Source organism: Corynebacterium felinum (genome assembly GCF_030408755.1).
Taxonomy (GTDB): Bacteria; Actinomycetota; Actinomycetes; order Mycobacteriales; family Mycobacteriaceae; genus Corynebacterium; species Corynebacterium felinum.
In genome coordinates this window covers 2479332-2594674 of the sequence record NZ_CP047209.1, presented here as the reverse complement: position 1 = coordinate 2594674, position 115343 = coordinate 2479332, and the positions used below count along the sequence as shown (strand labels likewise).

The window sequence follows — 115343 nt, the reverse complement described above, 5'->3', positions numbered from 1 at the left end:
ATCCCAGCGAGCGTTTCGTTGGTAGTGGTGGCGGTGGACGCGCAGCCGCTGAGGATGGTGGCGCTGAAAACAAGTGTGGCAAAAAGTGAAGTGCGCAAGTGAAAACCTTTGTGAGTTTCGTTGTCGTTGTGCCCCTTGATTCTAAAGAACGTGTCATATCATGCAAGCGGTTGGGGGTGGCTGTGGCCTGCGGTTTTGCCCCTTTTTTGAAGATTTAGGGCAAAGTTAATCGGCCCTTAAGTGCCCTTTCATATTCCTTTTACAATCCTTGGTTGTGTGCCGACCCCACACAGCACCAAAGAACCCCTCACAAACCACCATCCCCCAGCCCCAGCCCCCCCCAGCAAACCCTTGGGACATAGAATGCACTAAAAAGTGCACTAAAAGACAGGGCCAAGAAGAACACGCGCACGATGCCTACACACTCGTGACTGATCTTCTCGACCCTTCGGCACAAACCCACTAGCCACCGGAATGCATGATATCTGCACCTTCGGGCACAGTTTCATCCTCGGGATCATCCAACCAACCCTCAGGCAAAATCACCTTCGCAGGTGATCCCTTCCGGCCGCGAGCACCTTCCGAATCTTCCGCTAACGCATCCGAATCCGCCCACGGATCGAGGGCGCGTGTGAGGTCGTCGAGAGTTTCAATGCCGGAAAGCTGGGCGCGCACATCCCCACCAACGGGGAAACCACGCAAATACCACCCCATATGTTTACGCAAATCACGGCAGCCTTTCGCCTCACCATCGTGCGCAATGAGCAACTCAGCGTGGCGAACAATAATACGAGTCACCTCACCCAACGTCGGTTCCGGGGGCAACGGCTCACCCCGCAAAGCAGCAGACAACTGGGCAAACAACCACGGGCGCCCCAAACAGCCACGGCCAACAACCACACCATCGCAACCTGTCTGCGCCATCATGTCCACGGCGTCGGTCGCCTTAAAAATGTCACCATTACCCAACACCGGAATGCCGGTATGCGCAAGATGCTCTTTCAAGCGAGTGATTTCATTCCAATCCGCCTCACCGGAATACCGCTGCGCCGCCGTGCGCGCATGCAACGCCACAGCCTTCGCACCTTCCTCCACCGCGATCCGGCCGGCATCCAGATGGGTATGGTGCTCGTCATCAATACCCACACGGAATTTCACAGTCACCGGAATATCGGTTCCTTGCGTTGCGCGTACGGCAGCGGCCACGATATTGCCAAACAATCGCCTCTTATAGGGCAGGGCTGAGCCCCCGCCGCGCCGGGTGACTTTGGGGACGGGGCAGCCGAAGTTCATGTCGATGTGGTCGGCGAGGTTTTCCTCCACGATCATTTTTGCGGCGAGATAGGTGTATTCGGGGTCGGTTGTGTACAGCTGCATTGAGCGCGGTGTTTCTTCCGGCCCGAATGTGGTCATGTGCAGTGTTTTTTCGTTGCGTTCAACGAGGGCTCGTGCGGTGATCATCTCGCACACGTACAGCCCTGAGACTGTCCCCGTCTTTTCTTTTTCCTGCTCGCGGCACAGTGTGCGGAAAGCTACGTTGGTGACGCCGGCCATGGGCGCGAGTACGACGGGGGAGTTGAGGCTGATTGATCCGATGTTGAGAGTCACAGATCTAATCATTTCATACTTCGCTGTGCTTATCGACGTCGAAACTACCAGTCCGAAACCCCTGTGTTGAGGGGTAAGTTGGGGGAGGGAAACTTTATCAGCGAATTGGTGCTGAGCAGGCATAATGGGGGTTGTTTGGTTGTTGAGTGTGGGCTTTGGGGTTAAAGGGGGAGAAAGTTCGGCAAAATTGCGTTAATGTGGTCTCCGTAACTAAGCCTGCCGTGTTTCGCATTGACTCACATTCACGGCGGGGAGTAATTCATCCCCCCTTTTCTTTAAGGGAGGGGGGCTATAGAGGAGGATTTACATGTCTGAGCGCATTGCTAATGCCAAGCTCGCCGGCAAGGTTATGTCCGCTGAGGAAGCCGCACAGTTCGTCAATCATGGCGATAAGGTCGGTATTTCCGGCTTCACCGGCGCTGGCTACCCGAAGGCACTGCCTACCGCTATCGCGGAGCGCGCCAAGGAAGCTCACGCACGCGGCGACGAGTACATGATTGACCTGTTCACCGGTGCGTCCACTGCGCCTGACTGTGACGGTGTGTTGGCAGAAGCTGATGCGATTCGCTTCCGTAGCCCATACCAGTCCGACCCAATCCTGCGTAACAAGATCAACGAGGGTATTTCTCTCTACGCTGACTACCACCTGTCCGAGTCCGGCCTGTACGTTGAGCAGGGTTTCTTCGGCCAGATGAATGTTGCCATCGTTGAAGTTGTGCGCATCACCGAAGAGGGCCATCTGGTTCCTTCCTCCTCCGTTGGTAACAACGTGGAGTACCTCGACAACGCTGAGAAGATCATCATCGAGGTCAACTCCTGGCAGTCGCTGGAGCTTGAGGGCATGGCGGATATCTATCGCATCAACAAGCTGCCTAACCGCCAGCCAATTCCAATTACCTCCCCTGAGCAGCGCATTGGTACCACCTACATCGACATCGACCTGGACAAGGTTGTTGCTGTGGTTGAGACCGATCTTCCTGACCGTAACGCCCCATTCAAGCCAATCGATGACCAGTCCCGTCAGATCGCTGGCCACTTTCTCGACTTCCTTGAGGGCGAAGTTGCCGCTGGCCGCCTGACCTACGACGGCTACATCATGCAGTCTGGTGTGGGCAACGTGCCGAACGCTGTGATGGCTGGCCTGCTCGACTCCAAGTTCGAGAACATCCGCGCCTACACCGAGGTGATCCAGGACGGCATGGTCGACCTGATCGATGCCGGCAAGATGACCGTTGCTTCCGCAACCTCCTTCTCCCTCTCGCCAGAGTATGCGGAGAAAATGAACAACGAGGCCTCGAAATACGCCAAGCAGATCATCCTGCGTCCACAGCAGATCTCCAACCACCCTGAGGTTGTGCGTCGCCTCGGCCTGATCTGCACCAACGGCCTGATTGAGGCTGATATCTACGGCAACGTCAACTCCACCAACGTGGTTGGCTCCCGCATCATGAACGGTGTGGGCGGTTCCGCAGACTTCACCCGTAACGGCTACATTTCTTCCTTCATTACCCCATCCGATGCGAAGAATGGCGACATTTCCGCGATCGTCCCATTTGTGTCCCACGTGGACCACACGGAGCAGGACGTGAAGGTCATTATCACCGAGTACGGCTACGCCGACCTGCGTGGTTTGGCACCAACTGAGCGTGTGAAGAAGATGATCGCTCTGGCTCACCCTGATTACCGTCCGCTGCTGGAGGAGTACTATGAGCGTGCTCTTTCTCAGGCGAAGGCACGCAAGACCATGCAGACCCCGCATGATCTGGCTACCGCTTTCTCCTTCCACCAGCGCTTCATTGAGACTGGTTCCATGAAGATCAAGTAAGTCTTGATAGTTGTGTAGCAGCCGCACCGAAGAATTGTCGGTGCGGCTGTTGCCGTTCACTGTGTGCGTAGGTTGCCATGGGTGTGGTAACAGTGGTGTGATTTGGGCAGGTAATTGCACCAATTGTGAGCAGGCGGGGGCAATGTGAATAGGGACACATCACCAAAAGTCGAAGTTTTTTCATTTCAGTGTTAGAGTGTTGCGCAGTGCTTCTTGCATAGAAGGGCCTTTAGCTCAGTTGGTAGAGCTACGGACTTTTAATCCGCAGGTCGTGGGTTCGAGCCCCACAGGGCCCACAAAATATACCTCCAGTCGCAAAGACTGGAGGTTTTTTCATTCCTGTCAAAACCACTAATTCAGTACCCCTATGCGTGCTTGCTCGACCCTTTCGGTTCAAGACCCACTATTTCCAAGGCAATAGAGTTTAAAGGTCGAGTTACACATATCGGACTTAGGCCAGGTTCACGGATTTTGCGATTTTCCTCGTTGCTTAGCCTGTAGCGCCAGAAACCTTCACACGAGCGATTTGAACAGTCGGCCAAGGGGTGTGGGGTGTTAAATGGCTCCCTTGTTGGTAACTCGACCTTTATGGTCAGAGTTGGTGTTTGAAGTAGCCCGTGGAGGGGAAAGGTCGAGCAAGCCCTTTGAGGGTGTGGTTGTTGGGGGAAGTGGTTGGTTGTCAGGGAACTACGAGGGATTCAAGTGGGGTGGGGGGACTCGACCTTTGTGTTTGTATGCACCTTGAAAGTGGGCTCGTACGTGGAAAAGGTCGAGTAAGGGGTGTGGGGTGTTAAATGGCTCCCTTGTTGGTAACTCGACCTTTATGGTCTGAGTTGGTGTTTGAAGTAGCCCGTGGAGGGGAAAGGTCGAGTAAGCCCTTTAGGGTGTGGTTGTTGGGGAACCACGAGGGATTCGAGCGTGGTGGGGTGAACTCGACCTTTGTGTTTGTATGCACCTTGAAAGTGGGCTTGTGTGTGGAAAGGTCGAGTAAGGGGTGTGGGGTGTTAAATGGCTCCCTTGTTGGTAACTCGACTTTTACGGTCAGAGTTGGTGTTTGAAGTAGCCCGTGGAGGGGAAAGGTCGAGTAAGCCCTTTAGGGTGTGGTTGTTGGGGAACCACGAGGGAGGGCGCGACCCCCGAAAAGTAGACACATTTAAGCGGTGATTGCTGAGATAGATTTTAGCGCAAATGCTTGCGCTTCAAAAGTGTTGGGGGCGCAGTATTTCAAGTAACTGTGCCGACGTGTGGTGTTGTACCTGACACACCAAGAAAACACTTCTTTTCGACATTGGAGCATGGTGTCAAAGACCTTCCGATCTTGAAGGACTTCACGTTTTAATGTGGCATTAAACGACTCTGCAAGCGCGTTATCCGCACTCGTGCCAACACCACCCATGGACTGGGTCACTCCAAGAGATTTACATTGCTGTTGGAAAACCTGTGAGGTGTACACACTTCCATGATCTGAATGGAAAATCGCACCTTTTAGTGACCCACGCTGGTCTTTTGCCATGGCGAGTGCTTCACCAATAAGATCAGTGCGCATGTGATCAGCTAACGCAAACCCGGTGAGTTTACGGGAGAAACAATCAATAACTGTGGCCAGATACATATTCCCACCACCTTTAATCGGTAGGTAGGTGATATCACCCACATACACTTTATTCGGGCGATCAGCAGTGAAATTACGCGTGACCAGATCCGGGAAAACACTGCGATCTTTCCTGGAAATAGTGGTTTTGACCTTGCGTTTTTTGCTGTACCCACGCAGATTCATCGATGCCATCAACCTAGCAACACGTTTATGATTAACAGGCTCATACTGATCGGAAATTTCAGCCGCGATACGTTTCGCCCCGTAACAGCCATTGAACTGGTTGAACACAGAAAGAATACGCACCGCCAACAACGAGTCCTCGCACGTTTTAGTGTTACGAACAGCAGGGCGCGACCCCCGAAAAGTAGACACATTTAAGCGGTGATTGCTGAGATAGATTTTAGCGCAAATGCTTGCGCTTCAAAAGTGTTGGGGGCGCAGTATTTCAAGTAACTGTGCCGACGTGTGGTGTTGTACCTGACACACCAAGAAAACACTTCTTTTCGACATTGGAGCATGGTGTCAAAGACCTTCCGATCTTGAAGGACTTCACGTTTTAATGTGGCATTAAACGACTCTGCAAGCGCGTTATCCGCACTCGTGCCAACACCACCCATGGACTGGGTCACTCCAAGAGATTTACATTGCTGTTGGAAAACCTGTGAGGTGTACACACTTCCATGATCTGAATGGAAAATCGCACCTTTTAGTGACCCACGCTGGTCTTTTGCCATGGCGAGTGCTTCACCAATAAGATCAGTGCGCATGTGATCAGCTAACGCAAACCCGGTGAGTTTACGGGAGAAACAATCAATAACTGTGGCCAGATACATATTCCCACCACCTTTAATCGGTAGGTAGGTGATATCACCCACATACACTTTATTCGGGCGATCAGCAGTGAAATTACGCGTGACCAGATCCGGGAAAACACTGCGATCTTTCCTGGAAATAGTGGTTTTGACCTTGCGTTTTTTGCTGTACCCACGCAGATTCATCGATGCCATCAACCTAGCAACACGTTTATGATTAACAGGCTCATACTGATCGGAAATTTCAGCCGCGATACGTTTCGCCCCGTAACAGCCATTGAACTGGTTGAACACAGAAAGAATACGCACCGCCAACAACGAGTCCTCGCACGTTTTAGTGTTACGAACAGCACGAGCTTTGCGCCACTTGTAAAACGATGAGGCATTAAGTTTCAGCACCTCACACATCCGCTTGACCGAATAATCGGTTCGATGGTCTTCGACAAACTGGAAGCGGATCACCAATTTGTCTCTTCCGCGAAATATTTAACAGCCTTACGCAAAATATCACGCTCTTCAGTCATTTTACGCAGCTCACGCTCAAGCTCACGGATACGTTCAGCTTCAGAAATTGCCTGAGCTTGCCGCTTTTGCACCGCAACACGAGAACGCTTACCAGTGCCCAAATCCTTGACCCACGTATGCAGAGATTGCCGATTAATCCCCAAATCAGCAGCGGCCTTCGCTAGAGACAGTTCCGAGTTCTCATAAAACGCAACAGCGTCACGCTTGAACTCATCTGAATAAAACCTTGGCATAAAACTACAGTACCTTCCTCCCACCTCATACAAGCGGGAAATCAGGTGTCTACCAAACGGGGGTCAGGTCCGGAAGTGGTTGTCAGGGAACTACGAGGGATTCAAGCGTGGTGGGGTGAACTCGACCTTTGTGTTGGCATCCTCCTTGTAATCGGGCTCGTGCGTGGAAAAGGTCGAGTTGCTCATCGCGGTAACAGGTTCGGGAAGTCTTGTGTGAGCGTCATGGGAATTGTGGGTGCTTGGGTATATGTTGTGGTTCAGTTGCGTGTTTGATTCACAAAGCTTGGTCGATTTACCTGCTTTGACCTTTGGTTTTGCTTTTTTGCGAAAATCAAGTAAAGTTTTCCGCAGCAACAACGCAGGGGTTGAAAAACTTCTGAAGGTGTTAGCTTTGCTCCCATCGTCTAGGGGCCTAGGACACCGCCCTTTCACGGCGGCGACACGGGTTCGAATCCCGTTGGGAGTGCAAGAGCAAAAATTGAATATTGCTCTACGGCCCTGTGGCGCAGTTGGTTAGCGCGCCGCCCTGTCACGGCGGAGGTCGCGGGTTCGAGCCCCGTCAGGGTCGCAATTACACGAGGATGTTTGTTCATCCTCGTTTTTGCATGTTCTGAACATTGTTATATAATCGGCTCCCTATCTTGTGTTTTAGATCACTTCATGAGGAAGGGGAGTGTGAGTGGAAAATACTTCCACGCGCTTAGCGCGTTTGCGTGCCGTTTTGGTGGGGAACTGGCTTTCAGCTTTGGGGGTTGTATTTTTCGGGGTGGCTATCACCTGGCATCTGAATGAGGCGGTGGGGGTGCAGAAGGCTGCGTGGATTATTGGGCTTGTCCAGTTCCTTCCCGCTGCTCTTGCCATCCCTGTGACGGTTGCATTTATCGATCGCGTGAGCAAAGCACAGATTGTGCTGCGCACGGATGAAGTGCGAATCCTTGTGTCCTTTGTGAGTGCGGCTGTGATTTACATCTATGGTGAGCAGCGCGCAGTGATGCTGGTGACTATCATCATCGCGATCGCGTGTTTACGGGTGGCGGATGCGTTTTATACACCAGCGATTCGTGCGAGCGTGGGCAGTGCGATCCGCAGTGGCACAAAATACTCCGCCCAGTTCTATCTGACTGTCACAGCGCTTTCTGTGGGGCTGGTAGCCCCGCTTATTGTCCCAGTTGCGGCGAAATCTTCGGTGGCTTTAGCGTTTGTTGTCAATGGGGTAACTTACCTTGCCGCCTACGTATGTTTCCGCACAGCTGGAACGAAGCTTCTCGACGCCGAATCGACGTCGCCACGCACACATGCTGTGGGGCAGTGGTGGGGTCAAGTAAAGGAAGGATTGCGCACAATGTGGAACATTCCGACCCTCAAACTGATCCTGCCAACACTACCCATGATTGATTTATGCGCCTCGGCAGTGATGGTGCTCGGCCCAGCCATCGCTGGGGCGCAAACCGCGATGGACGCTGTGTATTTCTATGCCCTCATTGTGGCAGTATCCAGTATCAGCCAAGTCGCCGGACCATTTGTATACAAGCACCTGGCGCAATACCGCTTCGACGGCATGATCATTGCTACAAACTGTTGCACTCAAGCACTGGCCTACGGTATCGCCGCCATGCTGATTGGCACACCCTACTACGTCATTCCACTGGTCGTGGTTGGTGTGTGCGTGGGCATGAATCAGCTGGCCATCAACGAACTAATTCAGCATGAATGCCCCGCCCAAGCGCTCGGGCGAGTATTTACGTTACTGCCTTTCGTTGTGCTGCTTGCCATGCCACTCGGCCCTTTGCTCACTGGCTATTTGAGCCAATTCTCCCTCCAGGTCGCCGTGGGTGCGGTTGCCGTAGCACTTTTTGCCGTTGGCATTCCGCCACTCGCATCCGGCAGCATTCGATCCTTTCAGCTTCGCGCCCCAAAGTAGGGTGTGACCTTGGGATTTGTCATCGTTTATGGGGGCTGTGTATAGTAACTACTCGTTGCACAGGAGAAATCCTGATACAGCAACGGCCCTGTGGCGCAGTTGGTTAGCGCGCCGCCCTGTCACGGCGGAGGTCGCGGGTTCGAGCCCCGTCAGGGTCGCTTCCATAGCGATATGGAAAGTGGCGCGGTAGCTCAGTCGGTAGAGCGTCCGCCTGAAAAGTGGAAGGTCACCAGTTCGATCCTGGTCCGTGCCACCATAATGAAGATCCCCATCACCTACAGTGGTGGGGATCTTCGCTCGTTCGCCCGTATTATTGAGTCTTATGCGCCGTTTAGACCTGATCGGACGAGCTTTTCCCGATGCCATTCGAGGAACCGTTCATCCAAAGCCAAATCAGTATTGACCGATTATGCGTCATCCTGATACTGTCATTTCTCCTTGGCATGGAACAGCAATCGTTCGCTTAGACGGATCTATTGTTACTGAGTACGAAGCAATTGTCTATCAGGACCCGAGTCGCTACAAAGCGTGGTTTATTGAGGGCGATGAAGCTCCCTTTTATTACGAGGAAGTATCAGGCATTGATTGATGATGAAAAAAATGTTCGGACAAGAGTTTGGCGAAAAGTCTCGCTGATATTTCTCACTCAAGTTTTCCTATCTACTGCGGTGGGGCTGAATCTCACCATTGTTGCCTTGACCGCGGTAGAAGTGACAGGTAGAAGAAACCTTGGTGGACTGGCTCAAACCACAATGATTCTCGGAGCGACGATAATCACATTAGTCGCTACACAAGTTTCTGTGCGAAAAGACCGTCTTTTTAGCCTTCGGTGTACCATCCTTACGGCAGTTTTCGGTTCGATTCTGTGCTGTATATCTACTGCGGAACCTTCTCGATTTGGTGCGTTTGCGTTCGTCGGATTTTTTCTGCTTGGCGGGGGTTCAGTTAGTGCTTTGATTTCAAGGTTTACTGCTGCGGAGAAAGTTGGTGCTCAGGGGCCGACTGCCCGTGCGATTGGCATTGTGCTTTTCGGCTCTGCTTGCGGCTCAGCAATTGGCCCCAACATTTATTCCCTGGTGGCCACATTGACCAATTCTTTGCTTCCGTTTACCTTTCTTTGCTCGGCCTTCATCTTTGTTTTGAGCTTGATTCCTTTAAGTTTTGAGAAACGGAAAAATTACGTCCCGTTGGTAAAGGATCGAGGCATCGATGCAAAATTGGTGTGGTACCCGCAGTTTACGGCGGTTTTTCTTGTTGCAATTGTCGCGCATTCCATCATGATTGGGCTTATGACCATGGCACCGATACACACAGATGAGGTTTTTGGTGTTTCGGGTTCCAGCTTGGTCATGACTGCCCATCTGCTAGCCCGGATTTTTCATGGGTGTGGGGTGAAAAGGTGAGCAAAAAGTAAAGAAAGTGCTTCTTGACCTGCTAGAATAGAGATGTTTTGAAGTCAATAATCTAGGCAGAAAGAAACACTTTCAAGGTGAAGACTACCACATACATTCCACGGGTTGCTAGCTGTTCTCATCTTGTATCCGGTGCGGGGGTGTTACCGTTTGCTCACGTAGCCGAATTGGTGGGAATAAGTGACTGCCTTGATTCCGCTTTGCCGCGTTCTGGGCTCACGCACACGTTAGGGGATGTGTGGGTGAATCTGGCTTTATCGTTGATTGCTGGTGGGGATGATGTCCACGACATCACCTTGCTTTCTTCTGTTTCAACCGCGTTAGCATCAAAATCGTTACCGTCAGTGACAACCGCATGGCGGCGGATCACAGAATATGCAGATACCAGCGAGCATGTGCGAGAAGGGTTTATCCACGCAGCGAAACAAGCTCGCACTAGGGTGTGGGATTTGTTAGGTGATCACGCTCCGCATCGGGTGGCAACAGTTGAACAACCACTGGTTATCGATATTGATGCCACGTTGATTACCGCACATTCCGATAAGGAAAACGCGACGCCTACCTATAAGAAAGGCTTTGGTTTCCACCCGTTATGTGCCTTTATTGATTACACCAGCATCGGTCTGCCTGGTGGGGAGTTTCTTAACTGCCTGCTTCGACCAGGAAATGCCGGGGCAAACACAATTCGTGATCACTGCCAGCTTGTTGACGAGATTCTTGCCACCCTGCCTGATCACAGTGATGGTCAACCCTGGGGCAAACGATTAGTCATCCGTGCTGACAGTGCTGGTGGGACAAAGAAATTCATCAGTTTCCTCAACGATCACAACCTTGGGTATGTTCTGGGTTATTCCGCCCCGCCGACAGCGCGCATCACCCTTGACCATCACCTTCAATCCCAACAAACAACCAACGCTGATACACAACACTTGGGAACCAGTGCTCACACAGGCAAAGACTGTGATCGGTGGGATACTCGGGTGCCGATTGTGCGTGCTTCAGGGGATCTGGTTTGTGATGAGAACCATTTCCTTGAAGACATCACCGGACTACTGCGCACCGCAAATATAGATGAGCACCAACCTTTGGTGAATCTTCTAGCTGACTACCCCGAGGATATGCGTGTTATCGCACGAATCGAACCACCCCACCCAGGGTGCCAACACAGTCTTTTCAACCAACATGGTGTTCGCGCCCAACTGTGCGTAACGAACCTTATTGGGAATATTCAACACATTGACTACTGCTACCGTAATCGGTCTTTATGTGAACAACACATCAAAGACACCAAAGACCAAGGCCTTAGTAAACTGCCGTTTAAACAATTCGGGGCGAACCAAATCTGGTGTTTGATCGTTGCACTATCCCACCAACTTCTTACCTGGACGAAACTCATCGACGCCTGCCACCACAAAGATCATTCACACCAAGAAACAAGCAAGCCTTGGTGGACATGGGTGCCGAAGACTATCCGTGTAAGGTTTGTTGCGGTTGCATCAAAAATCACCACAAGCAGCAGACGCATCATCCTCCAGCTTGACCAGCACAACCCCCACACCCACACACTGGTCACGCTTATTGGCTACACCCAGAGCCTTCTACAGCCACGCTGGAAGAAACGAAAACCCTAACACCCCTAGGCCCACACACGCGATCTGGCAGCCACACTGCAGGCACACCCCAACCCCCAAACCCCACACAACTTTATGGACGCACACCTTGCCCTAAAAACCACGAATCAAAGGGCGAAGGTGAACCAACCAACCCCACAAACACACCACCCCAACCCACCACCACCAAACCCACCCCATGAAAAATCTGGGCTAGGCATGTATGCGTTTAGTCCATTAGTTGGTCTTTTGAATATTCGCGTAGGTTTTGCGAAATCAGTTTGTCTTGGTGGCGGAATTATGATTTTCTCCGTGGTGCTGCTCGCATTTTTCCATGCGATTTTCGTGCTTTTTGTTATTGGATTATTTGGTGTCGGATTGGCTTGGTCGGTTGGCATGATTGCTTCGTCAGCCGCGGTTTCTCAAGTTGCAGATAGCGTACAACGCGTGAAAGTTCAAGGCAGACTAGACGTGTGTATTAATGTTGCTGCTGGTGTGACCTCTCTGTGCTCAGGCCTGGTTACTGGTGTGGTTGGCTATCCGGCTCTAGCTGTAAGTTTTCTGGCTGTTTCGATCCTTATAGCTGTCGCGACGTTAGTCGCATCGCGCTACCAACTAAAATATTCACATAAAGAATAAGTGAGGTTTTCTCGTAAGGAAAATGCGTATAAACTGCAGACCTGTTGTCATGAGGGTTGTGCGGCGGGTGTAGTAACGAAACACGCGGGATTCCAAATTCGTGAATGGTTTTTGATCAAAAGAAAATCAACCTGAAAGGTACACTGCGAGCGTGTACTTTGGCTGTTCCGGACGAGCTCTTCGTAGTGGAGGGGCGCGACCCCCGAAAAGTAGACACATTTAAGCGGTGATTGCTGAGATAGATTTTAGCGCAAATGCTTGCGCTTCAAAAGTGTTGGGGGCGCAGTATTTCAAGTAACTGTGCCGACGTGTGGTGTTGTACCTGACACACCAAGAAAACACTTCTTTTCGACATTGGAGCATGGTGTCAAAGACCTTCCGATCTTGAAGGACTTCACGTTTTAATGTGGCATTAAACGACTCTGCAAGCGCGTTATCCGCACTCGTGCCAACACCACCCATGGACTGGGTCACTCCAAGAGATTTACATTGCTGTTGGAAAACCTGTGAGGTGTACACACTTCCATGATCTGAATGGAAAATCGCACCTTTTAGTGACCCACGCTGGTCTTTTGCCATGGCGAGTGCTTCACCAATAAGATCAGTGCGCATGTGATCAGCTAACGCAAACCCGGTGAGTTTACGGGAGAAACAATCAATAACTGTGGCCAGATACATATTCCCACCACCTTTAATCGGTAGGTAGGTGATATCACCCACATACACTTTATTCGGGCGATCAGCAGTGAAATTACGCGTGACCAGATCCGGGAAAACACTGCGATCTTTCCTGGAAATAGTGGTTTTGACCTTGCGTTTTTTGCTGTACCCACGCAGATTCATCGATGCCATCAACCTAGCAACACGTTTATGATTAACAGGCTCATACTGATCGGAAATTTCAGCCGCGATACGTTTCGCCCCGTAACAGCCATTGAACTGGTTGAACACAGAAAGAATACGCACCGCCAACAACGAGTCCTCGCACGTTTTAGTGTTACGAACAGCACGAGCTTTGCGCCACTTGTAAAACGATGAGGCATTAAGTTTCAGCACCTCACACATCCGCTTGACCGAATAATCGGTTCGATGGTCTTCGACAAACTGGAAGCGGATCACCAATTTGTCTCTTCCGCGAAATATTTAACAGCCTTACGCAAAATATCACGCTCTTCAGTCATTTTACGCAGCTCACGCTCAAGCTCACGGATACGTTCAGCTTCAGAAATTGCCTGAGCTTGCCGCTTTTGCACCGCAACACGAGAACGCTTACCAGTGCCCAAATCCTTGACCCACGTATGCAGAGATTGCCGATTAATCCCCAAATCAGCAGCGGCCTTCGCTAGAGACAGTTCCGAGTTCTCATAAAACGCAACAGCGTCACGCTTGAACTCATCTGAATAAAACCTTGGCATAAAACTACAGTACCTTCCTCCCACCTCATACAAGCGGGAAATCAGGTGTCTACCAAACGGGGGTCAGGTCCGAGTGCTAATTAGCGCCAGAGCGGGTCACGTGTAGCACCTTCAAGACACCATTGAAACTACCAAGCGGGGGTCAGGTCGCTTATAAAAAGTTGCTCATTAAAAAAAGAAGCTATGTAGCTTTTCCGATAAGGGAGTAAAACTCGCTGTGACCTGTGATATTATCCGGGCGTATGGGAAACAACCTCAACGTCAATGCGCATGCGGGTGAATTTGATATCCGCCACGAACCACAAAACTCACGTTTTGCCCTTTACCGTGACGGAGAAGCAATTGCTATCGCCTCCTACGACGAACATGACGGCATCCGCGACTTTAACCACACAGAAGTAGAAAAGCGGCATCGAGGCCAAGGCCTATCGACACCGCTTATTGCCTACGCACTGGCGACCACCAGAAGCCAAGGATTCGACATCAAACCCAGCTGCACAGCAATCGCGCACTACATAGCGAAAAAACCTAAATATTAAAATCCCCACTCTTGACATAGAAGTCAGGATCCACCAGCTTCACACACTCCTCCTCCTTACGAGGACGCGCCTTAGCCGGAATACCCACCGCAATATGATTCGGTGGAACATCCTTAGTCACCACAGCATTCGCACCAATAGCTGAACCACAACCAATAGTGATCGGGCCCAACACCTTCGCGCCGGCGCCAATAGTCACATTATCGCCAATAGTTGGGTGGCGTTTCGTCTGAGTCAACACCTGGCCGCCCAAAGTCACGCCGTGATACAGCATCACACCATCACCAATTTCAGCGGTTTCACCAATCACAATGCCCATGCCGTGATCGATGAAAAAACGACGACCAATCGTTGCCCCAGGGTGAATCTCAACACCTGTTAAAAAACGAGTGAACTGGGCTAGTACGCGGGCTGGTCCGCGGAAGTTTCGAACCCACAACCAGTGGGCGATGCGATGTAACCAAATAGCATGGAGCCCGGAGTACACTATGGCGTTTTCAAGCGAACCCCGCGCGGCAGGGTCATGCTCTTTAGCATTGGCAAGATCCTCACGGATAGCCTTAAAAATTTTTAGCAACATAATGACTCCGAGACTAGCAGTACTGATGATTTAATCGCGGATATCATCATAAAGGAGGGTAGAGACGTAACGCTCACCGAAGTCAGGGATGACAGTCACAATCGTCTTACCAGCGTTTTCCTCACGGGCAGCCAGCTCCAGCGCAGCCTTCACATTCGCACCCGCAGAAATACCGCCCAAAATACCTTCAAGCACACCCAATGCGCGCGAGGTGGCAACTGCATCCTCGTTGGAAACCTGAAGAACCTCTTCGTAAATCTTCTGGTTGAGCACCTCAGGAATGAAGTTTGCGCCCAAGCCCTGAATCTTGTGAGGGCCAGCCTTACCGGTGTTCAGCAAAGGCGATGCCGCAGGCTCAACTGCGTATACCTTAATCTCAGGATTGTGGCGTTTAAGAGTCTCACCGGCACCGGTTACAGTGCCACCGGTGCCCACACCCGCAACGAAGATATCAACCTTGCCCTCAGTGTCAGACCAAATCTCTTCACCAGTAGTCTTGCGGTGGATCTCAGGATTTGCAGCGTTAGCGAACTGCCGCGCCAAAATCGCGCCCTCACGTTCAGCAACGATCTCATTTGCCTTGTCAACCGCGCCCTGCATACCCGCAGAACCAGGGGTGAGGATGATCTCCGCGCCAAAAGCACGCAGCATAACGCGACGCTCAGTCGACATCGTCTCTGGCATGGTCAAAACAACGTTATAGCCGCGAGCTGCGCCAGCCAAAGCCAAGGCGATACCGGTGTTTCCGGAAGTTGCCTCCACAATCGTGCCACCTGGCTTTAATTCGCCGGAAGCCTCAGCAGCATCAACGATGGCCTTACCGATACGGTCCTTCACCGAATTGGCGGGGTTGAAAAACTCCAACTTCACCAAAATAGTGGCTGGCAAATCCTTGCTCAAACGGTTCAGCTTGACCAGTGGGGTGTTGCCGATGGTGTCCAAGATGGAGTCGTAGATCTTAGCCATGAGAATTACTTATCTCCTTCGATAGTGAGAAACAACGAATTCTTAACAAAAGTGAGTATAGCAACAATGTAGACTACGAAGTCTACCGAGGGTGTCTGAACAAAATCGTTTAATAGGTGTTGTCTCGCAGTATTTTCATTCAGTTCAGGAAAGTGCTGAATTATAAATGTATTCTAAGAGCCTATGACATGAATCACTTTTAGCCTGTTTTTCATGTTGAACAATGTTGATTTTGCAACTAAAAACCGATTGTTGTGTCCGCCAATGTCCGATTGTCTGACATATGACCACCGTCGCAGTCTGGGGTGGGCGAAGCGGAAAAATCTTTCCCCAAACCCGTCTGCTGTCAGCCAAAGTTATTACTACCCCCGTTGATCAAAAACCTTAGCTAGTAGCCTATTTTTTGGACAGGGAAAGTCGGGATTTTTCTCCATCTTTCGGGTTTCCCCACATGGGGGAGTGGCTGATGAAACTTTGCCTAAGTGGGGCTAATTTTCGCTCCCAATGAGGGTGATTTTCACCCCACGAATACCCCCTTCGGGCGTATATTTCCCATAAAAGTTCCGAAAACGGGCATCCATGTCCGGTTTTCTTACCCCCTCATGCGTGGTTATAATTTCCCCAGCCGATCCGTGCAACCCACACTTTCGTGATGGGGGGTGCCCACGGGTCGTGAAACAACTACATTTTGTCCCTGAAGAGCAAGTCCTACTTATTATGCGGTTTTGAAGTAGGCGAGCATAAGTCCTTCGGGGCGTGGTCCTTAGAGGAGGAAGTACACCGCTTGTTCAAGCGGGGGTATTTCTTTGGAAGATATGTGGAGGTATGCGGTGGAACTCCAGCGCGTAAAAGATGACGACGATGCCGTCCGTTCGGCACTGGCTTCGCTCAAAACTGCAACTGGCATTCCGGTCACGATGTATGCGACCGTTCTCGCCGATAACCGCTTGCAAATTAGCCAGTGGGTCGGTCTTCGCACCCCTGCGCTACAAAACCTCATTATTGAGCCAGGCGTCGGTGTCGGTGGTCGAGTGCTTGCTACTCGTCGCCCCGTGGGTGTTTCAGATTACACCCGTGCCAATGTCATCTCCCATGAGCTCGACAGCGTGATTCAAGACGAAGGTCTCCACTCCATCGTTGCTGTTCCTGTGATTGTGCACCGTGAAATTCGTGGCGTTTTATACGTGGGTGTGCACTCCCCAGTGCGTTTGGGTGACAAGGTTATCGAAGAAGTCACCATGACTGCTCGTAGCCTTGAACAGGATCTTGCTGTTAATGCTGCATCTCGCCGCGCTGAAGGCTTGCGCGGTGGCGCCAGCAAGCAGGGGCGTTTGATGAACGGTGCGGAGTGGGAGCAGATTCGTTCCACCCACTCTAAGCTGCGCATGCTCGCTAATCGCATTGAGCAGGAAGATTTGCGCGCGGAACTGGAAGAGCTCTGCGATCAAATGGTTGCCCCTGTGCGTGTGAAGCAAACCACTAAGCTGTCTGCCCGTGAACTTGATGTTCTGTCGTGTGTTGCCTTGGGTCACACCAATGTTGAGGCGGCAGAAGAAATGGGTATTGGCGCTGAAACGGTGAAGAGCTACCTACGTTCGGTGATGCGTAAGTTGGGTGCACACACCCGCTACGAGGCTGTGAATGCTGCTCGCCGGATCGGCGCGTTGCCCTAAACCAGTCTTGTGAGACGGTGAAAAATGCCCCCTTGCATAAGGGGGCATTTTTTAGCGTTCACCGCCAGGAATCCACTTCACATCCTGGGAATTGTTGGTGACTCGGCACAGAATAAACAGCAGGTCCGACAATCGGTTGAGGTATTTGGCGGGCATGACCGAGGTGGTGTCGGGGTAGTCCTCTACCGCAGTCCATGCGGAGCGTTCGGCGCGGCGGGCAATCGTGCGGGCAACATGCATCAGTGCGGCGGTGGGGGTGCCACCGGGCAGGATGAAGGAATCGAGTGTGGACAGATCGGCGTTATAGGTGTCGCATTCTTTTTCCAGACGGTCGATGTAGTCCTGGGTAATACGAAGCGGGGTGTAGCCTAAGTCTTTGCCGTCGGGGGTTGCGAGATCGGCGCCGGCGTCGAAAAGCTCGTTCTGGATGCGGGCAATTGTTGTGCGCACTGCATCGCTTGGCTCGCCGAGTGCTAAGACGACGCCGAGTGCTGCGTTGAGTTCGTCACAGTCGGCGTAGGCGTTAAGGCGGGAGTCGTTTTTGCTCACGCGGGAGAAATCGGACAGGCCGGTGGTGCCGTCGTCGCCCGTGCGGGTATAAATTTTAGTTAAGTGAACAGCCATATCACCACAATACTTGTTTCACACACTATGCTGGGCGTTTGTGAAGGAACGATTTTTGGTACGCGGAGGCGCCCGCTTGGAAGGCGCCGTCAAAGTCAGTGGGGCGAAAAACAGTGTGCTGAAATTGATGGCCGCTGCGCTGCTGGCAGAAGGCACAACAACGCTGACTAACTGCCCAGAAATTTTAGATGTTCCCCTGATGCGGGACGTTCTTGTGGGGCTCGGCTGCGAGGTCACGATTGAGGGGGACAAAGTTTATATCACTACCCCTGCGCAGCTGTCGAGCGACGCCGATTTCGAGGCAGTGCGTCAGTTTCGGGCATCCGTGTGCGTGCTGGGGCCGCTGACCTCGCGCTGCGGGCGTGCTGTTGTTGCATTGCCAGGCGGGGATGCGATTGGTTCGCGCCCGTTGGATATGCACCAGTCTGGGCTGGAGAAAATGGGTGCGACTACCCGCATTAGCCACGGTGCAGTTGTTGCTGAAGCCCCTGGTCGCTTGCGGGGTGCGACAATCAAGCTTGATTTCCCTTCGGTGGGGGCGACGGAAAATATTTTGACAGCTGCAGTGCTCGCTGAGGGGCGCACGGTGTTAGATAATGCTGCACGTGAGCCGGAGATTGTGGATTTGTGTCTGATGCTGCGGCAGATGGGTGCGCAGATTTCGGGTGAGGGTACGTCGACGATCACTATTGATGGTGTGGATAAGCTGCATCCGACTTCTCATGAGGTTGTTGGCGATCGCATTGTTGCGGGTACGTGGGCTTATGCTGCGGTGATGACGCAGGGCGATATTACGGTCGGCGGTATTAATCCTGCGCATTTGCATCTTGCGCTGGAGAAGTTGAAGTCGGCTGGTGCGTCTGTGGAAACCTATGAGAATGGTTTCCGGGTGCGTATGGATCACCGTCCGAAGGCTGTGGACTATCAAACGTTGCCGTTTCCTGGTTTCCCTACTGATTTGCAGCCGATGGCGATTGGGCTGTCGACTATTGCGGAGGGGGTCAGTGTTATTACGGAGAATATTTTTGAGTCCCGTTTCCGTTTCGTTGATGAGCTGATGCGTTTGGGCGCTGATGCAAATATTGATGGGCACCATGTTGTGTTGCGTGGGGTGGAGCAGCTGTCGTCGACCTCGGTGTGGTCCTCGGATATTCGTGCGGGTGCTGGTTTGGTGCTTGCGGCGTTGTGTGCGGATGGTGTGACTGAGATTCACGATGTGTATCACATTGATCGCGGCTATCCGGAGTTTGTGGAGATTCTTTCCTCGTTGGGCGCGGATATTAAGCGAGTCTGCGACTAGCTTAAGCGTGTCGACGGCGGGGGTGTTGTGGTCCCCAGTGTCACGGTTTCCTGCTGTGAGCTGGGGGTTTGTGTTTGTGTGGTGGGGTGTGTAAATTAATTCGAGTCGCCAAGAGCGACGGAAACAAAAATCACAGGTTGGTCTTAGGATTTTATGTGGTTTGTGTTGTTTGAGAACTCAATAGTGTGCCAATGTACTTTTGTTTTTTGTTTGGGTTGTTGGTTTTGTTGTTTGATGGTGGGTTTGGCCGGCAAGTGTGGCTTGCTTGTTAAATTGTTTGCTGTTGGATGACGGGATTGATGATTCGATTCTTTTGCCTTCCCCGTTTTTTGCCCCGTCGGGTTGGGGGAGGTTGTTGTCTTTTTTTGTTTTTTTCAATCATTTTCGCATGGTGCCTGGCTTTTGGGTTGGGTGTTGTGTGGGCTGGTTGTTTGTTTTTTTGCCGGTTTGGTTGGGCTTTTCACGAGCCTTGGGCAGGAATAGTTTTTGTTCTTGTTTTTTGTGGAGAGTTTGATCCTGGCTCAGGACGAACGCTGGCGGCGTGCTTAACACATGCAAGTCGAACGGAAAGGCCTCAGCTTTTGTTGGGGTGCTCGAGTGGCGAACGGGTGAGTAACACGTGGGTGATCTGCCTCGTACTTCGGGATAAGCTTGGGAAACTGGGTCTAATACCGGATAGGACCATCATTTAGTGTTGGTGGTGGAAAGTTTTTTCGGTACGAGATGAGCCCGCGGCCTATCAGCTTGTTGGTGGGGTAATGGCCTACCAAGGCGTCGACGGGTAGCCGGCCTGAGAGGGTGGGCGGCCACATTGGGACTGAGATACGGCCCAGACTCCTACGGGAGGCAGCAGTGGGGAATATTGCACAATGGGCGCAAGCCTGATGCAGCGACGCCGCGTGGGGGATGACGGCCTTCGGGTTGTAAACCTCTTTCGACAGGGACGAAGCTTTTGTGACGGTACCTGTATAAGAAGCACCGGCTAACTACGTGCCAGCAGCCGCGGTAATACGTAGGGTGCAAGCGTTGTCCGGAATTACTGGGCGTAAAGAGCTCGTAGGTGGTTTGTCGCGTCGTCTGTGAAATACCGGGGCTTAACTCCGGAGCTGCAGGCGATACGGGCATAACTTGAGTGCTGTAGGGGAGACTGGAATTCCTGGTGTAGCGGTGGAATGCGCAGATATCAGGAGGAACACCGATGGCGAAGGCAGGTCTCTGGGCAGTAACTGACGCTGAGGAGCGAAAGCATGGGGAGCGAACAGGATTAGATACCCTGGTAGTCCATGCCGTAAACGGTGGGCGCTAGGTGTAGGGGTCTTCCACGACTTCTGTGCCGTAGCTAACGCATTAAGCGCCCCGCCTGGGGAGTACGGCCGCAAGGCTAAAACTCAAAGGAATTGACGGGGGCCCGCACAAGCGGCGGAGCATGTGGATTAATTCGATGCAACGCGAAGAACCTTACCTGGGCTTGACATATACAGGACGGCTGCAGAGATGTAGTTTCCCTTGTGGTCTGTATACAGGTGGTGCATGGTTGTCGTCAGCTCGTGTCGTGAGATGTTGGGTTAAGTCCCGCAACGAGCGCAACCCTTGTCTTATGTTGCCAGCACGTTATGGTGGGGACTCATGAGAGACTGCCGGGGTTAACTCGGAGGAAGGTGGGGATGACGTCAAATCATCATGCCCCTTATGTCCAGGGCTTCACACATGCTACAATGGTCGGTACAACGCGTTGCCAGCCCGTGAGGGTGAGCGAATCGCTGAAAGCCTACCTCAGTTCGGATTGGGTCTGCAACTCGACCCCATGAAGTCGGAGTCGCTAGTAATCGCAGATCAGCAACGCTGCGGTGAATACGTTCCCGGGCCTTGTACACACCGCCCGTCACGTCATGAAAGTTGGTAACACCCGAAGCCAGTGGCCTAACCTTTTTTGGGAGGAGCTGTCGAAGGTGGGATCGGCGATTGGGACGAAGTCGTAACAAGGTAGCCGTACCGGAAGGTGCGGCTGGATCACCTCCTTTCTAAGGAGCTTTTTGTTTCACACAGTTGTGTGAGCTCTATATTTTTTATAAATCCGGGTGGAGCAAACCCGCTTTGTGTGTGATCAGATATCACACGGGGTAACAAAATTGTGATACTTCAAGCAAAAAAATTATATGTGTGTGTTGGCATGCTGTTGGGTGTCTGGGATGACATGTGTGTTTTCCTGGTGGCCGATATCAGTAATTGCTGTGGCTCCTTGTGGGGGTTGTGGTGGTGGTTGGTGTTGGTGTGTTGTGTGAGAACTGTATAGTGGACGCGAGCATTTTTATCTTTATTCTTAATTTTTTTTGATGACAGATGTTCACACACTCTCTTTTTTGTGTGTGGTGTTTGTTTGTCTTAGTGTTTTTTGTCATTTTGGTGTGTTGTTTGAGTAAGAGCACACGGTGGATGCCTTGGCATGCTAAGCCGATGAAGGACGTGTAAGGCTGCGTTAAGCCTCGGGGAGTTGCCAATAGAGCGTTGATCCGAGGGTGTCCGAATGGGGAAACCTGGCTGCAGTTATGTGTAGTTACCCACTAGTGAATTCATAGCTGGTGTGGGGGTTTACGCGGGGAAGTGAAACATCTCAGTACCCGCAGGAGAAGAAAACAATTGTGATTCCGCTAGTAGTGGCGAGCGAACGTGGATGAGGCTAAACCGTATGCGTGTGATACCTGGCAGGGGTTGCGTGTGCGGGGTCGTGGGGTTTGACTTTCTAGGTGCTGTCACACCTGGGCATAATTTATGATGTGTTAGCGGAAGTGGTGTGGAATCGCCCACTGTAGAAGGTGAGAGTCCTGTACGTGAAAGCATGTTGTGTTGTGTTGTTGGATACCCGAGTAGCAGCGGGCTCGTGGAATCTGCTGTGAATTTGCCGGGACCACCCGGTAAGCCTAAATACTTAGTGTGACCGATAGCGGATCAAGTACCGTGAGGGAATGGTGAAAAGTACCCCGGGAGGGGAGTGAAATAGTACCTGAAACCGTGTGCTTACAATCCGTCAGAGCCTGATTTGTTTGGGTGATGGCGTGCCTTTTGAAGAATGAGCCTGCGAGTCAGCGGCATGTCGCGAGGTTAACCAGTGTTGGGTAGCCGTAGCGAAAGCGAATCCTAATGAGGGTGAGTTAGTGGCATGTCCTGGACCCGAAGCGGGGTGATCTACCCATGGCCAGTGTGAAGCAGCAGTAAGATGCTGTGGAGGCGCGAACCCACTTAGGTTGAAAACTGAGGGGATGAGCTGTGGGTAGGGGTGAAAGGCCAATCAAACTCCGTGATAGCTGGTTCTCCCCGAAATGCATTTAGGTGCAGCGTCGTGTGTTTCTTCCTGGAGGTAGAGCTACTGGTTGGTTGAGCGGGACCACAATCTTAGCAATGTCAGCCAAACTCCGAATGCCGGTGAAGTTAGAGCACGGCAGTGAGACTGCGGGGGATAAGCTCCGTTGGTCGAGAGGGAAACAGCCCAGATCGCCGGTTAAGGCCCCTAAGAGTGTACTAAGTGGGAAAGGATGTGGGATCGCGAAGACAGCCAGGAGGTTGGCTTAGAAGCAGCCATCCTTGAAAGAGTGCGTAATAGCTCACTGGTCGAGTGGTTCTGCGCCGACAATGTAGCGGGGCTCAAGTACACCGCCGAAGCCGCGGCAATCAACTCCTTTTGGGGTTGGTTGGGTAGGGGAGCGTCGTGCACGTGTTGAAGCACCCGGGTAACCGCTGGTGTGGAATGTGTGCGAGTGAGAATGCAGGCATGAGTAACGAATGACATGTGAGAAACATGTCCGCCGGATGACTAAGGGTTCCTGGGTCAAGCTAATCTTCCCAGGGTGAGTCGGGACCTAAGGCGAGGCCGACAGGCGTAGTCGATGGACAACCAGTTGATATTCTGGTACCCGTATATGCGCGCCCAATGATGAATCCATGATACTAACCACCCACAAACACACTGATTACTACTTGTAGTGTTGGTGTGCGCGTGCGTGGGATCTGAGTGGGTAGTAGTCAAGTGATGGGGTGACGCAGGAAGGTAGCCAAGCCACTTAGTGGATTGTGGTGTAAGCGTGTGGCCCGCAGAATAGGCAAATCCGTTCTGCATAGAAGGGTGAGGCGTGATGCGTACCCACATGTGTGTGGGGATGTTGGTGATCCTATGCTGCCGAGAAAAGCCTCTAGCGAGTGCATATATGGCCCGTACCCATAACCGACACAGGTGGTCAGGTAGAGAATACTAAGGCGTTCGGGTGAACTGTGGTTAAGGAACTCGGCAAAATGCCCCCGTAACTTCGGGAGAAGGGGGACCACTGCTGGTGACAAACTGGTTGAGCTGGTGGTGGTCGCAGAGAATAGAGGGAAGCGACTGTTTATTAAAAACACAGGTCCGTGCGAAAACGTGGAAGTTGATGTATACGGACTGACGCCTGCCCGGTGCTGGAAGGTTAAGAGGACCTGTTAGCAACACTTGTGTTGCGAAGCGGAGAATTTAAGCCCCAGTAAACGGCGGTGGTAACTATAACCATCCTAAGGTAGCGAAATTCCTTGTCGGGTAAGTTCCGACCTGCACGAATGGCGTAACGACTTCCCTGCTGTCTCAACCACAGGCCCGGTGAAATTGCACTACGAGTAAAGATGCTCGTTACGCGCGGCAGGACGAAAAGACCCCGGGACCTTCACTATAGCTTGGTATTGGTGTTTGGTTCGGTTTGTGTAGGATAGGTGGGAGACTAGGAAACCGCATCGCTAGGTGTGGTGGAGTCGTTGTTGAAATACCACTCTGATCGGATTGAGCACCTTAACCTTGGCCCATGATCTGGGTTGGGGACAGTGCCTGGTGGGTAGTTTAACTGGGGCGGTTGCCTCCTAAAAAGTAACGGAGGCGCCCAAAGGTTCCCTCAGCCTGGTTGGCAATCAGGTGTTGAGTGTAAGTGCACAAGGGAGCTTGACTGTGAGAGTGACAACTCAAGCAGGTACGAAAGTAGGGACTAGTGATCCGGCACCTACGAGTGGAAGTGGTGTCGCTCAACGGATAAAAGGTACCCCGGGGATAACAGGCTGATCTTCCCCAAGAGTCCATATCGACGGGATGGTTTGGCACCTCGATGTCGGCTCGTCGCATCCTGGGGCTGGAGTAGGTCCCAAGGGTTGGGCTGTTCGCCCATTAAAGCGGCACGCGAGCTGGGTTTAGAACGTCGTGAGACAGTTCGGTCTCTATCCGCCGCGCGCGTTGAAACTTGAAGAAAGCTGTCCCTAGTACGAGAGGACCGGGACGGACGTACCTCTAGTGTGCCAGTTGTCACGCCAGTGGCATAGCTGGTTAGCTACGTACGGAAGGGATAACCGCTGAAAGCATCTAAGCGGGAAGCCTGTTCTAAGATGAGGTTTCACTTGAGGTGCCCGGAAGACTACCGGGTTGATAGGCCAGAGTTGCAAACACAGCAATGTGAGAAGACGACTGGTACTAATACACCAACAAACAACCCCAAAACAAAACACAAAACACAACAAACAAAACACAACAAACAAAACACAACACCGCGTCCACTACACAGTCACTGACACAACACAAACACCCACAACACACACAACCCAAAAAAATGTGTCGGTGGTCATAGCGTCGGGGACACGCCCGGTCCCATTCCGAACCCGGAAGCTAAGCCCGACAGCGCTGATGGTACTGCAAACGGGAGTTTGTGGGAGAGTAAGACACCGCCGACCAAAAACTTCACAACAAAAGCCCACCCCCACCAAAGGGTGGGCTTTTACGCATTCTCATAAGCTGTTTTTACATATGTAAAAAAGTATTGTTCACTAGTGGGTTCTGCGACCACCACGAAGCAACAGCGCAAAAATCGCTAACACACAGGCAATGCCACCAAGAAGCATGAACACCAAAATCCCACTGTTTTCTCTTCGCTCTTCCGCAGGGGAGGGTGGATTTTTTGTTTCGTGCGGCACAGTGGTGAGTGGTTGATGAGGAGTAAACTTCACAAACTTCCATTCCGCATTACCACCACCCAAAGGCACCAGCTGATCCCAGGGCATTGCGCCGTCCTCCGACGGTTCAGTATTGACCAGAAGAGTTCCGGTTCCCTCGTTTTTCACATCGTTGGAAAACGCCTTTGCATCAGCCTCCACTGTCACTACTGCGCGACCTAAGGTAATTTCTGCAGCATTGACGCCAACGGCAGTAGCAAACAAGTCTGATTCATTAAATTCAGCCTTGATATTGACCACACCGCCAGTGAAAATCACTGGGCCATTCGATGCGCCAATTCCAAAGCCCGAACGAGTGGTATGAATATTGACCACACCTTGGGCTGTCTCCATGCCATTTAACGTGTTCACGCCAAGGCCCCACCCTGCCTGATCCAAACCAGGTTGGATACTTACTTCAGGGCCTGTAAAAATGGTCTTTCCATAGCTGCTAATCCCATGACGCCCCACATTGGTCAGTTCCGGGTTCTCCGTACTGATGCTTAAGCTGCCATCACCCACAAAACTTAACGTGCCGTCGCCCTCATGCATAATGCCCGCTGCTAATTCAGCGCTAGACTTCGGCTCCAAAATCAACTGATTAGTACCCTGAACATTGATGGATGTATCTTTGAGCTTGGAGTAGATCACAAAAGAATTATTTAATGTTTCATCGGTGCGATCGTACCGATCCTTCAAATTCACACCATTGAAATGCAACGTTGATGTCGTAGGATCAAATCGTATCGTGCCATCGCCACGCACATCCTTCTGATTCACGCTCGTCACCCGATCGGAACCAACCCAGAGGTCATATTCTGTATACGCCAGGGCAGGTACTGGGACTGTGCACACGCTCAGCAGTGCACAAGTATGCGCACCCACCACCATTCGGCGGGCAGTGTTTCTCGCCATAATCTACCTCTCTATACTCCGCGTGGAAATAGTGCACGTTTCCACCGTAGGAACCCATGGTAATAAGAAACTGCATGATCTTCAGTAATGCGAGCACTTTAAGCACGAAGCCACTGGCGCACAGCAGGCGGAAGAACACTCGGCGACACAAGTCCACTAGCAACAAGCGCTGCGACAATCGTGCCAAGGATAGTCACAACACCTATCGCCGCAAGAACATTCAACACCCGTGCTTGCCAGTCAGGTGCTTGCGGTTGTGGCTTGGCAGCAGGAGCTAAATGCACATACTTATACGGTGAGGGGAAGCCTCCCAAACGATGCGCACGATCCCACACCACCGCGCCTTCAGCGCGTGCCTGGGTATTGACCATCACAGTGCGCGGACCAACATAACTCTGGATGTACTCAAAAGCCCTAGTATCACCCATCGCGGTTACCTGAGCATCACCGATAAAAACCGCAGGCAATTTCATGCCGTACTTATACCAATCGTGAACAGCGCTGATGCCGTAACTTTCGGCGTCGATAAGCGAACCAGTATGCTGCGCATGCGCAACAACTTCACCACCCAACAACTCAATAGAGCCCTCAGTCACCATCACACCGCGGGTATGCTGCGCAGGGCTGATCGCCTCAGCCCGCAGCAGCCCAGACTTTACTGTGACCGACTTATCCGCAGCTAAACCCGTAGCCCAACCCAACGAAGCCGCACCGGACACAATCGAAAGCGTGGGGCCGTCGAGAAGCACCAAGCCCTTCGATAAAACCCCCACCTCACCCTGGGCAGCCGCGGTCGGGGAAACTGTGAGCGAACCTGAACCCTTGAATGCCAACTGCCCCTGCTTGCTGTGATAAATCCCCATATCGCGGTGCACAGAATCAATGCCCGTTATCGTCGAATCCCCATCAAGCTGAATCGTCAGCGACGGATCAAGCGTACACAGTGCACAGGTGACCGTTTCGTACTCACCCGAACTCAACGTATGCCCCTGAAGCTTCGCACCCTTCAACCTCAGCGTTGCAGTTTCCGGACTGAAACTAACAGTCCCATCCCCGAGCACATCAGCCTTATTATCCGCGCTCACCTGCCTGCCACTAACCCACACATTAAACAGCTGCGGGGAACTAGACGGCACACCAGCCTGGTAACGCACAAACGCATAGGGCGATTCCTCCCCACCTAAATCCGTGGAACCATCCCACACACTCGCACCCACATCAGACGCCACAGTATTGACGCTCACAAGGCCAACACCAAAATCATGACCGCTCTGTGAATACGCCTTTGTCGCCCCCATCGCAATCACCGTGGCATTCGCGCTGTGCGCCCATCCCTCAATACCCACACTATTCATCGACTCGGCCCCAGCCCCAGTAAAACCACTCGCGACAACCTCACCCCCAGCAATCCGCAGCATGCCAAAATTTGTGCGAATGCCGGTGCTTGGACAGCCAAGATAACCACAGCGCCCCGCCCGTGCGTTGAGCGAACCCGAGAGCATTTCAAGATCTTTACCCACAACCACACCAACACTGCCAGCAGTTTGGCTCAAGCCGGACTGGACAAAAAGACGCGGACCATCAACGCGCACATGGTGCGAAGAATACACACCATAATTACTCTTTTCCGCCTCCGGCATGGTCACAGTTAATTCACCCTGACCAGAAAAATACACGCCTTCCTGTCCGCGGTGATAGATCCCGGCAGCATGGCCAGGCACGGAATCAAAATGAATCGAGTTCGACCCATGCAACGCAATATCGAGCCGATGCAGATGGGAGGAAATACCGCTGGTGAAATCATCGAGGGCAGCACTCGACCGAATCCTTGCGTTCTTCAATGACAGCCTGTGCTGCGCTGCTTCAAAGCGCACAGTGCCATCGCCGAGAACATCATCAGCATTTGCACTGGTCACTCGAACATTACCCACCCACAGGTTATAACCAACGACGGCATGAGCAACGCCTGGAAGCAGCGCACACACAAGCGCACAAGCGCTTAAGAACACGCTGATGAACAACCAGCGTCGCGGGAAGGGGGTGGTTATTGCAAACATCATGCACCTTCCTTCATTCGCAAAAAGGCGAAAAATTCTTATTCTTTAGTGTGATGATTAACTGTGATTTGTTACTTTCCATGCTAGTTATGGCCCAAAAGATAGAGCCAGATTTTTAGTAATTGTCACCCCCATAAATGAAGAACGGTATTGTGATTTTCACCTGTTGTCTAGCATGGGAAATGCAAGCAAAAATTTCACATCTTTCACTGAAGCGTGAACGCACCATGCCGAAAGAAGGCTGTACTCATGAATGCACCATTTCCAAACAACCGTCGCTTATACCAGCTTATGGCTATTTTGTGTGGGCTCGTGGTCGTCGTTTCGGCAGCGCTCGTACCCGCCGTGCGGGCGGAATCTTTAAAGATTGGGCACGTAGGAAATGTGGTGGTTACCCACGAAAATAAGGATGATATCTTCGGTGACGGTACCGTACGATTCGATTCTGACACCGATACGCTTTTTCTAAGAAATGCCACCATTAATACTCATCGAGATCATATTAATAACCAGTCTTCACGCTCAGTGGGGATCACCTTTTATGAAGGTGATATTAAGATTAATCTCAGTGGGGAGAATGTTCTTCAGCTCACTCCCACCCAGGATTACGCCAGTGGCCTGCAAAAATTCGGCCATTCCGCACTGACCTTCTCCGGCGACGGCACACTAACGATGCGCGTTTTGGCCACACAACAAGCAAATAGAGGAATAGACAATCTTGGCGGCTTTATTGTTGATGGACCCACCCTGGACATTCATGCTGGCGACTCCACGCACGCACATTCCATCGCAATCAACACGTATTTCGGGGATCTGATAGTCACAAGCGGGCACCTGCGTGCAACCGCAGGAAAAGCTGGTGGCCACGGCGGTAGTGTCGGCTTCAACTCCATTGTCGGAAAGCTGATAGCCGAAGGAGGGAAAACAGAACTTCACGCCCACCCCGGTGCGCCAGGTGAATTCCCCACAAGCTTTGCAGTCAATGACAGTGATGTCGATATTCGGGGTACCGCTGAACTTCAAGCCAGCGGTGGCAGACGCGCGTTTTTCCGCGAAGTCTGGTACCCAGCGCAACTACCAGTGTGGGTGAATACAAAACCCGACCCGCACGGCGCAGTGACATGGGACAGAAAAGTGCCCTTGGGTGGGGATCATTCACTACTGAAATACGTTGCTATTTCTCCAGATACACCAGATCCTCATCCTTCCCCCAACCCACCACCTGATCGTTCCCTTTTCACCATTGTGCGCGCAATCCTCGCGGCCATCGGTGGAATGGGAATCCTCGCAGGAGTCATAGCAGCATTGTCACGATTAATCCCGCTTTCGCGCTCAACACACTACAGCTGAGAAACCAGTGCGTAAGCCATCACGCCGGTGAGCAGCGTAGCTAAAAGATACAGTGCTGCAAACCCCGCTTTTCCTTGGCGAAGCAGGGTACTTAATTCACCTGCCACACTAGACCATGTGGATAACGCTCCAGCGAAACCACAACCAACCCACAGAAGCGAAGGATGTGCTGCACTGGCAGCAGCAACGATGCAGGCTAAAGAATTTGCAAGATAGGTTCCGGCTGGTTTTACCAACACAGTGGACAGCACATAGCGCAGCATCCCACCGGCGCAGCCTGCAACGGCCACATACACGGCAAACATCAGTGTCATCGCACATCACTTCTCACGTGGGCAGGGGTGGTGCTTGGTGTTGGGGGAGGGTAGTTTTCGGCGTCGATCGCCTGCCCCATCATGCTGGCCAGCACACAACTTGTCGCAGTGCTCAGCGCGTATGCGACAGCAAGCGGCGCGGGTGCGGGCACTATGAAAGCGACGAAAGTGCTCAAACTGGTAAACCCGCCCAGAAACCCCACGACAACCAGGTAGTGCATGGCGGGGCGCAGCTCAAGGGCACCGAAAAGCGCACAGCCAGCAACGTTGATCAGCAGCAACGTGTTCATGCCAGATGTTGGTGTGTCGCCGAGACTGAAGTGAATAGCGGTGCGAGCAAGAGCGCCACCACTTGCGCCGATACCGCACAGGAGTGCGTGGGTGAAAGAAAGCTTCGCAGGGGACATGGTGGTTGATTGTACTTCTGCATCGCTTTTGCGCGGCGGTGTCGGGGGTTTTGCTGCTTTGTGGTGGCAAGTAGAGGATAATGGGATGAGATAGTTTTCCATGAGTAGTCAAGGAGTGTTTTCATGGCTCATCCTCGCGCAGGTCAGGTGGCTTCGCCGCACGATTTGATTGATATTGCTGAGCTGGTTACGGCGTATTACACGCGTATTCCGGATCCGGAGAATCCTGATCAAGAGGTTGCTTTTGGCACTTCAGGGCATCGCGGTTCGTCGCTGGATACAGCTTTTAATGAGCACCATATTCTGGCAACAACGCAGGCGATTGTTGATTATCGCAAAGCTAATAACATTAATGGCCCTGTCTTTATTGGGCGTGACCCGCACGCCTTGTCGGAGCCTGCGATGGTGTCTGCACTTGAAGTGTTGGTGGCAAACGATGTTGCAGTGCTTGTCGACGCCGCCGGCCGCTACACCCCGACACCTGCAGTGTCGCACGCTATCTTGGCGCATAATGCGAAACTCACTGGCGGGGTGACTGGCACTGACCCGCGCCGTGCTGATGGAATTGTGATCACCCCATCCCATAATCCGCCACGCGACGGCGGGTTTAAGTACAACCCACCGAACGGTGGCCCCGCCGATACTGATGCCACCGACTGGATTGCTGCCCGCGCGAATGAATTAATGCGGGGTGGTTTGGCGGATGTGAAACGTGTCAGTGTTACTGGTGTGTTGGATCCGCGCGTGGGCACCTTCGATTATCTTGAGCACTATGTGGCGGATTTGCCCAGCGTGATTGATATGGCTGCAATTCGTGATTCTGGTTTGTCTATTGGCGCGGACCCGATGGGTGGTGCTTCGGTGGACTACTGGGGCCGAATCGCTGAGGTACACGGATTGAACTTGACGGTGGTGAATCCACTGGTGGATGCCACCTGGCGGTTTATGACGTTGGATACCGATGGCAAGATCCGGATGGATTGCTCCTCGCCTGATTCCATGGCCTCGCTGGTGCACAACCGTGAGAAGTTCGACATCGCCACCGGCAATGACGCTGATGCTGACCGCCATGGCATCGTTACTCCTGATGCGGGTTTGATGAACCCCAACCACTATCTTTCCGTGGCTATTGATTACCTGTTTAGCCACCGCCCTGGCTGGGGTACGGATGCTGTGGGCAAGACTTTGGTCAGCTCTTCCATGATCGACCGGGTGGTGGCGAATTTGGGGAAGAAGCTTATTGAAGTTCCTGTGGGATTCAAGTGGTTTGTGCCTGGTTTGATTGATGGGTCGATTGGTTTTGGTGGTGAGGAGTCTGCTGGGGCATCCTTCTTGCGCCATGATGGCACCGTGTGGTCGACCGATAAAGATGGCATCATTCTTGATCTGCTTGCAGCGGAGATTACGGCGGTTACGGCTAAGACTCCTTCGCAGCGCTATCAGGAATTGGCTGCACAGTTTGGTGCCCCTTGTTATGCCCGCACTGATGCTGAGGCGAACCGTGAGCAAAAGGCAGTGCTCAAGGCATTATCGCCTGAGCAGGTAACTGCCACGACGCTGGCGGGTGAGCCGATTACTCAGAAGTTGGTGGCTGCACCTGGTAATAATGCTGCTATTGGTGGGTTGAAGGTTTGTACTGAAAACGCATGGTTTGCTGCGCGTCCTTCGGGTACGGAGGATAAGTACAAGATTTATGCTGAGTCGTTCTTGAGCGAGCAGCATCTTGTGCAGGTGCAGCAGGAGGCACAAGCGTTGGTGAGTTCTGTTTTAGGCCAGTAAGTCTTTCGTCTTGCATCGTCGCTGGTTGGTGGCGGGGGAATTGTGCTGCTTTTCTGGTGTTTTTGGCAGCTGGGATTCAGCTTTCTGACAGTAAACTAGCTAAGCTAGTTGTTTGTGACTGTCGAAGATCATCAGAAGCAACAAGTAGCAGGTGCCCGTCGCCTGAGCGTGTCCGAGATTGTCAGTGCGTTGTGCCGCTTTGGTTTGGCCGCAGTGTGGATTGCTGCGGGTTTTTCGAAGTTGGGCAAGACGGTAGCGGAGTCGCAGGCTATTGCGGCCTATGAAATTTTTACGCCCGAATGGTCGTTGTTCTTAGCGAAGATCATTGGTCCGGTGGAGATCGCCGGTGGTGTGATTTTGCTGTTGGGTATTTTCATCCGCCAGTCGGCGAAAGTGTCGTCGTGGGTGTTGATCCTGTTTATCGTGGGTATCGCCCAGGCGTGGTACCGCGGGCTTGTGATTGATTGTGGTTGTTTCGGCCAGACTGAAATCACTGATGGTGGCATGAGTTATGCGTGGACGATTCTGCGTGATGTTGCTTTCTTGGCGATGTCGGTGTGGTTGGTTTACCGCCCCTTTACTCGCTTTGCCTTGCACCCTTAAACTTTATTCTTGAAGACACAATTGTTTTTTCACTGTTGAGGAATTTATGAGCACAAAAATTAAAAACCCGAATCAGAAGAGCAGCGGCTTCTTGCTGGCAATTGTTGCCCTTCTTATCATTGCGATCGCCGTGGTTGGCTATGTTGTTGTTTCCGGCAAAAAGGCTGCTGCTGATAAATACGCCAACCTTGAGAAGGAGCCTGTGGCTTTCGGCGTGAAGGTTGAAGATAATGCGATTGTGCTGAAGTCGGATAAGGCTGCCGCGGATGCTAAGCACGTGGAAGTCTATGAGGATTATTCCTGCTCTTACTGTGCGAAGCTGGCGAAGGACACGGATGCGCAGATGAAGCAGCTGATTGAGGACGGCAAGGTTATTGTGCATGTGCGTTCCTTGAACTTCCTTGATCGTGCCGATTCAGGCCACTCCACGAAGGCAGGTGCTACCGCTTACAGTGTGGCAAAGTCGGGTAACGCCGAGGCGTACTGGAACCTTCGTGCGCGCATGATGAATGATCAGGAAAAGATTTATGGCGTGTGGGATGAGGATATTTTCTCTCAGGTCGCCCGTGGCTATGGCGCTTCCGACTCCATTGCTGCTGAGGTGAAGGAGATGAAGGGCGCTGAAGAATTCATTTCCGTTGCACAGGCGAATGCTGACAAGCTTAAGAAGGCAACTGATAGTGTGTCGTCGCCTCGTGTGTTCATTGATGGCAAGGAGCTTGAAGGCACTGAGGTATTCTCCTGGCCTTCCCAAATCTAGTGTGATCTAGGCTGAATGGTAGGGGCATCCTAATCGGTGCCCCTTTTTATTATTTAATGCTTTTACCTGCTGATTTGTTGCTGGGTATGATTGTGATGTAGCCTTTAGATCGTTCGCACCGCACGGTTGCGATGGGGCTATGGCGCAGCTGGTAGCGCACCACACTGGCAGTGTGGGGGTCACGGGTTCGAGTCCCGTTAGCTCCACAAAAACAAAAATCCTCGCTCAATTTACTGGGCGAGGATTTTGTCATTCTCAGCTTAATTTTCAGCATGCGGCGGGGGGTTAATGCGTGTGCTGCCTGATGCGATAAGCGGATGTTTCGTGTTGAAGTGCTCACTGGGCGCACCAGTTATAGGCAAACTCGACTCTTTCCATGACAGAAGCTGCAATACCTGAGTTCAATGGGCTAAAGGTCGAGAAAAGACGATGTGCTTCCATATCCACGTGAATACTCACGGTTACAGATTGTGGTTACTCGACCTTTGCGTGTGAAACAGCAACATTTGTGCTGTTGTGTGTGGAAAAGGTCGAGTTGACTTTTTACCCCTGTTAATCGCAATCTGCACCGCAAGACTCAGCGAGCACACATTTTCGAGTCGCTGCAGTTATCCGTGCTGCACGCGCCCACAACGAAACTCGACCTTTGGCATCGGAAGGCACCGATATTGGGTGTCCGATCGCGGAAAAGTCGAGTTGCACTTCACAGGGCGGACGCACTGCGACACAAGGGGGAGCACAGAAACAAGGTTGCGAACACAGGGGAGTGGCAACGCCACACTAAGCGTGTGTGCGGGCGTTTTAACTTTGCTGCGCGAATCGGGTGCAACGGTGCACGGTCGCTGCTGATATGCGTGACGACGTCGACAAGCGTAGGCGCGAAGGCGCAGCGTTGCGGGATTAGGGTTGTCGTAGGCAATAATGGTGAGTATGACCAACCCATTGTCGCCAGCAGACTTCGCGGACTTGAAAGCCCTGATCGAAACCCCAGCAGCACTCGACTCGATCCGCGCTTACGAAGACTACCGCTACCAACTCTCCCAGCTTGACGATGCAGAAAAGCCCGACAAAAACACCACCGTTTTCGTCGACGCCAAAGACCTCGTCTGGGCATGGCTCGCTGACGGCAGCGAACTGGGCTTTGCCCACTACACCAGCATGGAAGTGCTCTACGCCTGGGAAGGGCAACCCCGCTTCGACATCTGGCAAGAACACTACATCGATATCCTGTTCGCCTACATCGACGAATACGAATTCATCGACCCACCCTTTATCGCCATGATCGACGCCGCAGGCGGGCTTAACCACTAGTTAAGCACCCAGCTCCACACACAAAACCCCCACAATAATCAGCCCAATACCCGCCATCATGCGGCGGGTTAGCGGCTCAGCAAAAATCCACCGGGCGAACAAGGCGGTCAGCGCCACCCCGAACGCAGTCCACAAACCATAGGCGACACCAATCGGCATGCCATAAGCCAGCGCATACGACAGCAGCACAAAAGCCGTAACATAGCCTGCGGCAACAAACCCAAACACCCACCGATGCACAGTTGCCACCTTCAACCCCAACGTTGCGGCAACCTCAGCAGCAATCGCCCCTACTAAAAACCACCATGCCATCATTGTGTTGCCACCTTCGGGTGAGAGCCAGTTTCCACCAGCGCGATGCCCGCAATAATGAACGCAATGCCCACAGAAGACAAGGGGGACAAAGGTTCGTCGTACAGTATGAACCCGAACAGGGCAGTCAGCGCCACCCCACACGCGCCCCAAATCCCATAAGCGACCCCCAAGGGCACACCCCGGCGCAACAGTACTGCTAAAGCCCCATAAGAAATCACGTAACCGGCAACGACAATCAAGTACAGCACAGGGGACTGCAGTGCAGCTTTGAGCAGCAAAGTCGCGCACACCTCAGCCACCACGGCGATGGCGAGGATAAACCATTTATTCACCCCCGAAAATCTACACGGTCGACGCCGGTTCCATAAAGTGCGACAATGGGGGCATGGAAAAGCCAATTATTACAGTACTGACAAAAGCAGAATGTTTAGAGAAAATCGCCTCAGTCACACTCGGGCGATTGGTCGTGCGTCGTAAAGACGACATGGACATTTTCCCCATCAACTTCGTGCTCGACGGGGAAAAAATTTATTTCCGCACCGCCGAAGGCTACAAGCTCTTTAGCGTCGCACTCAATAATGATGTGCTCTTTGAAGTCGACGAAGCCAAAGAAGACTCCGCATGGAGCGTTGTAGTGCGCGGCACCGCAAGCCTTGTGCAAGACATTTGGGAAATCCAACACGCAGACCGGTTGCCGCTCAAACCGTGGGTTCCAACCTTAAAACACAACTATGTTCGGATCGACTTCAACGAAATGTCCGGTCGCGCTTTCGTTCTCGGCGACGAACCTGACCGCTACTAAACGCACCGGATCGTTCACGCCCCTTTCGTACACACCGCCCACAGTGCACAACGCATCTGCGGTATGAGCTCAAAGGGGCGTTTTGCGTGAACGAGGGCAGGTGCTAAAAATTCACACATAATCTAGACAGCATCGACGCGACGTCCACGAAATTTTTACGCACCGTCGACACATCATCAGCACATAAAAGCACACATCAGCACACGGAGGGAAGGAGAAAGCAGTGATCGCCAATACTTACACGAAAACGGTATCGATGCTCTTGCGCGGGCCCAAGGGCGCGACGAGGGCAGAAGCAGCCGGGTTGGCATGGCTTGCCGAAGCCTCCACCCAGGTTGTTAAGGTCATTGATGTCAACGATGAACAGATCGTTACAGAAAAGCTCATCCACACCCCGCCCAACCCGCAAGATGCTTTTCATGGCGGGCAAGCGCTCGCACACATCCACAACGCGGGAGCTCAAGCATTCGGAAGCCCACCGCGCGGCTGGGAAGGCGGGATCTTCATTGGAATCCAGCGCCAACCCTGCGAACCTGAAACTCAGTGGGCGAAGTTTTATACCCAGCAGCGCGTGCGCCCATTTCTTCACCGCGCCCAACTGGTGGGCAACCTCGATGCTGCTGGGGCGGAAATCGTCGAAGCTGCCTTGGTGCGCATCGAGGAAGAAAATATTAATGCCGGTGAACCGGTCAGCAGAATTCACGGGGATTTGTGGGGTGGGAACGTTCTTTTCACCACGAGGGGAGTGGTGTTTATCGACCCCGCCGCCCACGGCGGGCACAAGCTGACCGACCTCGCCATGCTGGAATTGTTCGGCTTTCCCTACCTAGACCAGTTCATAGACGGCTATAGCAGCATTAATCCTTTGCCTCAAGGCTGGGAGCAACAGTTGTGTATTCACCAACTCCATCCCCTGGCGGTGCATGCTTTCACGCATGGTCCGGAATATGCCGCAGCGCTGGTTGAACGTGCACAGCGCACCCTCGCTCTTTTAAGCTAAGGTGCGCTGGTGGGGGTGCTGTGAAGATATAGGCGACAGACGTGCGTGGCAACGCGGGCACTATGAGGTTCCTACTGTTACTCGTTGTTGTTGCTCTCTGTAGTCTTTTTCCACCACATATCCTGTGGGGTTACAGGGAGGTGGCGCTTGTGCTCGCCAATGTCCCACAGGTGTTCAATGCGGGCTTGGGCGTGTGAGCTAACCTCGCCTGTGCCTTCAATATAGTTGTCGATTTCGGTGTAGCTCACCCCTAGTGCGTCTTCGTCAGCCAGTGCGGGGCGGTCTTCTTCCAGATCAGCGGTTGGGACCTTCAACCAGGTGGACTCTGGTGCGCCGAGTTCACGCAACAGGGCTGCGCCTTGGCGTTTCGACAATCCGAACAAAGGCATGAGGTCGGCGGCACCGTCGCCGAATTTCGTGAAAAACCCAGTGACGTTTTCCGCAGCATGGTCGGTGCCGAGTACGAGCAGCCGTTTTTCCCCCGCTAGTGCAAACTGGGCGACCATCCGTTGGCGGGCCTTAATGTTGCCCTTGTTAAAGTCGGACAGTGTCTTTTGGCCCAGTTGTGCGGCGAGGTCGGCGGCGAGTGCATCGGTGGATTCTTTGATATTCACCTCGATAGTGTGGTCGGGGTTAATAAAGTTCAGTGCGATATCGCAGTCGTGTTCATCGAACTGCACCCCGTAGGGCAGGCGCATTGCCCAAAACTCGGCGTGTGTGCCTTGATTGCGGAGTTTTTCTACCGCAAGCTGGGCGAGTTTTCCCCCCAAGGTGGAATCTTGCCCGCCGGAAATGCCCAGCACAAACCCCTCCGCGTGGGCATAGCGCAGGTAGTTGCAGAGAAAATCCACGCGGCTGGTGATTTCTTCGGCTGGGTCGATGGTCGCTGAGGTGTGTAATGCGTGGCGGATCAGTGGTTGCTTCATAATTCTGTATAGTACTTCCTTGCGTGATCCGCCGTGCAGGGGTGGGAGAGTATTCGCTCGTGTGCGGGCGCATGTGCTGCATGTGCGTGTGAATGCTTGGGAAAGTGCTGGTTGGGCGTGTGAAAGTTACAGGTTTTCCCGTTGCGGGCCTATTGCGTACACGCGGGGAGAAATGAATTAGTTAGCCACGGGGTTTGGTGATATGGGCTTGGGTAAGATAACATAATCCCTCGTGTCATGGCTGGCTCAGCGCTGCTTTATCACTATAAGGTTGTGCCGCGAAGCTAGGCTAGTTTAATTTTTTTAGTTGTGACGAGTTAGCACTACTGACTCTTCCTTAAGCAGAAAGGAGCGCCCGATGAAGGTTCGTAAGTCCCTTCGGTCGCTGAAGAACAAGCCGGGTGCTCAGGTTGTGCGCCGTCGCGGCAAGGTTTACGTGATCAACAAGAAGGAGCCACGTTTCAAGGCTCGCCAGGGTTAATTCATTCTTGGCTAACATCTACAAACGGCCCTTTGTCCCCCACATGTGTGCGGATGAAGGGTCGTTTGTTTGTGCGTGCATCTGCGTATCGACGCCGCCACCACGTCCGCTTGACAGTGCAGGCGTGCGGTTGTGCTGTCTGTGAGGCGGCTGGGGGTGTGCTGCGTGTGTTTTGTGCTCTGGTGCGGCGGTGGGCTCAGTAGTACTGGCGGAGTGTGCGGGGAGTGGGGGTCATGGCGTGGGGGATGGTGGAAAAATTCACCCCTGGGGGTATTGGGGGTAGTGGTGGGTGAAGTTTTAAGGTGTGTGGTGATGGGGAGTGGGTAAACCTGTGAACACGGTGCGTGGTGTGAAGTTGCGGGTTGTGGTGGGTGCTGGGTGGGGATGCAGGTGGTGTAAGTCTGTGAAAGCTGCTGGTGGATTCATGGCGAATTTTTTATCCATGGCGGGGGCTAATCTTAAGTGGCATTCACTGTTGTGTTAGTTGCTGCGTAAGTTCGGACACATGAGCGAAAAGTGAGCTTTATAACATTTTGATAACGGGGATTGTGGCGAGCTGGGAAAATGCTCATCGGTGGCGCGGCTGGGATGGTGGGCAAGGACTAGATGTGGTGTCTGGGTGAATTACCAGCTGGGAGTTTCATGATTGTAACTACTATATGTAGTGATGTTTGCGTAAATTGACCACAAAGTATAGTGTCGTTCCTATCAATCCGGCCACCGGTGAAACCGCAGGATAAACCCGCACCCTCGCCAACTCGCCACACCCGCAAGCCCCTCACGCTTCGGCTCGCGGCAGCGCCGGTTGAAAACGTAGAACCCCACCCACATATGGATCAACGGTTTTATTTGGAAACGAGAAGCACGAAGAAGGAAGCGCCGATCATGTCTATCACTCTCTACACCAAGCCAGCATGCATGCAGTGCACCGCAACCAAAAAAGCTCTCGACCGCGCAGGTTTGGAATACGACCTGGTAGATATCTCCATCGATGACGACGCTCGCGAATTCGTCATGGCCCTCGGCTATCTGCAGGCCCCCGTCGTCATGGCCAACGGCGAACACTGGTCCGGCTACCGCCCAGAGCGCATCTCCAGCCTGGCTGTCGCCTAAGACCACACAGGGAGGCACACACGAAAGCCGCGCCACCACATGCACGGAGGCTGCGGTTTTTTCATGCCCACCCCCCACCGCCGCACCCAAGGAGCGGAACAATGCACATCGTCTACTTTTCCTCCGCCACCGGAAACACCCACCGCTTCGTTGAAAAGCTCGGGTACCCAGCACAACGCATCCCGATTGGCCGCAACGAAGAACTCAGCGTCGATAAGCCCTACGTGCTCATCGTGCCCACCTACGGCGGCGGGGCAAGCATCAGCCACCAGAACACCAAACCCGTACCGCCCCAAGTCATCCGATTCCTCAACAACGAGCACAACCGCTCGTTGCTACGCGCAGTAATCGCAGGCGGAAACTCCAACTTCGGCACCGACTTCGGGCGCGCCGGGGACGAAATCGCAAAAAAATGCAACGTCCCCTACGTGTATCGTTTCGAGCTGATGGGCAACGACGAAGACGTCGAAATCGTGCGCAAAGGCCTCGCTGAAAACGCCGGGAAACTTGGACTGACACCCGCATTGTAATCCGATGTATTTTCGGCGGATGGATCAGCGTACACACTCGCCAGTGTTACGTAACCGCAAGGGGGCAGCCCCAAGACCTGCCAATCTGGTAAAACCTGCCCAAGGTTCCTAAGATGGCTGGAGTGAGTTTTCACCCGCGCTAGGGTGACTTGCAACCGACTAGGGATCTCCCTAACACAACTTCACCTGTACTTTTGTATACTTCGCGGTTTCCGCGCGGGGGGTTAAAAGTGCAAGGGATACAACTACATTTTCCAATCACTATCACCTTGTGCAGCGCGCCTGCGCATAAACGGTGTTCACTGCCACTATGCATCCCTCACGGGCATGGTGGGGGAGTGGACGTCGCTAGGGAAGAAAAGGACGACAAGGAACCGTGAATAATCAATTTGGACGCAGCGTCGCCGAACCGGTTTCACGCGAAGAGCAGCTCGACTATCACGCGCTGAACGCTTTGCTGAATCTCTACGATGAGAATAACCAGATCCAGTTTGATAAGGATCGCGAAGCTGCCAACCAGTACTTCCTTCAGCACGTTAACCAGAACACCGTGTTCTTCCACGACTTGGAAGAAAAAATGGAGTACTTGGTCGAAAACAAGTACTACGACCCCGAAGTGCTGAACAAGTACGATTTCGGCTTCATCAAAGACCTGTTCAAGCAGGCATACGCGCACAAGTTCCGTTTCCCCACCTTCCTGGGCGCATACAAGTACTACACTTCCTACACCTTAAAAACCTTCGACGGTCGCCGCTATCTGGAACGTTTCGAGGATCGTGTGTGCATGGTCGCCCTCGCGCTTGCCGACGGCGACACTGCGCTGGCCAGCCACCTCGTCGATGAAATCATGACAGGCCGCTTCCAGCCTGCAACACCGACCTTCCTGAACATGGGCAAGGCGCAGCGCGGCGAACCAGTCTCCTGCTTCCTGCTGCGCATCGAAGACAACATGGAATCGATCGGCCGCTCCATCAACTCCGCGCTGCAGCTGTCCAAGCGCGGTGGTGGCGTTGCCCTGCTGCTATCGAACCTGCGCGAAGCCGGCGCACCTATTAAGCACATTGAGAACCAGTCCTCCGGCGTGATTCCGGTGATGAAACTGCTGGAAGATTCCTTCTCCTATGCCAACCAGCTGGGTGCACGCCAAGGTGCCGGTGCCGTGTATTTGAACGCACACCACCCAGACATCTTGAACTTCCTGGACACCAAGCGCGAAAACGCTGACGAAAAGATCCGCATCAAGACCCTCTCGCTCGGTGTGGTCATCCCTGATGTCACTTTCGAGCTGGCTAAGCGCAACGATGACATGTACCTGTTTAGCCCCTACGATGTGGAACGCGTCTACGGCAAGCCATTTGCGGATATTTCCGTCACCGAGCACTACAACGAAATGGTCGAAGACCCACGCATTCGCAAGAAGAAGATCAACGCGCGTGAATTCTTCCAGACCTTAGCGGAAATTCAGTTCGAATCCGGCTACCCCTACATCATGTTCGAAGACACCGTGAACAAGGCGAACCCCATTGCCGGACGTGTGAACATGTCGAACCTGTGCTCCGAAATTTTGCAGGTCAACACTCCAAGCTACTTCAATGATGATCTTTCCTACGCGGAAATCGGCGAGGATATTTCCTGCAACTTGGGTTCCTTGAACATTGCGATGGCCATGGACTCGCCAGATTTCGCCCAGACCATCGAGTCCGCAATCCGCGCACTGACCGCGGTTTCTGAGCAGACCGCTATTAACTCCGTACCATCAATCCGCAAGGGCAACGATGATGCGCACGCAATCGGCCTGGGCCAGATGAACCTCCACGGCTATCTCGGTCGTGAGCGCATTTACTACGGCTCGGAAGAAGCCTTGGACTTCACCAACGCCTACTTCGCCGCAACCTTGTACCAGTGCCTGCGCGCCTCCAACAAGATTGCTCGTGAACGCGGCCGCGCTTTCGGTGGCTTTGAAGATTCCGAGTACGCCTCCGGTGCGTATTTCGACCGCTTCGATCCCGCTGATTTCGTTCCACAAACCCCAAAGGTGAAGGAACTGTTTGCTGCCTCCAGCATTCATACCCCCACCGCCGAGGATTGGGAACAGCTCAAGCGCGACGTGATGGCCGATGGCCTGTTCAACCGCTACCTCCAGGCAGTGCCACCAACCGGCTCGATTTCCTATATCAACAACTCCACCTCGTCGATCCACCCCATTGCCTCTCGCATTGAGATCCGCAAAGAAGGCAAGATCGGTCGCGTGTACTATCCAGCACCTCACATGGATAACACCAATTTGGAGTACTTCCAGGACGCCTACGAGATTGGCTACGAAAAGGTCATCGACACCTACGCAGTAGCAACGAAGTACGTGGATCAGGGTTTGTCGTTGACCTTGTTCTTCAAGGACACCGTGACCACCCGCGATATTAACCGTGCGCAGATCTACGCATGGCGCAAGGGAATTAAGACCTTGTACTACATCCGTCTTCGCCAGGTTGCCCTCGAAGGCACCGAAGTCGACGGATGCGTCAGCTGCATGCTCTAACACGACCTTTAAAACATCAGGGGCACCGAATCAACAATGAATAGTCGGTGCCCCTGATAGAGAATACTGTGCGAGGCATTGATTGGACATGAAGTGCCCTAGCTACTTGCTAGACGCGAATGTACTTTTCAGTGGAACACTTCACTCGTGGGTATGCATTAGTGGATCGTATGCTTCCGACCACGTACAGCTATAACTGCAGAAAAAGTGCAAAGAACCTCTTGACCTTGCCACACTCGTGCAGAAAGCTGGTTGCCCAGAATTCGCCAACAGCATCCGCAAATTAAGGAAAAGTGCGCAACTTCCGTAAAGTTCTTCAGCTTTTTCCTTCGAGTGGCTCTTCTAACAAGTCCTCGAAATCTAATAACTCCAACGCAGCTTGACGTCGCTTCCCTGCTTTATCGTGCTCAAAGGCCTTACGGAGCTCGAGAACTTCCGCTGTATTCAGGCGATGATGAGTGCCTTGTTTTGTCGCAGTGAGCTTATTCTCAGCGATGTACTTCATCACTGTAGGGCGAGAGACTCCCAGAATTGATGCAGCTACAGCAGGGCTTAACTGTGAAGGCAACGTGCGAACGTGGATACTTTTACCAGACTCTAAAGCCCTCACAATTGGAAGAATGCTCTCAAAAACTGCGCGGGGAATTTCTACTGTATCTCTTCCCTGCCTCGGCAACGTAGCTTGGAAAAACTCGTTGATATCTTTGAGCTCTTCGGAAGTGAAATTCACGTGGGAATTAGTGACCAATGGCATTGCGCACCGTCCTTTTGAAAGTGATTATGCACGCCACCCTACGTACTTTCAGTTATAACTGCAACCTAGGCTTCTAAGGTGAATGCTCAATGCGGGACGGTTTCTGCTGTCCGTGAGGCTGTGTATGTACAAAGCACCTCCATCACAGTTCATGTGAACCGTGATGGAGGTGCTTGTTTTAAATATATGGTGGGTTGGGTAGTTACTTACGCTTGCCCAACTCGGCGTCCATGTACAGGTAGCCGAGGCCCTCGCCAGCCAACTTCAGGCGGTCAAGGATTTCTTCCACGGTGGTCTCTTCTTCGATCTGCTCTGCAAGGAAACCGTCAAGGAATGGGCGGGACTCGAAGTCCTTCAAAGAATCGGAAAGCACAGCAATCTCGCGGATCAAACCAGTCACCTTCTGCTCGTGAGCAAGTGCTGCCTCGAAAGCCTCCACCGGGTTCGTCACATCCAACTTCGGAGGAGCGATATCGCCAATCTGTGGGCGGTAGTTGCGCTCCAGCAAGTGCTGTGCGAAAGCCTGTGCGTGCTCCAACTCTTCTTCATGCTGCTTCTTCATCCACGAAGCCATACCGGTGAGGGAAAGATCTTCAAGGATGTAAGAAATCTGGAGGTATACCATCGCTGCTTCCAGCTCTGCGGTAACCTGATCGTTCATTGCCACTGCAAGTTTCTCGTTGATTCTCATGGTCCTCATTGTAAAGTCGTTCCCGAGGCTTGTCAGCTAAAGTTAGCCCAGCTTAACTCGTATTTTTGCAGGTTGGATACCCTAACATAACCAAGTGGGTGCGCCTAGCAAAAACGTTTGGACTAATGTCTAAATGGTATGATAAACGCCACTTTTCGGGCCCTTTTAAAAGCTTTTATGATAGATCGTTCGGCGATTAATTTAGCTAAGCCTATGTTCAACTATTTTCATCAGCTGTGAGCAAGATCACATACTTGGCGGTGGTGAAAAGGTGAAAAAGTGACCCACAACCAACAAACGGTGCGCATGAATGGGCAGTAGATGACGGCGTCGATACGCGTAAAAAGCTTGCACCAGCCCCACCAGCAAGAATGAAAAAGGACAAGGATTGGGGTAGGCTCGTGAGGTACTAACGCGCCCCGAGCGATGATGGGAAGCACGAAAAAACCTATCCCCAGGGCGCGTGACTTATGAACAAAAGCACTAAAGGAGAGGCTTCGCACATGGAGCAGACCGAAAAGGCCTACATCGAAACCCACCCCGCACCAGTCAGCGCAATCAACTGGAACACCATCCCCGATGATAAGGACCTCGAAGTCTGGGACCGACTCACCGGAAACTTCTGGCTCCCAGAAAAAGTGCCAGTATCCAACGACCTCAAAAGCTGGGGCACCCTCAACGAGTTGGAAAAGCAAACCACCATGCGAGTCTTCACCGGGCTCACCCTGCTCGACACCATCCAGGGCACCGTCGGCGCAGTCTCCATGCTCCCCGACGCGCAATCCCTGCACGAAGAAGCCGTGCTGACCAACATTGCGTTCATGGAATCAGTGCACGCAAAAAGCTACTCCAACATCTTCATGACCCTCGCCAGTACCAAAGAAATCAACGAAGCCTTCCGCTGGTCCGAGGAAAACGACAATCTCCAGCGCAAAGCGAAGATCATTCTCTCCTACTACGAAGGAAATGACCCCCTCAAACGCAAAGTAGCCTCCACGCTGCTGGAATCCTTCCTTTTCTACTCCGGCTTCTACCTGCCTATGTACTGGTCCTCGCATGCAAAGCTAACCAACACCGCCGACATCATCCGCCTCATCATTCGCGACGAGGCAGTCCACGGCTACTACATTGGCTACAAATACCAGCAAGCACTGCTGAAAGAAACCGAACAGCGCCGCGAAGAGCTCAAGGAATACACCATCGACCTTCTGCTCGAACTGTACGAAAACGAAGTCCAATACTCCGAAGATCTCTACGACCCACTCGGCTGGACCGAAGACGTACGCCGCTTTTTGCGCTACAACGCCAACAAGGCGCTGAACAACCTCGGCTACGAAGCCATGTTCCCCGCCGACGAATGTCGCGTCTCCCCAGCAATCCTCTCGGCACTATCGCCAAACGCTGATGAGAACCACGACTTCTTCTCCGGCTCCGGCTCCTCCTACGTGATCGGTAAGGCTGAAAATACCACCGACGAGGACTGGGACTTCTAGCCGTCTAGGCTTCTAGGCGCAAAAAGTACTCATATATATAGCACTCCCCGCTACACCACCTGTGACTGACTCTCGTGAGAATACAGATGCCAGACAGTAGCGGGGAGTGCATGCTTTAAAACCTAGGGGTTGTGGGCAGGTGAACTGAGAGTGTACCTGTGAGTGTCAATGTGGGTGTGGATGTGGGCGTGGGTTGGGTATCGGCTTGGGTAAAGCGTGGATAGGGCGTGAGTGTGGAGGGGCTGCGAGGAGGTGACGGGGAAACTGCGCACTAATGACAAGCGCGTGCTGGGGCGGGCGGGGAACAAAGGGGAAAGTCTATGCCTGTGGAGTGCGTCCACATCGCGGTGCAGTGGCCAAGTTTGGTGGTACGGAATGATGAGGGGGTGGCTTCACGTTGTGTGACTGTCAGTTCTGGCAGGCAAGCTGCAGGTGACAGTTGTGGGTGAAAGAGTTGTTTGCGGGAAAAAAAATTTCACCAAACGGGAACTTGAATATTTACCCCGAAAAAATGGAGAAAAATTTTCATTGACGGTGATAGGTGTCAGCCAGGGGGCAGGGTGGATAATAGGCGCTCAGAACCACAATCGGGAAGAAGCTAGACTGTGGGAAAATGGTTTACTGGGGAAGGGAGATGGTAGGTGTGGTCCAGTGCTATGCAAGTGTGCGTAAGGTGCCACTACACCTTTAGGTTGATAACGATGGGGGGTATTTGAGCAGCCTATACGGGGGCAATTCCCGACTGTCATGGCGGTCACATTTGTGGTAAAGGTCACGCTTGAACGTTAAAACCCGCGCTCGTGCACCATTGTGGCCGGTAACGATAGGTAAAAACATTTCTTCACCACGTATTTACTGGGGTAGGGTAGTAGAAAGTCTGGCTCGCAAATGGGCTGGAAATAAAGCACTACGACCCATAGAATATGGGACGTAACTTTTAGATACGTTTGCCTATGTCTTAAGGCCGACGTGTCTTTCGCAAAGTCAGGAGGATCGTATGACCGCTGTGGCGCCAAGGCAGGAGAATTACTCCGAGCCAACTCGGCCCGCACCAACCGGAGGTGCCCGTATCGGCACTCTGGCTTGGAAGATGTTAACCACCACCGACCACAAACTCCTGGGCATCATGTACATCATCATGTCCTTCGTGTGGTTCTTCCTTGGTGGTCTGATGGCACTGCTCATCCGTGCCGAGCTATTCACCCCAGGACTTCAGTTCCTATCCAACGAACAGTTCAACCAGCTGTTCACTATGCACGGCACCATCATGCTGTTGGCATTCGGTACCCCAATCGTGTGGGGCTTTGCCAACTACGTTCTGCCACTGCAGATCGGTGCCCCAGACGTGGCTTTCCCGCGTCTGAACGCTTTCGGCTTCTGGATCACCTCCATCGGCGTGGTGGCCATGCTCGCAGGCTTCCTCACCCCAGGTGGTGCAGCTGACTTCGGCTGGACCATGTACATGCCACTGGCGGACTCCATCCACTCCCCAGGTATTGGTTCTGACATGTGGATCGTAGGCGTGGGCGCAACCGGTGTTGGTACTGTTGCATCCGCCATCAATATGATCACCACCATCCTGACCATGCGCGCACCAGGTATGACCATGTTCCGTCTGCCAATCTTCTGCTGGAACATCTTCGTTGCTTCTGTTCTCGTTCTGATGATTTTCCCACTGTTGCTGGCTGCAGCTCTGGGCGTTCTGTACGACCGCAAGCTCGGCGGACACATCTACGATCCAGGTAACGGCGGCGCCATCCTGTGGCAGCACCTGTTCTGGTTCTTCGGCCACCCTGAGGTGTACGTCTTGGCACTGCCATTCTTCGGCATCGTCTCTGAGATCATCCCAGTGTTCTCCCGGAAGCCAATGTTCGGCTACGTCGGTCTGGTTTTCGCAACCCTATCCATCGGCTCCCTGTCCATGGCTGTGTGGGCACACCACATGTTCGTCACCGGCGCAATCCTGCTGCCATTCTTCTCCTTCATGACCTTCCTGATCTCCGTGCCTACCGGCGTGAAGTTCTTCAACTGGTTGGGCACCATGTGGAAGGGCCACATCACGTGGGAAACCCCAATGATCTGGTCTGTTGGCTTCTTGGTTACCTTCCTCTTCGGCGGTCTGACCGGTATTATGCTGGCTTCCCCACCACTGGACTTCCACTTGGCTGAGTCCTACTTCCTGATTGCTCACTTCCACTACACCCTGTTCGGTACCGTGGTGTTCGCTGCAGTTGCTGGCGTATACTTCTGGTTCCCGAAGATGACCGGTCGTATGCTGGACGAGCGCTTGGGCAAGATCCACTTCTGGCTGACCTTCGTTGGTTTCCACGGCACCTTCTTGGTTCAGCACTGGGTCGGTAACATGGGTATGCCACGTCGCTACGCTGACTACCTTGAGTCTGACGGCTTCACCACCCTGAACCAGATCTCCACCATCTTCTCTTTCCTGTTGGGTATGTCTGTTCTGCCATTCGTGTGGAACGTCATCAAGTCCTGGCGCTATGGTGAGATCGTCACCGTGGATGATCCATGGGGTTACGGAAACTCCCTTGAGTGGGCTACCTCCTGCCCACCTCCTCGCCACAACTTCGTTTCCATGCCACGTATCCGCTCCGAGCGCCCAGCGTTCGAGCTGCACTACCCACACATGGTGGAGTCCCTGCGCCGCGAGGCACACGTTGGACATCACTAATCAGTGAAGAAGGGGCATCTTCTTAAAATAGCCACGAGCCTCCACTGACTTTTGAAGCCTTGCTTCGTTTCTCTCATACACTGAGCGAATCGGAGCAAGGTTTTTTCATGCCCACTATATTTCGATGTGAGTTTGGCGGTTGATGCCCTTGAGTGGGGGAACACTGACTGTGATTTGGGGGCAGAACATGGAACAATTAATTTTTGTGTCCGATGCATCCTTGAATCAGCCCACCGTCGAGCTGAAAGACGGTCTTGTCCCAGCAGTCATCACAATCTCCGGTAAAGATCGCCCCGGCGTAACCGCCGCTTTCTTCCGGGTATTATCCGCTAACGGGGTCCAGCTCCTCGATGTTGAGCAGTCCCAATTCCGTGGTTATTTGTCCCTCGCAGCGTTTGTTGGAATTACTGAGGAACGCATTGCCTTGATCACCCAGGGTTTGAAAGATACCCTGTCTGGCTACGGCCAGTCGGTGTCGGTCGAGCTGCAAGATACTGCCCAGTCTTCGCGTCCGCGTTCGACCCACGAAATTATTGTTTTGGGCAACCCTGTTGAGGCGACTGATATTTCCCGTATTGGTCAAACCTTGGCTGATTATGGTGCCAATATTGATACCATTCGTGGTATTTCTGATTACCCTGTCACCGGCCTTGAGTTGAAGGTGACGGTGTCGAATCCGCGTCCAGGTGGCGGTGTCCCACTGCGTAAAGCGCTTGCACAGCTGACTCCAGAGTTGGGCGTGGATATTGCGATTGAGCGTGCTGGTTTGATGCGTCGTTCGAAGCGTTTGATTTGCTTCGATTGCGATTCCACCTTGATTACCGGTGAAGTGATTGAGATGTTGGCGGCGCATGCGGGGCGTGAAGCTGAGGTGGCATTAGTGACTGAGCGTGCGATGCGTGGCGAGCTGGATTTCGAGGAGTCTTTGCGTGAGCGCGTGAAGGCATTGGCTGGTTTGGATGCCTCTGTTATTGATGAGGTTGCTCGCGATATTGTTCTGACCCCTGGCGCTCGTACGACGATTCGTACGTTGAAGCGGTTGGGCTATAAGACGGCTGTTGTCTCGGGCGGTTTCATTCAGGTGCTTGAGGGGCTTGCCGAGGATCTAGAGCTTGATTATGTGCGTGCTAATACCTTAGAGATTGTTGATGGCAAACTCACGGGCAGGGTGATTGGCAAGGTTGTTGATCGCGCGGCGAAGGCTGAATTCTTGCAGGAGTTTGCTGCGGATTCTGGTCTGGAAATGCACCAGACTGTTGCAGTCGGTGATGGTGCGAACGATATTGACATGATTTCTGCTGCTGGTTTGGGCATTGCGTTTAATGCGAAGCCTGCGTTGCGTGAGGTTGCGGACACGTCGGTGAATTCGCCGTTCCTCGATGAGGTGCTGCACATGCTGGGCATTACGCGCGCTGAGATTGATGCTGCTGATATTGCTGACGGTACGCTGCGCCGCGTCCCGCTGGAGGTGTAGTGTCTGAGGCCGAGTGTGCCGCTGCGCATGCGTTGTTGCGGGCTTCGCTTGTGGCGCGTGCTGGGCTGTCGGAGGATCCTTCGGATCCGTTGACTGTGCAGGCGATGCAGATCGTTGTGCATATTCCGAAGACTTTTCCCCCGCGTCGCAGCGATGTGTTGGCGGCGGTGGGTTCGGCTGTGTTGAAGGTGTGTTTAGATCCGTCGGTGGCACATGCAGGTTGTGCTCGCTCGTCGCTTCTGCAGTGGTATGGGCACCGGATTCGTAAGGTGACTAGGCGTGCGCGGGGTGCTGCGTGGCAGCAGGTGCATGAGGTTCCAGGTTTTGGTGCGACTGTGAATCAGGCGTCGGCTTTTGCCTGTTTTCCCACGGCTACGTCGCAGGTGTATCCGCAGGTGCGTAAGCTTCAGATTCGTGGTACGGATCTGCCTGCTGATTCGCCCGCGCCGCCTGAAGAAGGTGTGGTGGTGTATGTGGATGCTTCTTTAGGTATGTCGTTGGGGAAGGCTGCTGCGCAGGTGGGGCATGCGGTGATGTTTTTTGCTGCTGAGCAAAGCCCTCGTTTGTGCTGGGAGTGGTCGCAGCGTGGTTTCGCGGTGAGTGTCCGTGAGGTAACTGGTTCGGTCTTTTCTTCGCTTGTCGACGTCGATTCGGGGGTGGTTGTTCGCGATGCGGGCCTGACTGAGATTGCGCCGAACTCAGTTACCTGTGTGGCGTTTGCCCAACCTGTTCACTGTGCTTAGCCATGCCAACGCGCTAAGGTTTCGTGTAAAGTTTCCGCTGATTTCCGCGCCGCGTGGGCATTTGCTTCTTCGGTGCCGCCGAGGAGGCGTTTCCAGCTTTTGCCGACACGTTTCTCAATATCTTCGATGAATGCATGGCCGGCATTTTCGTAGATCTCTGCGTGGAATGAGGGGCTGAGTTCTGCGAGGTTTTTTGCTGCGATGTCGCCTTGCCACATGGCATCCTCAGTTCCGGCGAATAGTAGTGCGTTGCCTTGGAATTTTTCCAAGGGTATGCGCGCTTTTTCTCTATTTTGTGCGGCTTCTTCCACTGCGAGGTAGGGCTCGCGCAGCCTAGGCGGCAGTGCGATCAGCCCATTCCACATGAGGGTGATTACTGCTTTGGTTAAAGCTGGGGTGAAGCTGGTGTTGTGCCGGAAGGAGAGATAGTCGAGTGGCTTGTCCTGGTAGCTCCAGGAGCTTTGATCCTTGGAACGGTCTTTGGTGAGCGCGAAGAAACTGTATTCGGCGGGGGTATACAGCACAATATTATCGATGCTGGGATAGCGCACGGCGAGGTTGGCTACGAGTTCGGCACCTTTAGACCCACCGATTAGGGTGAGTGGTTCCTCTGTTTTGCCGCGGCTTTCTTGCCAGGCGGTGATGTCGTCGAAAAGCTCGAGGGGGACTTCGGCGAGTTCGGGCTGCTGGCCTTCTTGGCCGAAGAAGTAGGCAGCGAGCACATCGTAGCCTTGCTCGTGAAGCCGTTGGGCTAGGTGCGGGTTGCAGCTGCCTTCGGAGCCGCCGAAAACCACGACGGTGCCAGGTTTCGATACCTTGTCGGTGGGGAAATGGATAGCACGCAGATAGTCGCCATTGACTGCTTGCGCATTGTATTGAGCAATCAGTTCATCGCGGGTGGGCTGGGCCTGGAGACCATCGCCGAAGCGGTTGATGTTGATCAGCCGAACCGCCAGTATGGTCACAAAGAGAACGAGGACGGTGATGGCGAGTCTAAGCATGACTTTTTTGAAGGTGCGCATGATGTACCTCTCTAAAGGATATAGATAGTTGAGTGTTTCTCCTTTTGTTGTGTGAATCTATAAACCAATGTAGTTGAGTATCCTGCATTCGTGCCCGCGTGGTGCATGCCGGAATACGAAGAGGTCAGTTCTTGGTTTCCCAGTCGGTGAACTGATGAATGCGGACAACCTCGCCGCTGTTGTGTGCAATCACCCGGATAACCGAGGGGGTGACCACAATTGTGTAGGGGTTGGCATCCACATGAAATTCATTGTGCGCCACTAATGTGGCGGGTAGGGCTAAAAACCCGCCGTCGATGTGGCCTTGATAGGTATAGCCGCTGTTATCCTCGCAGATCGAAAAGTAGTTGAAACCGCCTCGTGCAGCAATAATATAACGCTCGAAAGGGCACTCAGTGTGGCGGATAGTTACATGTTTAAAACGGGCGTTTGTATTCGCTTCCTGTGTGCGCTGAGGAGGACGCACGTGCTGAGTATGCGTTACCGTGACTGTTTCGCGGGTGCTGGATTCAACTGGCGTGGCATGCGTGGGGCTAGGGGCACCAGAGTGCGTGAGATCCTGAGTGTGATTGCGCCCAATGAGCAGATACCCCATGGCTGCAGCAATAAGCACCAGCACAACGAGCATGATGATAAGTGCTCGGAGATTATTTTTCGGTGTGCTCGGCTGCGGAGCTACCTGTGGCATCACTGGTGCATGAGTGAGGTTAAGTGGGGGATCCCAATCGTTGTGTTGAGTACTCACATCAAGCCTTTTCTTTCAAGATCGAACAATGGTCGAGGCACAATAAAAAAGGGGCTGTAAAGTAGGTTAGTTCATGCGGATGTGCCACAGAAGAAAGTGTGCTCGGGGCGTATAAGGGTATGTACCGGTTCGGAGCTGAGAATAATCCTACGGCATGTTTGATGCGTGTAATAGGATTGATCCTAATACTGTTTTCCATCGGACATGTTCGAAACGAGGAGGAATGATGTCTACCCGTGTCAGTATTTCTCCTGCAGTTTTGAAATGGGCGATCGAGCGTTCAGGGCTGAGCGTCGACGAACGGGTGCATTATTTCCCCGATCTGGAAAAGTGGCTGAACCACGAGAAAAAACCAACTCTTGTGCAGGCGCGGAAACTGGCTGAAAAAGCACGAATTCCTTTTCCTCGTCTGCTGCTTCCTGCACCGTCTCCGGAAGCGATGAAGGTAGCGGATTTTCGGACGGTTCGCAGTTCTCAGCTTGTAAATCCGAGCGTTGATCTTTCTGAAGTGCTGAAAACTGCCGAGCACAGATTGGCGTGGTATGCCGAGTTTGCCGCTGAAACAGGGGTTGCTCATCCACTTATTCTTGGATTTGCGTCAGATAAGAGCAATCCGCGTGATGCGGCACGAAAAGTCCGGGAATTATTTGAGTGGGATCAATCACTACCTGTCAAAGGGGCAAATAAAACCACTGTGCTGGCCGAAGCTATGCAGGCGGCGGGACTTATCGTGGAAAGAAACAGTGTTGTGGGCAATAACACCCAACGTCCTCTTTCTGTCGAGGAGTTTCGTGGTTTTACACTTACTCATTCTGGTTACGCTCTTGTTTTTATCAATACACGTGATTCAGCGACAGCTCAGCTTTTTAGTTTGGCTCATGAATTGGGACACGTTGTGCGCGCAACGCCTGGGATATCTGGGGACGGCACTTATCAGGAGATCGAACAGTGGTGCAATAGTTTTGCAGCAGAATTTCTCATGCCTGCAGAATGGTGTTTTAAGGCGTGCGATGCTTCGCAGGACCTATATGAAATGCTTGAAAAGCAGTCGCAGGTGTGTGGCGTCAGTAGGGAAGCCTTGATGTGGCGTTGTTGCAACCTTGGGATTATTGACCCTGATTCCACTGACTTTCTCTTGGCTCGTATTAGGGAGAATTCGCAACGCTACGAGAAGGAGCGTACACAAGGGCCACCTTTTCATATCATGGTGAGACATCGGGTGGGTGAGCGCTTCTTGGATGCTATCGCAACGGCGGAGGAATCGGGTATGCTCCCGAGTCATGATGCAGCGCGCTATCTAGGCGTGAAAAAGGCCGAGACTTTTAATAAAGCCCTTCAATTGGTCAGAGGTGGTGGCTAAAACTGCTTCTGCTTGATACAAATGTTGTGATCGCTTTGGAACAAACATATCCTCGAGCTATCTTTCCATCACTGTGGAATCAGTTCGCCCAAGAACTTCCATTTGGCCGAGTTTTCTTTCATGAAGAAGTGAAAAAAGAACTCACGGTGTGGAATAGTCCAGTTTCACGCTGGTTTCAGGCGAATACTCCAGATACCTGCATTATTCATCCAGATGAGCAGGAGCTGGATGAACTAGGTCAGGTGGCTGACTGGGCAGAAAACCTTCGCCATCCGAAATTTATTGACGCTGCTGTTGATGAGTTTTTCAAAGTTGCTGATTCTTGGTTGGTGGCCTCTGCGAAACGACACAGGTTCGTGATTGTCACCAACGAAAAACCGGCACCGCAGTCCATCGCAAAAGTGAAAATTCCCGATGCTGCAGCATACTTCCATATTCCATGTGTGGATACGATTGGAATGTTTCAGCGCCTCGGGTGGGTGTTTTAACGGGCGGAATATCTGTTGTTTCATTGCGTTGCCAAGGAAGCCTTTCCCGTTGGCACACCACAGTGTGCAGATGCGGGTAGTTGTGCTGCGATACCTGGTGGGGGACTGGGGATGTCACGGTAGCCACCATATTTCCAATGCCTATCAATATGGGTAGATTGATTCAAAAATAATAGTTAGAGTTTCAGCGTGAGTGGGAAAAATTGACCTGCGGTTTTAAAGGTAGCACTCGCTCTATCTCTAACTGATATTTTGCTTAACACGTGGATTGTTCGGACCTGCTTCTGATGGTGGGCGTTAACGGGCGGCGACTAGTCGTTTCAATGCACCGAGAACCACGTCTTTTTTGTTGGTGCGCCAAAACGAGGGCATGGAGTTGAGCAGGAAACTGCCGTAGCGTTTTTCCACCAGTCGCTTGTCTAATACCGCAACGACTCCGCGGTCGGTGACGTGCCTAAGTAGTCGCCCGGCGCCTTGGGCCATGAGGAGGGCGGCGTGGGTGGCGGCGACTTCCATGAACCCGTTGCGTCCGTCGGCATCGGCAGCTTCTTTCCGTGCTTGGAGAAGGGGGTCGTCGGGGCGGGGGAAGGGAATCTTATCCATGATGACCAACGAGCAGCTTGTGCCTGGCACATCCACACCTTGCCAGAGGGTGAGGGTTCCAAACAAGCAGGTGTTTTCTTGTTTGGCAAATTTGTCCACGAGTGCGCCGGTGGTGTCGTCGCCTTGGCATAGGACGTCGAAAGGCAGGCGTTTGCGCATGGCTTCGGTGGCTTGTTCGGCTGCGCGCTTGGAGGAGAAGAGCCCTAAGGTGCGCCCGCCGGCGGCCATGATGAGGTCGTAGATTTCGTCGAGTGTTTCGGTAGATAGTCCGTCGCGGCCGGGTTCTGGGATGTGGGTGGGGGTGTAGAGGATACCGGATTTGGCTGGGTCGAAGGGGGTGCCGGCATCAAGGCTGTCCCAGGTGCCTGTGGCCAGACCCCAGCTGGCGGCCATGGCGCGGAAGTTTCCGCCGATGGTTAAGGTGGCGGAGGCTAAAACGACGGTGTTGTGGCTAAAGAGGCGAGCATGCAGTAGCCCGGATACTGAGAGTGGGGCGACTTTGAGCATGATGCCGCGGCGATCATCGATGACAGCCCACACCACGTCTTCGTGTTGGGCTACGTCGGTTTCTTTAAACACTTCTAAGATCCGGGCAATGGAGTCGTGTTGGTCGCCGAGGTGGTTGCTGAGGCTTTGGCGTTCGGCGTTGCGTTCAGGGTCGTTGGCGGCTTCCCCGTCGGGGGCGCGGGAAATGTGTTCGCGTACGCGCCACAGGCAGTCTTGTAGTGCAGACAGTGAGGGTTTGATGGATTCGGGAAGTTCGATCAGTCGGCCTTCCTCCACACCGTACATGGCTGCTTCCCAGTCTTTGACGGCGTCGATAAGCTTCTCGTCGCGGCCTTCCGCACCGAGTTTGCCGGCGCGTTTGGCGGAGAGGTTGATGGCGTTGACGGAGATTTCGGTGGTGGACACTGAGGTGATGCGGTCGACGAGTTCGTGGGCTTCGTCGACGATGACGACGTCGTGCTCAGGCAGTACGTTGATGTCGAGCATGGCATCGATGGCAAGCATGGCATGGTTGGTGACTACAATGTCGACGTCGCGGGCTTGCTCGCGGGCGATTTCAGCGAAGCAAGAGTCGCCGTGTGGGCAGCGTGAGGCGCCGACGCATTCTTGGCTGGAGGTGCTCACTTGCCGCCACACGAGGTCGGGGACGCCGGGTTCGAGGCTGTCGCGGTCGCCGGTTTCGGTGTCGTTTGCCCATTCGTGCACCCGTGTGACGTGCGCAGCCATCCAGCTGAGTTCGGTGGCCTCGACGAGAGCGTCTTGTTCCTGTTCAAGGGCTTCAGCTTGGGCGATCTTGTTTTGGCAGAGGTAGTTTTGTCGTCCCTTCATGATTGCGAAGGTGGGGCGACGTTCCATCAACGGTTCGAGGGCGTCGGCAAGCCTGGGCAGGTCGCGGTCGACGAGCTGGCGTTGCAGGGCGATCGTGGCGGTGGACACGATAACCGAGGAGTTGGTGGCTTGGGCATGGCGAAGCGCCGGAACAAGATATGCCAGGGACTTACCTGTGCCCGTTCCGGCTTGCACTGCGAGGTGTCGTTGCGATTCGAGTGCGTGGGTGACTGCTTCGGCCATCTGTACCTGACCTGCGCGGGTTGCGCCCCCTAAACTTGCGACGGCGGCAGCAAGCAGGTCGGTAGTGGACTGGTTCAGCGGTTGATCGGTTGCTTCAGACTCCGCCATCTAGAAACCCATGTAGCGGGTGCTCAGCACCGGCTCATCCTTACTTAAAGCCAAGCCCTCCCACGGGAGGGTGACAAGCTGCTGGGCGAGATAAGCGCGGGACTCGTCGAGGGTGGGAAGCCCGTCGACAATCGCGCCGTTGCGCACCAGCGGGATGGACAGTTCCCGCACGTCAAGGTGCCCGATTTCTGGGGTGGACATGTGCAGGGGGATGACGATTTCTTCCACAGCAGTGCCGGTAGCGCGGTGGGTACGCACTGCTTTCTTAGCACCGCCGACGGAGTTTTTGTTGCGGGAACGCTTCGCCACAGGAAGACCATCGACCTCAACGAGCTTGTACACCAAGGATGCGGTGGGAGCCCCAGATCCGGTGACCACGGAGGTGCCTACGCCGAAGCCGTCGACCGGGTCGCCGCGCAAACCGGCGATGGCATATTCGTCCAGGTCGGAGGAGACGATGATGCGGGTATTGTGTGCGCCGAGTTCATCGAGTTGCTGGCGGACCTTGCGGGTCATCACACCCAAATCACCGGAGTCGATGCGTACGGCGCCGAGTTGGGTGCCGGCAACCTCAATAGCATTTTTGACGCCTTGGGTGATGTCGTAGGTATCAACCAGTAAGGTGGTGTCGGTACCGAACATGTCCACCTGGGATTGGAATGCTGCTTTTTCGTTCGGGGTGCCGTCCGCATTGATGTGTAGCAGTGTCCATGCGTGTGCGGCGGTGCCGGCGGTGGGGATACCGTAGCGGAAGGAGGCCTCCATGTTTGAGGTGGAGGTAAAACCTGCGAGGTAGGCGGCGCGGCTGGCGGTAACAGCTGCTTCTTCATGGGTGCGGCGTGAGCCCATTTCTACCAGTGGGCGCCCATCGGCGGCTGTGACCATACGCGCGGCAGCTGAGGCGATAGCGGAATCGGCGTTGAGGATGGACAGGATGAGGGTTTCTAAGATGACGCATTCGGCGAAGGTACCCCGCACCGTAAGGATGGGGGAGTGGGGGAAGTAGAGTTCGCCTTCGCGGTAGCCGTCGATGTCGCCGGAGAAGCGGTAGTTGCGTAAAAATTCTCGAGTTTCGTCGTTGAGGAAGTCGAGGATTGCGATCTGCTCTTCGGTGAAGATGAAGTTTTGCACGGCTTCGAGTACTCGCTGGGTGCCTGCGACCACGCCGTAGCGGCGTTCGTTGGGGAGGCGTCGGCTAAAAACCTCGAAGGTGCACGTCCTGTTGGCGGTGCCATCGGCCAGTGCCGACTGGAGCATGGTGAGCTCGTACTTGTCGGTCATTAACGCGGTGGATGGGAATGAGTGCATGTGGGTCATCGTACTGCCTCGACTATTCTTGTGCATTCTGCCTAGGGCGTAGGCAGGGTGCGTGTGGGGTGGAGGGGTGTGAAGGAAGGTGAGCTGAGTGTTCACAATCCCTTTGTTATTGTTAAATATACACTAACTTGCTTTGGGGGTAGGGAAAACAAGAAAAGCAAGATCGCAAGGTATTTTTTCAGTAGCTTTTCCTTCAGCTCACACAGGGGTTACCGCACGGGTTACCGCACGGACGACAGGGCGCGAGCGTAACGAGAAAAACTAGCTGAGCTGAATCACAGCATAAGTTTTATCCCCAGCACTAGCCACACCCACCCCAATGCTGTTTACATCTTTACGCGCGAGAGCTTTCTGGCTTGCCGGATCGTTGAACCACACCTCTAAAAACTTAGCTGCCGAGGCACCCTTGGAAGGAAGCACCGCTTGAACCATCACCACTTGCGCGGGGGTTTCTGCATAGGAATCTGTGGTGGCATTACGCTCCGCCCACTTTTGTGCCTGCATACTCAATCCAAAATCACTGTGCACGATAGGGCGGGCAGTATCGGTGCGCGAACGGTTCAAAATATAAACAATATCGTTGCGAATCGTCGCGTCTTCCCACACCCGATAAGTATCCAAAGGCTGCACGAGGGAATCCAAGCCGGGCTGTTCTGCCTGAGCCAAAGGTGAGGAAGAAACGCCAGCACCACTTTGCAGCGTAGACACAGTCGCACTTGCAAAAGTCACCACCGCCATAAACACCGAAAGCACACGCTGAATTTGAGCAATCGCCTCAGGATTGCCCGATAACACCGCGCGCATATTAATGCCGGCACCTCGCATCATAGGTGTATTCACTACCTTTGACCTCTCTTTGGTAGAAACGAAACACTACACCCCGCTTGATGAAACAATGAGCACCATACATGGGGCATATTCCAAATCGCAGCCGTGAAAAAGACCCACGGTGGTGTAGATCATGCGACATACATCATACCCGCAATTATGACTGTAAGAATCGCATTCACCAATCCCGCACCTACAGATTCATATCCCCACCTGCAGCAAAAGAGAAAGGACGAAGGCGACACAGGCAAAAAATCTCCCTCAATTTACCCAACTCTTTCGCCGAAGAAAGCAGCAACGACTATTCTTAGAAAGCATGAATACCTCCACTCCGATGTGCGCCTCCCCCATGGCCACACCTGAACTCGAACAGGACCTGGTCGTTGAGGTAGCCACGAGCGAAAACCTCCCTTGGATGTGTATCGTGTGGGACGACCCCGTCAACCTGATGAGCTACGTCACCTACGTCTTCCAAACCGTGCTCGGCTACGACAAAAAACGCGCCATGGAATTGATGATGCAGGTTCACACAGAAGGTAAAGCCGCTGTGAGCTCCGGTGAGAAAGACAAAGTAGAAATCGACGTGAAAAAGCTGCAAACCGCCGGTCTATGGGCAACGATGCAGCAAGCGGGGTAATAGTAAACACTATGCAGGCGTGGAAGAAGAAAAAATCCCTACTCAAGGGCACGAAATATTCGTGCATCCTAGAACCCATCGAACGGGAAGTATTAGGCAACGTCGCCGCTACCGTCGCGGATGCGCTGATGGAGCGCGCCCGTACCGCCCCGAAAGACGAACTGGCCGAACTCACAGGTATGCCCTCGGGACATAAAGACGCACCCCAAGACCCAGGCCTTGCTCGTCTTTTACCTGACTTTGAGCGCGCCGGGGATGAGGAATATGAGGGTGATAATTCGTTGTTGCGTTCGCTGCATGAGTGCGACATTACGAAAGCGAAGCTAGAAAGCCTTTCTCTGATTTGTTTCGCGGTAGGCCCGCAGGGCAGCGAGAGCATCAGTATTAGTGAGGAGGAGGCGCACCATTGGTTGCGGGCATTAAACGATATGCGTTTGTTCTTCGCCGCCTCTGAAGTGACAGATGCTGAGCAGCAGTCGGATCGGGATAACTTGGTGGAGTGGTTGGCGTTTAACCAAGATTCTTTGCTCACGGCAATGATGGGGGAGCTTCCACTCCAGTAGCGCATTCTCACCGCGCTGCGTGTGTTCGCGTGTATTACTAGAATGATTTTTCTGGTGTGCGTACCGTTGATGGGTGCGCACACCTGAGGTTTCGCGCAGGTGAGAAAGGTGAAGGTGGTTATGCCGAGTGGGTTTTTCAGTGATGTGCCGGGGATTCAGGTAGCGCATCAGAGTTTGGGGGATACAGGGTGCACGGTGATTGTGGCACCGGAGTCTGCAACCTGTGCTGTAGATGTGCGCGGCGGGGGACCGGGGACGCGGGAGACGGATCTTTTAGAGCCCCACAATACTGTCAGTAGGGTGCATGCGGTGTGTTTGTCGGGCGGTTCCGCTTATGGTTTGGCGGCGGCTGACGGGGTGATGCGGGCGCTTGAGGAACATGGTATTGGGTTTCGGGTGCTCGAAGATACGCCGGGTCCGATTGTTCCGATTGTGCCCGCCGCGGTGATTTTTGATTTGTTGGTGGGCGATCCGGCTCATCGTCCGACTGTGGCTGATGGTTATGCGGCAGCACAAGCGGCGCTTGCTAATCCGGCATCCTGCGATTCTGGTTCGGTAGGTGCTGGCTGTGGTGCATCTGCTGGTGTGTTGCGGGGTGGTTTCGGTCAAAGTTCGCAGCAGATTGGTTCGTGGATGATGTCGGTAGGCATTGTGGCCAATCCCGTGGGCAGTGTGGTTGACCCCGACACCGGGTGCTTATGGGCTGACGCGAAGCACAAAGTTGATGTGGAGAAGTTTGAAAAACTTGTCCCGCTAGGCACAAAGCTCAACACCACGATCGGGGTGATTGCGACGAACGCACCATTGACAAAAGCGCAGGCAAAACGGGTGGCGATGGTCGGGCATGATGGGATTGCGATTGCGGTACGCCCCGCCCATTCCCCCCTTGATGGCGACACCCTGTTTTGCATGTCAACTGCCCCCGAAGCAACAGGAGTATCCGTGGCTCAACTGGGACAACTCTGTCAAGCTGCGAGCGTGCTCGTTGCCCGCGCGCTTGTCGACGCCGTCGTCAAGGCTCAACCTAACACCCAGCATCCCGGCGCCCCCGTCGCCTACAGTGAAATCGCCCTCACCTGAGCAAACAGCCCGCCACGGTGCCAGACCACGATAAGCGAAGTAAAATCAGTACACATTATGAGCACTATTCCTCCTTACTCGACTGGCCCAGAATCCTTTTCTGCATTCAACGGCCAGTCCCCCGCACCGAACAGCCCCATACCCGGCATCGTATCGGCGCGTGCCCGCGCAAAGACAGGAATTCGAATCGCCCTAGGTTTCCTCATCCTCACCTGGTCGATCCACATCGCCAACGAGTTCATCTTCGGCGGGGCCTTACAGTACTTCGGCATAGTGCCACTCGAACCATCCATGGCACTCCACGTCTTCACCGCACCACTAGTACACGGAAGCTTCGCACACCTCATCGCCAATACTGTACCCGGGGCACTGTTTGCATTCCTTGTCGGATATTCCGGCCGGCGAGTGTTCTGGGAAGTCACCATGATCGCAGTCGTCATCGGTGGTGCGGGAGTCTGGCTACTAGGGGGCGTGGGCACATTACACGTCGGCGCTAGTGGAGTGATCTACGGATGGCTTGCCTACCTCATCGTGCGCGGAGTCTTCAACCTCAGCTTTTCCCAAGTCCTCGTCGGAGTTTTACTGGCATTCATGTACTCCGGACTCGTCTGGGGAGTATTCCCCGGCGAAGCAGGAGTCAGCTGGCAAGGACACCTATTTGGCGCAGTCGGCGGAATCATCGCAGGCGCCTTCATCACCTCCGACGACCCACCGGCACTTCGGGCAAAAAAGGAAGCAAAGCGCATCCAAAAACGCGCAAAATAAACCCCAACCTCCTTCTAACGCGCCGGGCACGCTTTGGCACCAACGTTGCGATAACTCGACTTTCCCACCTCACACCCCGCTAACACTGCATGGGAGATGACGTGCGAAAGTCGAGTTTTTTGTGCCCGCAAACACCCCCGCACAAAAACACGCACTCCCCGTTACCCACCCCTGCGCCTTGCAACTCGACCTTTCCAGTTTTAGACCCCGGATTTTGGGCCCTTTGGGAGTAAAAGGTCGAGTTGGCTGTGTGTGGATACCTCAGCCCCTTCCCGTGTGCGCCCCAGTTAGGTTGCTCGACCTTTCCAGTTTTAAGCCCCAGTTTTTGCGCCCATTGGAAGCAAAAGGTCGAACTGGCTGTGTGCGTGGATACCCCAGCCCCTTCCCGTTTATGCCCCAGTTAGGTTGCTCGACCTTTCCAGTTTCAGACCCCTGATTTTGGGCCCTTTGGGAGTGAAAGGTCGAGTTGGCTGTGTGCGTGGATACCCCATCCCCTTCCCGTGTGCGCCCCAGTTGAGTTGCTCGACCTTTCCAGTTTCAGACCCCTGATTTTGGGCCCATAGGATGTGAAAGGTCGAACGAGAAAACACAAAAAAGGGGGGATTTCACCCCCATACACCCCTGCGACAATATAAGAAACTCTTACTAAAGATGCGAACCTGCTACAGGTATGTTTCCATCACAAATATGAACACCTTCTACTACACAACCATCCTCGGACTGAACGAACCTACCATCCCGTACAACCACCTGCTCAACCTGCGCAAAAACCTAAAACTACCCCCACGCATCTTCCGCCTTGCACCCACCAGAGCAATCAACTTCCCCACCTTCAGCGCACTAAAACCCAGCACCCAAAACCTACTACGCTGCTATGCCGTAGCCTCAACGACCCGCAGCGCAGTACTCACCGGAAGAGCAGCAGCCTGCGTGCTCGGCATCCCCTTTATCACCAACACCAAAACCCTACCCACCATCCACCTGACACTCCCGGGGAAAATGAAACCCCCAGCACAAAACAAACGCAACAAACACGCCACCTACACCTCACGGCTACTACCCGAAACAGACATCATCGAAGAAAACGGCATCCGCACCACCACGATCACCCGCACCTTCGTTGACCTCGTAGCCCTAGAAACCGATGAAGATATCGCCATGACCTTCATCGAAGCAGCCTTTCACACCAAACGCATCACAAAAAACCAAGCACTATACGAGCTGAAAAACATGCCAGCCATCCACGGCAAACCCCGCGCACACCAACTACTAAAAACCGCACGAACCAACAGTGAAAGCCTCTACGAAACCAAAGCACGCCGCCTCATCGAACACGCCCAACACTACATCCCAGAAATCACCAGCATCGACACCCAAGTAATAGTCAACAGCTACCGCATCGACATAGTCGTCAACGGATTCATCGCCGTCGAAATCGACGGACGGTTCAAAACCCGCAACAACCTCAACGCCCTAGAAAACGAAAGATTCAGAGAAAAACACATCCAAAACCACGGCTACATCATCATCCGCTACCACCCCGACGAAATAGACCCCAGCCTAACCAGAAACGACATCCCCAACCTCCACCTACTAGACCACCCACTAATCCGACACATCCACACAATACTGACCAACCACCACAAACGCGCAGCTTAAAGCCACGAGAACTTAAGGAGGGGAGGGGGTAAGGAAAACCACCCCCAGAAGATTTTTCTGGGGGTGGTGGGAAGGTTCGGTCTTAGATCTTGCGGGCGATGATGCCGGCGATTTGGTCGTTGCCGTGGTGGGTCAGGTGTGTGGTGATGTTGTAGGGGGCGGAGGAGTTGTCGAAGATTCCGGCGACCCAGCGCTGGTCTTGTGGTGCGCACATGTCGTGGCCGGAGGATTCTTTTTCGAGGTCGATCCATTCTGCCCCAGTGGCGTTTGCTGCTTGGCGTTGCCAGTCGTGGACGGAGTTGAATGCGCTGCGGACGAATCCGAACTGGATGGGTAGTGCTGGGCTGTTGTTCCAGTGGATGGCGCAGACTTCGCCGTTGGGGCCGACCATGGCGGGGTAGCCGAGGAATGCGATGCGGGCGTTGGGGGCTGCTTGGCGGATGCGGGCTACTTGGGTGCGCATTTCGTCGACGAAGTTTTTCGTTTGGACGTTGTAGAAGCCGGGTGCTTTCCAGGTGTCGTTGAAACCGATTTGGATGAGCACGTTGGTGGTGCTGGGGGTGAGTTGGTTTTGTTCGAGGGCGGTTGTGACTTGTTTGGAGAGTCGTTTGTTTTGTTCGATGGGGGCGTAGGCGACTGCGCCGGTGCAGGCGAAGTCTTCGACTTTGGCGCCGGTGTGGCGGGCGAGTGCGGAGGCTACGCGGTTTTCGCCGCGGGGGCAGCGCCACTGGCCGGGGGCGTTCGGGGTGACTTTACCGGGGCCTTGGAAGCGGTCGGCCCAGAGGAAGTAGGGGTTTGCGAGGAGGGAGTCGCCGAACATGACGACCTGCTTTTGTTGCGCGTGCGCTTCTGGGGCAAAGATGCTGGTGTTGAGGCTGAGGCAGGCTGTCGCGGCCAAGGTGGTTGCGATGAGGCGGCGGGTCAGGGTGGCGAACATGAAAGGCTAGGACTCCCGTGGTGGTGAATAATTGCGTGGTGTGTACTCACTATAAGGTTCAGTACTTAGTTCCCTTGAGGAACACTTCGGATATTAACAATACTTTATTACACTAGTGCGCTAAAGCCTGGTGCGGGAAGGCGGTAGGATGGGGAGCGTGCATTCTACTGATTCCGATGATCTCAGCTGCCCTGATCGTTCGTTGACACCTGGGGAGGGGGTGCGGTTGCCTGTTTTGGGTGGCGGTGAGTCCGGCGTCGATACGCTGTTGCGCCCGGACGCGCCGATTGGGATTTTCGATTCGGGCGTTGGGGGGTTGACTGTTGCGCGCACAATTATGGAGCAGATGCCGAACGAGTCTGTGATCTATATTGGGGACACTGCGAACAGCCCGTACGGGCCGAAGCCGATTGCCCAGGTGCGCAGGTTGGCGCTGGATATTGCGGATGATTTGGTTGCGCGTGGGTGCAAGATGATTGTGATTGCGTGCAATACGGCGTCGGCGGCGTGTGTGCGGGATGCCCGTGAGCGTTACGATATCCCAGTTTTGGAGGTGATTCAGCCCGCTGTGCGGCGCGCGATCTCCTCGACCCGTAACGGAAAGATCGGGGTGATCGGGACGGTGGGGACGATTAATTCGGGCGCGTACCAGGAAATGTTTGCGGTTAATCCGCATGTGGAGGCGTTTTCGCAGCCGTGTCCTAGGTTTGTGGATTTTGTTGAGCGCGGCATCACGGCTGGCCGCCAGATTTTGGGCATTGCGCAGGCGTATGTGGAGCCGTTGCAGGCTGCGGGTGTGGACACGCTGGTGTTAGGGTGTACGCACTATCCGCTGTTGTCGGGTGTGATTCAGCTTGCGATCGGCGATCATGTGCAGCTTGTCAGTTCGGCGGAGGAGACTGCGAAAGATGTGATGCGTGAGCTTTCTGCCCGCTCTTTGCTTGCCGACGCCGACAACAACCCCAACCCCAGCAAGACGTTTGAAGCGACCGGGGATCCAGAATTGTTTGCTCAGTTAGCCCAGCGATTCCTTGGACCACATGTGACCTGTGTCGAACATCGGCGCAGGGTGTAATCTTTTCGCCAGTTTGGCAAAATTCTTTTCAATCAGCGCCGAAACGTGGGAAAGTATCCATCATGAAGGTCGTTGTTCTCGGAAGCTCAGGAAGCCTCGGATCCCCAGGCAATCCCGCCTCGGGCTATCTTATTCAGCTTGACAATGCCCCGAGCATTGTGATGGATTTGGGCCCTGGGGCTTTGGCTAATCTTCAGGCAGTGCAGAACCCTAGCGACGCCCACGTGGTTTTTTCTCATCTTCATCCTGATCATTGTTTGGATTTTCCTTCGTTAATGGTGTGGCGTCGCTACCATCCGGAGTTTCTGGCCAAGGGTCGTAATTATTGTGCGGGTCCTTCTGATACTCCTGTGCGTATGGGCCGGTTGAGCGCTGATATACCTGAGGGTATTGATGATTTCAGTGATACTTTTGCGTTTTTGCCGTGGGAGGCGCATAAGCCGCACCATATTGATCGGGTGACTATTACTCCGTTTACAGCTATTCATCCGATTGAAAGTTACAGTTTGCGCCTAGAAGAAAACGCCACGGGTAAAGTGATTGCTTATTCGGGGGATACTGCCTATACCACTGAGCTTATCGACTGCGCCCGCAATGCCGACCTTTTCCTCTGCGAGGCGACTTGGGGCGATACTTCCGAAGGGAAGGTGCCTGATATGCACATTTCCGGTGCAGAGGCAGGCAAAATTGCAACACTGGCCGGGGTGAAGCATCTTGTGCTCACACACATCCCGCCGTGGGCTGATCCCCAGGTGACGCTGCAGGCGGCGCGCGAGCATTATGCAGGCCCAATTGATCTTGCGATGCCCGGCGGCATTTTTGAGGTGTAGACCTTTTAAGCTCTTAAGTTTTTTCAGCTGTGCGGTAGGGTGTTGTGCATGACTGAAATCACTACCCCTGCAACCTCCACATATACTCGCGCTGATGGGCGTGGCGTGGACCAGCTGCGCACTGTGAAAATCACCCGCGGTTTCACAACGAACCCTGCGGGTTCTGTGCTCATTGAGTACGGCAATACGCGCGTGATGTGTACTGCAAGCGTTGAAACTGGTGTCCCTCGTTTCAAGAAGGATTCCGGGGAGGGCTGGCTGACTGCTGAATATTCGATGCTGCCGGCTGCCACCCACGAGCGCATGCCCCGCGAGTCGATGCGCGGCAAGGTGAAGGGGCGCACGCACGAGATTTCCCGCCTCGTGGGCCGTAGTTTGCGTGCGGCTGTGGATTTGAAGGCGCTGGGGGAGAACACAATCCAGATCGACTGCGATGTGCTGCAAGCTGATGGTGGAACCCGCACCGCCAGCATCACCGGCGCTTACGTCGCGCTTGCCGACGCCATCTCCTACCTAAAAGATAAAGGTGTTGTCCCCGGCGAGCCACTGTTGCCACCTGTGGCCGCGGTCAGTGTCGGTGTGCTTGACGGCACCGTGATCCTCGACCTGCCCTATGAGGAAGACTGCCGCGCTGAAGTAGACATGAATGTGATCATGACCGCCGCAGGCGATTTCGTGGAAATCCAAGGCACTGGTGAACACGCGAACTTCAACCGCACCCAGCTGTCCACCATGCTCGACTTCGGGGAGAAGGGCTGCCGTGAGCTGATTGCTGCCCAACAAGCTGCACTAGGACACTAAACATGGATATCCTGCTTGCTTCGAATAACGCGAAGAAACTCAAAGAACTGCACAGCATTCTTGCCGACGCAGGCATCACCGGTGTGAACATCCTACCCCTCAGCGCCGCCCCAACCTACACCGAACCCGTCGAAGACGGCCGCACCTTCGCCGATAATGCACTGATCAAAGCCCGTGCCGGTGCGAAACACACCGGGCTGATCACGCTTGCCGACGACTCCGGCCTCAGCGTCGACGAACTCAACGGCTGCCCCGGGGTGCTCTCCGCACGCTGGTGCGGAACCCACGGAAATGATGCGGACAATAATGCGCTGCTATTGGCACAAATGCAGCATGTGCCAGCCGAGCGTCGACACGCAGCATTCGTGAGCACCTGCGCACTAGTCACCCCCGACGGTGAGGAACACGTTGTGGAAGGCCGCTGGGAAGGCAAGCTGCTGAAGCAACCGCAAGGCACCAACGGCTTTGGCTACGACCCACTTTTCCTCCCCAACGAAGAAATCGCGGCAGGCACCATGCGCTCGTCCGCCGAACTCAGCGCGGAAGAAAAGAACGCAATCAGCCATCGCGGACGCGCCCTCGCCCAACTAGTGCCGATCATCGCGCAACTCGCCACCCAATAAAAAATGCTCCCTCACAAAGGGAGCATTTTTAATTACAGCTGGAACTTTTCCTTCACTTCATCACGACGCCACTTCTCCACAAAGAAAGACAAGAACGGAATACACCCAGCCAGCGCAGTCACAACCCACCGCAGCGGCGGCCACAACGCCTTCGTACCCAAATTCAACGTAGCCAGCAAATACACCATGTAGAACAAGCCATGAACCTGACCAATATAGTGCATCCACTCCGGGACCGCCACACCCATGCCATATTCAGCAACCATGCGACCCACAAGGAACAAAAGCCACACACCAGTAACCCACGCACTCATGGAGAAAAACGTTAACGCCTGCTTCACACGACGCTGACGCTCAGGATGAACCGGCACAGCCTGATTCGGGGTAGACACAAAAAACTCCTTTATTTACTGTTACGCCTACGAGTAGGACGATTACGCTCGTTGAACTCCTCAACGGTGAGCTGAGTACGCTCAGGCAGAAAACCCTCATCAATCTCAACCGGCGTCTGCGCTTCAGGAACAGAAACATAAGTCTGCCCCTCAACCTCCGCCGCAGCCTTCTCATTCTCATACTGCAAAATCTTGCGGTAGGTATAAACAAAGAACAGCCCAAAGAAAGGCCACTGGAACGCATAGCCTAGATTCTGAAAAGTTCCCGAACCAGATTGAAAACGAGTCCACTGCCACCACGCCAACGCAATCGTGCAGGACACAAGCACACCAAGGAACAGAATGTGCCACACTTTCACACGCAGCTTCGGACTTGGCGCAGAATTCTTACTCACAAGGCTCAAGCCTATCAAACCCAAAGACTAGAAAAATCCCACTCAACCACAGAACAAACCTCAGTTTGCATACACACCACTTGTTTAAGTATCATTGCCTAGCACGCGCCCGTGGCGAAATTGGCAGACGCGCTGGATTTAGGTTCCAGTGTCTTATGACGTGGGAGTTCAAGTCTCCCCGGGCGCACCACATTAAAAAAGGGAGACGCATATGCGTCTCCCTTTTAATGCGCCTTGTGTCGTTGAATCACCAACCCATCCCCGCTTATGTGGGGAACTTGCCACCAACGCACGTGACCCAAACTGCCACAGCGGATCATCCCCGCTTACGTGGGGAACTTGTGATGACGTGTGGAAAGTGGAACGTCTAGAGCGGATCATCCCCGCTTACGTGGGGAACTTTTACCCGAATACTCCACATGCAACTCCTCAACCGGATCATCCCCGCTTACGTGGGGAACTTCAACCTGTGTCACATGCCCAAAGGTAGGCAACCGGATCATCCCCGCTTACGTGGGGAACTTACGTCGACGGACTCCGTGAATTACGTAGAACCCGGATCATCCCCGCTTACGTGGGGAACTTTCTGGTGCATCACCAAACCAATCATGGAGGACAGGATCATCCCCGCTTACGTGGGGAACTTACAGGTGCCCCATGCTCTTTGACTTCGATCCCCTGGATCATCCCCGCTTACGTGGGGAACTTAATGCGTTAACAGCAGCAGAATCAGCTGGATACGGATCATCCCCGCTTACGTGGGGAACTTTTGATCGACTGGATCAAGGAAGCAGCAGACAACGGATCATCCCCGCTTACGTGGGGAACTTGGGAAACCAGTCAATGACATTACCCAACGAGACGGATCATCCCCGCTTACGTGGGAAACTTTACGGTTTTTCACTCTGGCACGTCGGGCGCGACGGATCATCCCCGCTTACGTGGGGAACTTTTACGAAATAGCTGCAGGATACCTCGCTATTTCGGATCATCCCCGCTTACGTGGGGAACTTGAAATTCGGTGAGGGGCCGGTACCCAATAACACGGATCATCCCCGCTTACGTGGGGAACTTACACTCACAACGCGGAATAGACGCCCCGAAGCCGGATCATCCCCGCTTACGTGGGGAACTTCACAAAGGGGCGTCGTGAGCGCATGGCTAAGGCGGATCATCCCCGCTTACGTGGGGAACTTTGTACCGGTGCCCTGATGGGCATGGTTGGCACCGGATCATCCCCGCTTACGTGGGGAACTTAGAAATAGGTTCGTCGGTTGTATCGGCGTCACCGGATCATCCCCGCTTACGTGGGGAACTTGGGCGTTGGCTGGAGACTCATAATATGTGATCCGGATCATCCCCGCTTACGTGGGGAACTTGTGGTGAGGCTGACCCGATCGAGCGCTACGGTGGGATCATCCCCGCTTACGTGGGGAACTTGCCACGCTATCGGTGAGTTTCATGTTCCAGCCCGGATCATCCCCGCTTACGTGGGGAACTTCCGGCGGGCTGGTTTTAAAAAACCGTTCACCACGGATCATCCCCGCTTACGTGGGGAACTTGGGTCGACCTTGCGCCTGACTTGTGACATTTTGGTGTGTTGTATTTCATATTGACACTGTGGCCTTGGTGTTTGGTTGTGGGGTGGGGTGAAATTCCTGACTAATCGGGTAGTTGTGGGGGTAGTCGTAAACTGTTGAGTATGTCACTGCCGAGGATTCGTATTGTTCCGACTGCTTCTGGGGCTTCAGCGGTGCAGGTTCTGTGGCGGTATGTTGATAACAAGCCGGTGTTGGATCATATTGGTTCTGCGCATACGCCTGAAGAGCTTGCGTTGTTGAAAAGCCAGGCTCAGCGTTTGATTGATGGTGATCAGTTAACACTGGATTTTGGTGTTGCTAGTGGGGGCACAGGTGGGGTGGATGATCCTGTGCCTGTGATAGGGCAAAAAGCTGGGGATTTGTTAGATGCGATCCGGTCTGCGTTTGTTCATCTAGGTTTGGATGCTGCTACTGGAAGGGATCTATCGAGACACCACTACCGCCAGAAATCACCAGATTGCTCAATAGAATCTCGAAACCTGACTAAAATGTCACAAGTCCGGTGGGGAACTTGGGTCGACCTTGCGGGCACCCTCCATCACAGCCGGATCATCCCCGCTTACGTGGGGAACTTTAGCGGTAAAAAGTCCCTTACCCATTGGATCACGGATCATCCCCGCTTACGTGGGGAACTTTTGAACTCGGGGTATGGGGGTAAGGCGAGAACCGGATCATCCCCGCTTACGTGGGGAACTTTTGGTTGTTGCCATTGGTTCCGGGAGCCATTTCGGATCATCCCCGCTTACGTGGGGAACTTGTGACCGTGCTGCGTCGTTTGGCTGCGTTGTCTGGATCATCCCCGCTTACGTGGGGAACTTGTGGTGCGATCACATTTGAATGTGGCGCGAAGAGGATCATCCCCGCTTACGTGGGGAACTTCATCGAGCACCGCGTATCAGACTCCCCGTAGGCGGATCATCCCCGCTTACGTGGGGAACTTGGGGAGTTGGGTTTAGGCATAGGGGCAATCTCCGGATCATCCCCGCTTACGTGGGGAACTTCGGGCGGCTATCCATGCCCCCGGGGTGTTGACCGGATCATCCCCGCTTACGTGGGGAACTTCCGGCGGCTGCTTTTTGCGCGCCTGATTCGAGCGGATCATCCCCGCTTACGTGGGGAACTTAATATTCCGCACCAGCAGTTCGAGCAGCTGGTCGGATCATCCCCGCTTACGTGGGGAACTTCAACCCCTGACATGGTTTCCTTGGATGGAAAACGGATCATCCCCGCTTACGTGGGGAACTTCACTGGGGCGATCTGTCCCGACAGGAGCAGCGCGGATCATCCCCGCTTACGTGGGGAACTTAGATCATTTACGTGGTCGGCGCGGGTATTGGTCGGATCATCCCCGCTTACGTGGGGAACTTTCGAGGACGCGGTAAAGAACGGTCGACGGTTCCGGATCATCCCCGCTTACGTGGGGAACTTCAGCATTAAAGCTAATTCCGAAGCGGTCTTACTGGATCATCCCCGCTTACGTGGGGAACTTCATGATTAAATCCCCGTGATCTTCACAAGCGCCGGATCATCCCCGCTTACGTGGGGAACTTTAGCGGTAAAAAGTCCCTTACCCATTGGATCACGGATCATCCCCGCTTACGTGGGGAACTTTTGAACTCGGGGTATGGGGGTAAGGCGAGAACCGGATCATCCCCGCTTACGTGGGGAACTTAGTAGGTCACTGTGTCAAGCACGACGGTGCTTCGGATCATCCCCGCTTACGTGGGGAACTTAGATCATTCCGCTCCGCCTTAGACAACTTCGCCGGATCATCCCCGCTTACGTGGGGAACTTCGTGCTTTGATCTCGGCGAAGTCTTTCGCGTGCGGATCATCCCCGCTTACGTGGGGAACTTTATGGTGTGTGAAGTGTGGGGTGAAGGATAAGCGGATCATCCCCGCTTACGTGGGGAACTTGCGGGGGGTTTCAGTCGCTCCACGGCCCCAAAGGATCATCCCCGCTTACGTGGGGAACTTTCGCTGCGGATAGTGGCTCTCGATGCTGTGGTGGGATCATCCCCGCTTACGTGGGGAACTTAATCCAAAGCCGCCCGCAGCGCCAGCACCGGCCGGATCATCCCCGCTTACGTGGGGAACTTACCCTTCTCACTGCGCTGGATCATGCTGATTTCGGATCATCCCCGCTTACGTGGGGAACTTCCGCCCGCCCAGTCTTTTGATGAATACTCGGGGGGATCATCCCCGCTTACGTGGGGAACTTCGTTCATGTGTCGGTGCGTGCCCCCAATAAGCCGGATCATCCCCGCTTACGTGGGGAACTTCCGATATAGGTTTCTACCGCGTCAGCGAGGAAAGGATCATCCCCGCTTACGTGGGGAACTTACCATCATAATCAACGTCCTCATCGGCATCGGAGGATCATCCCCGCTTACGTGGGGAACTTGATCATTACGTAGCCGTCGTGCATAACTCGAACGGATCATCCCCGCTTACGTGGGGAACTTCACAAAAACGGGTTGGTTGCTAACCCTGATGAGGGATCATCCCCGCTTACGTGGGGAACTTTGCCGCAACTTGCGCAGCAGCCGACTTCACCGCGGATCATCCCCGCTTACGTGGGGAACTTGGGGTAACCCCACTAAACAATGTTTAGTGGGGAGGATCATCCCCGCTTACGTGGGGAACTTTTCTTCGAATCGGGCATGCTCCCACGGATACACGGATCATCCCCGCTTACGTGGGGAACTTTTCGTTACTGGGCGAAAGTCGGTGAATTGCACCGGATCATCCCCGCTTACGTGGGGAACTTGTCAATCTCAGGAAGGGCGACCGAGTAGAAGCCGGATCATCCCCGCTTACGTGGGGAACTTAATACATGTCCAAAATAGTCGAGGATATGTTTCGGATCATCCCCGCTTACGTGGGGAACTTCAAACCGACCTCGCGGTCTACCAGCACATCGCCGGATCATCCCCGCTTACGTGGGGAACTTTAGTTAATGTCCTTGACCATACGCTGGGTGAGCGGATCATCCCCGCTTACGTGGGGAACTTCGCAGCAGCAGTGGAAAGCTTCTCGAAAATAACGGATCATCCCCGCTTACGTGGGGAACTTGCCCGCTCCGGCATATAAATCGTCACAGTGACAGGATCATCCCCGCTTACGTGGGGAACTTCCTGTGGTTATTGCTTTGCAGCCGGATGGGCAGGGATCATCCCCGCTTACGTGGGGAACTTTGGGTAAGACTGGTCTGGCCTACGACCGGTTTAGGATCATCCCCGCTTACGTGGGGAACTTAGTTAACAACGTCTGCACGCGCGGGGCTGCCCAGGATCATCCCCGCTTACGTGGGGAACTTCTCACCTTCACCTACTGCCACGACTTCGACGACGGATCATCCCCGCTTACGTGGGGAACTTCCCCTTGCCTTCAGGCTTGCCTAAATCCCACACGGATCATCCCCGCTTACGTGGGGAACTTTTCTTGCGGAGGCGTTTCCGCCTGGGTGTTCGAGGATCATCCCCGCTTACGTGGGGAACTTGCGATTTCAACTGCCATGTCTAGGATTTGCAGCGGATCATCCCCGCTTACGTGGGGAACTTGTAAGTATAGGGGCGGTTGCCCTTAAGGTGCCCGGATCATCCCCGCTTACGTGGGGAACTTAGATTGCCGCGTATGTGGTTTTGTTTTTCCTGCGGATCATCCCCGCTTACGTGGGGAACTTCGCGTCGCTGTTCTAGCCATTCCTCACGGCTGCGGATCATCCCCGCTTACGTGGGGAACTTTCTATAACGTACCTATCGGGGTCTAAGCCAAACGGATCATCCCCGCTTACGTGGGGAACTTAAAGCGTCATGGGCTTGCAGCGTCGATTGGCGCGGATCATCCCCGCTTACGTGGGGAACTTCGAGGGGTTTCATGTTCAAGCGGCGTTCCGGCCGGATCATCCCCGCTTACGTGGGGAACTTCGTGCAAGTCATCTAGGCTGTCAACCTCTGCCAGGATCATCCCCGCTTACGTGGGGAACTTGTCGCCGCCAAGTCAGCGCCAACACCAACCAACGGATCATCCCCGCTTACGTGGGGAACTTTTACGCCAGCATTTCAGTGCTGATCTTGTGGGCGGATCATCCCCGCTTACGTGGGGAACTTTTAGGCATAAACCCCCAAAGATAAAGCCAACGAGGATCATCCCCGCTTACGTGGGGAACTTTGTTGGAAGTCAAACGTCGATGCGAGATTGTTCGGATCATCCCCGCTTACGTGGGGAACTTGCTGCATCTGCACTGGTGAAATTGCTCCAATCCGGATCATCCCCGCTTACGTGGGGAACTTGGTTTTCTCCGCAGTTGGTAGTGACCCGATGCCGGATCATCCCCGCTTACGTGGGGAACTTACTGCTCTCTAAAAAGAAGCTTCGCGCCCTGACGGATCATCCCCGCTTACGTGGGGAACTTACCGTGACATTATGCCAGGCATCATGGTGCGCCGGATCATCCCCGCTTACGTGGGGAACTTTGGCGCAAATCTGGTTTTGCAGATGGAAAGAAAGGATCATCCCCGCTTACGTGGGGAACTTCTCGAATTTGAATGCACCTGCCGTAAGCAAGCCGGATCATCCCCGCTTACGTGGGGAACTTCTCACCAAGCTCGATTAGTGATGCGTTGAGCTGGGATCATCCCCGCTTACGTGGGGAACTTGTTCAAGGTTATGAAGGGAATCTAACACTCACCGGATCATCCCCGCTTACGTGGGGAACTTAATCTGTTTTCCGCACCTTGGCCGTGAAGGTTCGGATCATCCCCGCTTACGTGGGGAACTTTTGATAGTCTCCTATGCTCGGGTATGCTCACGAGGATCATCCCCGCTTACGTGGGGAACTTGCCTACAACGTCGTGGCGCGATTAGCGCATACCGGATCATCCCCGCTTACGTGGGGAACTTTAACTTGACCTGCGCATATGCATGTGGGTAAACGGATCATCCCCGCTTACGTGGGGAACTTCTCACTTAACTTCGCGCCTGGCTGCTCGGGCGCGGATCATCCCCGCTTACGTGGGGAACTTTCCCAGAATGTAACCTGAGCGAGTTTACCGTTCGGATCATCCCCGCTTACGTGGGGAACTTCACCACCGCCGAATTTAAAGAAGTGTTCTTCGCGGATCATCCCCGCTTACGTGGGGAACTTTACGTCAAGTTTTCGTATCCATTCCCGCGCTGCGGATCATCCCCGCTTACGTGGGGAACTTAAGCAGATCGACAGATTCTTTTTTCAAAGTACCGGATCATCCCCGCTTACGTGGGGAACTTATCCTTAGGCACCATGCGAAGCGCTTCCAACACGGATCATCCCCGCTTACGTGGGGAACTTTTGGGCAAGATTGGCGAACGCGGCACCTTGGTCGGATCATCCCCGCTTACGTGGGGAACTTCGCCGTTCTTCCAGTTCTTCGACGCGGTAAACCGGATCATCCCCGCTTACGTGGGGAACTTGCCTGAAATGGGTTATCGCCACTGATGCAGAACGGATCATCCCCGCTTACGTGGGGAACTTATAAGTCTTATGAATCTGGTGACCCGTCAAGCCGGATCATCCCCGCTTACGTGGGGAACTTAAGGGGAGGGAAAAAAAGGGCAGGGCGCGGGGCGGATCATCCCCGCTTACGTGGGGAACTTTAGAAACCATTAAGGGGCTATGACTATGGCTACGGATCATCCCCGCTTACGTGGGGAACTTTTTGTGTTCGGCTAGTTCGTGGGCGGCGGTTCCGGATCATCCCCGCTTACGTGGGGAACTTCGTGGCCGTCGTCTCCGGAGAAGCGGAAGGCGCGGATCATCCCCGCTTACGTGGGGAACTTGTGGGCGGTTAAGGTCACTCGTGCGCAAACTGCGGATCATCCCCGCTTACGTGGGGAACTTGAAAAAGCCATGCAGGGCCACAACTGGCCGGGCGGATCATCCCCGCTTACGTGGGGAACTTTTATGGCCGCAGTCGCAGGTACGACGGGTGCGCGGATCATCCCCGCTTACGTGGGGAACTTACCACGGGTAGCAACGCCTCACCGAGCACTGCCGGATCATCCCCGCTTACGTGGGGAACTTCTGTACCGCCCGCGCCCTCGATCACCGCAGCTAGGATCATCCCCGCTTACGTGGGGAACTTAAACAGGCTTGTCACGCACCACGATAGTAAATCGGATCATCCCCGCTTACGTGGGGAACTTCCTATGGCGTAGCTCAAATTGGGGTACCTGCCCGGATCATCCCCGCTTACGTGGGGAACTTGATTTTCCACGCATCAGTAGCCAGCTTAACACCGGATCATCCCCGCTTACGTGGGGAACTTCCTACGTTTACGTCGTCGGAATTGAGCCGAATCGGATCATCCCCGCTTACGTGGGGAACTTACCACCTTGTTCGGATCGACGGGGCACGGGAACGGATCATCCCCGCTTACGTGGGGAACTTAGCTACTAGGGGCGGTACTACTGACCGCCCGCCGGATCATCCCCGCTTACGTGGGGAACTTCCTATGGCGTAGCTCAAATTGGGGTACCTGCCCGGATCATCCCCGCTTACGTGGGGAACTTGCTGCTTTAACTACCTCGACTGACACGCACTCAGGATCATCCCCGCTTACGTGGGGAACTTGCGGGTACGATTTTTTGCACTAGAATAGACTCCGGATCATCCCCGCTTACGTGGGGAACTTGACCCCTCCGGTGAGCTCATTCAGGGCGATGCCGGATCATCCCCGCTTACGTGGGGAACTTAAACTCTACATTGCAAAATATCTGGGATACATAGGATCATCCCCGCTTACGTGGGGAACTTGGGGTTGGCATAAACGTAAAATCAAACCCACGCGGATCATCCCCGCTTACGTGGGGAACTTGGGGTGGTGATATTGGAGACTGCGTACACACCCGGATCATCCCCGCTTACGTGGGGAACTTCGCCGTTCTTCCAGTTCTTCGACGCGGTAAACCGGATCATCCCCGCTTACGTGGGGAACTTTAGGTCGCGTAGCTCAAATTGGGGTACCTGCCCGGATCATCCCCGCTTACGTGGGGAACTTTAGGTCGCGTAGCTCAAATTGGGGTACCTGCCCGGATCATCCCCGCTTACGTGGGGAACTTGGGGTGGTGATATTGGAGACTGCGTACACACCCGGATCATCCCCGCTTACGTGGGGAACTTGTTTGCCGGCTACTTCTGCGGCTGATGCAGCTCGGATCATCCCCGCTTACGTGGGGAACTTTATCTATAACTGGACTTATGTCCATTATTAAACGGATCATCCCCGCTTACGTGGGGAACTTCTCGTTTTTTGCCTGTTTGGCATCAGCGAGAATGGATCATCCCCGCTTACGTGGGGAACTTGAGCTTCGATCTGCTATAGAAACCTCCCCTATAGGATCATCCCCGCTTACGTGGGGAACTTGGCCTATTAATGACCCGCTACGCGGGCGGGGTCGGATCATCCCCGCTTACGTGGGGAACTTTAGCCATCAGCGACAAAATAGAAGGAGGTAAAAGGATCATCCCCGCTTACGTGGGGAACTTAAATGGCACAAACTAGGAGCCGGACCCGCAGACGGATCATCCCCGCTTACGTGGGGAACTTTATCACTGATGCGATTGACACTATCGGAGTTCAGGATCATCCCCGCTTACGTGGGGAACTTTTGTGTACTTCGGTTGTGGATTGTCCGGTGGCCGGATCATCCCCGCTTACGTGGGGAACTTCCGGCGGTAGATGGGCGGATCATTGGGCGCCCCGGATCATCCCCGCTTACGTGGGGAACTTGCACTGTGACCGCCCGCCGTGGCTCGATCACCAGGATCATCCCCGCTTACGTGGGGAACTTTCCGGACGCTTCCGCCCAGTCGAGGGCGACCGCGGATCATCCCCGCTTACGTGGGGAACTTTTTGTCTGGGTCTAGCCAGGTGCCGCGGTTCTCGGATCATCCCCGCTTACGTGGGGAACTTACTAGTTGACATGCAGGTTTAGAACCGGTTTCCTTATTTTAGAATCACTTTATAAATTAACCGAAGCGGCGGCGCCGCCCAGCATTAGACCAGCCTTTCTTCGGTTTCTTCGATTTATTGGCGTAAGTGCGAGATTGACGCCTAACAAGGTGCAACCCTTCGATATCTATTACCTCCCAATCATGATTGTGAACCTGGAAGCTATAACCCTGCTCAAGGTCACGTGAAGTAAAAGTCATAATCGCGCGACCTGTCTTACATTCGGCCACCACCAAAGACCACAATTTTTCCCGGATTCTAGGATTGACTTTGCCTACAAAAACACCAGTTGAAATTTCGCTCAACCAACGTGTGAGATGGCCTCTGAGAGATTCAGGACATGCAGTTAAAACTATCGTGATCATGGATCGACCTCGTAATTCAAACCGCCAGAAACTCGTTTGTTAGAGTTATCCCAAAGCTGAATAATCGAAGCTTCAAACCAGTCATCTTCCTCAGCCTTATTTGCTTCTTCCGGAAGCAAAAGATTCTTAATGTCGGTGACAATCCGCTCGACAATTCGCGATTGTTTAAAAGCATTACGGCACGAACGACGTGTAAAAGAAGGAAGCTCATCCAACTGAAAATCCAAGTCCCGCATTGCAACAACTGCTTCAAAAGCGATGGGGATCGTCACCTCTGCTTTGTACAAGTCAGCGATATCGTAGACAAATGATCGATCATGCCCTGTATGAATGATCCCTAAACCAGGAGAACAACCCAAAGCAACGATGGATCCATGGACTACACCGTACAAACTAGTATGAGCTGCGGAGAGCGCGATATTTATAGGGTCGGAGGACATGAAATTATTGCTGTCATATTCCCGTCGACGCCACTCGACATCGTGCTGCTTCGCCATTTCGGAATACAATCGACGAACACGAGCACCTTCACGCCCACGTAATTGCTGCATTGAAAGTCCGGACGTGTCCTCACCATCAAAACGCATCTCATACATCTTTCGCGCGGTAGCAAGTCGTAAACGTGTATTGCTAACTATTTTGGCTTGAGCCTCCAAAAGACGAGTATTTCGCCCAATTGGCCGTCCATGTGCGTAATAGCGCACACCTTCTTCGCCAACCCACACAACACTCATGCCGGAATCTGCAATTGTTGCCATGGCTTGGTGCGTAACCCGAGTGCCAGGTCCTAACATAAGGACAGAAAGGACAGCACTCGGAATATGGATGACCCCATTGTCATCAGTAGCAGTTAACGCCGAAGAGCTCTTACCAATGGTGCAATGCTCCAAATAGAGGAAAGAGATGCGATCGTCAGCGCGAACCAAACTACTCGGCTGCGTTGGGGCCATTCCAGGGATATCTTTACCCACCTGAATAAGGGGCAAGAGTGATCATGCCCAACCCATAAGCCTTGCCCTTGCCGATTCCGGAGACGAGAGCATTACGTAAAAGTTGGGGGTCTGAGACTGAAAGCACACCTTCAAAAGTGCACTTCTGAAGAGTGACAGTACTATTGTCATGCCGGAAACGTACTTGGCGAGACTCAGTAATTGCAAAAGTTGGAGCCCCTTCATCATTCGATGCGGAAAATCCATTCTTTGCAGATCGAGTTAACAACCAATTAACCTGATCTTCTTCACGAAATAGTGGAACTCGACGTTTCTTACCATCCTCACAAAGAGTATCTTTCACAGGATTCGCAGTTAAACGAAACGAGTACCTTTGCCCACGCTGAAGACGATCAAGTAACTGATCATAATTTCGCGTCTCCCAAGTAACCTCCTGTGACCAACCTCCTTGTTCTTGTAGATGCTCGAAGGATGGGCAGCGATCGCTCACTAACCATAAGGTCACCGAGTTGTTCACACGCTCCAAACGCCATAATGAGCGAGGGTTTTTATCGTCATAGTGGGGAGGGAAACAAGCTTCAACAGCAGCATGCATCGCTCGCGGATTCGTGAGAAATTTAGCAGTTTCTCGTCGCCTAGCATTGAGACCCATACGACTCAGATAAACCATCAGGCACCTCCGATAAGGGTGAACGGATCATGTTCGTTAGTGTTGCGACCATTTTCATTTTCGATAGTCGGAGAAAAGCGATGCCGAACAGCCCGTAATTCATGGGATCGCTCGCGGTAGCTAAAACGAACTGGAATATCACGAATCATCTCATCAGGAAGCTCACCAGGCAGGCAATCCCGAGAAATTGCTAACTGTAGGTTTTTAGGTTGTTGCTTCCGGTACCATTCCGATGCGAGCCAAGGGTGGGAATCTAGGACATTGTCTAACGATTCCTCCTTCAGCCCGAGCACCAGTTTCCCAGTGGGAGGACATGAACGGCGTCCCAAGAACAAGGGAAAAACAGGAGATCGTAGATTTTCTGCCAGAATGTTCAAGAACTCTCGTTCGCCCTCGACTGCTGCAAGAAATTTGGCATCCGCAAGATAGTGGCGATATGTCAGTTGTTTAGACTTCCCAGTGCGCCAGTCAATTTCAGTTTGGAAATCCCGCACTAGTCGACCAGCTTGATCAATGCGTACGCCAAAGCGTAACTTCACAAGATCGGAAAGATCTGCATCGCGAGAACGCCCCTGTGCAGCCGCCAGCAGGCCAAGAATGCCGCTTTTAGTTGGTTCGCGACGCGTCATGCGATGTGAGAACCGTGAGGAATCACCCCACGCTTGCAGAGGTCCTGCAAGTTGAAGGAGTAAGACAGCCACAGCTAGTTCTCCTCAGCGAAAGCCCGGACTGCAGATTCAGTAAGAGACACAATTTCTGGCAAGGTATGCGATTCACCAAAATCCTCCAATGAACTAGCGAGAGCAGCTCCACCAGTAGCAAGATAGTATGAAGTAGCCTGCACACCATAGGCTTCGTCAGAGGATAAAGCGTGTTGAACAAGCCGCGTGGTTGCTTCCTTCATACGGCCAGATTTAACCGTGATCGCATCTTCGAAAACATCAACCAGGTTAACTGGTTGATCGTAACGCAAAGAAACTGCGAAAAACTCTGGCCGAGTACGATTTGCAAACGTATTTTGCTTTCCGGTTGGCATCGTTATAGCAAATGCCTGCGCGAAAGTACCTACCGCTGAAGCTGCAGCTTCAACAGAGCCCAAGGAATTGATCAATGCAGGAACATTGATAGTTGCGTACCGGTACAAGGTGGATGAATTGAACTCTACCGTTCCAATCATGCCTGCGCCAGCATTTCCTTCAGGCGCATTGTCGTCAACAGCTGTGAAGTAGTCATATTCAGACTCCATGGGATGAACACTCACTGCATGAGCAACTTGGCAACAAGCATCTGCATTCAAATCAGATGAGTCAGCAATCATGCGGCCAAATAGTGCGACATCGATTGAGTGATGGTCATTGATAGCAGCTTTCACAGCCTTCTTATCAAACTTTCCGTCAGCTTCCAGGTGGGCTGAGATCGCAAGGTTGGCAAGGGATTCAATCTGCGCCCGAGAGAGAAAGAGGAGATATCCTGTTACCAATTTGTCGGGGGCGCCGGCTTCCTTGTCAGCTTTATTCTTTTTGGCGACGCTCGTATTGATTCCTCCAGCTTTGAGAACTGCTTGAGCGAGCTTCTCAGCCTCGTTTTGAAGATCGGGTTGTTTTTCAACAATTTTCGCAGCGATGCGATCTACCGCATGCACTGTGCGTTCCCCGAGCTTGTCGTAGTCAATTACCTCTTCAAACTTCTTGCGAATTGCGCGCTTCCATGCCTGCGACGAGACCCGAGTACGACGCACCCCGCCGAAAACTGTGGATTTTGGTGAACCAGAATCGTCACGGTTGATATTTGCAGGGCCAATGGCTTGGATTGCGTGGAAATCGATGAACAGTGTGGACATGGTGGTAACCCCTTTCTAGGATTCAATGGTTTGAGTACGGTAAAGCTGGCGTGCCCAGCTCAATTGGGTGGAAGTGCGGCTGTCAGGAAACTGCATGCGATACAAATCGGTTGCAAGTTTTCCGTAATCCAGTGGAATACTTTCGCTGCGGAACAACTGGACAAGCGAACGCAGGTGGTAGGCAATTCCCTCCATGTTGGGGGAGTGGATTACGGAATTAAAGCGCTTAAATAATGAAGACTCAAAAAGATCGGTGTTTGTCTTCACTGCATATTTCCGCAGAGCATCGCCCAGTCCTTCGTTTTTCAGGTGCATGGGTTCATGTTTCGATTGAATATGACTCGCAAACAAGGTCAATGAAATGAACGCGGCAGTTTCAGCAGGTGAGGGCTGGAAACCGTTGCCGATGAGCTGGGGAGGGAATCCATGAGAGAATACTGCCCAGGTTTCGGGAGAATCGCCAAGTTGTTTGTTTGCTAAACGGCGGAAATTAGCAAGATCAGCTTTCGCATGGGGAGCTCCCTGAAGATAGTGTTGCTGATATTGCTCGATCGTCCGATAGATGAATTCTGAGAGTTGCTTGCTCTTACTAGTCATCAGTCTTCTCCTTTCTTTTTTCTTGGGGAGGAAGTGCCTTATAGAGATTTGATTTGAACCAAGCCTCAGCCTGGCCAACTGTGAAAATCACATCATCACGCTTGCGACCATGCCATGCGCTAGGGGAGGCTTCTTGCACGAGACGATTACCTTCCGATGAGAAAAGTGACCTTACGTAGTCGGTCCACTTTTGCAATTCTTCTTCAGCGGAATCTTTTGAAATAGGTAAACGGCTTAACCACTGAGGGAATTCCGCATCGAGCAGGCTGAAAGCCTCTGCTTTGGCTCGATCCCTAGCATGGGCCGGAGCGTCTTTACTGTCGGTTTCAGCACGGCAAATATTCGCTGCAAAATTGGCCAACACTTCTGTAGCTTCCATGCTTCGTTTCACTGCTGTTTCAACCAGATCACGAAGATCTGCCCCTTCCACCGCAAGCAAAAGTGCAGGGAAAACCAGTTTGTCATGAAGAATCTCTTCGAATGAAGCACTCTGGCTTCCGTAAACAACGCTGGTTACATCGATGCGTAAACTGAAATCTTCAGGTAAAGGATTTCCGATTCGATTAGCAATTTGAGTAACAGTCTCTGGCGGTTCGAATGATGGAATATCGTCCTTCGAGTCGTAGGAGCTATAGGAGTTGAGGATCTCTTTGCCAGTCGCAAATTGTGGCATGAAGGAGCTAAAGCCACGCCAGAGTGAATCTCCTGGCTCAAGAGTCTTGGGCATGAATACAGGTTTTTTGGCTTTTTTCGACTGTGGCTCTGAAAAGCGCCATGGTGTCATCGTTTCATGGAGCAACTGGGATAGATAGTCCACGGGATCCCCGTTGCAGATAAGAACGCCATCAATTCCTGTTCCGCTACTGTGTAGGAGTATTCTCCTTTGTGGCCAAGTGATCAAAGATAGTTGTCCATAAGGTTGGGCGTTTGGGCGTGGCACGGATGAAAGTGGCTCTTCTTCCCAGATTGGTAAATCCTTGGATAGATCGACGTCTTCTTGTAAGGCGTGATTAAGAAGCAATGTTTCTTTCATGTTCGCACCGGTAATGATGGTGCACCCCATCCAACCAGCCCACCCAATGCCCATCGGGTATCCCTTACCGCCTTTCACACGCGGATCACCGACTGCGCCAGATTTGATACCGGAGTAATCAAACGCGTTGGCATGAATAAGCCATCGAGCGGCACTGTCGAAGGTGATCTCCGAAGTATGAACGGTTTGCGTAAAAAGGGCGCCTTCACCGGGGCTGTCAGCGACGAGAATACCCAGTTCTTTCCACTCGCCAGATTTAACGTGAAGTCCTGGGGTTTGCAGAAAGGGTTTTTGGGGGTGGAGTAGATCGAAGCGATCGTGTACTTGCGTTAAATACTTCTCGATTAAATCGAGAGGAAGCTCATCGGCCTCCCAGAGTTCAGTCCAGTAACCTTCAGGATCGCTGTGCATTTTGGCATCGAGACTCCGACGAAGGATTGCGAACATGATTCGGAAGATTGCAAAGCGCATAGAGGCAAGCTCGCATCCAAAGTCAACGATAGTGTGGCTCTGTTGGAAAAACTCTCGAATGCTGACTAGCTCAACCATGTTGGTTGGTTTTAATACGGGGATCCATTTCTCTTCGATGAGATTGAATTGGGTAATCACTGGTACCTCCTTCCATACATTTTCAAACTTACAAATATTAACTTAGTAATGAATCGCTTAATATACAAGGGCTTGACGGCAAGAATTTTCAATTACCCAATTTCGGGGCTAGCATTCTTGCTAACATGCAGTCCTGTTTCTTGGCGGTAAACAATCGTCAAGCCAGCGACATTTGCGCAATTGTTGAGGTCAAGGGGGATAAATAGCTGTCCCCGAAGCCACTTATTACGTGAGAGAGCTGCAACTTCGTCCGCAGTGAAGACATCTTCTTCAAGTGAGTCAAAGAGCTGATTGCCTTGTTTTCCTCTGAGAACCCAGCTGGGGAGTGAAACCGTACTTTGAGCTAGGGTTTTCGCCAGTTCATCGTCAATGCCATGAGCAAAATGGATTTCCTCACCTGCACGTTTGGGGGAACAAGGGAGAACCTCGAAGGTGGTGCCATTTTTGCGAACGAGGATTACTTCCAAGCTATCTTCAATGTCGCGGACCTGAGCTCGCCCGCGTGTTTCTTCGCGGGCTTCGAGTGTTCCACCTTTTCTTTTACTCCATACAGGCCGTGAATCTGGTTCCGGTAGAAGGTAGTCATTTGCGCGTTCACACTGGTCTTTGCGTATTTTCTCAGCTTCTTCATCTGCTGCTAAACCGTCTGTTGTCCACGTACGGAAAAACTCGTGTTGGGGGTCATAGGTAGCTCGAACAAGTGGTGAAACGTCTGTAGGAGATTGCACATGTTTGCCGTGTGTCAATAAGGTACTTAGCGTGCGGAGGAGTATCGACTTGCCGTAGACGGCAGCGCTTCCATTGTCGATGCGTGGGGTAGCGTCAGTTGTTGGCTCGCTACAACCTGCGATGATGAGTCTCGCGGACTGATGACGTGCAGGTCTCTCATTGTTAGGACGCTCATGGCGGTGCAGGCGTCCGGCTCGTTGGAAAATGAGATCAATAGGCGCAATATCACTGAAAATTAGATCGAAGTCGATATCCATTGACTGTTCAATGATCTGAGTGGACACTACGACCAGCTTGTGTGGACGCTTTGAACTATTGCGCCCTAGACGTTCAACCAGCCCTTTTTCAATTCTTCGTCGCTCGAATCCCAAGAAACGTGAGTGAAGCAGTACTAATTCGGTATCGTCATCGAGAAGAGTGAGCAAATCCTTGTATATGGATTGAGCGCGATCTACTGTGCTGCACACAACGCCGATGCATCCGCCAAAGCGCGCTTCGTCTGCGATTCTATGGGCAAGCAGTTCTGTCTCAAAGCCAAGATACTCAATTAAGAAGTTTTGCGTCCGACCACTGGGTGCTAGAACTTTTAGTTCCGAGGTAGTGGCTGTGACACAACTAATGAGAGGATAACCGGATTCCGCAGACCACATGGCGCAGTCCGAAGCATGTTGTTCGTCATCGTACTTGATACTTTTACTAGAAAGTGCACCTCGACGATAAGCCTGCAATAGTCCTGCGCGACGTTGAGGGGGGAGCGTGGCAGAGAGCGCGACAACTGGTACCCCCAATGCGCCAAACCACGTTAAGCACCTTTCGAGATACACAGTCATGTATGCATCCGCGGCATGAACCTCATCAAGAATGATCACCTTGTTTGCGAAACCGAGGTGACGAAGAACCAAGTGCTTGGAGCGTAAGGCTGCAAAGAGTACCTGGTCAATTGTGCCTAGTGTGAAATCAGCGAGTGTTGAGGTTTTTCTACCGGTAAACCAAGAATTGGGTCTAAAGGTGACGTTAGTGCTTGTCTCGGAATCGTAGATAGCGGAATAGCCATTCTTAAATGGTTTAAACAGAGACTGGTAGTGCTCATTAAACTGTGCTTTTCCGTGACTAAGCACAGTATCGGCATGAGAATTGGCAGGAAGCCTACGAGAAAGCCACGCGAGCATACGCGGAAGCATCGCATCTGAGGTTGCACAGGTGGGAAGTGCAATAGTGACTCCTGAAAGGGAGAATCGCGAGGCAAGAATTTCTGCCGCAGCCAAGGCGGCTTCGGTTTTTCCTTCGCCAGTTGGGGCTTCAATAAGCAGTAGGCAAGGCTCATCTGCCGTGTGGGCAATTTCCATCGCGGTAGTTTGGACAGGTCGAGGTTTCGCTTCATCGGGCAACGTGAAACTTGAAGCAAAAAGGCTGAGTAGATCGGTGATTTCTTGAGGGTTCCAGTGCTCATGAAATTTGAGCGATTCAAAAGCTAATTCTGCGCGAAGGTTGCTATCTCGATCGTCTGTTAAAGGAAACAGCTCGCGATTGGAAGAAATCCAATCAGCCATGATGAGGATTCCGCACAAGATCATTTGAACAGGAGCTGAGAAAGCGCATTGACTTAGAGCTAGGTAATCATCATGGCTCAGCTGAGCTGTCAATGCTGCTCGATCCCAATAGTGGAAACGGTCTTTTCCCCAGTGACTGCGGCTGTCCCTTTTGAGTGCGGGATTTTGTACGACTTGAGCAAGTGGGGGAAAAACGCCGTGATGACCTCCTACAATGGCGGCAATTTCATCAGAAAGGTTCTTATTCAAAGGGATGCCACGGTTTGCTATCCATTCGCGAAAACTGGCCGCGCTCACTACGCCATGTGGCATTGACTGGGCTTCATGCTTATTAAAGTTCACAAATGATGCACCATGGCGTTCCATGTGTTGTTTGAGTGAGGGGACTTTTGCGGCGAAAGCGCTGGAATGCTTACCAATGTCATGCCCTGCAGCGAGAAAGACGACAACTTTTTTAGCTAAGTGCTGATTTCCGTTTAGTTCCCTAGCAATGAGCAGTTTGGTGTGGGGTGGAACCCAAGTATCCCACAAGAATGAAGCGGTGCATGCGGCATCATCAAGGTGGCGGGTTAGCGAAAGGCATTCGTCAGTTTGGAAATCGAATTTAGCCCACGCTCCTTTATGGACTTCTGTAGGAAGAGGCGGTTGTAAGCTCTCAAGACGGCTCATGTTGATACTCCTATGTTCGAGGTTTTATGGTGATTATAATTTTCCATAAAGATCTAACATAAGAGCCCGTATCGTCGAACAAAAATACGAAAACCTAGCCCTCGTGTGATGCGTTCGGGGCTAGGTTTTAACCCCGCTAGTGCGGGGAATGCGTAAATCGTTTCATTACTAACGGGTCATTCCGGCCTTAGCCGGAAAAATTCGAGACCCACTTCAACTATAGAGAGTCGGTGCTCTCCTTGGGAAAACCTTTACACTTGTGTGTATGAGTATTTCGCGCGACTTTGATGCTTATGTGGCTGAGCGGGGGATTGAAATTTCGGCTGAGGTGGTGCCGGAGAATGAGTGCCAAGTGTTTGTACCGCTGCCGGGGCAGTTGGGTGGTGATGGGGGTGGTGGTGTCGAAAAGCGGGGGAGTGACCTAGATCGCACTGTTGTGTTTGTTGATTCGTTGTTGCGTGAATAGTTGCTGGGTGTGTGCTGTTTTGGGGGGTGTGGGTATGGGGGTGGGGGTGTTGGTTGTGGGGGCGCGTTCTGTGCCAAATATGACACTTTCCTCATGTTCTGTGGCATATTATTTATCGCGAAACGAATACCTTTTTTCATCTCCCGTTTGAGGCGTGCAACACTTTTGTTCCGCTAAGCGATGTGGCAATAAGGTAATCCGTACAAACTTCTACCCTAACCATCGAAGTCTGTGGGTCTTTCCATAGATTTCAGCTGAGGAGAACTTCCTATCGTGACTGAGCACAGCTTCACCATTGGCGCTACTGCCGATGCCGACCGTCTTGTTTCCCGCCTTGCCCATGAGCCTTTTGCGCTTGTTTTTTCTGGTCAGGGTTTTGATTGGCTGAAGACTTTGCGCGCTTCTATTGCACAGGGTGCTGGCCGTACTCTTGCACCGATTGTGGAGCGGGCTGCGGAGATTTTGGCACCTGTGGCCGATGAGATTGCGGGTACGCGCCCGTTTGGTTTTGATCCGTTGGCGTGGGCAGACCAGGATCAGGTTCCTTTTGATACCGCGCAGGCGGGTGTGAGTGTTCCTGGTATTTTTGTGACCCAGTTGGCGACTTTGGATTTGTTGGAGTCGCAGGGTTTGGATGTGGAGGCGGCGACCGCCACTATTGGGCATTCCCAGGGTGTGTTGGGTCGTTTTGCCATTGAGGATTTGACGCAGGTTGCTGAGATTCTTGCGATTGCGCAGCTTGTGGGTGCGGCCGGTACGCGCCAGGGTCGTGTGAATGGTCTGGTTGCTAGTGGTGATCTGCGGCCGATGGTGGCTGTGGATAAGATTAGCCGCGAGCAGTTGCAGCAGGCTATTGATACTGCGTGTGCGGATCTTGATGTTGATGAGCGTCCGCAGATTGGGTTGCGTAATACGCGTCGGACGTTTGTGATTGTTGGTCGCCCTCATGACAATGCGAAGGTTGTTGCGTTGTTGGAGAAGCTGGCGGCGAAGGATCAGAAGGCTGTTGAGAATAAGGTGCGTGGCGGTGCTGCGTTTGCGCCGTCGATTGCGCAGCTGGATGTGCAGATTGGTTTCCACCACACGTCGATGGTGCCTGCGGTTGAGCAGGTTGCGCAGTGGGCGGCGAAGGCTGGTTTGGATGAGCAGGTGGCGCGTGAGATTGCGCGCAAGATCATGGTAGATCCTGTTGATTGGGTTGCGGAGGTGCGTGGCGCTGTTGAGAAGGGGGTGCGCTGGTTCTTCGAGTTGGGTCCTGATGCGGGTGTTGTGGGCTTGACTTCCCAGATTTTGGCTGGCCATGGTGCTGTGTCTTTCCCTGTGTGTGGTGTTGAGGGGCAGGCGATGCTTTTCGACGCCGGTAAGGCCCCGTCCCTTCCGAAGGCGTTTGCGGAGTTTGCGCCGAAGTTGGTTTCTGATGGTGAAACGACTCGTGTGTCCACTAAGTTCACGCAGTTGACTGGCCGTTCCCCTATGTTGCTTGCGGGTATGACCCCCACCACGGTGGATCCGGAGATTGTGGCTGCTGCTGCTAATGCGGGTCACTGGGCGGAGTTGGCTGGTGGCGGCCAGGTGACCCCGGAGATTCTGGAAGCGAATATTGAGAAGCTCACGGGATTGTTGAATGAGGGTGTGAGTGCGGAGTTTAACTCCATGTTCTTGGATCCTTATCTGTGGAAGATGCAGATCGGTGGTAAGCGTTTGGTGCCGAAGGCGCGTGCGAATGGTGCCCCGATTGATGGTGTGGTGATTACCGCTGGTATTCCTGAGCATGATGAGGCTGTTGCTTTGGTGAAGGAGCTGCGTGAGGGCGGCTTCCCGTGGGTTGCGTTCAAGCCTGGTGCGGTGCGTCAGATTCAGCGTGTGCTTGCTATTGCGAAGGATATTCCTGAGATTCCTGTGATTGTTCAGGTTGAGGGTGGTAAGGCTGGTGGCCACCACTCGTGGGAGGATCTTGATGACCTGTTGATCAATTCTTATGCGGAGATTCGTGCCCACGAAAACGCTGTGTTGTGCGTGGGTGGTGGCATTGGTACTCCTGAGCGTGCTGCTGATTACATCACGGGTTCGTGGTCGCTGAAGTATGATCTGCCTGCGATGCCTGTTGATGGCATTTTGATTGGTACTGCTGCCATGGCTACTAAGGAGGCGAAGACTTCCGAGTCGGTCAAGCAGATGTTGGTGGCTACCCAAGGTATTGAGGAGTGGGTGGGCGCAGGCCAGGCCGCTGGCGGTATGGCTTCTGGTCGTTCCCAGCTTGGTGCTGATATTCACGAGATCGATAACTCTTTTGCTAAGGCTGGTCGCCTGCTGGATGAGGTTGCTGGCGATGCTGAGGCTGTTGCCGCCCGTCGCGAGGAGATCATCGCTGCTATTGCGAAGACCGCGAAGCCGTATTTCGGTGATCTGGCTGACATGAGCTACGCACAGTGGCTGCGCCGCTACCTTGAGCTGTCTGGCCCGTACAAGGGTCAGTGGACTGATATTTCCTGGTACAAGCGTTTTGTGGAGATGCTGAACCGTACCGAGGCTCGCTTGATTACGCAGGATCACGGTGACTTCACCCCTGCAGTCACCCTTGACGTTGACGGCGACCCTGCTGCCGCCGTCGCAAAGCTTGATCAGCTCTACACCACCGCCGACCTGCTGCACCCCGCCGACGTTGCGTGGTTCCTCGGCCTGTGCCGCACCCCAGGTAAGCCGGTGAATTTTGTGCCGGTCATCGACCAAGATGTGCGCCGCTGGTGGCGTTCGGACTCGCTGTGGCAGTCCCACGACGAGCGTTACGACGCCGACCAGGTCGCCATCATCCCCGGCATTGCCGCGGTGGCAGGCATCACCCAAGCCAACGAGCCGGTTGCTGACCTGTTGGCGCGCTTCAACGCCGCTACTGTTGCACGCCTCGAAGACGAAGGCGTGGCAGCTGAGGATGCTCAGCAAAGCCCAGTTGCGCGTGTGATCAACGCCCCGGGAACCTACTGGGCAGGCCGCCACCAAACCTCCCTCGTGGCGCGTTTGGGCGATGTGGATGCGTGGGAGTTCAGCGACGCTGAGGGCCGCACCCAGGCAAGCCACGCCCCGACCGGTGCCACCTTGGTGGAAGAAGATCCGTCGCACGCTGTGTTGACCGTGCCGCTGCAAGGATCGACTGCGTTCGGAACCACCGCCAACCTTCGTATCCGCTTCACTTTGCCTTCGGGAACTGCTGCGCAGGCGACCGTGCCAATCGTGACCCAGGAAGACGCCGAAAAGGCGATGGGTGAGCTCACCCGCATTGCCTCCGGTGGACAGATGGGCGAGCTCGACGGCACCACCGCAACCTGGACTACCACCTTAACTGCCACGGACATCGCCGATTATGTGAACGTCACCGCAGGATACCTGCCTGATACCATCACCCCGAACGGCACCGCGCCGGATGTATTGGTTGGCCGCGCTTGGCCTGCTATCTTCGCAGCCGTCAAGGCCGCTGTGATCCCGGGCACCGATGATGCTTCCGTGGTCGAAGGCATGCTCAGCCTCGTGCACTTAGAGCACCACCTCACACTGCTCGACACTCTGCCAAACCCAGCGGTAGGCCAGAGCGTGGAGCTGGAAATCACCGCCCGTGCCGAGGAAGTGTCCGACACCGAAATCGGGCGCATCGTGGTTGTTCGCGCCGACATCACCGCCAACGGCACGCCACTGGCGAAGCTGAGCGAACGCATGGCAATTCGCGGCCGCCGCGGCAATTCCACCGCGCGCACCAACACCTCCGCACTGCCTACGCATGTGAACGCGCCGCGTTCCTTCCGCGCCTATGCGAAGGTGACCGCGCCGAAGTCGATGGCCCCGTTTGCCATCGTCTCTGGCGACCGCAACCCCATCCACGTCTCCGATACCGCAGCCGCACTCGCGGGCCTGCCCGAAGGCGTGATCGTGCATGGCATGTGGACCTCCGCCATCGCCGAGCTAATCGCCGCAGGCGGCTACTCGGATGAGAACGTGACCACCGCGCCGAACCGTGTGGCCGAATACACCGCCACCATGCTCAGCCCAATCCTGCCGGGTGCTGAGGTGGAGTTCACTGTGGAGCGCACCGGCATTGACACCCGCCCAGGCCGCGGTGAGGTGCGCGAAGTCACCGCCACCGTCGGTGGCGAGCTGGTGCTTACCGCCACCGCAACCATGGCAGCGCCTGAAACCTTCTACGCCTTCCCAGGCCAGGGCATTCAGTCGCAGGGCATGGGCATGGAGGCACGTGCAAAGTCCGCTGCCGCACGTGAGGTATGGGATCGTGCAGACCGCCACACCCGCAACAAGCTGGGCTTCTCCGTTTTGGAGATCGTGCAGAACAACCCCACTGAGGTGGTTGTTGCTGGTGAAACCTTCACCCACCCCAAGGGTGTTTTGTTCCTCACCCAGTTCACCCAGGTCGCCATGGCCTGCTTGGGCGTGGCCCAAATTGCTGAGATGCGTGAAGCGAATGCGCTGAACCAGCGTGCGTTCTTCGCAGGCCATTCCGTGGGTGAGTACAACGCACTGGCCGCCTATGCAGCTGTGTTGTCTTTGGAAAATGTGGTGGAGATCGTCTACCGCCGCGGTTTGACCATGCATCGTCTCGTCGAGCGCGATGCTGAGGGCAACTCTAACTACGGCCTTGCTGCGCTGCGCCCTCATAAGATGGGCCTGACCGCAGATAATGTTTTCGACTACGTTAAGGGGCTGGCGGAGAAGTCCGGCGAGTTCCTTGAGATTGTGAACTACAACCTCGCGGGCATGCAGTACGCGGTGGCTGGCACCTACAAGGGCTTGAAGTTCTTAGAAGCTGATGCCGAGGCGAAGGCACCGGGTGCACGTGCGTTCATCCTGATCCCAGGCATTGACGTGCCGTTCCACTCCACCCACTTGCTTGATGGTGTGGATGATTTCCGTACCCATCTCGATAACCTTCTGCCACAGGAGGTTGAGCTGGATGTTCTGGTTGGTCGCTATATTCCGAACCTTGTGGCTCGCCCCTTCGAGCTGACCCAGGACTTCGTCCGCTCCATGCTGGATGTGGTCGATGCCCCAATTTTGACAGCAGTGCTGGAAAACTGGGAGGAAGAAATTTCGAGGCCAGCTCACCTGGCACGCACCCTGCTCGTGGAGTTGCTAGCGTGGCAGTTCGCCTCCCCAGTGCGCTGGATCGAAACCCAAGACCTGCTTATCCGCAGTCGTGCAGAGGGTGGTGTGGGCGCCGAGCGTTTCGTCGAGGTTGGTGTGGGTTCCGCCCCAACGCTTGCGAACATGATGGCCCAGACCTTGAACCTTCCGCAGTATGCTGAGGCGAAGGTGGAAGTGCTCAACGTTGAGCGTGATCGCCCCGTTGTTTTCGCCACCGACGAGTATGTGCGTGAGGTTGCAGAGGCTGAGCAGACCGCAGCTGATGCCCCTGCTGAGGCTGCGCCGGAGGCCCCAGCAGCGGCTGAGCCTGTGGCGACTGCACCAGCTGCCCCTGCCGCTCCAGTGGCTGCTGCTGGTGCTGGCACCCCAGCGGATATCAGCTTTACCCCGTCCGATGCCACCGCGATGCTCATCGCATTGTGGACGAAGGTTCGCCCCGACCAGATGGGTGCTTCCGACAGCATCGAAACCCTGGTTGAGGGTGTGTCTTCCCGCCGCAACCAGCTGCTTTTGGATCTCGGCGTGGAATTTGGCCTCGGCGCCATCGACGGTGCGGCTGATGCTGAGCTCAATGACCTTTACGGCACTGTCTCCCGCATGGCTAAGGGCTACAGCGCGTTCGGCCCTGTGCTTTCCGACGCCGCCGCCGATGCCCTTCGCCGCCTGACCGGCCCGACCGGCAAGCGCCCCGCCTACATCGCTGAGCGTGTGACCGGCACCTGGGGTCTGGGGCAGGGCTGGGCTGACCATGTGGTTGCAGCTGTCGTAATCGGTGCCCGCGAAGGTGCCTCCCTGCGTGGCGGCGACCTCGCAACCTTAAGCCCTGCTGCACCGTCGAACGCTGCTGAGCTGGATCAGCTTATCGACGCCGCAGTCCAGGCCGTTGCAGCCGACCAAGGTGTGGCTGTGGCCATGCCAGGTGGCGGCGGTGCCGGTGGTGGCGTGGTTGATTCGGCAGCGCTTGGCGAGTTCGCCGAGCAGGTCACGGGTAAGGCCGGCGTGCTGGCCGCAACCGCGCGTACCATCCTGCATAACCTTGGCCTCGATGAGAAGGCCAATGGGCTGGATCTGGATAACGATGCCGATGCGGATGCTGCTCTCTACGAGCTGGTTTCCAAGGAGTTGGGTTCCGACTGGCCTCGCCAGGTGGCCCCAAGCTTTGATGCCAACAAGGCTGTGCTGTTGGACGACCGCTGGGCTTCGGCGCGTGAAGATATTTCTCGCGTGGCCACGGGTGAGATCGCCCCTGAAAGCCTCGACCTGACCGGCGCTGGTGCCCAGGTGGCTGCCCAGGCTGAGTACTTCGGCCTGGACGAGCTGGCAGCGCAGGCTCGCGACGTCGCAACGCTTGATTATGCAGGTGATGTTGCTGTGGTCACGGGCGCATCCCCGAACTCCATTGCTGCATCTGTGGTCAAGCGCCTGCTCGCAGGTGGCGCGACCGTGGTGGTGACCACCTCCTCGCTGAGCCACTCCCGCCTTGGCTACTACAAGGATCTGTACGCGGGTTCTGCTCGCGGCGCTGCCGCACTGTGGATCGTGCCTGCGAACCTGTCCAGCTACGCCGATCTTGATGCTGTGATTGAGTGGATCGGCACCGAGCAAACCGCCACCGTCAACGGTGCATCTAAGCTGATCAAGCCAGCACTCAAGCCAACCCTGCTGTTCCCATTCGCTGCACCGCGTGTTTCCGGTTCGCTGGCAGACGCGGGCCCTGCTGCGGAAATGCAGATGCGTCTGCTGCTGTGGAGTGTGGAGCGTTTGATCGCAGGACTGTCCGCGATCGGCACCGACACCCACGTGGGCCAGCGCCTGCACGTGGTGCTGCCTGGTTCGCCTAACCGTGGTCGCTTCGGCGGCGATGGCGCTTATGGTGAGTCGAAGGCTGCGCTGGATGCGCTGGTGACTCGCTGGAACGCGGAGCCAGCATGGCAGCCCTACACCTCGCTTGTGCACATCCTTATCGGTTGGGTGCGTGGCACCGGCTTGATGGGTGGCAACGATCCGCTGGTCGCAGCGGTCGAGGCTGCTGGCGTGACCACCTACTCCACCGAGGAAATGGCGGATCTGCTGCTTGAACAGGTCGCTGATGAGGTACGCGCGCAGGCCGCAACTGCACCAATCACCGTGGATGTCACTGGTGGTTTGGGCGAGGCCGATATCAACCTACCTGAGCTTGCCCGCTCTGTAGAGCGCGACGCCGCAACCGAAGTTGAGGAGCACACAGCAACGCTCAAGGCACTGCCAACCCCGTACCGCCCATTTGCGGAAACCACCCCTGATTTCGCTGGTGGTGTGAGCCAGGACCTCGACGACATGGTCGTGATCGTCGGCGCCGGCGAGCTGAGCCCGCTGGGCAGCTCCCGCACGCGTTTCGACGCCGAACTTTCCGGCAAACTCTCTGCTGCGGGTGTCACTGAGCTGGCGTGGAGCATGGGTCTTATCCACTGGGACACCGACCCGAAGCCAGGCTGGTACGACGCCGAGGATGAGGCAGTGGAGGAATCGGAGATTTTCGACCGCTTCCACGACGAGGTTCTCGCCCGCGTGGGTGTGCGCCGCTACCACGATGATTTCTTCATGGTGGATAACCTCGCCCCTGAGCTGACCACCATCTACCTTGATGCGGACATGAGCTTCAGCGTGGCCGATAAGGAAACCGCGAAGACTTTCGTCGAATCCGAGCCGGAGCTGACCACTGCTCATTTCGATGAGGAGACTGGCGAGTGGATTGTCACCCGCAAGGCTGGTTCTGCGGTGAAGGTGCCACGTCGCATGGCTATGTCGCGCTTCGTGGGTGGCCAGATCCCTGAGGGCTTTGACCCAGCGGTCTACGGCATCCCTGCCGATATGATTGACAACCTCGACCGCGTGGCCGTGTGGAACATTGTGGCTACCGTGGACGCATTCTTGTCGTCTGGTTTCACCCCAGCGGAACTGATGCGCCAGCTGCACCCTGCTCGCGTGTCTTCGACCCAGGGCACCGGTCTGGGCGGCATGCAGTCGATGCGTTCGCTCTACATTGATGGTTTGTTGGCTGAGCCTCGCCAGAATGACATTCTGCAGGAAGCACTGCCGAACGTCATGGCTGCGCACGTGATGCAAAGCTATGTGGGTGGCTACGGCCAGATGATCCACCCAGTGGCCGCGTGTGCTACCGCTGCTGTGTCGGTGGAAGAAGGCGTGGATAAGATCAAGCTGGGCAAGTCCGACTTCGTGGTCGCCGGCGGCTATGATGACCTCTCCATTGAGGGCATCACCGGCTTCGGTGACATGGCCGCAACCGCTGATTCCGGCGAAATGGCCGCGAAGGGTATTGAGGAGCGCTACTTCTCCCGTGCGAATGACCGTCGCCGCGGTGGCTTCGTGGAGTCCGCTGGTGGTGGCACTGTGCTGTTGGCCCGCGGTTCCCTTGCCCGCGAATTGGGTCTGCCAGTTCTGGGTGTGATTGGTTTCGCCGAGTCCTTCGCCGATGGTGCACACACCTCCATCCCAGCCCCAGGCTTGGGTGCACTGGGTGCTGCCCGTGGCGGGGAGCAGTCGCGCTTTGTTAAGCAGTTGGCGAAGGTGGGTGTGAAAGCTGATGAGATCGCTGTGATTTCCAAGCACGATACGTCCACCACCGCGAATGATCCGAATGAGTCGGATCTGCACGAGCGTATTTCTGCAGCTATTGGCCGTAGCGCCGGTAACCCGTTGTATGTGATTTCGCAGAAGACCCTCACCGGCCACGCGAAGGGTGGTGCCGCTGCTTTCCAGATCATCGGTTTGACCCAGGTGCTGCGTTCCGGCCAGGTTCCTGCGAACTATGCGCTTGACTGTGTCGATCCGGTTCTGCGCCAGCACGAGCACCTGGTGTGGCTGCGTAAGCCGCTTGATTTGCGCACGAAGGCACCGAAGGCTGGTTTGGTCACCTCTCTTGGTTTCGGCCACGTGTCTGCACTGATTGCGATTGTGCACCCTGCTGCGTTCGTTGAGGCTGTGCGTGCACAGTTCGGTGATCAGGCTGTTGCGCAGTGGCAGGCTCAGGCTCAAGGGCGTGAGGAGTCCGGTTTGCGCCGCATCCAGGATGCAATGCACGGTGGTGCGGAGCTGTTCGAACGCCCCGTTGACCGCAACCTTGGCGCTACCGGTGCGAAGGCGAAGGAGCGTGAAGCCGAGATTCTGCTCAGCGAAAGCACTCGCCTTATCGACGGCGTTCTCACCGTCACCGAAAGCTAAACGCTAACAGCGACACAAGCCTCCCTTTTCCGCCACAGCTGATTGTGGTGGGGAAGGGAGGCTTTTGTGTGCTTTGTACCGGACTATGTGGCGTATTGCCTTGCTAGATGGAGTAACACAAGCCGCACATGAACCCTGCGCGTTGCTCCAGTGCTAAGGGTAACTCGACTGTTGTGTGAAAAAGTTGGGTGAGTGTGTGGTGTCATCGGGAATGGGTCGAGTTTTGGTGCAGAAGGCACAGCTTTGCTGATTCACATCACGCTCACTCGACCTTTTTGTGAGAAGGAAGGTTTGAGAGCCGGATTTATGTGGAAAGGTCGAGTTTTCTCGTGTTCGTTGTTTATTACAGCCCCCTAAGTCTGAAGAATTTGCTTGTGTGAGAGAAGGCCCAGGAGGCTCACTCGACCTTTTGTTTTTGAGCGCATGGTTTTTCGCTGGTTTTAAAGAATAGGTCGAGTTTGGTGAATTTCGAGGAAGAAAACTTGATGATTGTGGATACGGTCGAGTAGTCCCTGGGGAGGGGTCAGGAAGGAGTAGAGCTGCGTGTGACGATGGCAGGTCTTTCGCGTGGTGTATTTCAAAGCGCACTCGACCTTTTCAGTCGAACGCACTGGGATGTGCGGCTGGGTTGACGCAAAGGTCGAGTAGGGGATGGGCCGTGCTGAGGCTAGGGGAGTTGCCCCCGATGGGGACAAACTTTTGATTGATGTTGTTGATAAATCAACGGCTGAGCTGCAGATTTGTGTTTTGCGAGGTAGCGGGGCACTTTTTAATAAAAATATAAAAGGCTTATACGTTTTGGGTGTGATTTTCATTCTAGATAGGATTGCTGTGGCTTAATTGTTGCTTATTCAACTTTGCTAGGAGAGAAAGTGAAATCCGCGCATGCACAGATTTCGCCAGGTGGAAGGTTAAGGAGTAATCCTGCGGCAAAGGCAGTGGTGTCTTTGCTTGCAACCCTTGGTCTTCTCCTGTCGATGACACCTGCTATCGCCTCGGCCCAAGACAGTGGGCACGATCGAAGCGAGTTATATATCACGGGCGGCAAGCTGACCCGCTTAAAAGATAAAAGCGCTGATCTAGTCCAAGACGAGCGCATTGTCTTTTCTTTCAACTGGGATGCTAGTGCGTATGCACGTACTGATCGGGCTCCCAAAATCGGTGACTACATCAAGATTGACATCCCAGCGTGGGCTAATTTCGCTGAGGGTACAGCACCGATGAATGATGCCGAAGGCAATGCTGTAGCAGAATGTGTGCAGAAGAAGACTGAGGTCAAGTGTACTTTTGTCACGGATCTTTCACGCAAGGATGAACCTAAAGGCAGCTACGAATCTGCTTTGTATCTGCAAAAAACTCAGCGGATCGAAAAATCCTCCATTCAGTTCGGCCCACTCAGTAGCGTGGTCGAATTGTCTTCGATTGTTAGCCAAGATGCCATTGATAAGGGCGTTATTGGTCTCGGGAGTGAATCCACCCCGCCGAATCTTTCCCCACTCGATGGGGTTCAGAAAAAAGAGGGCGTGTACCACGGTTTGCTCACCTACTCGGAGGGCAAAGCCATCATCGGTTGGCACATTTATGCCAACGGTACTGGTGGTGATGTGACAATCACAGACACCTTTGCCAAGCCTTTGCAGCCAGCACAATATTTGCGCGCGGTACCGGAATTCAAAAATTCGGTCGAGATCCGTTACCGTGACAAAAAATTAGAAGAACCACACGGCGGTGGCAGTTGGGACTTAACCAGCCAGAAACCTCACGAGACGTCTTTTCTTCCGCACGATCAGTTCGATGTTGAATGGTCGGAAACGCCAACGGGGCAGCAAAAAGCAACTGTGGTGCTGAAAAACACCACCGATAGTCGTGTGTACCGTGTGCGTATCATGACGGAATTAGATCCCAGTGTTCACCAAGAAGGTGACCTACTGCGCAACGAGGCTTTCATCGAAAATAGCCGAGTGGAAACCGAAGTCAAAGCCTACAACGTGATCACTGCTGTGGCGCAGTATAAAGACAACACTGGTGCCATCAGGATTTTCAAGCATGTTGAGGGAATCCCGGCTGACAAGAAGCCACAAGATTATAGCGCCACTATCGAAGCAAAGATTCTGCGTCCAGGCGAACAACAGCCAGAGGTTCGTACTCTTTCTGTGCGTGAAGGTGCACAGGCGCAACTGGCAGGTTTCCTGGGTGACCTCCCCACAGGTACCCAAGTAACTCTTACAGAATCTGCCTCACCAGTAATCGAAGGCTTTGCGCACAACAATGTTGTGGTGGGTCAAGGTAAGTATGGCAACCTTGAGGCGCAAGATAATGTGAGAATTTCACTTGATCGCGCTTCAGCTGTGGTGACGATTCAAAATAAGCAGACCACCGAAGTTGCCCTCACCAACTCTTATGTAGAAGCGCGAGGCAAGTTCACCGTGACCAAGCAGGTTCGTGGCCTTACTGCGAACATTCCGGCGAGCTTTAAGGTGCAGTACCGCTGTTTCACCAAAGAGACGCAGCCACAGTTGGTCACTGAAGGGACTATCGAGGTAGCGAATGGGGAAACAAAGCAATCCCCAGAACTTCCGCTGGGTATTGAATGTCACCTGGACGAGATTGATAAGCAATCCGTGAGCGTCGACGGTTATGAGCTGAACGAAAATTTCAGTCACATTGTTGTGGAGCCGTCGCTTACACCCGAAACTTCAGATAAGGCGCGCACAATCTTGACCAACCACTACACCAAGACCACTGGTGGGTTCAGCATTATCAAGAAGGTGGAAGGCGATAGCAAAGACCGTGCGCCAGCGTCTTTTACGTTCCAATACCGGTGCGGGGATAACAACTGGACAGATATCACTGTTGAGCCGAATACACCTACCCAGGTCAACGATGTGCCTAAGGGGCAGTGTGTGATCAAAGAAGCGGCGCAACAACCGCTTGAGGGTGTGAGCATGAGCACCGTGCTGCAGGCAGGTGATCAGCAGGCCGAAGGCACCAATGAGCTGACCTTTACCGTTGGTGATGACACCGCAGCACAGGTCGTTGTCACCGCCACCAACACCTATACCCGCGATAAGGGTGCGTTTAAGATCACCAAGGTGGTCGATGGCGATGCCGCGAACAAAGCCCAGGGTCCTTTCACTTTCCAGTACCGCTGCGATGGGGCACCAGAGTGGACAGATGTGACTGTTGCGGCAGGGCAGACTCAAGAAATCGCACAGATCCCCACGGGGCAGTGTGAAATTAAAGAACTTGCCCCCGCAGCGATTGCTGGTGTGAGCCATTCTTCTGTTGTATCGGTGGCAGATTCCCACGCCCGCAATGGCGAAGTGTTGCGCTTTGATGTGCGCAAAGATGCGGACCCTGTTGTGACTGTTCAGGCAACAAATACCTACACCCAGGATCGTGGCGAGCTGCATATCAAGAAGGTTGTTGCTGGTGATGCGAAGAATCTCGCCCCGGCGTCGTTTAGCTTTAGCGTGCGCTGCGGTGAGCAGGAATGGGACAACATTGAGGTCAAAGGCGGCGCATTTGCGGCAATCACCAACGTCCCGGTCGGGGAGTGCGTGATCAAGGAAAAGGATGCCGCAGTTGCAGGCACAACCCTTGCCACTGGTTTTAGTGTGAACGCGCATCCGGTCACCACCGATGGCGACGGGTCGATTCGCGTGCCGGTGACAAAGGGTGCGACCGTGCTGGTGGAGGCAACAAACACCTACACCCGCGAGACAGGCAGTATTGAGCTGCGCAAAAATGTCATCGTTGACGGCAAGGCTGCACCTTCGGCCACGCCGTTTAGCATCATCGCGCGCTGCGAGGGGATGAATATTGATCCGATCACTGTTCCCGGTGACGGCAGCACTGTGCGTATCGACGCCGTGCCCACCGGCACCACGTGTAGTTTCACGGAAGCTGATGCGCAGCGTCCAGGCTACGCCCACGGCGTGACCTTCCAGCCAGCCAGTGTCACCGTGAACACTGCCGGTGAAACAGTGCGGGTGGAAATCACCAACACCTATGTGCGCGACACAGGTGGGTTCAGCATCACTAAGCAAGTAGAAGGCAACGCGGCAGCACTTGCCCCGAAGCGCTTTCACTTCCGCTACACCTGCGCCGATGGTGTCACAGGCACCGTGGAAGTAGAGTCTGGAAAACCAGCCATGCTCAGTAACATCCCCACCGGCGAATGCACGATCACTGAAGAAGCAGCGCAGGTTGAACACACCACACTGAAAACCCACATGAGCGTGGGCGGCGGGCAGCCAGTGGAAAACAATACCGTCACCTTTAGTGTGACAAAGGATCAACAACCAGCAGTAGCGGTCGTTGCAACCAACACCTACACCGCCGAAGAATATCCCTTCATGCTGCGTAAAACCTTAAGCGCAGATACTGACGTTGATGTGCTCACACAACGTGCAGCAGGGCGTGCATTCATCTTCGACTACACCTGCACCCCAGCCTACGAAGGGGCGAAAGCAACCACGGGTCAAATCAGTATTTCAGGCGATGGCAAGGCAGTAGCCTCACCACACACCTACCCAGTGGGAACCACCTGCACCCTGACTGAGCGTGCTGATTCGGCGACAATCCCAGGGTTTGTTCACCAACCCACCCAACCTATGACCGTTAACGTGCGTGCCGGTGAGCAACCCGCGACAGTGGAGTTCACCAACCACTACACCCGCGACGGTGGGGGATTTAACCTCGCCAAGAAAGTAGAAGGCTGGCCGTGGTTTGCCACCAACACCTTCACTTTCAACTACCGTTGCGAGCACAGTGCAAGCAGCACCGTGAAGGAAGGCACAGTAGAGGTAGTAGGTAACAACACCCCTGTAGACGTTGATGCGCAGATCCCCTTCGGTTCCACCTGCGTGATCACCGAAGACACACAGAAGGCACAGCGACTTGGCTTCGTGCTCCAAGAAGTACCTGAAATCCGCTTTATCCTTGATGAGAACAACAAGGACCACACCTTCACAGCAACAAACACCTACATTCCATGGATTCCGCTGCTGATTCCACTCATCCCACTGGTTGTAGCACCATTCATCCCACAACCTGCGCCACACCAAGAAAGCGCAGTACTGGCAGCAACCCCGGACATGCACAAAGAACAGGAGAAGCAAGGACAAACCCACAGCCCACAGAGTGCACCGGCGCAACTAGCACGCACCGGCGTCGATAAGCATCTTCTTGCATGGGTAGTCTTCGGCGCACTGCTGAGCACAATCGGCGTGTTCATGCTCCGCCGCCGCGAAAACTAACCCCTTCTAGACCAAAGTTCAACACAAACACCCAGTGAATGCACACCAGCAACCACTGGGTGTTTTTTCACACCCTGCAGCACAAAAAATGGAAAACTAAGAACAATGAGCACCCACCCCGGAATCGACCTCGTCCACATCCCCAGCTTCGCCGAACTCCTCAACACCCCAGGATCACGCTTCGACCAAGTCTTCTCCGCCCGCGAACACCGCATCGCCACCACCAAGCCCCGCCGCGACGAACACCTCGCCGGACGCTGGGCCGCCAAAGAAGCCTTCATCAAAGCCTGGAGCCAATCCCGCTACGGACAACCCCCAAGCATCACCCAAGAACAGCTCAACTGGCGCGAAATCGAAATCATCCCCGACGCCTACAACCGCCCCATCATCCACCTAAGCGGCACAATCGCCGACATCACCGGGATAGACACCATCCCCGTCTCCATCAGCCACGACGGCGACTACGCCACCGCCATCTGCATCTTCAACACCTAACCCAACCCCCCGCCAAAAATCTAACCCGGCAATTAGCCAGTAGCAACAGCAAACAAATACGCAATCGCCATCCGCTTAATCTCAGCAACCGTATCCTTAAACACCTCATCACTGGTGTGCGGATCATGCACCGCATAATTCAACAACGACACCAACGTGTGCACCAACAACCCCGCCATCATCAACCGCTCAGACTCATCCGATTGCGGCGCCAACGGATGCAACACATGCGCCAACAACACCAACATTTCACGCTCAGTCGCCGCCGCAGTCGCACGCGTCGCCGGAGTCGACTGCACAGCATGCCACACGGCGCGCCGGGAAGGATCAGCCCGCCACATATCGGCAAGGTGATCGATCAACTCATCCAAAATATCCGGCCACTGCAGCGCCGGAACCTGATCCGCAAACGTCGTCAACTCCGCTACTGTTGCCGCTGTATCTTCCCGATCCAGCTCACAAATCAGCACATACTTGTTGGCAAAAAACTGGTACAACGTCCCGATGGGGACCTCGGCGCGCTTGGCTACCTCATCGAAAGTGAAAGACTCGAAGCCGACGTCGACAAGCACGGAACGCGCCGCCGTTAAAATGCGACAAAAACGCTCCCGTGAACGCTGCTGGGCAGGGCGACGTCGCGGGAGGAGGATCTCACCTAGCTCACCCGCTGCTTTATTGTCGCCCTTATCCGCTGCCACCATGAGGATTTACGCCAGATCTTTCAACACACGCGCAACATGGCCGGTCGCACGCACGTTATACATCGCCTTCTCCACAGTCCCGTCAGCTGCGATCACAAACGTTGAGCGGATCACACCTTGGACAACCTTGCCGTAGTTCTTCTTTTCCCCAAACGCACCGTAAGCATTCATCACCTGCTTATCGACGTCGGAGAGCAGGGGGAAGTTCAAATCGTGATCAGCACGAAACTTCGCAAGCTTGTCTGGAGTATCTGGGGAGATAGCAACAACATCGATACCAAGACCACCCAGCTGGCTTAAAGAATCCCGGAAATCGCAGGCTTCCTTCGTGCACCCTGGAGTATTCGCCCGAGGGTAGAAATACACAATGACCTTCTTCCCCGCAAAATCACTTAACGAGGTGGTGCCACCCTCATCGTTCGGGAGGCTAAACGGTGGGGCAACGCTGCCGGTTTCCAAGCGCACATTTTCAGTCATGGGATCAACTTTACCTTCTTCACGCATTTTCCCTCGCAAAGGACTAAGGTGTATTAGGAACTTTGTAATACCTTTTGAGGAGACTAAGAAAAAGTGGCACGCAACATTGATGACATTCAGCGCGAAATTGAGCGCACCCGCCGCCAGCTGGCGCAGACGCTGGATGAAATTGCTGACCGCACGAAGCCGCAACACATCGTTGACGATGTGAAATCCGGTATCACCCAGAAACTGAAAGAACCACAGGTTCAAAAAATTGTTGCCGGAGTCGGCATTGCGGTTGCTGCTCTCGTCGTCATTGGTGTCAGCTCCTCCCGCAAACGTAAGAAGCAGCTGAAAGAACTTCAGCAACTTCTAGCCGCGCGCTAGTCTTTCACCATTACGACACTCACCCCCCTCCTTCACACCTTTCTCCCACTTGACTTAAGCATTCAAGGGATAGAAAGGTCGAAGGAGGGTTTTCGCGTAGTTGGGGTACTTCTTAGGCTAACTGGCAGCCAGCTTTCACCATCTCTTGCATCGCAGCATCACCAGTTTCCTCCGTCACTGCCGAGACCAGATCAGTGAGAACCTTCACCTCAAAACCATGGCGTAACCCATCAAGGACGGTCGCGCGCACACAATAATCCGTGGCGATACCCACCACATCAATAATGTCTATTCCGCGCTCACGCAACCACAGATCCAAGGCAGCGCCATCACTGGCTGCAACACCTTCAAAACCTGAATAGGCCGCCGAATACTGACCTTTGAGAAAAACCTCATCAAAACGATCCTGCACACCAGCTACAGCGGGGTGGAAATCAGCACCTAAAGAATCAGCCACACAATGCACCGGCCACGAATCCACAAAATCGGGGGAATCAGAAAAGTGGCTACCAGGATCAATATGCCAATCCTTCGTAGCCACCATCACCTTATAACGGTCAGCATGCTCAACCATATGCTGCGCAATACCTTCAGCAACCACACCGCCACGAGTCGTTGCTAAAGATCCACCAGGACAGAAATCATTTTGAACATCAACTACAACAAGCGCTCTCATGGTTTACGAGTCTAGCCAACCACTACGCCTATTCAATCCATCCTGAAGAAAACAAGGGGGTAGCGCCACCCACAATTTCCTCCCAGCAGCACAACAAGCGGCGACAACACCAGCTGGACAACCACCACAAGCCAACATTGCGCATCACCTACCGCTGTAGGGTGGGGAAGTGGAGTAAAAAAGGTGTGGGTGGAAAACAGAAAAATCCTCAGCAAAAATATGCTGAGGATTACAGTGTGCGCCATCAGGGACTCGAACCCCGAACCCACTGATTAAGAGTCAGTTGCTCTACCAATTGAGCTAATGGCGCAGTGTTGAGAGCAGCCAACCTGAATAAGGTTCATGTGCTGGGCAACGAAGAGATAGCCTACACCTGCTTTGAAGATTTGTAAAATCTCGGAGAATTTTCATTTCTGTATACGAGGAAAACGGGTGGAGACTGCCTGCCAGTAGATCACCCACAGAGGAAGATTCACGTGCAACGGGGCACATGAATGCAAAGTACGGAAACCAGAATGAGGCAGTGGAATGCGGTGAATATCAGTAGGGGGATCGCAGCATGAGGAGGATGCAACATGTAGTGTGAAATCCTGCGAGACAACAATAGAATGCAGTCACCCCCAGCAAGAAGAACTTGCTGGGGGTGACTGTTACTGTGCGCCATCAGGGACTCGAACCCCGAACCCACTGATTAAGAGTCAGTTGCTCTACCAATTGAGCTAATGGCGCAACGCTATCCAAGGCACTGCTTGGCAACGAAGAAAAATATAACAGCTACATTCACGCAAAGTAAAATCTGCAGGTCACTTGCCATAATTTCGCGACATGGCTGCGTGCCGTGTTGTGCGGGGATGAGGCTGTGGGGGCGTCGACAAGCGAAGGATGCGTGAGCGATTGGTCGCAAAAGTGCTCTGTTGTGCGCGATAAAAGTAATGAAAAGGGTATTCGATAGCTGAAAATATGAATAGAAACCCACGTGTTGTGTGTATTTTCAGCGGGGGTGGAGAGAGTGGGGACGCATCAATTTGGTAACGATCGTGCACGAATGTGCGCTAAACCTAGGAACATCTTGGGGGTGTTGTTTAGGATAGTTATAGTGGCCGCAGCGAACGGGGGATACCCCATCACACCTCGTCGCAGGGGCTTTTCTAGAGAGATAAGGAAATAGATTTAACCATGGCATTGATGCGCAATGCTTGCATAGGCGTCGCTTTCAGTATTGTCTTAGCTGCCGGCACAGCCTGCACCATCGACAAAGGTGTGGCAGAAACCGCGAAAAGCACCCCCGCAACCACCAGTACCCAAGCCCCAAAGCTCCTAGCCCCACAAATTAGCGTGAAAGACGGTGCGACAGACGTCAACCCCAATCAGCCCGTTGTTGTGAAATCGCTCGGCGAAGGGTTATCAAGCGTGCGCATGACGAACGAAGAGGGCAAAGTTATCGAATCAACCCTCGATACCGACAACATGCGCTGGACAACAGCCGAACAGCTGGGCTTCAACCGCACCTACACCGTGGAAGCGAAAGACAAAAACGGGAAGACCGCAACAGTCACCTTCTCAACCGTGCAGACCGCCGCGCTCTCCAGCAACAGCCTGGCACCGCTGGACGGCGCTGAAGTAGGAGTCGGACAAACAATCGCGCTGCGCTTCGACACTTTCGTCAACAACCGTAAAGATGTTGAAAAAGCCATCACCGTGACCACCGTGCCCAAAGTTGAAGGCGCGTTCTACTGGATCTCCAACCAGGAAGTACGCTGGCGACCCGAAAATTATTGGAAGCCCGGCACCAAAGTCACCGTTGATGCAAAACTATACGGCGTGAAAATTGGTGAAGGTGTTTACGTCGGCAACGACAACAAAGCATCATTCACCATTGGCGAAAAAGTTGAAGCAATCGTCGACGACAACACCAAAACCATGACCGTGTACAAGTCCGGTGAACAGGTAAAATCCATGCCTGTCTCATTAGGTTCTGCGCAATGGCCAACCCCTAACGGCGTGTACATCATTGGCGACCAATACCCATCGCTGGTAATGGACTCGACCACCTACGGACTGTCGCTGGAAAACGGTGGCTACAAAACCCCAGTCCAGTTCGCCACCCAAATGTCCTACTCCGGCATTTTCGTCCACGCCGCCCCCTGGTCACTGTGGGCACAGGGCAGCCAAAATGTCTCCCACGGATGCGTCAACGTCTCCACCGAAAACGCCCAGTGGTTCCAAAACTTCGTCAAACGCGGCGACCTCGTCACCGTGAAAAACACCATCGGCCAGACACTGTCCGGTTACGACGGGCTCGGCGACTGGAATATTGATTGGGAAACCTGGAAGAAGGGCAACGCCGACCAGGCATAACCGCCCCACTTTCCCACTGTGATTACACCTGCAGGCATCAGCGTTCGCGCCGGTGCCTGCTTTTTATCCCCAAGCTTCGCGTCGTTACCAGCACTGTGCTTGGATGGGGAGAATGGAACATAAAATCTTCACAATGCCAGTCTCAGCGGTCTACCCGCACTACAAAACCAAAGTGGAGCGCAAAGGCGTAGACCCCGCCGTGGTTGACGCCTGCATCTGCTGGCTGACTGGATACAGCCCCGATCAACTCCACGAGCTTCTCGACGCCGACACAAACTTCACAGAATTCTTCAGCGCCGCCCCGCACATCAACCCCGCACGCGACCTCATCGGGGGAAGTATCTGCGGAGTGAAAATTCCAGAAATCGACGACCCTTTGATGAAACTCATCCGGCAACTCGATAAACTCATCGACGATGCCGCCAAAGGCAAATACGAAAAAATGCAAACAAAACTCGGGCTCAACCCCCTCTAGTCGAACGCCCGAAAAATAGCCTCGTAACCCAGCTTGAATATAGGGGAGTGCAAAGCAATGAGGGCCTTCGTAAAATACGAAGGCCCTCATTCACATGGGGGTGGCTGACGGGGCTCGAACCCGCGACACCCAGGATCACAACCTGGTGCTCTACCAGCTGAACTACAGCCACCATCGCTGTTTGAAGCAGCGAGGACTATATTAACCTACTTGTCTAAAATTACAAAAACCGCAGGTAACGCTGGGTAGCCTCCGCCTTAGCAGTGGCGCACTCGTCACCAGAAGGATCAGGGGTGATCATCGAACGGCGGTAGTAATCCAACTCCCGAATCGACTCCACAATATCCGCCAGCGCACGGTGCGCCAGCCCCTTATCCGGCTGATGCGCATAGACTTCAGGAGCCCACCGGCGTGCCAGCTCCTTCAGCGAGGACACATCGATCATCCGATAGTGCAAGGCCTGATCCAGGCGGGGCATCTTCTCCCGAATGAAACTGCGGTCGGTGGCAATAGAATTACCTGCCAAAGGGGCAGGGTGTTCAGGGGAGCAGTGCTTCGCAATCAGCTCCAACACAGCATCTTCAGCCTGGGTGAGCGACACAGTGGATTCTTTAATCTCTTGAGTAAGACCTGAAGAATCGTGCATGTTTTGAACAAAATCATCCATCTGCGCAAGCTCTTCATCAGTGGCGTGGACGACAAGATCAACCCCCTCACCAAGAATATTCAGCTGAGCATCGGTGACAAGCGCAGCAATCTCAACGATGGTGTGCTTGTGAATATCTAGGCCAGTCATCTCCAGATCAATCCACACAAGACGATTGTTGTACTCCACTTTCGGTTCAGTCATAGTAACTAACTCTAACAACCCCCAGCCGAAAATAGTGCGCACACCACAAACACCCAACACAGACCAAACCCCCATGATGGAGCTCATGAAAACTCCATCACAGGGGTAGGCGATCAAGGAAATCCTTGGGCGTGAAACCTTTATAGGCCACTAAGCCTTCGGCGTGAACAAGCCCTGCATAGCTTGGGCGAAAGCTGCACCGATGCTATTGAGGAACTTCACAAGCGCCTTCCACAGATCCTTAAACGCTTGTGCGAAGCTAGGAACAGACGGATCAGGGGTATCTTCTGGATCTTGTGGAGTCGAGGTAGCTGGAGGCTGCGGCTGCTCCGTAGGCTGCTCTTCCGTTGGTTTTTCTTCCTTTGGTTGCTCTTCCTTTGGCTGCTGCTCAGGTTCCTCCTGCTTCGGCTGAGGCAAAGCCTTAAAGGTTTGGGTGGCCTCCGAAGCATCGAAATCAGTAGTAGCTGTAGCCGCCTCAGGCGCATTGGCTGTCACGGTTACAGTCGTAGCCTCAGTAAGATCCTCACCCAACTGCGCAATCTTGAGATACGCCAAAGCAACACCTTCGGAATTCGTCACCGCATCGCTGCGCGCATCACCGGAAGTAAAAGTGATCCTTTCACCAGCAACAGGTTTGCCCTCACGCTGCAGCTTCGCCGAAACCAACACCTGCACATTCTTGCCTGGCTCAACCACGGCGTCGGCAAGCTCAGCAAGAGTCAAGGTGCTCGTTCCACGCAAACGATCCTGTGGCGAGACCACAAACGTTGCAGTACCATCAATCCGGCGCGTATTCTCCGCCGCAGTCACAGGGCGTGCCACCAACGAATGCGACACCGGCTGTGCGCCAATAGCAACAGAATCGACCTCAACCGTGGCATCCACAACCCCCTCAACAGGAGTCAGTGCGGAAGCAACCTTGAGGCCATCAAGATACAGATCCACCTTCGTATCAGCAGGAACAGACTCAGTAGTCGACTGCACACGCACCTTCACAGGTACATTCAAAGCCTCACCGGTCGAAGCAACAGTGCCGATCGCATCAATAGATGCAGACACACGCGCTGGTGCAGCTGGGGCAGGGACCTCACCAAACCGCACAACTGGAGTGCTCAGCGTCTGGTTGCGGGTTTGCCCACGCGCAATAGTTAATGCCCACGATGTTTCAGTAACAAATTCACCGCGTGCGATATCCTCCTCAGTCACGGTGTGGAACGCTGAAGTGCACGCAGCGGTATGACGAGCATTAAAAGAATTCCAACGGCAGTTCGGGCTCCCCTTAGCAGGGTCGAAACTCTCCAAGCCTGAGCCACCTGAAGGGATCACAGAAATTGAATTGTTCAGTGGATTCACAACCGTAAAGCGGTAATAAATACGCTCACCCACCTGATAGGTCGGCTTTGGATTCGCAACAGTGACAAACACAGTTGGCTCAGTGACCTCAGGGGCACCACCGTGATCAACGCCGCCATGAACAGTAATCGTCACCCGGCCCACAGCATCAACAGCGCCATGAGCAACCCCCAGGCGGAAATCATTTGGCCCATTCACCGCAGTTGCTGGGGCGGTGAAATTCACAGCAACAGTCTTCGACTCACCAGCTGCAAGCGTCAAGCGCGGAGTCGGACCAACAACCCACCCCTCTGGGCCCGATACCTCCAACGGCTGATCCACAATAGCCGCGCCAGTGGTATTGGTGATGGTTACCGGAACCTCAACACTTTCACCTGCCGCTACCAAAGCAGGAGCAGCCGCAGTGCCAAGGCAGGACTCGCCAAGCCATGCCAGGTTGAAACGAACGAAATAAATATCGTTCATATTGCCACGATTATGACCCTCAGTCAGCAGACCAATGTCACCATTGGCCAAGGTAGTCATGTGCGTGTACTGCAGATCAGACTGTTTAAACAGTTTCTCTACCGGCCACGTCTTGCCATCATCACAAGACATGCGGATAGTGCCGTTCGTACGACCGGATGTCGACGCAGTATTGGAGAACAACAACACCTTAGCCAAAGCCGAGCCCTCAGGGGCGTTCGGGAACGCACGAATGATCGAAGCGTTGTTGCGTGGATCTGGCAAACGGTAATCCAAAACCGGCTCAGTCCAATTCATGCCACCATCATAGGAATAGGAAATCTTGCGGAACGTCTCGCCCCGGTTCGAGGAACGGGAGTTGTTCATCAATGTGCCGTCGGAAAGCTCAACGATCTTATTCTCGTCCATGCTTTGACCCCACGGGTTAGAAGGGAACCACGTCTTGCCGTGATCGTCAGAAATCCACGCCACAGCCTTCCACTGATTGCTGGTGGTAATCAGCATCGCGGGCTGAATCAAACGACCCTTGTACTTGCCATAGGTGAGCTGAATGCCGTTGCCGGAGGTGGCAAAGCGTGCCTTCCACGACAAATCAGGAGTAATTTCACGCGTAATCACATGATCATAAGACCAGGTAGCGCCATTATCAGAAGACTTCGCGTAAGCAGCCTGAATCACCTTGCGGTTATTCGGATCATTGCCTACCTGGGAGGGGTTGCCACCAACGATCGCGGTATCGAAAGATTTGACATGGAAGTTGAAAATCTCGCCAGTTTCACGGTCGGTGATGTAGGAAGGATCGGAATAACCGATCTTTTCTGCCACGGGGGTGGGCTTACCTGGAGCAACGTCTTTTAACTCCTCCCATGTAGCACCGTTATCGCGGGAAATGCGCTGCACGATCGAATTGGCCTGAGGGGCGTCAGCGCAGTTATCGGGACGGCCGTCATAGGAGGCGAGAAGGGTGCCATCTTTGGCGGTGATCAAGGCTGGGATGCGGTAGCAGTTGAAGTTATTGGTGCCACCAGTTTCGATCTTGTGCTCAACCAAAAAGCCAGGGGCATTCATATCGGGGTTGGCATCAAAACCGTTGGTGCCGTTAGCGGCGTGCCCTGGAATTCCAGCAAAAGGAGTGTTGGGTGTTTGCGCAGCCGCGGTGGATGTGGCGGCGACGAGTCCGGTTGCCAGCGCGAGAGCAGACACAGTTGCGGTCAGCGCGCGCCTTTTGATTGTTCCACTCATGTTTTCACCTTTCTGGGGGGAGTGGGAATGTGTGCAAGGTTGAAAAAGTACATCAGGGTGTCCTGAAGGTGGGAAGAGTCAGAAACATAGGACGTCTGATGTCTTACAGTTTTGAGGATATCGTGAGTCAATGCACACCTGGCAAGTAAATGAGAGCTGTGACACTTAAGAAACACCCCCGTAAAAACCTGTGAAGTAAAAAGGTTGCCAAAGGGGGCAATGGTGGTTTGAGGTGCTGTTTTAAGGGTGCTGCCAGCCGATTTATCAAAGAATTCGCATTGGAGCAAAGGTGAAAAATGTGCTAGTAAGTATTCTTTTGTCCCAATGCTGGCGGGGGTGGCTGCTGCTTATATATGCGCGCGTTTGGGTTGATTGTGAAAGAAGGGAGTGTGCAAAATTTTGCCCATCATTGGGGAGGTTCACAAAGGTAAAACAAAAATTTCTCAATGAACTTCTTTTTGAAATTTGAGTAAATTATCAGCAATAATTTATTCCAAAATTAGGTATTGGGTGTGGGGTTGGGGGTACACACAACCCACAAAGCACCCCTAAGAAACCGTGCAACCTCAGCGCAACAACGCCAGAAGAAACACAACCAAAAAGAAAGCCCACAGCCTACAAACCCCACAGCGTGAAAACAGCACGCTAAAGTAGAAAAGACTAAAACCAGCACAGGTCCCATTCGCAACCACAGCACCCCAAGGAGCCCCGCACCACCATGGCACTACCACTTCCCAGCATGAACAGCCGCGCACTGGTCACCGGCGCCAGCCAAGGCATCGGCCGCGCCATGGCACGCGACCTGGCCGCCCTCGGCCACAACCTCATTCTTGTTGCCCGCCGCGAAGACGTCCTACGCGAACTCGCCGAAGAACTACAAACCACACACTCCATCATCGCCGAGGTCTACCCCTGCGATTTGGCCGACCCCAACCAACGCGCCGAACTGATCGCCGACATCACCAACCGCGACATTTCTATCATCATCAACTCAGCAGGTATCGCCAGCTTCGGCCCCTTCCTCAAACAAGACTGGAACTACGAAACCCAACAATTCCAGCTCAACGCGCAAGCAGTCTTCGAACTCACCCACGCAGTCCTGCCTGGCATGGTCGCCCGCGGCGAAGGCGCAATCTGCAACGTCGGATCTGCGGCGGGCAACGTACCCATCCCCAACAACGCCACCTACGTATTCACCAAAGCCGGCGTCAACGCCTTTACCGAAGCACTCCACTACGAACTCAAAAAAACTGGCGTCAGCTGCACCCTCCTCGCGCCGGGCCCAGTGCGTGAAGCAGTGATCGACGAATCGGAAAAATCCATAGTGGATAAAGTTGTGCCCGATTTCTTGTGGACGACATACGAATCGTGCTCCGCTGAAACACTGAATGCAATGAGCAAAAATGCACGCCGCGTCGTACCAGGCCCATTGTCCAAAGCAATGAATGTTATTTCCAAGGTGGTTCCTACCGGAATTATTTGCCCACTCATGGGCTGGTTCTACGCCAAAATGGGCTAAACCAGCAGCACCTGAAAACTGCACCCACCCATGGATCACCCCTTTGTTGTATCACCATTGTGTGAAGGAAGGCAGCGACCCCAACGGGTGGTGGGTAAAAAGATAAGGTGAGCACCTGTGGTTGGGGGTTTGTTTCCCAACCACAGGTGTGTTTTTAGCGTTGGTCGCGGGGTTTGAATACGTCCGCGCCGATCACGCGTGGGACTACTTTGGGTGCATCGCCTAGAAGGTCACGCAAATTCCCTTCCCGCTCGGCTTGCTGCAGGATCCCTTTCACTCCTCCGCGTCGTGTGCGTGGTGTAGTCCGCCGACGATTCTCACGACCCCCACCAGCACCGGCACCACCAGCGCCAGCACCACCCATGGGTGCCCCACCCATCATTGTTGAGCCCCGACCTGAAGAACCAGCAGCACCAGCCCCCGACGACCCCTGCCCAGCATTCGACCCTGTACCCGAACCTGTTCCTCCACCACCTACATGGCCGCCCCGACCCGAACCAGACCCAGCCCCAGATCCTGAACCAGTCCCGTTTCCGCGAAGCCCACCAGTACTATATGCACCACCTGCACCGGAACGAGAACCACCACCGCTGTTACTGCCGCCAGCTCCCACTCCGCCTGATGAGCCATGCCCACCTGCAACTGGTGCACCCCCAACACCATAGCCTGTACCTGAGCCGACTCCAGCACTGGTGCCACGACCGCCAGTACCATGCTGGTTGAACGCACCAGACTGGCTACCAGCAGTATTCACTCCACCTAGTCCACCGGCACCTGCTATGGGGTTCATTCCACCTGGTCCACCGGTATTTGGTCCCCAGCTTGTGGTGCTTGCGCCGAGGCTGTTTGCCCCACCGGGGTATTGATGCATATTCAAGGGGTTGACCACATTCGGGTCAAACCCGAGCGTGGCTTGTTGTGATGCGACAGTATCTAGCACCTGTTCTGCTAGTACGTGTGGTTCAATGCCCATCCCTGTGGCAGTCTGTGAGGTTCGTGTGATTCCTCCTCCTGCGTGTCCTTGGCTTATTGCAGCTTGTGATTGGCCACCACCGGTACCGGCAGATGTAGGTTCCATGAGATTGCGGATTACCGGCATCGCTGCTGTGATGCTTGTTGATAGTGCTTCTTTGAACCCAATTAGATACATTTCTTCGGCTTGCTTTTTTATTAATGCACCGACTTGGGTTGTTTGCATTGCTTCAAGGGAGGCGATAGCTGCCCCGACAGCGGATGTAAATGAGGGTGCGATCATGGCAAGCTGTGCTACTGATTGTGACATCAGTCCTGCGTTATGTGCGAAATTTGCACTGGCATTCGCCATTTCAATGATTCGTGGTGCAGCGGCATCAAATACCTCTCCGCGGTTTGATGCGGTCATATCAGTAGCAACCTGCCGTAACTTGGTGCTCATATCTGATAAATCAGTCGATAGGTTCGCCCATGTAGCTGCAGCATCCAATGCCCCAGCGTTGTTCGTTGACATCAGCCCTGATAATAACTCCTGAAGCGATGAAGCTCGTGAGGTCACAGGCGTAGGAAAATCAAAGGCTTCAAAACCAAGCTCCGGGCGTATAGGATACCTAACCCCAGAGACCTGCGGTGTGCCACCATTTTCAACAGCATCAATTGCTTCAGCGAAAAACCGATCCATCCCAGATAACGCATCTAAATTCGCGTGAAGATTCCGCCCCAACCACTGCACCTGGCGTTTTAAGGCGGCCATCATCTCTTTTGCGCTACCAACAGAGCCTTCCAGTACCTGACCATGATAGCGGCCCATCTGATCCAAACCACTCACAGAAGAAAAACCATCAAGCAGACCAACATCTTTAAATGCTGAACCTATTGCTGCAAAGTCGTGAATAGATCCCAACGCGTCGATACTCTCGACGAGTTGCTGAACATCAATATGTAGTGATGTCATTTGTATCCTCCTTTAACTCGAATTTTTTGTAGGACTTCAAAAGCCCTGCGGCAAAGCTCATCCCGCCCAAGTGACTCTTCCCAAGCATTGGTATAAACCACGCTCAAACGGCCATGGGTGGTACTAACCGCAGCATTGCAGTGCTTATCTTCATTGCCAATCTCATTGAAGTAGACCCGATCGTCCGCGTCCGGGAATGTCGCATCAATCATCAAGCCACGCGACTTAATCCCTTCAAAAGTCGCAAAATGTGTGTCGATGTTATACACACCGAATTGATGAGGGACTTGCATGCCACAATCGATCAACGACGTCCCGTTGTAAACGGTATCCACTATCTTTTTTAGTCCCATTTCTGTGAGATCTTCAGCTGTGAATTCATCGCAGGGGTTATAGAGTTTTTGTGTTCGATCCGTCGGATCGAAAGCTTCGACGTATTCACGATCCGGTGGAAGCGGGATCATGGACGACACTGACGCAGGCTGCGGTGTTTCAGATGGCAACGCTGGCTGCTGTGTTTCAGGCGCAACAGTCGATGCTGCGCCAGCATCAGTACTGACAGTCTTATCCGCGCAACCAGATGCGAACACGCACGCAGCAACAAGCACTGGGATAAAAGCT

General features: G+C 53.7%; 83 protein-coding genes, 10 tRNA genes, 3 rRNA genes and 2 CRISPR repeat arrays (2 of these 98 cut by a window edge). Of the genes, 53 read left to right on the top strand and 43 right to left on the bottom strand.

Annotation, left to right across the window (positions count from 1 at the left end):
• Both CFELI_RS10945 and dusB read right to left on the bottom strand, forming a co-directional pair.
• Nucleotides 1-98, bottom strand: the 5' end (the start) of a protein-coding gene (locus tag CFELI_RS10945; protein WP_277105341.1) for a DUF5067 domain-containing protein. The gene continues 469 nt to the left of window position 1, outside the view; the window shows 98 of its 567 coding nt (coding positions 1-98); its start codon is at nucleotides 96-98; the stop codon falls past the left edge of the window.
• Nucleotides 99-462: 364 nt separating this feature from the next.
• Entirely contained in the window at nucleotides 463-1608 is a 1146-nt protein-coding gene (gene dusB / locus CFELI_RS10940) for a tRNA dihydrouridine synthase DusB (protein ID WP_277105342.1), read from the bottom strand.
• A gap of 307 nt (nucleotides 1609-1915) precedes the next feature.
• On the opposite strand from dusB, the gene scpC reads away from it, so the two are divergent.
• Nucleotides 1916-3433: a succinyl-CoA:acetate CoA-transferase ScpC gene (gene scpC, locus CFELI_RS10935; protein ID WP_277105343.1), complete on the top strand. Its 1518-nt coding sequence runs from the start codon at nucleotides 1916-1918 to the stop codon at nucleotides 3431-3433.
• Between the two features lie 223 nt (nucleotides 3434-3656).
• Nucleotides 3657-3729 (top strand) — tRNA-Lys (locus CFELI_RS10930).
• Nucleotides 3730-4586: 857 nt separating this feature from the next.
• On the opposite strand, the gene CFELI_RS10925 is transcribed toward CFELI_RS10930, so the two are convergent.
• Both CFELI_RS10925 and CFELI_RS10920 read right to left on the bottom strand, forming a co-directional pair.
• A complete protein-coding gene (locus CFELI_RS10925) occupies nucleotides 4587-5429 on the bottom strand; it encodes an IS3 family transposase (RefSeq protein ID WP_374724745.1) in 843 nt (280 codons plus the stop codon).
• Nucleotides 5405-6600, bottom strand: a protein-coding gene (locus tag CFELI_RS10920; RefSeq protein ID WP_374724700.1) for an IS3 family transposase whose coding sequence is annotated in 2 segments (ribosomal slippage) — nucleotides 5405-6315 and nucleotides 6315-6600 — 1197 coding nt in all. Because the reading frame shifts where the segments join, the coding sequence is not laid out codon by codon here. Before CFELI_RS10920 ends, CFELI_RS10925 begins: the two co-directional genes overlap by 25 nt.
• A gap of 393 nt (nucleotides 6601-6993) precedes the next feature.
• On the opposite strand from CFELI_RS10920, the gene CFELI_RS10915 reads away from it, so the two are divergent.
• From CFELI_RS10915 to CFELI_RS10880, 8 genes are all read left to right on the top strand, one after another.
• Nucleotides 6994-7066 (top strand) — tRNA-Glu (locus CFELI_RS10915).
• Between the two features lie 28 nt (nucleotides 7067-7094).
• Nucleotides 7095-7168: transfer RNA gene (locus tag CFELI_RS10910), tRNA-Asp, on the top strand.
• Between the two features lie 111 nt (nucleotides 7169-7279).
• Nucleotides 7280-8521 (top strand): MFS transporter, encoded by a 1242-nt coding sequence (locus CFELI_RS10905; RefSeq protein WP_277105358.1) that lies wholly within the window; start codon nucleotides 7280-7282, stop codon nucleotides 8519-8521.
• Between the two features lie 84 nt (nucleotides 8522-8605).
• Nucleotides 8606-8679, top strand: a tRNA-Asp gene (locus tag CFELI_RS10900).
• Nucleotides 8680-8701: 22 nt separating this feature from the next.
• Nucleotides 8702-8777, top strand: a tRNA-Phe gene (locus CFELI_RS10895).
• A 325-nt stretch (nucleotides 8778-9102) separates the two neighbouring features.
• Nucleotides 9103-9924 carry an MFS transporter gene (locus tag CFELI_RS10890; protein WP_277105360.1) on the top strand — a complete coding sequence of 274 codons (822 nt, stop codon included), beginning with the start codon at nucleotides 9103-9105 and terminating at the stop codon, nucleotides 9922-9924.
• Between the two features lie 86 nt (nucleotides 9925-10010).
• On the top strand, nucleotides 10011-11564 hold the full coding sequence (locus CFELI_RS10885; RefSeq protein WP_290258967.1) for an IS1380 family transposase: 1554 nt from the start codon (nucleotides 10011-10013) through the stop codon (nucleotides 11562-11564).
• 75 nt (nucleotides 11565-11639) lie between these two features.
• On the top strand, nucleotides 11640-12182 hold the full coding sequence (locus CFELI_RS10880; RefSeq protein WP_290259019.1) for an MFS transporter: 543 nt from the start codon (nucleotides 11640-11642) through the stop codon (nucleotides 12180-12182).
• 219 nt (nucleotides 12183-12401) lie between these two features.
• Here the strand turns inward: CFELI_RS10880 and CFELI_RS10875 are convergent.
• Nucleotides 12402-13597 (bottom strand): IS3 family transposase gene (locus CFELI_RS10875; protein ID WP_374724700.1). Its coding sequence is split into 2 segments (ribosomal slippage): nucleotides 12402-13312 and nucleotides 13312-13597, totalling 1197 coding nucleotides; the frame shifts between segments, so codons are not numbered across the junction.
• Between the two features lie 242 nt (nucleotides 13598-13839).
• Here CFELI_RS10875 and CFELI_RS10870 point away from each other — a divergent pair.
• A complete protein-coding gene (locus tag CFELI_RS10870) occupies nucleotides 13840-14136 on the top strand; it encodes a GNAT family N-acetyltransferase (protein ID WP_277105352.1) in 297 nt (98 codons plus the stop codon).
• Here CFELI_RS10870 and epsC read toward each other — a convergent pair.
• Together epsC and cysK are read right to left on the bottom strand one after the other, a co-directional pair.
• Nucleotides 14126-14716: a serine O-acetyltransferase EpsC gene (epsC, locus tag CFELI_RS10865; RefSeq protein WP_374724704.1), complete on the bottom strand. Its 591-nt coding sequence runs from the start codon at nucleotides 14714-14716 to the stop codon at nucleotides 14126-14128. The two genes, CFELI_RS10870 and epsC, sit on opposite strands and share 11 nt — an antisense overlap.
• Before the next feature lie 30 nt (nucleotides 14717-14746).
• Nucleotides 14747-15682, bottom strand: a complete 936-nt coding sequence (cysK, locus tag CFELI_RS10860) for a cysteine synthase A (RefSeq protein WP_277105353.1) — start codon at nucleotides 15680-15682, stop codon at nucleotides 14747-14749.
• An 830-nt stretch (nucleotides 15683-16512) separates the two neighbouring features.
• On the opposite strand from cysK, the gene ramA reads away from it, so the two are divergent.
• On the top strand, nucleotides 16513-17355 hold the full coding sequence (ramA, locus tag CFELI_RS10855) for an acetate metabolism transcriptional regulator RamA (protein ID WP_277105354.1): 843 nt from the start codon (nucleotides 16513-16515) through the stop codon (nucleotides 17353-17355).
• Nucleotides 17356-17406: 51 nt separating this feature from the next.
• Here ramA and CFELI_RS10850 read toward each other — a convergent pair whose 3' ends face one another.
• Nucleotides 17407-17979, bottom strand: coding sequence for a cob(I)yrinic acid a,c-diamide adenosyltransferase (locus CFELI_RS10850; protein WP_277105355.1), 573 nt, complete (start codon nucleotides 17977-17979; stop codon nucleotides 17407-17409).
• 40 nt (nucleotides 17980-18019) lie between these two features.
• Here CFELI_RS10850 and murA point away from each other — a divergent pair, with 40 nt between their 5' ends.
• The 4 genes from murA to rrf all read left to right on the top strand — a co-directional run bounded on the left by murA (nucleotide 18020) and on the right by rrf (nucleotide 25006).
• On the top strand, nucleotides 18020-19279 hold the full coding sequence (murA, locus tag CFELI_RS10845) for a UDP-N-acetylglucosamine 1-carboxyvinyltransferase (RefSeq protein WP_277105356.1): 1260 nt from the start codon (nucleotides 18020-18022) through the stop codon (nucleotides 19277-19279).
• A 498-nt stretch (nucleotides 19280-19777) separates the two neighbouring features.
• Nucleotides 19778-21300, top strand: a 16S ribosomal RNA gene (locus CFELI_RS10840).
• 385 nt (nucleotides 21301-21685) lie between these two features.
• Nucleotides 21686-24772 (top strand): 23S ribosomal RNA (locus CFELI_RS10835).
• 117 nt (nucleotides 24773-24889) lie between these two features.
• Nucleotides 24890-25006, top strand: a 5S ribosomal RNA gene (gene rrf / locus CFELI_RS10830).
• Together the 16S, 23S and 5S rRNA genes form the textbook arrangement of a ribosomal RNA operon.
• A 93-nt stretch (nucleotides 25007-25099) precedes the next feature.
• On the opposite strand, the gene CFELI_RS10825 is transcribed toward rrf, so the two are convergent.
• Entirely contained in the window at nucleotides 25100-26179 is a 1080-nt protein-coding gene (locus tag CFELI_RS10825; RefSeq protein WP_277104012.1) for a hypothetical protein, read from the bottom strand.
• A gap of 98 nt (nucleotides 26180-26277) precedes the next feature.
• Complete coding sequence (locus CFELI_RS10820) at nucleotides 26278-28239, bottom strand: hypothetical protein (RefSeq protein ID WP_277104011.1); 1962 nt, start codon at nucleotides 28237-28239, stop codon at nucleotides 26278-26280.
• A gap of 246 nt (nucleotides 28240-28485) precedes the next feature.
• On the opposite strand from CFELI_RS10820, the gene CFELI_RS10815 reads away from it, so the two are divergent.
• Nucleotides 28486-29586 carry a hypothetical protein gene (locus CFELI_RS10815; RefSeq protein ID WP_277104010.1) on the top strand — a complete coding sequence of 367 codons (1101 nt, stop codon included), beginning with the start codon at nucleotides 28486-28488 and terminating at the stop codon, nucleotides 29584-29586.
• On the opposite strand, the gene CFELI_RS10810 is transcribed toward CFELI_RS10815, so the two are convergent.
• Both CFELI_RS10810 and CFELI_RS10805 read right to left on the bottom strand, forming a co-directional pair.
• Nucleotides 29577-29900, bottom strand: coding sequence for a CrcB family protein (locus tag CFELI_RS10810; RefSeq protein ID WP_277104009.1), 324 nt, complete (start codon nucleotides 29898-29900; stop codon nucleotides 29577-29579). The genes CFELI_RS10815 and CFELI_RS10810 overlap by 10 nt on opposite strands.
• A complete protein-coding gene (locus CFELI_RS10805; RefSeq protein ID WP_277104008.1) occupies nucleotides 29897-30307 on the bottom strand; it encodes a CrcB family protein in 411 nt (136 codons plus the stop codon). Before CFELI_RS10805 ends, CFELI_RS10810 begins: the two co-directional genes overlap by 4 nt.
• A gap of 123 nt (nucleotides 30308-30430) precedes the next feature.
• Between CFELI_RS10805 and pgm the strand changes: the two genes are divergently transcribed.
• The 5 genes from pgm to CFELI_RS10780 all read left to right on the top strand — a co-directional run bounded on the left by pgm (nucleotide 30431) and on the right by CFELI_RS10780 (nucleotide 34760).
• Entirely contained in the window at nucleotides 30431-32086 is a 1656-nt protein-coding gene (gene pgm / locus CFELI_RS10800) for a phosphoglucomutase (alpha-D-glucose-1,6-bisphosphate-dependent) (RefSeq protein WP_277104007.1), read from the top strand.
• Nucleotides 32087-32200: 114 nt separating this feature from the next.
• Nucleotides 32201-32689, top strand: coding sequence for a MauE/DoxX family redox-associated membrane protein (locus CFELI_RS10795; protein WP_277104006.1), 489 nt, complete (start codon nucleotides 32201-32203; stop codon nucleotides 32687-32689).
• A 46-nt stretch (nucleotides 32690-32735) separates the two neighbouring features.
• A complete protein-coding gene (locus CFELI_RS10790) occupies nucleotides 32736-33449 on the top strand; it encodes a DsbA family protein (RefSeq protein WP_277104005.1) in 714 nt (237 codons plus the stop codon).
• Between the two features lie 133 nt (nucleotides 33450-33582).
• Nucleotides 33583-33655 (top strand) — tRNA-Ala (locus tag CFELI_RS10785).
• A gap of 724 nt (nucleotides 33656-34379) precedes the next feature.
• Entirely contained in the window at nucleotides 34380-34760 is a 381-nt protein-coding gene (locus CFELI_RS10780) for a hypothetical protein (RefSeq protein WP_277104004.1), read from the top strand.
• On the opposite strand, the gene CFELI_RS10775 is transcribed toward CFELI_RS10780, so the two are convergent.
• Both CFELI_RS10775 and CFELI_RS10770 read right to left on the bottom strand, forming a co-directional pair.
• Nucleotides 34761-35075 (bottom strand): DMT family transporter, encoded by a 315-nt coding sequence (locus tag CFELI_RS10775; protein WP_374724703.1) that lies wholly within the window; start codon nucleotides 35073-35075, stop codon nucleotides 34761-34763.
• Complete coding sequence (locus CFELI_RS10770; RefSeq protein ID WP_277104003.1) at nucleotides 35072-35407, bottom strand: DMT family transporter; 336 nt, start codon at nucleotides 35405-35407, stop codon at nucleotides 35072-35074. Before CFELI_RS10770 ends, CFELI_RS10775 begins: the two co-directional genes overlap by 4 nt.
• A gap of 53 nt (nucleotides 35408-35460) precedes the next feature.
• Here CFELI_RS10770 and CFELI_RS10765 point away from each other — a divergent pair, with 53 nt between their 5' ends.
• Together CFELI_RS10765 and CFELI_RS10760 are read left to right on the top strand one after the other, a co-directional pair.
• The gene (locus CFELI_RS10765) at nucleotides 35461-35877 is read left to right on the top strand and encodes a pyridoxamine 5'-phosphate oxidase family protein (protein ID WP_277104002.1); all 417 of its coding nucleotides are present in this window, start codon (nucleotides 35461-35463) and stop codon (nucleotides 35875-35877) included.
• Nucleotides 35878-36133: 256 nt separating this feature from the next.
• A complete protein-coding gene (locus CFELI_RS10760; RefSeq protein WP_277104014.1) occupies nucleotides 36134-36877 on the top strand; it encodes a fructosamine kinase family protein in 744 nt (247 codons plus the stop codon).
• Nucleotides 36878-36954: 77 nt separating this feature from the next.
• Here CFELI_RS10760 and nadE read toward each other — a convergent pair whose 3' ends face one another.
• A complete protein-coding gene (gene nadE, locus CFELI_RS10755) occupies nucleotides 36955-37803 on the bottom strand; it encodes an NAD(+) synthase (RefSeq protein ID WP_277104001.1) in 849 nt (282 codons plus the stop codon).
• Nucleotides 37804-38161: 358 nt separating this feature from the next.
• Here nadE and ykgO point away from each other — a divergent pair, with 358 nt between their 5' ends.
• The 4 genes from ykgO to nrdE all read left to right on the top strand — a co-directional run bounded on the left by ykgO (nucleotide 38162) and on the right by nrdE (nucleotide 42463).
• Nucleotides 38162-38284, top strand: a complete 123-nt coding sequence (gene ykgO, locus CFELI_RS10750; protein ID WP_005511141.1) for a type B 50S ribosomal protein L36 — start codon at nucleotides 38162-38164, stop codon at nucleotides 38282-38284.
• 885 nt (nucleotides 38285-39169) lie between these two features.
• The gene (gene nrdH / locus CFELI_RS10745; RefSeq protein WP_277104000.1) at nucleotides 39170-39397 is read left to right on the top strand and encodes a glutaredoxin-like protein NrdH; all 228 of its coding nucleotides are present in this window, start codon (nucleotides 39170-39172) and stop codon (nucleotides 39395-39397) included.
• A gap of 101 nt (nucleotides 39398-39498) precedes the next feature.
• On the top strand, nucleotides 39499-39927 hold the full coding sequence (gene nrdI / locus CFELI_RS10740; RefSeq protein ID WP_277103999.1) for a class Ib ribonucleoside-diphosphate reductase assembly flavoprotein NrdI: 429 nt from the start codon (nucleotides 39499-39501) through the stop codon (nucleotides 39925-39927).
• Nucleotides 39928-40303: 376 nt separating this feature from the next.
• On the top strand, nucleotides 40304-42463 hold the full coding sequence (nrdE, locus tag CFELI_RS10735; protein WP_277103998.1) for a class 1b ribonucleoside-diphosphate reductase subunit alpha: 2160 nt from the start codon (nucleotides 40304-40306) through the stop codon (nucleotides 42461-42463).
• Between the two features lie 316 nt (nucleotides 42464-42779).
• Here nrdE and CFELI_RS10730 read toward each other — a convergent pair whose 3' ends face one another.
• On the bottom strand, nucleotides 42780-43193 hold the full coding sequence (locus tag CFELI_RS10730) for a helix-turn-helix domain-containing protein (RefSeq protein ID WP_277103997.1): 414 nt from the start codon (nucleotides 43191-43193) through the stop codon (nucleotides 42780-42782).
• 226 nt (nucleotides 43194-43419) lie between these two features.
• Nucleotides 43420-43908: a ferritin gene (locus CFELI_RS10725; protein WP_277103996.1), complete on the bottom strand. Its 489-nt coding sequence runs from the start codon at nucleotides 43906-43908 to the stop codon at nucleotides 43420-43422.
• A 503-nt stretch (nucleotides 43909-44411) separates the two neighbouring features.
• Between CFELI_RS10725 and nrdF the strand changes: the two genes are divergently transcribed.
• The 4 genes from nrdF to CFELI_RS10705 all read left to right on the top strand — a co-directional run bounded on the left by nrdF (nucleotide 44412) and on the right by CFELI_RS10705 (nucleotide 50310).
• The gene (gene nrdF, locus CFELI_RS10720) at nucleotides 44412-45401 is read left to right on the top strand and encodes a class 1b ribonucleoside-diphosphate reductase subunit beta (protein WP_277103995.1); all 990 of its coding nucleotides are present in this window, start codon (nucleotides 44412-44414) and stop codon (nucleotides 45399-45401) included.
• A 997-nt stretch (nucleotides 45402-46398) separates the two neighbouring features.
• A complete protein-coding gene (gene ctaD / locus CFELI_RS10715; RefSeq protein ID WP_277103994.1) occupies nucleotides 46399-48093 on the top strand; it encodes an aa3-type cytochrome oxidase subunit I in 1695 nt (564 codons plus the stop codon).
• Nucleotides 48094-48280: 187 nt separating this feature from the next.
• Entirely contained in the window at nucleotides 48281-49567 is a 1287-nt protein-coding gene (serB, locus tag CFELI_RS10710; RefSeq protein ID WP_277103993.1) for a phosphoserine phosphatase SerB, read from the top strand.
• Nucleotides 49567-50310 (top strand): aminoacyl-tRNA hydrolase, encoded by a 744-nt coding sequence (locus tag CFELI_RS10705; protein WP_277103992.1) that lies wholly within the window; start codon nucleotides 49567-49569, stop codon nucleotides 50308-50310. Before serB ends, CFELI_RS10705 begins: the two co-directional genes overlap by 1 nt.
• Here CFELI_RS10705 and CFELI_RS10700 read toward each other — a convergent pair.
• Together CFELI_RS10700 and CFELI_RS10695 are read right to left on the bottom strand one after the other, a co-directional pair.
• A complete protein-coding gene (locus CFELI_RS10700) occupies nucleotides 50307-51332 on the bottom strand; it encodes an acyl-CoA thioester hydrolase/BAAT C-terminal domain-containing protein (RefSeq protein WP_277103991.1) in 1026 nt (341 codons plus the stop codon). The genes CFELI_RS10705 and CFELI_RS10700 overlap by 4 nt on opposite strands.
• A gap of 124 nt (nucleotides 51333-51456) precedes the next feature.
• Nucleotides 51457-52077, bottom strand: coding sequence for a hypothetical protein (locus tag CFELI_RS10695; RefSeq protein WP_277103990.1), 621 nt, complete (start codon nucleotides 52075-52077; stop codon nucleotides 51457-51459).
• A 223-nt stretch (nucleotides 52078-52300) separates the two neighbouring features.
• Here CFELI_RS10695 and CFELI_RS10690 point away from each other — a divergent pair, with 223 nt between their 5' ends.
• A complete protein-coding gene (locus CFELI_RS10690) occupies nucleotides 52301-53437 on the top strand; it encodes an ImmA/IrrE family metallo-endopeptidase (RefSeq protein ID WP_290259017.1) in 1137 nt (378 codons plus the stop codon).
• Nucleotides 53416-53925 (top strand): DUF4411 family protein, encoded by a 510-nt coding sequence (locus CFELI_RS10685; RefSeq protein WP_310129413.1) that lies wholly within the window; start codon nucleotides 53416-53418, stop codon nucleotides 53923-53925. Before CFELI_RS10690 ends, CFELI_RS10685 begins: the two co-directional genes overlap by 22 nt.
• Before the next feature lie 297 nt (nucleotides 53926-54222).
• Here CFELI_RS10685 and CFELI_RS10680 read toward each other — a convergent pair whose 3' ends face one another.
• The 3 genes from CFELI_RS10680 to CFELI_RS10670 form a co-directional block, all read right to left on the bottom strand.
• On the bottom strand, nucleotides 54223-56214 hold the full coding sequence (locus tag CFELI_RS10680; RefSeq protein WP_277103988.1) for an ATP-dependent DNA helicase: 1992 nt from the start codon (nucleotides 56212-56214) through the stop codon (nucleotides 54223-54225).
• Entirely contained in the window at nucleotides 56215-57522 is a 1308-nt protein-coding gene (locus CFELI_RS10675) for a nicotinate phosphoribosyltransferase (RefSeq protein WP_277103987.1), read from the bottom strand.
• Between the two features lie 270 nt (nucleotides 57523-57792).
• Nucleotides 57793-58359, bottom strand: a complete 567-nt coding sequence (locus tag CFELI_RS10670) for a CAP domain-containing protein (protein ID WP_277103986.1) — start codon at nucleotides 58357-58359, stop codon at nucleotides 57793-57795.
• A 316-nt stretch (nucleotides 58360-58675) separates the two neighbouring features.
• On the opposite strand from CFELI_RS10670, the gene clpS reads away from it, so the two are divergent.
• The 5 genes from clpS to CFELI_RS10645 all read left to right on the top strand — a co-directional run bounded on the left by clpS (nucleotide 58676) and on the right by CFELI_RS10645 (nucleotide 63063).
• Nucleotides 58676-58996, top strand: coding sequence for an ATP-dependent Clp protease adapter ClpS (gene clpS / locus CFELI_RS10665; RefSeq protein ID WP_277103985.1), 321 nt, complete (start codon nucleotides 58676-58678; stop codon nucleotides 58994-58996).
• Nucleotides 58997-59007: 11 nt separating this feature from the next.
• Nucleotides 59008-59559, top strand: a complete 552-nt coding sequence (locus CFELI_RS10660; protein ID WP_277103984.1) for a DUF2017 domain-containing protein — start codon at nucleotides 59008-59010, stop codon at nucleotides 59557-59559.
• Nucleotides 59560-59679: 120 nt separating this feature from the next.
• Entirely contained in the window at nucleotides 59680-60639 is a 960-nt protein-coding gene (locus tag CFELI_RS10655; RefSeq protein ID WP_277103983.1) for a P1 family peptidase, read from the top strand.
• A 57-nt stretch (nucleotides 60640-60696) separates the two neighbouring features.
• Nucleotides 60697-61404: a rhomboid family intramembrane serine protease gene (locus tag CFELI_RS10650; protein WP_277103982.1), complete on the top strand. Its 708-nt coding sequence runs from the start codon at nucleotides 60697-60699 to the stop codon at nucleotides 61402-61404.
• Between the two features lie 687 nt (nucleotides 61405-62091).
• On the top strand, nucleotides 62092-63063 hold the full coding sequence (locus tag CFELI_RS10645; protein ID WP_290259014.1) for a putative endonuclease domain-containing protein: 972 nt from the start codon (nucleotides 62092-62094) through the stop codon (nucleotides 63061-63063).
• An 82-nt stretch (nucleotides 63064-63145) separates the two neighbouring features.
• On the opposite strand, the gene CFELI_RS10640 is transcribed toward CFELI_RS10645, so the two are convergent.
• On the bottom strand, nucleotides 63146-64000 hold the full coding sequence (locus CFELI_RS10640) for a GDSL-type esterase/lipase family protein (protein WP_277104238.1): 855 nt from the start codon (nucleotides 63998-64000) through the stop codon (nucleotides 63146-63148).
• 265 nt (nucleotides 64001-64265) lie between these two features.
• On the opposite strand from CFELI_RS10640, the gene murI reads away from it, so the two are divergent.
• The 4 genes from murI (at nucleotide 64266) to rdgB (ending at nucleotide 67329) form a co-directional block, all read left to right on the top strand.
• Nucleotides 64266-65075, top strand: a complete 810-nt coding sequence (murI, locus tag CFELI_RS10635; RefSeq protein WP_277104265.1) for a glutamate racemase — start codon at nucleotides 64266-64268, stop codon at nucleotides 65073-65075.
• A 62-nt stretch (nucleotides 65076-65137) separates the two neighbouring features.
• Nucleotides 65138-65905, top strand: coding sequence for an MBL fold metallo-hydrolase (locus tag CFELI_RS10630; protein WP_277104239.1), 768 nt, complete (start codon nucleotides 65138-65140; stop codon nucleotides 65903-65905).
• 48 nt (nucleotides 65906-65953) lie between these two features.
• A complete protein-coding gene (gene rph / locus CFELI_RS10625; RefSeq protein WP_277104240.1) occupies nucleotides 65954-66706 on the top strand; it encodes a ribonuclease PH in 753 nt (250 codons plus the stop codon).
• 2 nt (nucleotides 66707-66708) lie between these two features.
• Nucleotides 66709-67329, top strand: coding sequence for an RdgB/HAM1 family non-canonical purine NTP pyrophosphatase (gene rdgB / locus CFELI_RS10620; RefSeq protein ID WP_277104241.1), 621 nt, complete (start codon nucleotides 66709-66711; stop codon nucleotides 67327-67329).
• 32 nt (nucleotides 67330-67361) lie between these two features.
• Here rdgB and CFELI_RS10615 read toward each other — a convergent pair whose 3' ends face one another.
• Entirely contained in the window at nucleotides 67362-67721 is a 360-nt protein-coding gene (locus CFELI_RS10615; protein ID WP_277104242.1) for a DUF3817 domain-containing protein, read from the bottom strand.
• An 11-nt stretch (nucleotides 67722-67732) separates the two neighbouring features.
• On the bottom strand, nucleotides 67733-68116 hold the full coding sequence (locus CFELI_RS10610; protein ID WP_277104243.1) for a hypothetical protein: 384 nt from the start codon (nucleotides 68114-68116) through the stop codon (nucleotides 67733-67735).
• A 105-nt stretch (nucleotides 68117-68221) separates the two neighbouring features.
• On the opposite strand from CFELI_RS10610, the gene CFELI_RS10605 reads away from it, so the two are divergent.
• A tRNA-Leu gene (locus CFELI_RS10605) sits at nucleotides 68222-68306 on the top strand.
• Between the two features lie 61 nt (nucleotides 68307-68367).
• Nucleotides 68368-69678: a CRISPR direct-repeat array (repeat unit 29 nt; unit sequence CGGATCATCCCCGCTTACGTGGGGAACTT).
• A 583-nt stretch (nucleotides 69679-70261) separates the two neighbouring features.
• A CRISPR array of direct repeats spans nucleotides 70262-77671; the repeat unit is 29 nt; unit sequence CGGATCATCCCCGCTTACGTGGGGAACTT.
• Nucleotides 77672-77727: 56 nt separating this feature from the next.
• On the opposite strand, the gene cas2e is transcribed toward CFELI_RS10605, so the two are convergent.
• From cas2e to cas3, 8 genes are all read right to left on the bottom strand, one after another.
• The gene (gene cas2e / locus CFELI_RS10600; RefSeq protein ID WP_277104244.1) at nucleotides 77728-78075 is read right to left on the bottom strand and encodes a type I-E CRISPR-associated endoribonuclease Cas2e; all 348 of its coding nucleotides are present in this window, start codon (nucleotides 78073-78075) and stop codon (nucleotides 77728-77730) included.
• Nucleotides 78072-79025 (bottom strand): type I-E CRISPR-associated endonuclease Cas1e, encoded by a 954-nt coding sequence (gene cas1e, locus CFELI_RS10595; protein ID WP_290259013.1) that lies wholly within the window; start codon nucleotides 79023-79025, stop codon nucleotides 78072-78074. The genes cas2e and cas1e overlap by 4 nt, the downstream gene beginning before the upstream one ends.
• A gap of 13 nt (nucleotides 79026-79038) precedes the next feature.
• Entirely contained in the window at nucleotides 79039-79677 is a 639-nt protein-coding gene (gene cas6e / locus CFELI_RS10590) for a type I-E CRISPR-associated protein Cas6/Cse3/CasE (RefSeq protein WP_277104266.1), read from the bottom strand.
• Between the two features lie 17 nt (nucleotides 79678-79694).
• Nucleotides 79695-80396: a type I-E CRISPR-associated protein Cas5/CasD gene (gene cas5e / locus CFELI_RS10585; RefSeq protein WP_277104246.1), complete on the bottom strand. Its 702-nt coding sequence runs from the start codon at nucleotides 80394-80396 to the stop codon at nucleotides 79695-79697.
• Nucleotides 80397-80398: 2 nt separating this feature from the next.
• Nucleotides 80399-81535 (bottom strand): type I-E CRISPR-associated protein Cas7/Cse4/CasC, encoded by a 1137-nt coding sequence (gene cas7e / locus CFELI_RS10580; protein ID WP_277104247.1) that lies wholly within the window; start codon nucleotides 81533-81535, stop codon nucleotides 80399-80401.
• Between the two features lie 15 nt (nucleotides 81536-81550).
• Entirely contained in the window at nucleotides 81551-82132 is a 582-nt protein-coding gene (gene casB, locus CFELI_RS10575) for a type I-E CRISPR-associated protein Cse2/CasB (protein ID WP_277104248.1), read from the bottom strand.
• Complete coding sequence (gene casA, locus CFELI_RS10570) at nucleotides 82125-83774, bottom strand: type I-E CRISPR-associated protein Cse1/CasA (protein ID WP_277104249.1); 1650 nt, start codon at nucleotides 83772-83774, stop codon at nucleotides 82125-82127. Before casA ends, casB begins: the two co-directional genes overlap by 8 nt.
• 92 nt (nucleotides 83775-83866) lie before the next feature.
• The gene (cas3, locus tag CFELI_RS10565; protein ID WP_277104250.1) at nucleotides 83867-86722 is read right to left on the bottom strand and encodes a CRISPR-associated helicase Cas3'; all 2856 of its coding nucleotides are present in this window, start codon (nucleotides 86720-86722) and stop codon (nucleotides 83867-83869) included.
• Between the two features lie 265 nt (nucleotides 86723-86987).
• Between cas3 and CFELI_RS10560 the strand changes: the two genes are divergently transcribed.
• From CFELI_RS10560 to acpS, 5 genes are all read left to right on the top strand, one after another.
• A complete protein-coding gene (locus CFELI_RS10560; protein ID WP_277104251.1) occupies nucleotides 86988-87188 on the top strand; it encodes a hypothetical protein in 201 nt (66 codons plus the stop codon).
• A 273-nt stretch (nucleotides 87189-87461) separates the two neighbouring features.
• The gene (locus CFELI_RS10555; protein ID WP_277104252.1) at nucleotides 87462-96554 is read left to right on the top strand and encodes a type I polyketide synthase; all 9093 of its coding nucleotides are present in this window, start codon (nucleotides 87462-87464) and stop codon (nucleotides 96552-96554) included.
• A 651-nt stretch (nucleotides 96555-97205) separates the two neighbouring features.
• Nucleotides 97206-97394 carry a hypothetical protein gene (locus tag CFELI_RS10550; RefSeq protein ID WP_277104253.1) on the top strand — a complete coding sequence of 63 codons (189 nt, stop codon included), beginning with the start codon at nucleotides 97206-97208 and terminating at the stop codon, nucleotides 97392-97394.
• 32 nt (nucleotides 97395-97426) lie between these two features.
• Nucleotides 97427-101815: a DUF5979 domain-containing protein gene (locus CFELI_RS10545; RefSeq protein ID WP_277104254.1), complete on the top strand. Its 4389-nt coding sequence runs from the start codon at nucleotides 97427-97429 to the stop codon at nucleotides 101813-101815.
• A 105-nt stretch (nucleotides 101816-101920) separates the two neighbouring features.
• A complete protein-coding gene (gene acpS, locus CFELI_RS10540; protein ID WP_277104255.1) occupies nucleotides 101921-102310 on the top strand; it encodes a holo-ACP synthase AcpS in 390 nt (129 codons plus the stop codon).
• Between the two features lie 32 nt (nucleotides 102311-102342).
• On the opposite strand, the gene CFELI_RS10535 is transcribed toward acpS, so the two are convergent.
• Together CFELI_RS10535 and bcp are read right to left on the bottom strand one after the other, a co-directional pair.
• Nucleotides 102343-103011, bottom strand: a complete 669-nt coding sequence (locus CFELI_RS10535) for a TetR/AcrR family transcriptional regulator (RefSeq protein WP_277104256.1) — start codon at nucleotides 103009-103011, stop codon at nucleotides 102343-102345.
• Between the two features lie 6 nt (nucleotides 103012-103017).
• The gene (bcp, locus tag CFELI_RS10530; protein ID WP_277104257.1) at nucleotides 103018-103488 is read right to left on the bottom strand and encodes a thioredoxin-dependent thiol peroxidase; all 471 of its coding nucleotides are present in this window, start codon (nucleotides 103486-103488) and stop codon (nucleotides 103018-103020) included.
• A 93-nt stretch (nucleotides 103489-103581) separates the two neighbouring features.
• Here bcp and CFELI_RS10525 point away from each other — a divergent pair, with 93 nt between their 5' ends.
• Nucleotides 103582-103857: a DUF3618 domain-containing protein gene (locus CFELI_RS10525; protein ID WP_277104258.1), complete on the top strand. Its 276-nt coding sequence runs from the start codon at nucleotides 103582-103584 to the stop codon at nucleotides 103855-103857.
• 112 nt (nucleotides 103858-103969) lie between these two features.
• On the opposite strand, the gene CFELI_RS10520 is transcribed toward CFELI_RS10525, so the two are convergent.
• From CFELI_RS10520 to CFELI_RS10510, 3 genes are all read right to left on the bottom strand, one after another.
• Nucleotides 103970-104533, bottom strand: coding sequence for an isochorismatase family protein (locus CFELI_RS10520; RefSeq protein ID WP_277104259.1), 564 nt, complete (start codon nucleotides 104531-104533; stop codon nucleotides 103970-103972).
• Between the two features lie 237 nt (nucleotides 104534-104770).
• Nucleotides 104771-104843: transfer RNA gene (locus tag CFELI_RS10515), tRNA-Lys, on the bottom strand.
• A 346-nt stretch (nucleotides 104844-105189) separates the two neighbouring features.
• Nucleotides 105190-105262: transfer RNA gene (locus tag CFELI_RS10510), tRNA-Lys, on the bottom strand.
• A gap of 456 nt (nucleotides 105263-105718) precedes the next feature.
• On the opposite strand from CFELI_RS10510, the gene CFELI_RS10505 reads away from it, so the two are divergent.
• Both CFELI_RS10505 and CFELI_RS10500 read left to right on the top strand, forming a co-directional pair.
• Complete coding sequence (locus tag CFELI_RS10505; RefSeq protein ID WP_374724744.1) at nucleotides 105719-106891, top strand: L,D-transpeptidase; 1173 nt, start codon at nucleotides 105719-105721, stop codon at nucleotides 106889-106891.
• Between the two features lie 112 nt (nucleotides 106892-107003).
• Nucleotides 107004-107366 (top strand): DUF2200 domain-containing protein, encoded by a 363-nt coding sequence (locus CFELI_RS10500; RefSeq protein ID WP_277104261.1) that lies wholly within the window; start codon nucleotides 107004-107006, stop codon nucleotides 107364-107366.
• A gap of 99 nt (nucleotides 107367-107465) precedes the next feature.
• On the opposite strand, the gene CFELI_RS10495 is transcribed toward CFELI_RS10500, so the two are convergent.
• The 3 genes from CFELI_RS10495 to CFELI_RS10485 all read right to left on the bottom strand — a co-directional run bounded on the left by CFELI_RS10495 (nucleotide 107466) and on the right by CFELI_RS10485 (nucleotide 111276).
• Nucleotides 107466-107538: transfer RNA gene (locus tag CFELI_RS10495), tRNA-His, on the bottom strand.
• A 48-nt stretch (nucleotides 107539-107586) separates the two neighbouring features.
• Complete coding sequence (gene orn, locus CFELI_RS10490; protein ID WP_277104262.1) at nucleotides 107587-108216, bottom strand: oligoribonuclease; 630 nt, start codon at nucleotides 108214-108216, stop codon at nucleotides 107587-107589.
• A 150-nt stretch (nucleotides 108217-108366) separates the two neighbouring features.
• A complete protein-coding gene (locus CFELI_RS10485) occupies nucleotides 108367-111276 on the bottom strand; it encodes an exo-alpha-sialidase (protein WP_277104263.1) in 2910 nt (969 codons plus the stop codon).
• 718 nt (nucleotides 111277-111994) lie between these two features.
• Between CFELI_RS10485 and cmrA the strand changes: the two genes are divergently transcribed.
• The gene (gene cmrA / locus CFELI_RS10480; protein ID WP_277104264.1) at nucleotides 111995-112795 is read left to right on the top strand and encodes a mycolate reductase; all 801 of its coding nucleotides are present in this window, start codon (nucleotides 111995-111997) and stop codon (nucleotides 112793-112795) included.
• Between the two features lie 154 nt (nucleotides 112796-112949).
• Here the strand turns inward: cmrA and CFELI_RS10475 are convergent, their stop codons facing one another.
• On the bottom strand, nucleotides 112950-114722 hold the full coding sequence (locus CFELI_RS10475; protein WP_290259011.1) for a hypothetical protein: 1773 nt from the start codon (nucleotides 114720-114722) through the stop codon (nucleotides 112950-112952).
• A protein-coding gene (locus tag CFELI_RS10470; protein ID WP_277103981.1) for a DUF3558 family protein crosses the window boundary here: on the bottom strand, nucleotides 114719-115343 show its 3' portion. 14 nt of this gene lie beyond the right edge of the window; 625 of the gene's 639 nt are visible here — the last part of the coding sequence; its start codon lies off the right edge, out of view — the gene reads right to left on this strand; it ends in the stop codon at nucleotides 114719-114721. Before CFELI_RS10470 ends, CFELI_RS10475 begins: the two co-directional genes overlap by 4 nt.

What these genes read in the sequence shown, in the direction of transcription:
- scpC (WP_277105343.1), top strand. Translation starts at nt 1,916, where the DNA reads ATGTCTGAGCGCATTGCTAATGCCAAGCTCGCCGGCAAGGTTATGTCC.
- CFELI_RS10880 (WP_290259019.1), top strand. Translation starts at nt 11,640, where the DNA reads ATGGACGCACACCTTGCCCTAAAAACCACGAATCAAAGGGCGAAGGTG.
- CFELI_RS10870 (WP_277105352.1), top strand. Translation starts at nt 13,840, where the DNA reads ATGGGAAACAACCTCAACGTCAATGCGCATGCGGGTGAATTTGATATC.
- epsC (WP_374724704.1), bottom strand. Translation starts at nt 14,716, where the DNA reads ATGTTGCTAAAAATTTTTAAGGCTATCCGTGAGGATCTTGCCAATGCT.
- cysK (WP_277105353.1), bottom strand. Translation starts at nt 15,682, where the DNA reads ATGGCTAAGATCTACGACTCCATCTTGGACACCATCGGCAACACCCCA.
- CFELI_RS10850 (WP_277105355.1), bottom strand. Translation starts at nt 17,979, where the DNA reads ATGGCTGTTCACTTAACTAAAATTTATACCCGCACGGGCGACGACGGC.
- CFELI_RS10825 (WP_277104012.1), bottom strand. Translation starts at nt 26,179, where the DNA reads ATGGCGAGAAACACTGCCCGCCGAATGGTGGTGGGTGCGCATACTTGT.
- CFELI_RS10820 (WP_277104011.1), bottom strand. Translation starts at nt 28,239, where the DNA reads ATGATGTTTGCAATAACCACCCCCTTCCCGCGACGCTGGTTGTTCATC.
- CFELI_RS10815 (WP_277104010.1), top strand. Translation starts at nt 28,486, where the DNA reads ATGAATGCACCATTTCCAAACAACCGTCGCTTATACCAGCTTATGGCT.
- CFELI_RS10810 (WP_277104009.1), bottom strand. Translation starts at nt 29,900, where the DNA reads ATGACACTGATGTTTGCCGTGTATGTGGCCGTTGCAGGCTGCGCCGGT.
- CFELI_RS10805 (WP_277104008.1), bottom strand. Translation starts at nt 30,307, where the DNA reads ATGTCCCCTGCGAAGCTTTCTTTCACCCACGCACTCCTGTGCGGTATC.
- pgm (WP_277104007.1), top strand. Translation starts at nt 30,431, where the DNA reads ATGGCTCATCCTCGCGCAGGTCAGGTGGCTTCGCCGCACGATTTGATT.
- CFELI_RS10790 (WP_277104005.1), top strand. Translation starts at nt 32,736, where the DNA reads ATGAGCACAAAAATTAAAAACCCGAATCAGAAGAGCAGCGGCTTCTTG.
- CFELI_RS10780 (WP_277104004.1), top strand. Translation starts at nt 34,380, where the DNA reads ATGACCAACCCATTGTCGCCAGCAGACTTCGCGGACTTGAAAGCCCTG.
- CFELI_RS10775 (WP_374724703.1), bottom strand. Translation starts at nt 35,075, where the DNA reads ATGATGGCATGGTGGTTTTTAGTAGGGGCGATTGCTGCTGAGGTTGCC.
- CFELI_RS10765 (WP_277104002.1), top strand. Translation starts at nt 35,461, where the DNA reads ATGGAAAAGCCAATTATTACAGTACTGACAAAAGCAGAATGTTTAGAG.
- CFELI_RS10760 (WP_277104014.1), top strand. Translation starts at nt 36,134, where the DNA reads ATGCTCTTGCGCGGGCCCAAGGGCGCGACGAGGGCAGAAGCAGCCGGG.
- nadE (WP_277104001.1), bottom strand. Translation starts at nt 37,803, where the DNA reads ATGAAGCAACCACTGATCCGCCACGCATTACACACCTCAGCGACCATC.
- ykgO (WP_005511141.1), top strand. Translation starts at nt 38,162, where the DNA reads ATGAAGGTTCGTAAGTCCCTTCGGTCGCTGAAGAACAAGCCGGGTGCT.
- nrdH (WP_277104000.1), top strand. Translation starts at nt 39,170, where the DNA reads ATGTCTATCACTCTCTACACCAAGCCAGCATGCATGCAGTGCACCGCA.
- nrdI (WP_277103999.1), top strand. Translation starts at nt 39,499, where the DNA reads ATGCACATCGTCTACTTTTCCTCCGCCACCGGAAACACCCACCGCTTC.
- CFELI_RS10725 (WP_277103996.1), bottom strand. Translation starts at nt 43,908, where the DNA reads ATGAGAATCAACGAGAAACTTGCAGTGGCAATGAACGATCAGGTTACC.
- nrdF (WP_277103995.1), top strand. Translation starts at nt 44,412, where the DNA reads ATGGAGCAGACCGAAAAGGCCTACATCGAAACCCACCCCGCACCAGTC.
- ctaD (WP_277103994.1), top strand. Translation starts at nt 46,399, where the DNA reads ATGACCGCTGTGGCGCCAAGGCAGGAGAATTACTCCGAGCCAACTCGG.
- serB (WP_277103993.1), top strand. Translation starts at nt 48,281, where the DNA reads ATGGAACAATTAATTTTTGTGTCCGATGCATCCTTGAATCAGCCCACC.
- CFELI_RS10700 (WP_277103991.1), bottom strand. Translation starts at nt 51,332, where the DNA reads ATGCGCACCTTCAAAAAAGTCATGCTTAGACTCGCCATCACCGTCCTC.
- CFELI_RS10690 (WP_290259017.1), top strand. Translation starts at nt 52,301, where the DNA reads ATGATGTCTACCCGTGTCAGTATTTCTCCTGCAGTTTTGAAATGGGCG.
- CFELI_RS10680 (WP_277103988.1), bottom strand. Translation starts at nt 56,214, where the DNA reads ATGGCGGAGTCTGAAGCAACCGATCAACCGCTGAACCAGTCCACTACC.
- CFELI_RS10675 (WP_277103987.1), bottom strand. Translation starts at nt 57,522, where the DNA reads ATGCACTCATTCCCATCCACCGCGTTAATGACCGACAAGTACGAGCTC.
- CFELI_RS10670 (WP_277103986.1), bottom strand. Translation starts at nt 58,359, where the DNA reads ATGATGCGAGGTGCCGGCATTAATATGCGCGCGGTGTTATCGGGCAAT.
- clpS (WP_277103985.1), top strand. Translation starts at nt 58,676, where the DNA reads ATGAATACCTCCACTCCGATGTGCGCCTCCCCCATGGCCACACCTGAA.
- CFELI_RS10660 (WP_277103984.1), top strand. Translation starts at nt 59,008, where the DNA reads ATGCAGGCGTGGAAGAAGAAAAAATCCCTACTCAAGGGCACGAAATAT.
- CFELI_RS10655 (WP_277103983.1), top strand. Translation starts at nt 59,680, where the DNA reads ATGCCGAGTGGGTTTTTCAGTGATGTGCCGGGGATTCAGGTAGCGCAT.
- CFELI_RS10650 (WP_277103982.1), top strand. Translation starts at nt 60,697, where the DNA reads ATGAGCACTATTCCTCCTTACTCGACTGGCCCAGAATCCTTTTCTGCA.
- CFELI_RS10645 (WP_290259014.1), top strand. Translation starts at nt 62,092, where the DNA reads ATGAACACCTTCTACTACACAACCATCCTCGGACTGAACGAACCTACC.
- CFELI_RS10640 (WP_277104238.1), bottom strand. Translation starts at nt 64,000, where the DNA reads ATGTTCGCCACCCTGACCCGCCGCCTCATCGCAACCACCTTGGCCGCG.
- CFELI_RS10630 (WP_277104239.1), top strand. Translation starts at nt 65,138, where the DNA reads ATGAAGGTCGTTGTTCTCGGAAGCTCAGGAAGCCTCGGATCCCCAGGC.
- rph (WP_277104240.1), top strand. Translation starts at nt 65,954, where the DNA reads ATGACTGAAATCACTACCCCTGCAACCTCCACATATACTCGCGCTGAT.
- rdgB (WP_277104241.1), top strand. Translation starts at nt 66,709, where the DNA reads ATGGATATCCTGCTTGCTTCGAATAACGCGAAGAAACTCAAAGAACTG.
- cas2e (WP_277104244.1), bottom strand. Translation starts at nt 78,075, where the DNA reads ATGATCACGATAGTTTTAACTGCATGTCCTGAATCTCTCAGAGGCCAT.
- cas1e (WP_290259013.1), bottom strand. Translation starts at nt 79,025, where the DNA reads ATGGCCCCAACGCAGCCGAGTAGTTTGGTTCGCGCTGACGATCGCATC.
- cas6e (WP_277104266.1), bottom strand. Translation starts at nt 79,677, where the DNA reads ATGGGTCTCAATGCTAGGCGACGAGAAACTGCTAAATTTCTCACGAAT.
- cas7e (WP_277104247.1), bottom strand. Translation starts at nt 81,535, where the DNA reads ATGTCCACACTGTTCATCGATTTCCACGCAATCCAAGCCATTGGCCCT.
- casB (WP_277104248.1), bottom strand. Translation starts at nt 82,132, where the DNA reads ATGACTAGTAAGAGCAAGCAACTCTCAGAATTCATCTATCGGACGATC.
- cas3 (WP_277104250.1), bottom strand. Translation starts at nt 86,722, where the DNA reads ATGAGCCGTCTTGAGAGCTTACAACCGCCTCTTCCTACAGAAGTCCAT.
- CFELI_RS10560 (WP_277104251.1), top strand. Translation starts at nt 86,988, where the DNA reads ATGAGTATTTCGCGCGACTTTGATGCTTATGTGGCTGAGCGGGGGATT.
- CFELI_RS10550 (WP_277104253.1), top strand. Translation starts at nt 97,206, where the DNA reads ATGGGCCGTGCTGAGGCTAGGGGAGTTGCCCCCGATGGGGACAAACTT.
- acpS (WP_277104255.1), top strand. Translation starts at nt 101,921, where the DNA reads ATGAGCACCCACCCCGGAATCGACCTCGTCCACATCCCCAGCTTCGCC.
- CFELI_RS10535 (WP_277104256.1), bottom strand. Translation starts at nt 103,011, where the DNA reads ATGGTGGCAGCGGATAAGGGCGACAATAAAGCAGCGGGTGAGCTAGGT.
- bcp (WP_277104257.1), bottom strand. Translation starts at nt 103,488, where the DNA reads ATGACTGAAAATGTGCGCTTGGAAACCGGCAGCGTTGCCCCACCGTTT.
- CFELI_RS10520 (WP_277104259.1), bottom strand. Translation starts at nt 104,533, where the DNA reads ATGAGAGCGCTTGTTGTAGTTGATGTTCAAAATGATTTCTGTCCTGGT.
- CFELI_RS10505 (WP_374724744.1), top strand. Translation starts at nt 105,719, where the DNA reads ATGCGCAATGCTTGCATAGGCGTCGCTTTCAGTATTGTCTTAGCTGCC.
- CFELI_RS10500 (WP_277104261.1), top strand. Translation starts at nt 107,004, where the DNA reads ATGGAACATAAAATCTTCACAATGCCAGTCTCAGCGGTCTACCCGCAC.
- orn (WP_277104262.1), bottom strand. Translation starts at nt 108,216, where the DNA reads ATGACTGAACCGAAAGTGGAGTACAACAATCGTCTTGTGTGGATTGAT.
- CFELI_RS10485 (WP_277104263.1), bottom strand. Translation starts at nt 111,276, where the DNA reads ATGAGTGGAACAATCAAAAGGCGCGCGCTGACCGCAACTGTGTCTGCT.
- cmrA (WP_277104264.1), top strand. Translation starts at nt 111,995, where the DNA reads ATGGCACTACCACTTCCCAGCATGAACAGCCGCGCACTGGTCACCGGC.
- CFELI_RS10475 (WP_290259011.1), bottom strand. Translation starts at nt 114,722, where the DNA reads ATGACATCACTACATATTGATGTTCAGCAACTCGTCGAGAGTATCGAC.